This is a genomic window from Paenibacillus sp. FSL R7-0179, assembly GCF_038002265.1.
Taxonomy (GTDB): domain Bacteria; phylum Bacillota; class Bacilli; order Paenibacillales; family Paenibacillaceae; genus Paenibacillus_AQ.
Window position 1 is genome coordinate 651,887 of record NZ_JBBOCC010000002.1, and the last position, 115,343, is coordinate 767,229.

91 protein-coding genes and 3 pseudogenes (1 of these 94 cut by a window edge) are annotated in these 115,343 nt (G+C 52.8%); 59 read left to right on the plus strand and 35 right to left on the minus strand.

Going from position 1 to position 115,343, the window contains the following annotated elements; all coding sequences use genetic code 11:
- Nucleotides 1-377: the 5' portion of an ASCH domain-containing protein gene (locus MKX63_RS19565; RefSeq protein WP_341019404.1), read on the minus strand. Its footprint begins 97 nt before the window's first position; only the first 377 of its 474 coding nucleotides appear in the window; the start codon lies at nt 375-377; the stop codon falls past the left edge of the window.
- 50 nt (nt 378-427) lie between these two features.
- Nucleotides 428-2,437 (minus strand): ribosomal protection-like ABC-F family protein, encoded by a 2,010-nt coding sequence (gene abc-f, locus MKX63_RS19570; RefSeq protein ID WP_341019405.1) that lies wholly within the window; start codon nt 2,435-2,437, stop codon nt 428-430.
- A 456-nt stretch (nt 2,438-2,893) separates the two neighbouring features.
- Here abc-f and MKX63_RS19575 point away from each other — a divergent pair, with 456 nt between their 5' ends.
- The 3 genes from MKX63_RS19575 (at nt 2,894) to MKX63_RS19585 (ending at nt 6,924) form a co-directional block, all read left to right on the plus strand.
- The gene (locus MKX63_RS19575) at nt 2,894-3,271 is read left to right on the plus strand and encodes a PH domain-containing protein (protein ID WP_036696174.1); all 378 of its coding nucleotides are present in this window, start codon (nt 2,894-2,896) and stop codon (nt 3,269-3,271) included.
- A 218-nt stretch (nt 3,272-3,489) separates the two neighbouring features.
- The gene (gene ggt, locus MKX63_RS19580; protein ID WP_341019406.1) at nt 3,490-5,067 is read left to right on the plus strand and encodes a gamma-glutamyltransferase; all 1,578 of its coding nucleotides are present in this window, start codon (nt 3,490-3,492) and stop codon (nt 5,065-5,067) included.
- Between the two features lie 477 nt (nt 5,068-5,544).
- Nucleotides 5,545-6,924 carry an amidase family protein gene (locus MKX63_RS19585; RefSeq protein WP_341019407.1) on the plus strand — a complete coding sequence of 460 codons (1,380 nt, stop codon included), beginning with the start codon at nt 5,545-5,547 and terminating at the stop codon, nt 6,922-6,924.
- 44 nt (nt 6,925-6,968) lie between these two features.
- Here MKX63_RS19585 and MKX63_RS19590 read toward each other — a convergent pair whose 3' ends face one another.
- A complete protein-coding gene (locus MKX63_RS19590) occupies nt 6,969-7,676 on the minus strand; it encodes a hypothetical protein (RefSeq protein WP_341019409.1) in 708 nt (235 codons plus the stop codon).
- 281 nt (nt 7,677-7,957) lie between these two features.
- Between MKX63_RS19590 and MKX63_RS19595 the strand changes: the two genes are divergently transcribed.
- The 13 genes from MKX63_RS19595 (at nt 7,958) to MKX63_RS19655 (ending at nt 23,407) form a co-directional block, all read left to right on the plus strand.
- A complete protein-coding gene (locus MKX63_RS19595; protein WP_341019411.1) occupies nt 7,958-9,532 on the plus strand; it encodes a PucR family transcriptional regulator in 1,575 nt (524 codons plus the stop codon).
- Between the two features lie 43 nt (nt 9,533-9,575).
- Complete coding sequence (locus MKX63_RS19600; protein WP_341019412.1) at nt 9,576-10,205, plus strand: NTP transferase domain-containing protein; 630 nt, start codon at nt 9,576-9,578, stop codon at nt 10,203-10,205.
- Nucleotides 10,206-10,417: 212 nt separating this feature from the next.
- Complete coding sequence (locus MKX63_RS19605) at nt 10,418-11,593, plus strand: BMP family ABC transporter substrate-binding protein (RefSeq protein ID WP_341019413.1); 1,176 nt, start codon at nt 10,418-10,420, stop codon at nt 11,591-11,593.
- 110 nt (nt 11,594-11,703) lie between these two features.
- Nucleotides 11,704-13,236, plus strand: coding sequence for an ABC transporter ATP-binding protein (locus MKX63_RS19610; RefSeq protein ID WP_341019415.1), 1,533 nt, complete (start codon nt 11,704-11,706; stop codon nt 13,234-13,236).
- Nucleotides 13,233-14,348 carry an ABC transporter permease gene (locus MKX63_RS19615; RefSeq protein WP_341019417.1) on the plus strand — a complete coding sequence of 372 codons (1,116 nt, stop codon included), beginning with the start codon at nt 13,233-13,235 and terminating at the stop codon, nt 14,346-14,348. The genes MKX63_RS19610 and MKX63_RS19615 overlap by 4 nt, the downstream gene beginning before the upstream one ends.
- Nucleotides 14,349-14,378: 30 nt before the next feature.
- Entirely contained in the window at nt 14,379-15,308 is a 930-nt protein-coding gene (locus tag MKX63_RS19620) for an ABC transporter permease (RefSeq protein WP_076076879.1), read from the plus strand.
- A gap of 52 nt (nt 15,309-15,360) precedes the next feature.
- The gene (uraD, locus tag MKX63_RS19625; protein ID WP_341019418.1) at nt 15,361-15,879 is read left to right on the plus strand and encodes a 2-oxo-4-hydroxy-4-carboxy-5-ureidoimidazoline decarboxylase; all 519 of its coding nucleotides are present in this window, start codon (nt 15,361-15,363) and stop codon (nt 15,877-15,879) included.
- A 48-nt stretch (nt 15,880-15,927) separates the two neighbouring features.
- Entirely contained in the window at nt 15,928-16,314 is a 387-nt protein-coding gene (gene uraH, locus MKX63_RS19630; RefSeq protein WP_341023132.1) for a hydroxyisourate hydrolase, read from the plus strand.
- 62 nt (nt 16,315-16,376) lie between these two features.
- Nucleotides 16,377-17,774, plus strand: a complete 1,398-nt coding sequence (gene allB, locus MKX63_RS19635) for an allantoinase AllB (RefSeq protein ID WP_341019419.1) — start codon at nt 16,377-16,379, stop codon at nt 17,772-17,774.
- Complete coding sequence (locus tag MKX63_RS19640) at nt 17,771-19,132, plus strand: Zn-dependent hydrolase (RefSeq protein WP_341019420.1); 1,362 nt, start codon at nt 17,771-17,773, stop codon at nt 19,130-19,132. The genes allB and MKX63_RS19640 overlap by 4 nt, the downstream gene beginning before the upstream one ends.
- 85 nt (nt 19,133-19,217) lie before the next feature.
- Nucleotides 19,218-20,444: a pyridoxal-phosphate-dependent aminotransferase family protein gene (locus tag MKX63_RS19645; RefSeq protein WP_341019421.1), complete on the plus strand. Its 1,227-nt coding sequence runs from the start codon at nt 19,218-19,220 to the stop codon at nt 20,442-20,444.
- A gap of 101 nt (nt 20,445-20,545) precedes the next feature.
- A complete protein-coding gene (locus MKX63_RS19650; RefSeq protein ID WP_341019422.1) occupies nt 20,546-22,354 on the plus strand; it encodes an adenine deaminase in 1,809 nt (602 codons plus the stop codon).
- A 663-nt stretch (nt 22,355-23,017) separates the two neighbouring features.
- Nucleotides 23,018-23,407 (plus strand): IDEAL domain-containing protein, encoded by a 390-nt coding sequence (locus MKX63_RS19655; RefSeq protein WP_341019423.1) that lies wholly within the window; start codon nt 23,018-23,020, stop codon nt 23,405-23,407.
- 73 nt (nt 23,408-23,480) lie between these two features.
- Here MKX63_RS19655 and hemH read toward each other — a convergent pair whose 3' ends face one another.
- Nucleotides 23,481-24,533, minus strand: coding sequence for a ferrochelatase (gene hemH / locus MKX63_RS19660; protein ID WP_341019424.1), 1,053 nt, complete (start codon nt 24,531-24,533; stop codon nt 23,481-23,483).
- Between the two features lie 481 nt (nt 24,534-25,014).
- On the opposite strand from hemH, the gene MKX63_RS19665 reads away from it, so the two are divergent.
- Both MKX63_RS19665 and MKX63_RS19670 read left to right on the plus strand, forming a co-directional pair.
- Nucleotides 25,015-27,318: an FMN-binding protein gene (locus MKX63_RS19665; protein WP_341019426.1), complete on the plus strand. Its 2,304-nt coding sequence runs from the start codon at nt 25,015-25,017 to the stop codon at nt 27,316-27,318.
- 226 nt (nt 27,319-27,544) lie between these two features.
- Complete coding sequence (locus MKX63_RS19670; protein WP_341019428.1) at nt 27,545-28,501, plus strand: 3'-5' exoribonuclease YhaM family protein; 957 nt, start codon at nt 27,545-27,547, stop codon at nt 28,499-28,501.
- Between the two features lie 73 nt (nt 28,502-28,574).
- On the opposite strand, the gene MKX63_RS19675 is transcribed toward MKX63_RS19670, so the two are convergent.
- Nucleotides 28,575-29,942, minus strand: coding sequence for a TerD family protein (locus MKX63_RS19675; RefSeq protein ID WP_341019430.1), 1,368 nt, complete (start codon nt 29,940-29,942; stop codon nt 28,575-28,577).
- Nucleotides 29,943-30,086: 144 nt separating this feature from the next.
- On the opposite strand from MKX63_RS19675, the pseudogene MKX63_RS19680 reads away from it, so the two are divergent.
- Nucleotides 30,087-30,608, plus strand: a pseudogene (locus tag MKX63_RS19680) (TerD family protein); the annotation flags it as partial.
- A 396-nt stretch (nt 30,609-31,004) separates the two neighbouring features.
- The gene (locus MKX63_RS19685) at nt 31,005-31,670 is read left to right on the plus strand and encodes a vWA domain-containing protein (protein WP_341023135.1); all 666 of its coding nucleotides are present in this window, start codon (nt 31,005-31,007) and stop codon (nt 31,668-31,670) included.
- A 520-nt stretch (nt 31,671-32,190) separates the two neighbouring features.
- Here MKX63_RS19685 and MKX63_RS19690 read toward each other — a convergent pair.
- Nucleotides 32,191-32,757 (minus strand): GNAT family N-acetyltransferase, encoded by a 567-nt coding sequence (locus MKX63_RS19690; protein ID WP_341019431.1) that lies wholly within the window; start codon nt 32,755-32,757, stop codon nt 32,191-32,193.
- Between the two features lie 290 nt (nt 32,758-33,047).
- Between MKX63_RS19690 and MKX63_RS19695 the strand changes: the two genes are divergently transcribed.
- The 11 genes from MKX63_RS19695 to MKX63_RS19745 all read left to right on the plus strand — a co-directional run bounded on the left by MKX63_RS19695 (nt 33,048) and on the right by MKX63_RS19745 (nt 43,645).
- A complete protein-coding gene (locus MKX63_RS19695) occupies nt 33,048-33,947 on the plus strand; it encodes a LysR family transcriptional regulator (RefSeq protein ID WP_341019432.1) in 900 nt (299 codons plus the stop codon).
- Nucleotides 33,948-34,057: 110 nt separating this feature from the next.
- Complete coding sequence (locus MKX63_RS19700) at nt 34,058-34,942, plus strand: transporter substrate-binding domain-containing protein (RefSeq protein ID WP_341019433.1); 885 nt, start codon at nt 34,058-34,060, stop codon at nt 34,940-34,942.
- Between the two features lie 36 nt (nt 34,943-34,978).
- Nucleotides 34,979-35,761, plus strand: a complete 783-nt coding sequence (locus MKX63_RS19705) for an amino acid ABC transporter permease (RefSeq protein ID WP_341019435.1) — start codon at nt 34,979-34,981, stop codon at nt 35,759-35,761.
- Nucleotides 35,761-36,471 (plus strand): amino acid ABC transporter permease, encoded by a 711-nt coding sequence (locus tag MKX63_RS19710; protein WP_341019436.1) that lies wholly within the window; start codon nt 35,761-35,763, stop codon nt 36,469-36,471. Before MKX63_RS19705 ends, MKX63_RS19710 begins: the two co-directional genes overlap by 1 nt.
- On the plus strand, nt 36,468-37,220 hold the full coding sequence (locus tag MKX63_RS19715; protein ID WP_341019437.1) for an amino acid ABC transporter ATP-binding protein: 753 nt from the start codon (nt 36,468-36,470) through the stop codon (nt 37,218-37,220). Before MKX63_RS19710 ends, MKX63_RS19715 begins: the two co-directional genes overlap by 4 nt.
- Before the next feature lie 11 nt (nt 37,221-37,231).
- Nucleotides 37,232-38,248, plus strand: coding sequence for an LLM class flavin-dependent oxidoreductase (locus tag MKX63_RS19720; protein ID WP_341019439.1), 1,017 nt, complete (start codon nt 37,232-37,234; stop codon nt 38,246-38,248).
- Nucleotides 38,249-38,289: 41 nt separating this feature from the next.
- The gene (locus MKX63_RS19725) at nt 38,290-39,498 is read left to right on the plus strand and encodes an amidohydrolase (RefSeq protein ID WP_341019440.1); all 1,209 of its coding nucleotides are present in this window, start codon (nt 38,290-38,292) and stop codon (nt 39,496-39,498) included.
- Nucleotides 39,455-40,633, plus strand: coding sequence for an N-methyl-L-tryptophan oxidase (gene solA, locus MKX63_RS19730; protein WP_445323557.1), 1,179 nt, complete (start codon nt 39,455-39,457; stop codon nt 40,631-40,633). Before MKX63_RS19725 ends, solA begins: the two co-directional genes overlap by 44 nt.
- 57 nt (nt 40,634-40,690) lie before the next feature.
- Nucleotides 40,691-41,215 carry a DinB family protein gene (locus tag MKX63_RS19735; protein ID WP_341019441.1) on the plus strand — a complete coding sequence of 175 codons (525 nt, stop codon included), beginning with the start codon at nt 40,691-40,693 and terminating at the stop codon, nt 41,213-41,215.
- 25 nt (nt 41,216-41,240) lie between these two features.
- Entirely contained in the window at nt 41,241-42,578 is a 1,338-nt protein-coding gene (locus tag MKX63_RS19740) for an LLM class flavin-dependent oxidoreductase (protein WP_341019442.1), read from the plus strand.
- Between the two features lie 83 nt (nt 42,579-42,661).
- Nucleotides 42,662-43,645: a patatin-like phospholipase family protein gene (locus MKX63_RS19745; protein ID WP_341023137.1), complete on the plus strand. Its 984-nt coding sequence runs from the start codon at nt 42,662-42,664 to the stop codon at nt 43,643-43,645.
- A gap of 69 nt (nt 43,646-43,714) precedes the next feature.
- Here the strand turns inward: MKX63_RS19745 and MKX63_RS19750 are convergent, their stop codons facing one another.
- The 3 genes from MKX63_RS19750 to MKX63_RS19760 form a co-directional block, all read right to left on the minus strand.
- The gene (locus MKX63_RS19750; protein WP_341019444.1) at nt 43,715-44,257 is read right to left on the minus strand and encodes a hypothetical protein; all 543 of its coding nucleotides are present in this window, start codon (nt 44,255-44,257) and stop codon (nt 43,715-43,717) included.
- A 226-nt stretch (nt 44,258-44,483) separates the two neighbouring features.
- A complete protein-coding gene (locus MKX63_RS19755; RefSeq protein ID WP_341019446.1) occupies nt 44,484-45,149 on the minus strand; it encodes a PspA/IM30 family protein in 666 nt (221 codons plus the stop codon).
- A gap of 26 nt (nt 45,150-45,175) precedes the next feature.
- Nucleotides 45,176-45,397, minus strand: a complete 222-nt coding sequence (locus MKX63_RS19760; RefSeq protein WP_341019447.1) for a PspC domain-containing protein — start codon at nt 45,395-45,397, stop codon at nt 45,176-45,178.
- 298 nt (nt 45,398-45,695) lie between these two features.
- Here MKX63_RS19760 and MKX63_RS19765 point away from each other — a divergent pair, with 298 nt between their 5' ends.
- On the plus strand, nt 45,696-46,325 hold the full coding sequence (locus tag MKX63_RS19765) for a YfbR-like 5'-deoxynucleotidase (protein WP_036691104.1): 630 nt from the start codon (nt 45,696-45,698) through the stop codon (nt 46,323-46,325).
- On the opposite strand, the gene MKX63_RS19770 is transcribed toward MKX63_RS19765, so the two are convergent.
- On the minus strand, nt 46,300-46,944 hold the full coding sequence (locus tag MKX63_RS19770; RefSeq protein ID WP_341019448.1) for a CPBP family intramembrane glutamic endopeptidase: 645 nt from the start codon (nt 46,942-46,944) through the stop codon (nt 46,300-46,302). The genes MKX63_RS19765 and MKX63_RS19770 overlap by 26 nt on opposite strands.
- Nucleotides 46,945-47,011: 67 nt before the next feature.
- Here MKX63_RS19770 and MKX63_RS19775 point away from each other — a divergent pair, with 67 nt between their 5' ends.
- Nucleotides 47,012-47,578, plus strand: a complete 567-nt coding sequence (locus tag MKX63_RS19775; RefSeq protein WP_341019453.1) for a hypothetical protein — start codon at nt 47,012-47,014, stop codon at nt 47,576-47,578.
- Nucleotides 47,579-47,613: 35 nt separating this feature from the next.
- Here MKX63_RS19775 and MKX63_RS19780 read toward each other — a convergent pair whose 3' ends face one another.
- The 6 genes from MKX63_RS19780 to MKX63_RS19805 form a co-directional block, all read right to left on the minus strand.
- Nucleotides 47,614-48,306: a response regulator transcription factor gene (locus MKX63_RS19780; RefSeq protein ID WP_341019454.1), complete on the minus strand. Its 693-nt coding sequence runs from the start codon at nt 48,304-48,306 to the stop codon at nt 47,614-47,616.
- On the minus strand, nt 48,303-49,745 hold the full coding sequence (locus tag MKX63_RS19785) for a sensor histidine kinase (RefSeq protein WP_341019456.1): 1,443 nt from the start codon (nt 49,743-49,745) through the stop codon (nt 48,303-48,305). The genes MKX63_RS19780 and MKX63_RS19785 overlap by 4 nt, the downstream gene beginning before the upstream one ends.
- A 69-nt stretch (nt 49,746-49,814) precedes the next feature.
- Entirely contained in the window at nt 49,815-50,987 is a 1,173-nt protein-coding gene (locus tag MKX63_RS19790) for an ABC transporter permease (protein WP_341019458.1), read from the minus strand.
- A complete protein-coding gene (locus MKX63_RS19795; RefSeq protein WP_341019460.1) occupies nt 50,984-51,679 on the minus strand; it encodes an ABC transporter ATP-binding protein in 696 nt (231 codons plus the stop codon). The genes MKX63_RS19790 and MKX63_RS19795 overlap by 4 nt, the downstream gene beginning before the upstream one ends.
- Nucleotides 51,676-52,878, minus strand: a complete 1,203-nt coding sequence (locus tag MKX63_RS19800) for an efflux RND transporter periplasmic adaptor subunit (RefSeq protein ID WP_341019461.1) — start codon at nt 52,876-52,878, stop codon at nt 51,676-51,678. Before MKX63_RS19800 ends, MKX63_RS19795 begins: the two co-directional genes overlap by 4 nt.
- On the minus strand, nt 52,875-55,451 hold the full coding sequence (locus MKX63_RS19805; RefSeq protein WP_341019463.1) for a hypothetical protein: 2,577 nt from the start codon (nt 55,449-55,451) through the stop codon (nt 52,875-52,877). Before MKX63_RS19805 ends, MKX63_RS19800 begins: the two co-directional genes overlap by 4 nt.
- A gap of 271 nt (nt 55,452-55,722) precedes the next feature.
- Between MKX63_RS19805 and MKX63_RS19810 the strand changes: the two genes are divergently transcribed.
- The 8 genes and pseudogenes from MKX63_RS19810 (at nt 55,723) to MKX63_RS19845 (ending at nt 64,857) form a co-directional block, all read left to right on the plus strand.
- Nucleotides 55,723-56,274, plus strand: coding sequence for a TetR/AcrR family transcriptional regulator C-terminal domain-containing protein (locus tag MKX63_RS19810; protein ID WP_341019465.1), 552 nt, complete (start codon nt 55,723-55,725; stop codon nt 56,272-56,274).
- A gap of 133 nt (nt 56,275-56,407) precedes the next feature.
- Nucleotides 56,408-57,061 carry a GNAT family N-acetyltransferase gene (locus tag MKX63_RS19815; RefSeq protein ID WP_341019467.1) on the plus strand — a complete coding sequence of 218 codons (654 nt, stop codon included), beginning with the start codon at nt 56,408-56,410 and terminating at the stop codon, nt 57,059-57,061.
- A gap of 107 nt (nt 57,062-57,168) precedes the next feature.
- On the plus strand, nt 57,169-57,978 hold the full coding sequence (locus MKX63_RS19820; RefSeq protein ID WP_341019469.1) for a protein phosphatase 2C domain-containing protein: 810 nt from the start codon (nt 57,169-57,171) through the stop codon (nt 57,976-57,978).
- A gap of 63 nt (nt 57,979-58,041) precedes the next feature.
- Entirely contained in the window at nt 58,042-59,163 is a 1,122-nt protein-coding gene (locus MKX63_RS19825; protein WP_341019471.1) for a Fic family protein, read from the plus strand.
- A gap of 54 nt (nt 59,164-59,217) precedes the next feature.
- Complete coding sequence (locus MKX63_RS19830; protein WP_341019473.1) at nt 59,218-62,520, plus strand: DEAD/DEAH box helicase; 3,303 nt, start codon at nt 59,218-59,220, stop codon at nt 62,518-62,520.
- A 128-nt stretch (nt 62,521-62,648) separates the two neighbouring features.
- Nucleotides 62,649-63,350 carry an RNA polymerase sporulation sigma factor SigK gene (gene sigK, locus MKX63_RS19835; protein ID WP_341019474.1) on the plus strand — a complete coding sequence of 234 codons (702 nt, stop codon included), beginning with the start codon at nt 62,649-62,651 and terminating at the stop codon, nt 63,348-63,350.
- Nucleotides 63,351-63,454: 104 nt separating this feature from the next.
- Nucleotides 63,455-63,610, plus strand: a pseudogene (locus MKX63_RS32590) (zinc ribbon domain-containing protein); the annotation flags it as partial.
- A 317-nt stretch (nt 63,611-63,927) separates the two neighbouring features.
- Nucleotides 63,928-64,857, plus strand: a complete 930-nt coding sequence (locus MKX63_RS19845) for an FAD:protein FMN transferase (RefSeq protein WP_341019475.1) — start codon at nt 63,928-63,930, stop codon at nt 64,855-64,857.
- On the opposite strand, the gene MKX63_RS19850 is transcribed toward MKX63_RS19845, so the two are convergent.
- A complete protein-coding gene (locus MKX63_RS19850; protein WP_036691078.1) occupies nt 64,820-65,758 on the minus strand; it encodes a LysR family transcriptional regulator in 939 nt (312 codons plus the stop codon). The two genes, MKX63_RS19845 and MKX63_RS19850, sit on opposite strands and share 38 nt — an antisense overlap.
- A gap of 190 nt (nt 65,759-65,948) precedes the next feature.
- Here MKX63_RS19850 and MKX63_RS19855 point away from each other — a divergent pair, with 190 nt between their 5' ends.
- Nucleotides 65,949-66,575: an NADPH-dependent FMN reductase gene (locus tag MKX63_RS19855; RefSeq protein ID WP_341019476.1), complete on the plus strand. Its 627-nt coding sequence runs from the start codon at nt 65,949-65,951 to the stop codon at nt 66,573-66,575.
- Nucleotides 66,572-69,010: a flavocytochrome c gene (locus tag MKX63_RS19860; protein WP_341019477.1), complete on the plus strand. Its 2,439-nt coding sequence runs from the start codon at nt 66,572-66,574 to the stop codon at nt 69,008-69,010. Before MKX63_RS19855 ends, MKX63_RS19860 begins: the two co-directional genes overlap by 4 nt.
- Nucleotides 69,011-69,086: 76 nt before the next feature.
- Here MKX63_RS19860 and MKX63_RS19865 read toward each other — a convergent pair.
- Nucleotides 69,087-69,362: pseudogene (locus MKX63_RS19865) on the minus strand (transposase); the annotation flags it as partial.
- A gap of 1,261 nt (nt 69,363-70,623) precedes the next feature.
- Here MKX63_RS19865 and MKX63_RS19870 point away from each other — a divergent pair.
- The 5 genes from MKX63_RS19870 to MKX63_RS19890 all read left to right on the plus strand — a co-directional run bounded on the left by MKX63_RS19870 (nt 70,624) and on the right by MKX63_RS19890 (nt 75,586).
- The gene (locus MKX63_RS19870; RefSeq protein ID WP_341019478.1) at nt 70,624-71,769 is read left to right on the plus strand and encodes an ABC transporter ATP-binding protein; all 1,146 of its coding nucleotides are present in this window, start codon (nt 70,624-70,626) and stop codon (nt 71,767-71,769) included.
- Between the two features lies 1 nt (nt 71,770).
- Nucleotides 71,771-72,889, plus strand: a complete 1,119-nt coding sequence (locus MKX63_RS19875) for a serine hydrolase domain-containing protein (RefSeq protein ID WP_341019479.1) — start codon at nt 71,771-71,773, stop codon at nt 72,887-72,889.
- Between the two features lie 142 nt (nt 72,890-73,031).
- On the plus strand, nt 73,032-73,298 hold the full coding sequence (locus MKX63_RS19880) for a hypothetical protein (RefSeq protein WP_341019481.1): 267 nt from the start codon (nt 73,032-73,034) through the stop codon (nt 73,296-73,298).
- Nucleotides 73,299-73,475: 177 nt separating this feature from the next.
- Nucleotides 73,476-74,513, plus strand: a complete 1,038-nt coding sequence (locus MKX63_RS19885) for a hypothetical protein (protein WP_341019482.1) — start codon at nt 73,476-73,478, stop codon at nt 74,511-74,513.
- Nucleotides 74,514-74,521: 8 nt separating this feature from the next.
- Nucleotides 74,522-75,586 (plus strand): hypothetical protein, encoded by a 1,065-nt coding sequence (locus tag MKX63_RS19890; protein WP_341019483.1) that lies wholly within the window; start codon nt 74,522-74,524, stop codon nt 75,584-75,586.
- Nucleotides 75,587-75,678: 92 nt separating this feature from the next.
- Here the strand turns inward: MKX63_RS19890 and MKX63_RS19895 are convergent, their stop codons facing one another.
- Entirely contained in the window at nt 75,679-78,804 is a 3,126-nt protein-coding gene (locus tag MKX63_RS19895) for an amidase family protein (protein WP_341019486.1), read from the minus strand.
- A gap of 270 nt (nt 78,805-79,074) precedes the next feature.
- Between MKX63_RS19895 and MKX63_RS19900 the strand changes: the two genes are divergently transcribed.
- A complete protein-coding gene (locus tag MKX63_RS19900) occupies nt 79,075-79,719 on the plus strand; it encodes a hypothetical protein (protein ID WP_341019489.1) in 645 nt (214 codons plus the stop codon).
- 441 nt (nt 79,720-80,160) lie between these two features.
- Here the strand turns inward: MKX63_RS19900 and MKX63_RS19905 are convergent, their stop codons facing one another.
- The 5 genes from MKX63_RS19905 to MKX63_RS19925 are packed head-to-tail and all read right to left on the minus strand — an operon-like array spanning nt 80,161 to nt 85,674.
- Entirely contained in the window at nt 80,161-81,171 is a 1,011-nt protein-coding gene (locus MKX63_RS19905; RefSeq protein ID WP_341019490.1) for a glycoside hydrolase family 130 protein, read from the minus strand.
- Between the two features lie 56 nt (nt 81,172-81,227).
- Nucleotides 81,228-82,187 carry an MTP-1 family protein gene (locus tag MKX63_RS19910; RefSeq protein ID WP_341019492.1) on the minus strand — a complete coding sequence of 320 codons (960 nt, stop codon included), beginning with the start codon at nt 82,185-82,187 and terminating at the stop codon, nt 81,228-81,230.
- Between the two features lie 33 nt (nt 82,188-82,220).
- Nucleotides 82,221-83,783: an extracellular solute-binding protein gene (locus tag MKX63_RS19915; RefSeq protein ID WP_341019494.1), complete on the minus strand. Its 1,563-nt coding sequence runs from the start codon at nt 83,781-83,783 to the stop codon at nt 82,221-82,223.
- Between the two features lie 58 nt (nt 83,784-83,841).
- The gene (locus tag MKX63_RS19920; protein ID WP_341019496.1) at nt 83,842-84,714 is read right to left on the minus strand and encodes a carbohydrate ABC transporter permease; all 873 of its coding nucleotides are present in this window, start codon (nt 84,712-84,714) and stop codon (nt 83,842-83,844) included.
- A gap of 24 nt (nt 84,715-84,738) precedes the next feature.
- Nucleotides 84,739-85,674, minus strand: coding sequence for an ABC transporter permease (locus tag MKX63_RS19925; protein ID WP_341019498.1), 936 nt, complete (start codon nt 85,672-85,674; stop codon nt 84,739-84,741).
- Nucleotides 85,675-85,901: 227 nt separating this feature from the next.
- Between MKX63_RS19925 and MKX63_RS19930 the strand changes: the two genes are divergently transcribed.
- Nucleotides 85,902-88,226: a helix-turn-helix domain-containing protein gene (locus MKX63_RS19930; RefSeq protein ID WP_341019499.1), complete on the plus strand. Its 2,325-nt coding sequence runs from the start codon at nt 85,902-85,904 to the stop codon at nt 88,224-88,226.
- Between the two features lie 11 nt (nt 88,227-88,237).
- Here the strand turns inward: MKX63_RS19930 and MKX63_RS19935 are convergent, their stop codons facing one another.
- The 4 genes from MKX63_RS19935 to MKX63_RS19950 form a co-directional block, all read right to left on the minus strand.
- On the minus strand, nt 88,238-88,954 hold the full coding sequence (locus tag MKX63_RS19935) for an ABC transporter permease (RefSeq protein WP_341019501.1): 717 nt from the start codon (nt 88,952-88,954) through the stop codon (nt 88,238-88,240).
- Nucleotides 88,954-89,904 carry an ABC transporter ATP-binding protein gene (locus MKX63_RS19940; RefSeq protein WP_341019503.1) on the minus strand — a complete coding sequence of 317 codons (951 nt, stop codon included), beginning with the start codon at nt 89,902-89,904 and terminating at the stop codon, nt 88,954-88,956. The genes MKX63_RS19935 and MKX63_RS19940 overlap by 1 nt, the downstream gene beginning before the upstream one ends.
- A 118-nt stretch (nt 89,905-90,022) precedes the next feature.
- A complete protein-coding gene (locus MKX63_RS19945; protein WP_341019505.1) occupies nt 90,023-91,066 on the minus strand; it encodes a HAMP domain-containing sensor histidine kinase in 1,044 nt (347 codons plus the stop codon).
- 1 nt (nt 91,067) lies between these two features.
- Complete coding sequence (locus tag MKX63_RS19950; protein WP_341019507.1) at nt 91,068-91,763, minus strand: response regulator transcription factor; 696 nt, start codon at nt 91,761-91,763, stop codon at nt 91,068-91,070.
- Nucleotides 91,764-92,017: 254 nt separating this feature from the next.
- Between MKX63_RS19950 and MKX63_RS19955 the strand changes: the two genes are divergently transcribed.
- Nucleotides 92,018-92,992 (plus strand): 2,3-diaminopropionate biosynthesis protein SbnB, encoded by a 975-nt coding sequence (locus MKX63_RS19955; RefSeq protein ID WP_341019509.1) that lies wholly within the window; start codon nt 92,018-92,020, stop codon nt 92,990-92,992.
- Between the two features lie 98 nt (nt 92,993-93,090).
- On the opposite strand, the gene MKX63_RS19960 is transcribed toward MKX63_RS19955, so the two are convergent.
- Together MKX63_RS19960 and MKX63_RS19965 are read right to left on the minus strand one after the other, a co-directional pair.
- Nucleotides 93,091-93,297 (minus strand): hypothetical protein, encoded by a 207-nt coding sequence (locus MKX63_RS19960; protein ID WP_341019510.1) that lies wholly within the window; start codon nt 93,295-93,297, stop codon nt 93,091-93,093.
- Nucleotides 93,298-93,401: 104 nt separating this feature from the next.
- Nucleotides 93,402-93,791 (minus strand): MerR family transcriptional regulator, encoded by a 390-nt coding sequence (locus MKX63_RS19965; protein WP_341019511.1) that lies wholly within the window; start codon nt 93,789-93,791, stop codon nt 93,402-93,404.
- Between the two features lie 118 nt (nt 93,792-93,909).
- On the opposite strand from MKX63_RS19965, the gene MKX63_RS19970 reads away from it, so the two are divergent.
- The gene (locus tag MKX63_RS19970; RefSeq protein ID WP_341019512.1) at nt 93,910-94,959 is read left to right on the plus strand and encodes an NAD(P)-dependent alcohol dehydrogenase; all 1,050 of its coding nucleotides are present in this window, start codon (nt 93,910-93,912) and stop codon (nt 94,957-94,959) included.
- Nucleotides 94,960-95,065: 106 nt separating this feature from the next.
- Here MKX63_RS19970 and MKX63_RS19975 read toward each other — a convergent pair whose 3' ends face one another.
- Nucleotides 95,066-96,346: a glycoside hydrolase family 27 protein gene (locus MKX63_RS19975; RefSeq protein ID WP_341019513.1), complete on the minus strand. Its 1,281-nt coding sequence runs from the start codon at nt 96,344-96,346 to the stop codon at nt 95,066-95,068.
- A gap of 109 nt (nt 96,347-96,455) precedes the next feature.
- Nucleotides 96,456-97,337 (minus strand): AraC family transcriptional regulator, encoded by an 882-nt coding sequence (locus MKX63_RS19980; RefSeq protein ID WP_341019514.1) that lies wholly within the window; start codon nt 97,335-97,337, stop codon nt 96,456-96,458.
- 177 nt (nt 97,338-97,514) lie between these two features.
- Here MKX63_RS19980 and MKX63_RS19985 point away from each other — a divergent pair, with 177 nt between their 5' ends.
- Nucleotides 97,515-98,582 (plus strand): SGNH/GDSL hydrolase family protein, encoded by a 1,068-nt coding sequence (locus MKX63_RS19985; RefSeq protein WP_341019515.1) that lies wholly within the window; start codon nt 97,515-97,517, stop codon nt 98,580-98,582.
- Between the two features lie 237 nt (nt 98,583-98,819).
- Here MKX63_RS19985 and MKX63_RS19990 read toward each other — a convergent pair whose 3' ends face one another.
- Complete coding sequence (locus MKX63_RS19990; RefSeq protein ID WP_341019516.1) at nt 98,820-100,742, minus strand: ATP-dependent DNA helicase; 1,923 nt, start codon at nt 100,740-100,742, stop codon at nt 98,820-98,822.
- A 320-nt stretch (nt 100,743-101,062) separates the two neighbouring features.
- On the opposite strand from MKX63_RS19990, the gene MKX63_RS19995 reads away from it, so the two are divergent.
- From MKX63_RS19995 to MKX63_RS20005, 3 genes are all read left to right on the plus strand, one after another.
- The gene (locus tag MKX63_RS19995) at nt 101,063-102,352 is read left to right on the plus strand and encodes a DUF1963 domain-containing protein (protein WP_341019517.1); all 1,290 of its coding nucleotides are present in this window, start codon (nt 101,063-101,065) and stop codon (nt 102,350-102,352) included.
- 88 nt (nt 102,353-102,440) lie between these two features.
- Nucleotides 102,441-103,655: an ATP-binding protein gene (locus MKX63_RS20000; protein WP_341019518.1), complete on the plus strand. Its 1,215-nt coding sequence runs from the start codon at nt 102,441-102,443 to the stop codon at nt 103,653-103,655.
- Nucleotides 103,656-103,676: 21 nt separating this feature from the next.
- Nucleotides 103,677-109,385 carry a HAMP domain-containing protein gene (locus tag MKX63_RS20005; RefSeq protein ID WP_341019520.1) on the plus strand — a complete coding sequence of 1,903 codons (5,709 nt, stop codon included), beginning with the start codon at nt 103,677-103,679 and terminating at the stop codon, nt 109,383-109,385.
- A 116-nt stretch (nt 109,386-109,501) separates the two neighbouring features.
- Here MKX63_RS20005 and MKX63_RS20010 read toward each other — a convergent pair whose 3' ends face one another.
- Nucleotides 109,502-110,539 (minus strand): LacI family DNA-binding transcriptional regulator, encoded by a 1,038-nt coding sequence (locus MKX63_RS20010; RefSeq protein WP_445323558.1) that lies wholly within the window; start codon nt 110,537-110,539, stop codon nt 109,502-109,504.
- Nucleotides 110,540-110,805: 266 nt separating this feature from the next.
- Between MKX63_RS20010 and MKX63_RS20015 the strand changes: the two genes are divergently transcribed.
- The 3 genes from MKX63_RS20015 (at nt 110,806) to MKX63_RS20025 (ending at nt 114,186) form a co-directional block, all read left to right on the plus strand.
- Complete coding sequence (locus MKX63_RS20015) at nt 110,806-112,338, plus strand: DUF5605 domain-containing protein (RefSeq protein ID WP_341019523.1); 1,533 nt, start codon at nt 110,806-110,808, stop codon at nt 112,336-112,338.
- Nucleotide 112,339: 1 nt separating this feature from the next.
- Nucleotides 112,340-113,377, plus strand: a complete 1,038-nt coding sequence (locus MKX63_RS20020; protein WP_341019525.1) for a Gfo/Idh/MocA family protein — start codon at nt 112,340-112,342, stop codon at nt 113,375-113,377.
- 143 nt (nt 113,378-113,520) lie between these two features.
- Entirely contained in the window at nt 113,521-114,186 is a 666-nt protein-coding gene (locus MKX63_RS20025; RefSeq protein ID WP_341019527.1) for a serine/threonine protein kinase, read from the plus strand.
- Between the two features lie 60 nt (nt 114,187-114,246).
- On the opposite strand, the gene MKX63_RS20030 is transcribed toward MKX63_RS20025, so the two are convergent.
- Nucleotides 114,247-115,143 carry an AraC family transcriptional regulator gene (locus MKX63_RS20030; protein ID WP_341019529.1) on the minus strand — a complete coding sequence of 299 codons (897 nt, stop codon included), beginning with the start codon at nt 115,141-115,143 and terminating at the stop codon, nt 114,247-114,249.
- Nucleotides 115,144-115,343: the final 200 nt, after the last annotated feature.

Consider the following 115,343-nt stretch of genomic DNA (forward strand, 5'->3'; position numbering starts at 1 on the left):
AAGAACACTTCATGCTCGTAGCGCCAGGATTCTAGGCTGCGGTCATCTTCTCCTTCGGAGTAGGCAAATTCAGCGGTTACCTCAGCGAACGGAACGACCTCCACCTTCGTTGTTTCTATGATCGCCCGCGGCTGACCTGTGCTGTCCAGCAGGACGGATAATCCGCCTGTAAAAGGCATGCTCAGCCCCTGAGCCTTAATCAGCTCATAATTCTGCGCGGTTCCTGTCTTGATTCCTCTCAGCACCAGATCCAGCAGCTCGTCTGCCAGCCGGGGATTGTCGCCGAACGCCCAGGCGCTGTCGAATTTGTCCGCCGCTTCCGGATGCTCCGCCAGATAACTCTCCCAATATTTCGCAATTTCCGGGGTTAATGTCATTACGGTCACCTCTATCTTAGATTTAGTATTTAGTCTGTCACAAAACAAATTCACATCTCCGCTTCGCTTAACCAGCCGCTATACAGGTCATCGAGCTTCTGCTGCGCAGCATCTCTCATTTCTTGCAGCTCTGCCAGCTTCTCTGCATTGCTCGACATTCGCGGATCAAGCATCTCCGTATCGATAAGAGCAAGCTGTGCTTCTGCTGCGGCAATGTCCTGCTCCCACGAAGCCGCCGGACGCGGCTTGCGGTTCGGACTGGCAGGGCCGGAGGGAGAACCCCCGGTATTCCTGCGGCGAGAGGAAGCGGATTCCGTATCCGAACCGGCTGAGGCAGGGGATTGGTCTGCCCGCCCGTTTACAGAACGGGGCTTACCGGTGCTGCCCCCGGAAGGTTCCGGCTGCGTGACCTCCTGCCGCTGGACGGCTTCGGCCTGCTTTTCTTTATAGTACTCGTAGTTGCCCGGGAAGGAGGAGAAGCGTCCGCCGTCAATATGCCAGAGCTTGCCGAAGCAGCGGTTGATGAAATAACGGTCATGGGATACCGCCAGCACGGTGCCGGGGAACTCCTCCAGCGCTTCCTCGAGCGCCTCGCGGGAATCGATATCCAGATGGTTGGTCGGCTCATCCAGAATCAGCAGGTTCGGCCTCTTGTGCATCAGGACAGCGAAGCGCAGCCGGGTCCATTCTCCTCCTGAGAGGTTGTTGATGCTTTTGAAGACATCGCTGCCGTAGAAAAGGAAGCGGGCCAGCTGGCCGCGGGCTTCGCCTTCTTCAAGTCCGGCTTCCTCGCGGAAATACCGCAGCACGGAGTGGCCGCCCTCCTCCGGCACAGCTTCCTGGGCCAGATAACCGACGACAGCTCTGGAAGCAAGCGTACAGCTCCCGTTGTCTGGTGTCTCCTGGCCGAGGATGATCTTCAGCAGGGTGCTTTTGCCTGCTCCGTTGCCGCCGATCAGTGCGGTGGTCTCGCCGTATCTCAGAATATCGCTGGCGGCCGAGAAGAGCCTGCGCTCCCCGTAAGACTTGCTGATCCGGTCCAGGATGACGACCTGGTTGCCGGTCCGGTCCTCCTGCTGGAGCTGCAGATCCATGGACCTCCGCTCCAGAATCGGGCGTTTGACCTTGACCATCCGGTCCAGCGCCTTCTGCATGGACGCCGCACGGCGGTGGAAGGAAGGGTTCGGCGGATTGGAGCGGTTGCCCCATTCAATCAGCCTTTTGATACTCTCCTGCATCTGCTTGATCTTCTTCTGCTGCTCCTGGTAGTCAGCGAATTGCTGAAGGAGCCGGGCTTCCTTCTCCACCTGATAGCCGCTGTAGTTCGTATGGAAGGTGAAAGCCTCCCCGTCTTCAAGCTCGATGACCTTCTTCACCACGGCATCCAGGAAATAACGGTCATGGGAGATCGCCAGCACCGTGCCGTCATAGCTCTGGAGGAATTGCTCCAGCCACTCGATAGCCTCCATGTCCAGATGGTTGGTCGGCTCATCGAGCAGCAGGATGTCGGGACGGCGCAGCAGCAGCTCGGCCAGCCCTACCTTGGTCTTCTCTCCGCCCGAGAGGGAAGAGAAGCGGCGGTCATACTGCTCCGTTCCAATCCCCAGCCCTGAGGCTACACGCTGGATCGAGGCTTCGAGCTCATAGCCGCCTGCGGCCTCGAACTTCTCCTGTAGGGTGCCGTATTCCTTAAGCAGCCGGTTCCAGGCCTGCTCGTTGTCACCCGCACCGGAGGAAGACATCTCCTGCTCCAGCTCCCGCAGGCGGCGCTGCCAGCCGAGCTGCTCCGCGAAGCTGCGCTGGAGGATGGCATAGACCGTGTCGCTCTCGTTCACCTCCTGAATCTGGGCAAGCAGGCCGATGACGCTGCCCCGGCGGATGGAGAGCTGTCCTTGGTCCGGGCGTTCTTCCCCGCTGAGCAAGTGGAAGAGGGTGGTTTTGCCGCAGCCGTTGCGGCCGATCAGGCCGATTTTTTCGCCTTGGCGGATATCGAAGGTGACATCGCTCAGAACGAGCTGGGCACCGTGGTATTTTTGGATATTTTGACATGAGATAATCATCGTTAGGCTCCTTTGATTAGAATGCTCTTTGCTCTGCCGCTTCAATTTATCCGAAATATCCGTTTAAAAGCACATAAAAAGGCCGCAGGGAAATTTCCCCACGGCCTGAGAATTCTTCGGGTTAAGACATCCGTTGAAGTGTAGGCGAGAAAGGCATTTCACAATGTTGTAGTGTTATTAAATTCTTGTAAATGGACAGACTTCTCCCGTTGTCCGATTTTACATGAACGATGCCCGCCATAATATTAATCAGCCGGCTGCTAACACTGTTGGTCCGATTGTGATCCATTCTCCTACACCTCCTTTTTGATAAATTTAAAGCTAGTGTAACCAAAAATCCCGAAATAAGCAAGGGAGAAATGTTCTCTCCAGACATAAAAGCATGGTTCTGCAAGTAGTATGAAGTGTGGCGAAGGGGCGTTGCCCTTATACCGGCTGCGGGAAAAGAGGAGAGCTATGGCGATTTTTAACGGATTGCTGGGCAATGCGACCCAGGTTGAGCTGGGAGAGGTGCAGCGGGAATACGGACGGATTCTGGCTCCGAATGAAAAGATTGAGCGCGCCTATAAGCTGGTCCGGGACATGTTTATTTTTACAGACAAGCGGCTGATTCTTGTAGACAAGCAGGGGATGACCGGCAAAAAAACCGAATACCACTCTGTTCCTTACAAAAGCATCACCCATTACTCCGTGGAGACGGCGGGGCATTTCGACCTGGATGCGGAGCTGTGCCTATATATCTCGGGCGCGGGGCTGCCGCTGAAGAAAACCTTCAACAAATCGGTGGATATCTATGAAGTGCAGGCTGTGCTGTCGCAATATATCCTGAAGTGAGGGGGGGCGCACAGACAGGGCGTATTAAGGCTGTAGCCTGCTGCAGCTCCATATAACAGACGGACAGAATGGATGCCGGGCCTGCTTCTATTCTTAAATTTGTGCATGGCTCACAAAATAAGCGGCAGCAAATGTACGGTCCTAAGGAAGCCGTTGACAGGGGCTCCGGGCCTGCTGTTAAATGACACTAACTTAAGCGGCAGGGAAGGAGGCAGAACATGGGGAGAGGACCGGTGACCGGAACGAAAACAATGGTGGTCAGCCCGCACTATCTGGCCTCGGCAGCGGGCGCGGAAGTTTTGGCCAAAGGCGGCAACGCCTATGATGCGGCCGTTGCAGTCAGCGCGGCGCTGGCTGTGGTCTATCCGCATATGACCGGGCTCGGCGGAGACGCCTTCTGGCTGGGGTATAGCGCCGGCGAAGGGCGCGTACGGGCTTACAACGGCAGCGGACGCTCTGGCTACGCCGCCCGCCGGGACTGCTATGCCGGGGAGGAGGCTATTCCCCGGCGGGGTGTGCGCAGCGCCATTACGGTGCCCGGAATGGCGGATAGCTGGGAGGCCGTCCAACGGGAGTATGGACGGCTGACCCTGGCCGAGGTGCTGGAGCCGGCTATCGGCTACAGCGCCGGGGGCTTTCCGCTGTCGCCGGACCAGCATGGCGGCAGCGTACTGGCCGGAGCCGCGCTGTCGCCTGAAGCGGCGGCGGTGTATCTTCCCGGCGGCCGGATTCCGGCGGCGGGAGAGTGGTTTGTGCAGCGGCAGCTGGCCGGGACGCTGCGGGTACTTGCGGCGGGAGGCCGGGATGCTTTTTATAAAGGGAGCATTGCGAAAGAGATCTGTGATCACATGCAGGCTTCCGGCGGGTACCTGACCCGCGAGGATTTCGCGGACCATAAGGGAAGCTGGGAAGAGCCGCTCCAGACGCACTATCATGGGCATACCGTCTATCAGGTTCCGCCGAACTCGCAGGGCTTCACCGCGCTCATGGCGCTTAATATCCTGGAGCATTCTAACTTCGCAGAGATCAGGCATGGCTCCTATGAGTATTATCATCTGCTGGTGGAGGCACTGAAGCTGAGCTTCCGCGACCGCGACCAGGTGCTCACCGACCCGTCCTTCAGCAGCATTCCGCTGGACCGTCTGCTGAGTAAGCCCTATGCGGCACAACTCGCAGCAGCGATCTCTCCCCGTAAGGCGCTTGCTCTCAGCAGCGAACCGGTTGGAAGGGATACGGCTTACGCTGCGGTGGTGGATGAAGAGGGGAATGCAGTCTCGTTCATCCAGAGTCTGTATTTCGAATTCGGGTCGGGGGTTGTGGCTGGGAATACGGGGATTCTTCTTCAGAACCGCGGGTCCTTCTTCTCGCTCGATCCCGCCCATGTCAATACGCTGGAGCCGCACAAGCGCACCTTCCACACGCTGATGCCGGCGATGGCCTGCCGGGACGGGAAACCGGCTTATCTCTATGGCACGCAGGGCGGTGAAGGACAGCCGCAGACGCAGACCCTGCTGCTCACACGCATGCTTCATTACGGGATGGACCCGCAGACTGCGGTGAGTGAACCGCGCTTTGTCTGGGGCAGAACCTGGGGGGAGCCGACTCAGGAGCTGCGGATCGAGAACCGGGTAGCGGAAGCCGTACGGGCAGAGCTGGCGGAGGCGGGGCATCTGGTCCGTGAGGCAGAGAGCTATGACGGGGTGATGGGGCACGCCCATGCTATCTCGATTGATGGCAACGGCTACCGCAGCGGGGGGACGGACCCTCGCTCTGATGGAGCTGCTATCGGGTGGTAGAGGGAATGAATTCGTGGCAGGGAGATTGGGAGATTGGGGGGACAGGAAGACAGGAAGACTAATAGAGCATCAGATTTCAGCTTGTGAGAATTACTTTAACTAATCGCTTACTGAAGGTTTGCCGCGCCCTGATCAGGGTGTAAAGGGGATGCTTAAGGAAGGCTTGATTGCAATCTGTACAACTAAATCCTCGAATGTGCCGCCGAATCTCCGTTTAGATGTATTTCGTGCAATTAAAATACCTTTCTACTTGGATTTTCACCCATTCGGGCAGATTTAGTTGTACAGAGTGCAGTTAGAAGAGGAAACTCCTTCTTTTCACTGTGTTTAGGTGTACGGAATACAACTATCGCCGAATGCTCGGCTTAAACGCAGCTTCATCCCTTACTTACTCTACTAGAAGAGGAGAAGGCAGAGTAATTAAGGAGATAAGGATAGAATAATCCGGCTGGTCCGGGAGGGAGAGGGTGGGGCAGTATGGTTCTTGATAATCGGCACGGTGCATTCCGGGTCCCGGAGCTGGAGATTCCAGGCAGCGGGCACGGGACATTGCACGGCCTGGCCTTCACAGTAAAAGATGTCTTCGCAGTGGCCGGGCACCGCTCTTCCGCCGGTAACCCGGACTGGCTGCGCAGCCATGAACCGGCGGACTCCCATGCGACTGTTGTTCGCATGCTTCTGGAAGCCGGAGCTATGCTGCGGGGAGCTGCCCATACAGATGAGCTGATGTATAGCCTTGGCGGAGAGAACTATCATTACGGTACGCCGGTGAATCCGCATGGGGAGAACCGGATTCCCGGCGGCTCGTCCAGCGGGTCGGCGGTAGCGGTGGCCTCGGGAAGTGTGGATTTTGCCCTTGGGACGGATACAGGCGGCTCAATCCGGGTTCCATCCGCTTATTGCGGTGTGTTCGGTTATCGTCCATCGCATGGAGCGGTATCCTTGGAGGGGGTGATTCCGCTGGCCCCGGCTTTTGACACGGTGGGCTGGATCGCGGGAAGCGCGGAGCTGCTGCTGAAGACGGGGCGCGTTCTACTCGGGTCTGCGAACAGCGGCGTGGTTGCCCAGGGCGGAGAGAGTAGGAAGAAGGAGGGTGTACTACTCGGGTCTGTGGACAGAGGCGAAGATGCCTGTAGTGGGGAGAACAGGAAGAAGGCGGGCGATCTGCTCGGGTCTGCGAACAGCGGCGTAGTTGCCCAGGGCATGGAGAATAGTATGGAGCAGAGCGGTGGTGAGAAGGTAGACGAGTCTGCCGGTGATCTTCGAATGTCCCGGATGTTCATCCCGCCGGAAGGCTGGGCGCTTGTGGAGCAGGACTGTGCAGACTACCTGAGGCGTGGGCTGGACAAGCTGCAAGCAGGCGCTTCGCTACAGGCTGCTGAAGCCGTGGTTGCCCCTGAAGGCTTGAAGACTTGGATGGACGCCTTCCGCGAGCTGCAGGGTGCCGAGATCTGGGCAACCCATGGAGAGTGGATCGGGCGGGAGCAGCCGGTCTTCGGGCCGGATATTGCCGCCCGATTCGCTTGGGCGGCGGGGCTGGCCGGGGCGGATCACAGCCCCGCCGCTATGCTGCGCAGCCGGATCACTCAGCGGCTGCGGGCGCTTCTCGGGAAGGACGGCTGTCTCGTCCTTCCGACCGTGCCGGGTCCGGCCCCGCTGCGCGGCGCAGGACCCGGGCAACTGGAGCGTAGCCGCAGCAGCGCGATGATGCTCAGCTGCCTGGCCGGACTGGCCGGGCTGCCGCAGGTTACGCTGCCGGTGCCCGGCCCCGGCGGACTCCCGCTGGGACTGTCCGTCATCGGCGGGCACGGACAAGATCTCCGGCTCCTGTCCTGGATACAGGAGGTATGGAAGTAGGAAATCATAGTCCGGGTTCTCTGAACGAAGAGAACCCGGACTATTTATTGACCGAATGTATGCGGAAAACAGCATACAATGTGCCGGTACTGGGGGAGCGGGCCAAATGTAATCGAAAAACCGATCACATTCGGAGTTGCGTGGGTGCGTGAACTAAATGTAATCGAAAAACCGATCACATTCGGAGTTGCGTAGGTGCGTGAACTAAATGTAATCGAAAAACCGATCACATCGGGCGGCGCGAGGGCTGACGGAGCGATTGTAATCGGAAAACCGATCACATTCGGAGTTGCGTAGGCGCGTGAATCAAATGTAATCGGAAAACCGATCACATTCGGAGTTGCGTAGGCGCGTGAACTAAATGTAATCGAAAAACCGATCACATCGGGCGGCGCGAGGGCTGACGGAGCGATTGTAATCGGAAAACCGATCACATTCGGAGTTGCGTAGGCGCGTGAATCAAATGTAATCGGAAAACCGATTACATCGGGCGGCGCGAGGGCTGACGGAGCGATTGTAATCGAAAAACCGATCACATTCGGAGTTGCGTAGGAGCGTGAACCAAATGTAATCGGAAAACCGATCACATTCGGAGTTGCGTAGGCGCGTGAACCAAATGTAATCGGAAAACCGATCACATTCGGAGTTGCGTAGGCGCGTGAATCAAATGTAATCGGAAAACCGATTACATTCGGAGTTGCGTAGGCGCGTGAACCAAATGTAATCGGAAAACCGATTACATTCGGTGGCACGAGGGCTACCGGGTTGGTTACATTGGGCCGGTGCGGGGGTGAGTGGTCGGATGTATGCGGAAAACAGCATACATCCGGCAGCTGCGAAGATACGTGCACCGTAGGCAGCTCCATAGGAGCAAATGAGTGTTACTAACACTCAAAATGTGATGTTACCTAACACATATAAGCCTAATTCTAACTTTTCTCTTTCCAACAGCGGTCATTTTATCTATAATGTTACATAAAGTAACATATGAATCGAATGAACCTATTATGAAGGTAGAGAAGGAGGAGGGGCTATGCATCTTACAGTGGAAGAAGCGTTGTCCATTTATCCTTTATCCGAAGCGAAGCTGATTGCCGGGTCCAAGGGGAAGCACAGGATTGTGAAATCGATCAATGTCATGGATGCTCCCGATATCTCGGACTGGATCAAGGAAGGGGAAATGCTGCTGACCACAGCCTATCTGATCAAGGACAGCCCGGAGGAGGCCTCGGCATTGCTGCAGATGCTGAACCGGCGCGGGTCAGCGGGACTGGGCATTAAGCTGGGCCGGTTCTGGGAGGCTGTGCCGCCGCCCTTGATTGCGGAAGCGGAGCAGCTGAATTTCCCGCTGATTGAACTGCCGTTCCAGTTCACCTTCTCCGACCAGATGAACGGCTTGTTCCGCGCGGAGCTGTCGCGCAGCATGGGCACCCTGCAGAGCATGATGGAGAAGCAGCGGCTCCTGATGCGTCTTGCCTTGCGTTCCGGCCGAAGCCGTCCGCTGCTGGACACCGTCTCGGAGATTATCGGGTATCGCTTAGCTGTAATCAGCAACCGGGGCACGGTAGTGTTCAACAACTCGGGGTATACGGAGAGTGAGCAACTGGAAGGTTGGCCCTGGCCGCCACGCAATCAGCGCTTCCGTCTCGGCGAAGGCACCGGCTACCGGCTTCCGCTGCTGCAGGCCGGGAAATGCCTGGGTTACCTTCATTATTGCGATATTGATCCCTTGCTGCTGCCCGTGGAGGAAAGTCTGTTCGTCCAGGGGGCAGAGCTGATTTCTTATCATATGCATACTGGGCTGGAAGATTATTTCGAGCAGGCTGGGCACCGGGAATTCAGCGGGCTGCTGCGGCGGTTCCTGAATGACGGGCTGAAATATGCTGAGCTGGCGCAGGCGGCGCTCCGGCTGGAGATTACGCTGCTTGAGGCCCCGTTCCAACTGCTGCTTACCGATGTGGCTGCTGCGGGAGAAGCCCGGCAGACAGAGCTGCTGCGGCTGAAGGAGGAGTATTCGGAGCATCCGGTGCTGCATGGCCAGCAGGCGGTCCACTTTCTGGTGGAGGAGGGACTGGTGTCGCTGTATCCGGCCGGGCCGCATCAGCCCGAGGAGTTCCGGGCACTGATTCAGGAATGCTTCGACAGCCTGAAGTTCGATAGAGGGTATTATCCGCAGGCTGCTGTAAGCAGCGTGAAGCTGAAGCCGGAGGGGCTGAAGGAAGCTTTTGCCGAGATTAAGGAATGTATGGGGATGGCCCGGCAATGGGGCGCACACGGAAATGTGGTGCATTACCGCCAGCTGGAGCTTGATCTGCTGCTGAGCAAGATTCCGGCGGAGACCATGGAGCGTTACTACAACGGCAGTCTGCGGGGACTGCTTAGCCGGGAACCGGAATATGTTAAGGAGATGCTCCACACGCTGGAGGTCTACCTGGAGAATGATGGCCATGTGAACGAGACGGCCAAGAAGCTGTTCATTCACCGCAATACGGCCACTTACCGGATTGAGAAGCTCAGTGAGCTGCTGGATGTCGATTTCAAAAAAATCAATGATCTCATGAAGCTGAAGCTGGTCTTCCTGTTCCGCAGAATGCTGGAGCGCGAATAACAGCCGTCCATGAGCAGATTGCCAAAAAAAGGAGTGGAGAGCAATGAAGGTGGCCGGAATCTTTTTGGCGGCAGGCCGCAGTAATGGAGCAGGGGCCTCGGAAGGTTCTCTGAACAGGGCGGGCGCGGGTTCAACAGGTGCGGCGATGCTCAGTGAGCTGGAGACCTGCGGGCTTGCGCCGGTGGTTGTGGTGGTTCGCGCGGATGATCCTTTGGGCTGGCTGCCGCCTGCCGGGAAGGCGGAGAATATGCGGCGGATTGAGACTTGCCTGACGGCCCATTTGGGCCTGTCCTTCTCACTGCGCTGCGGCTTGAATGCTGTTGCTTCGCTTCAGCCGGATGCCGTGGTCATTGCGGCGGCGGACCAGCCGTTTGTGGCAGCGGATCAGATCTGCCGGTTCATCCAAGCTTATGGGCAGCACCCGGAGCTTGATTATGTCACGAGTGCACAAGAAGGATTGCTGATGCCGCCTACCTTGTTCTCAAGCACGCTGTTCCGCGAACTCCAGGAGCTGGACGATGAAGAGGGCATAGCTGGCATTATGCGGACCCAGGAATATAAGGGGCTAATCCTGCCGCAAGAGCCTGTTCAGACGTTTGCAGAGCCCGGGCTGCCGGAGAGCTTTGGAGAGTACCGCAGAGAATGGAGTGTGCGGAGCGGCAATAGACAGTGAATTCGCTATTTTTCAAAGTAATGTAAGGTAATATCACATAATTTAAGTTAAATTTGAGATGACTTCGTGCATGAAGCACAAAACTGCCCCCTCTTCTTATCCAACCATACAAAGCTATGTTATATAAATTTACGTAAGTGCTGCGCCTCAGTATAGTAGAGATACATTAATGGCTGTAGCCATTAGGAGAGATATCCTGGAGGAGGAGAATTATGAAACAAAGGGGTCAGGCATTCAAATTTAGTGTTATTACGATGTTCCTGCTGGCGGTGGTTCTGACGGGGTGCGCGAAGAATAATACAGCGTCTAATACAGATGCAGCAGCAACAGCGGCGCCTTCGGCGGCAAGTACACCGGCAGGCAGCGAGGCAGCGGCAACCACGGAGCCGGCAGCGAAGAAGCCGACGGTTGCTTTTGTCTATATCGGACCTCCGGGTGACGGCGGGTATACGTATCAGCATGATCAGGGCCGTCTGTATATGGAGAAGGAGCTTGGGATCAAGGCCGATTTCGTTGAAAATGTACCGGAAAGCGCCGATGCCGAGCGGATCATCACAGAGCTTGCGCAGAACCATGACATCGTGTTCACCACAAGCTTCGGCTATATGGATTTCACCTTGAACGTGGCGGGCAAATTCCCTAACGTGAAATTCCTGCATGCCTCCGGTTACAAGACAGCCGAGAACATGGGAACCTACTTCGGCAAAAACTATCAGGCCAGTTATCTGTCCGGGATCGCAGCAGGCAAAATGACAAAGAAAAATCATCTCGGCTATGTGGGAGCCTTCCCGATCAGCGAGGTGATCTATAATCTGAACGCCTTCACGCTGGGCGCGCAGAGTGTCAACCCGGCGGTGAAGGTGGATGTGGTGTGGACGAATACCTGGTATGACCCTGCGACGGAACGTCAGGCGGCAATCAGCCTGCTCGACAAAGGGGCGGATGTCCTGCTGGCGTATCAGGATTCACCGGCTACCCTTCAGGCTGCGGCGGAACGGGGAGCTTTTGCCGGGGGAAATGACTCGGATATGAGCAAGTATGCACCGGACAACTACTTAACCAACCCTGTATGGAACTGGGGTCCTTATTATGTAAAGGCTGTACAGTCTGTGATGGACGGAACCTGGAAAAGTGAGCAGTATTCCGGCGATATGGCCGACGGCATGGTGGAGCTGGCGCCATTCGGCAACAAGGTTCCTGAGGATGTGAAGAAGCTTGTGGAGGACGCCAAGGCCAAGATCATCAGCGGCGAGCTGGAGGTATTCACTGGACCGATCTCGGACAACAAGGGCAATGTAACTGTTAAGGACGGCCAGAAGCTGACCCTTGAAGAGGTGCTTGGCATGAACTGGCTGGTCAAGGGTGTCGAGGGCACGATTCCGCAATAACAGCAGCTGAAACACATCTTCATACAGCACAGCCTTACGGGTGGGGCGGGTTCCGGATACCGGAGTCTTCCCCACCTGTACTATAACTACCCGGAAAGGAGCGTAGTATTATGCAGGACCCTTCGGTTGAAATGCGCGGGATAGTGAAGACATTCGGTGCTGTAACGGCTAGTGATCAAGTTGATTTTTCGGCAAATGCGGGAGAGATTCACGCGCTGCTCGGGGAGAACGGGGCAGGGAAAAGCACAGTCATGAGCATGCTGTCAGGAGTGTACCGGGCGGACGCAGGAGAGATTCTTATTCATGGCAAACCGGCCAGAATCCGTTCCCCGAAGGATGCGGCATTGCTCGGTGTAGGCATGGTCTTTCAAAACTTCAGACTGGTGCAGAGCCTTACAGCGGCGGAGAATATCGTGCTTGGCGAAAAGTCGTCTTTCTGGCGCGGCAGCAGCTGGATCAAACGTAAGCATGAAGAGATAGAGGCGCTTGGAGAACGATTTGGCTTGAAATTTCCCGTCGACCGGCCGATCTGGCAGCTGTCTGTCGGCGAGCAGCAACGTGTTGAGATTGTAAAAACGCTATACCGCGGGGCAGACATCATCATCCTGGATGAGCCGACTTCGGTGCTGACACCGGGAGAGGCGGAGCAGCTGTTCGAGACGCTTCAGGTGATGAAGCAGGCGGGCAAGACGGTGATCATGACCACGCATAAAATGAAGGAGGTTATGGCCTCCTCGGACCGGATCTCCGTGATGCGTAAGGGAAAAATGATTGCGTCCCTGATGACAGGCGAGACGGATGAGCTGGAGCTGGCCCGGCTTATGGTGGGCCGGGAGGTTACGATCAGCCGGCAGGAGCGCGAGGCGACGGCCGGAGAACCGCTGCTGATCGTCCGCGATCTGGAGGTCGCAGCAGATCATGGCCGCAAGGCGCTGGATGCCCTGTCGCTTACGGTTCATGAAGGCGAAATTGTGGGCGTAGCCGGCGTTGCGGGCAACGGGCAGAAGGAGCTGGCGGAGGTATTGACGGGGCTTAGAGCATGGAGGTCGGGCGAGATCCGGTTTGACGGCAGTCCTGTGAGAACAGCTTCGGTAAGAGGAGCGATCGATTCGGGCATCTCGCATGTGCCGGAGAACCGGATGAAGAGCGGTCTGGCCGGACGGCTGGGGTCGGTTGACAACCTGCTGTTCAAGTCTTACCGCAGCGGGGAGCATTCCCGGTTCGGCTTCCTGAAGGCAGCCCGGAACCGCTCCTGGTCGCAGGAGCTGGTGCGCCGTTTCAATGTGAAGACGCCTGAGCTGGATACTCCTGTGCAGCAATTATCCGGCGGGAACCAGCAGAAGCTGCTGTTCGCCCGCGAGGTCAGCCACCGTCCGAAGCTGATGGTGGCTGTGCATCCGACGCAAGGGCTGGATGTCGGCGCGGCGGCAGGGGTGCATGAGCTGCTGATGGAGCTGCGCAGCTCCGGCAGCGGGGTGCTGCTGATCTCTGAGGATCTGGATGAGCTGCTGCAGTTATCCGACCGTATTCTGGTGATCTACGGCGGTTCCATTATAGGCGAGAGCGATCATGAGCAGGCGGACCGGGAACAAATCGGCCTGATGATGGCGGGTATCCGGAGCAGGGAGGGAAGTGCCGTATGAGTCCGAAGCCTGGAAATGAATCTGCAACGCTTCCGCCGCTGGCGGGACGCAGCGGGAGATGGTACTCCCTCAGGCTGGAATATGACTCAAGCCGTACCCGTTCACCGTGGTGGACGCCTATTCTGTCGGTTGTTCTGGCGCTCCTGCTCTGTGCGGTGTTCATCGCCGCTAATGGAATGAGCCCGCTGGTCGTCTACGAGAAAATGTTCCGGGGAGCCTTCGGCACCTCCTACGGCTTCACAGAAACCATGGTCAAGGCGATTCCGCTGCTGCTCTGCGGGCTAGGCATTGCTGTGGCTTACCGGATCTCCGTGTGGAATATCGGAGCGGAGGGCCAACTGACGGTAGGCGCAATGGCGGCTACTGCGGTAACGATCTATTTCCCGGACTTGTCTTCCTTTTGGTCCATTGCGCTGATGCTGGTTTTCGGTACAGCGGCCGGAGCCTTGTGGGGTCTGATGACGGCGGTGCCGCGTACCCATTTCGGTGTCAATGAGCTGATTACCTCGCTGATGCTGAACTACGTGGCCTTGCTGGCTCTGGATTATGTAGTGTTCGGCCCCTGGAAGGACCCGAAGGGGTTCAACTTCCCGGGCTCACCGATGTTCACGGCCGCCCAGTCCTTGCCGGTGCTTGGAAGCACCCGGCTGCACATCGGGCTGATCTTCGGACTCGTGGCCGTGCTGATCTATTATCTGATGATCCGGTTCACCCGCTGGGGCTATGAGCTGCGTCTGATCGGTGCCAATCCCACAGCGGCCCGTTATGCGGGCATTCATATCAAAAAGCATATTATCATCGTCATGCTGATCAGCGGCGGTCTTGCCGGAATTGCCGGCATGGCCGAGGTGTCCGGGGTTACGCATAAGCTGATGCAGGGGATCTCACCGGGCTATGGCTACACAGCGATCATTGTAGCCTGGCTGGCCAAGCTGAACCCGCTGGGCCTGATTGTGACGTCAATTCTGTTCGGCGGCCTGATTGTGGGCGGCTATAGTGTTCAGACCATCGGACTGCCTTCGTCCATATCGGAAATGCTGCAGGGCGCGATCCTGTTCTTCCTGATTGCCGGCGACATGATTCACCGGTTCCGCATCCGCCGGAGCGCATAACAGCATTCTCGTACAGGAGGGAGTTCACTCATGGATTTCACTACACAGTTATTAATCGCAGCCATCTCCGCAGGAACACCGCTGCTGCTGGCTACGCTGGGAGGCATTCTGACCGAACGGGCCGGCATTATCCAGCTCGGCGCGGAGGGGCTGATGCTGATGGGGGCAGTGACGACTTGTATCGTCTACATCCGCAGCGGGAATCTGATCCTTGCGCTGCTCTCGGCGGTGGCCATTACCGCCCTTCTGGGCATGGTCCATTCATTCTTATGTGTCACGCTGAGGGCGAATCAGACGATGTCGGGTCTGGCGATGACGCTGTTCGGCAGCGGTCTTAGCGCTTATGTGGGCAAGTCGATCAGCGGCATTCCGCTCCCCGGCAGTCTGCCCAAGCTGGATCTGGAGATCCTGAAGCCGGTGCCGGTGCTCGGGGAGCTTTTTGGAAGGCTGGATATGCTGACCTGGTTCAGTCTCCTGCTTGTCCTCGTGCTGCATCTGCTGATTCACCATACCTCATGGGGGCTGCATCTGCGGGCAGTCGGCGACAATCCGGCTACTGCGGACGTCATGGGGATTCGTGTGCAGCTGATCCGTTACTGTTATGTTACTGCCGGAGCGGCGCTGATCGGTCTGGCGGGTGCGGATATGGTGCTGGCGTATGCGCCGACCTGGAATGAAGGACTGACCGCCGGACGGGGCTGGATCGCCGTGGGTCTGGTGATTTTCGCCAGATGGAATCCGCTGCGCGCGCTCTTTTGCGCCTATTTCTTCGGAGCGCTCGATTCGCTGGGCTTCCGTATTCAGCTGCTGGGAAGTGCGGTGCCGTCCTATTTTCTGAAAATGATTCCTTACGTCGTAACCATTCTCGTATTGATGTACTTAGGATACCGCAATCGCAACAAGCCCTCCGGTACGCCGGAATCGCTGGGAACCCCTTATATCCGGGAACAGCGGTTCTAGTCCGGGAGGGCGCAGGCGGCAATATACAAATTAGAGGGATGGAGGCTGGCCTATGACTATACCGGCGGACCAGTTGACTCTGGAGCAGATTAACTCGATGGCAAAATCAGACTTCGTGGAACAGCTCGGCGGCATCTTCGAGCATTCCCCTTGGGTAGCTGAGGGGGTGTACAGCAGGCGTCCGTTCGATTCGGTGCAGGAGCTGCATGCTGCCATGATGGAGGTAGCACGGCAGGCGGAGCCGGACCAGGTGCTGGCACTGCTGAGAGCTCACCCGGATCTGGCGACAAAACTTGCAGTCAGTCCGCTCTCGGCGGCTGAGCAGCAGGGGGCCGGACTGGACCGGCTGACACCGGAGGAATTCGCGCAGCTTACCGGACTGAACGCTGACTATACAGCGAAATTCCGCTTTCCGTTCATCTTCGCTGTACGGGGCAAAACGAAAGAAGACATCCTTAGCGCCATCGGTGAGCGTGTGGACCGTCCGCTTAAGGAGGAGCAGGAGCAGGCGCTGCTGGAGATTGGTGCAATCACTCGTTTTCGGCTGGAGGATCTGCTGAGGGCGGAATAGAGTCAGGTCACTGCATATTATAGGAGGAAGGTGACGCAATTGTCTGGAATGCACGGACGGCTGAGCACCCATGTGCTGGATCTGTCACAGGGCAAGCCCGCTGCGGGCCTGTCGCTTCAGCTCTGGCGGCTGGAGACCGGAGGGCCTGTGCTGCTGCGTGAGGCGGTGACGAATGAGGACGGCAGGCTGGACGCTCCGCTGCTGGCGGGAGAAGAAATGCAGGCCGGAAGCTATGAGCTGTTATTTATGGCCGGTGATTATTTCCGGGGCGCTCAGACTGGTGCCGGAGAACCGGAGCCGGAGGAGGGCGCGGGCGCTGTAATCCCGTTCCTGGACCAGATTCCGATCCGCTTCAATATGCCGGACCCCTCTGCCCATTACCATGTACCGCTGCTGGTTGCACCTGGAGGATACAGCACTTATCGCGGGAGTTAACACGTCAGTCAAGTGTACCGCTGCACCTAATCTTAAGCCAATAGACCGGAGGTGGGCTTATCATGAAGGAAGAAGGTTACGAGCTTATCATCAGGAACGGACAGGTGGTCCTGCCCGGAGAAGTCCGCAGGCTTGAGATCGGGGTGAAGGATGGCAAAATTGCTGCACTGGGCGAAGCCTTACAGGCCTTGTCCGGGACCAGAATTCTGGATGCGGAAGGACAATACGTACTGCCCGGCATGATCGACATGCATGTTCATTTTAATGAGCCTGCGCTCGGTCACTGGGAGGGCTTCCGCAGCGGGTCGGCTGCTCTTGCGGCCGGCGGCTGCACCTGTTATGCGGATATGCCGCTGAACGGGAATCCGCCGACAGTGAATGTGGAGGCGCTCCGGCTGAAGGCGGAGGCCGCAGCCGGGAACTCGGCGGTGGATTATGTGCTGTGGGGCGGATTGGTGCCAGGGAATCTGGAGGAGCTGGAGGGACTGGCGGCTGCGGGCGTTAGCGGGTTCAAGGCCTTCATCTCGAATCCCGGCGGTGAAGGCGAAGGCCGGTTCCGTGAGGTGGACGATGACACCCTGTATCAGGGGATGCTTCGTATCGCCGCAACCGGCGGGATTCTCGCCCTGCATGCGGAGAGCGAAGCGATAACCTCGGCGCTGGGGGCGGCGGCAATACGCGCCGGGCGCAGCAGCGCGCGGGATTTTGCGGCTTCGCGCCCTCCGCAAGCGGAGCTGGAGGCTGTAGCAAGGGCGCTGCTGTACAGTGAGCGGACCGGCTGTAAGCTGCACTTCGTCCATATCAGCACAGCGGCAGCCCTGGAGCTGATTCATGAGGCCAAGCTGCGCGGCCTGGATGTGACCGCAGAGACCTGTCCTCATTATCTGATTCTGGATGAAGACAGCATGGAGACCCTTGGGCCGCTGGCCAAGTGCGCTCCGCCCCTGCGCAGCAGCGGGGAGCGGGACCGGCTGTGGACGGCACTGGCTGCGGGGCAGGTAGATCTGGTTGCTTCCGATCATTCCCCCTGTCCGCCCGACTTGAAGCTGGCGCCCGGGCTGTCATTCATCGAGGCCTGGGGCGGGATCTCGGGAGCCCAGAGCAGTCTGGAATTGATGTTCCATGAAGGTGTTCATGTGCGCGGCTTGCCGGTTACGCAGATCTCGGCGCTGCTCTCCGGGCTTCCTGCCCGGCGGTTCGGGCTGGAGGGGCGCAAGGGCTCCATCGCACCGGGGCTGGATGCCGATCTGGTGCTGCTTGATCCAGATGCAGCCTATACCCTGCGTGCAGAGGATCTGTTGTACCGTCATCGGCATAGTCCCTATGTCGGAATGACCTTATCCTGCAAGGTAACGGCGACGATCTGCCGGGGCAATATAGTCTATACTGCCGCGGAAGGCATTATTGCTGGCAGCGGAGGAGAATGGCTGCGTGTCAGGCACAGCCAGCCAGAGCTATGAAGCCGCCGGTCCCGCATGTCCCCGCGGGGGAGATGCTGAAGCTGCTGGATGAACTCGCAGTATACAGCGCTCCGGGTCCCGGAGTTACCCGGCTGCTGTATACGCCGGAGTGGCAAGGGGTTCAGCATTTTTTGCAGGAGAGAATGGCTGCACTGGGGCTTGAAGTCCGGATGGATCAGGTGGGGAATGTTTATGGCACACTGGCCGGTTCTCAGGTCAGCGATAAGGTTATTCTGACCGGCTCGCATATCGACACGGTGGTGAACGGCGGACGGTATGACGGTGCCTATGGAGTAGCTGCTGCTGTAACTGCGCTGCACTATCTTCTGGAGACCTTTGGTCCGCCGCTGCGGACGCTTACGGTGGTATCCTTCTGTGAGGAGGAGGGCAGCCGCTTTCCGCTGACGTTCTGGGGCTCGGGGAATGTAACCGGGCTATATCACGGGAAGGAATGTACAGACTGCGCAGATGCGGAAGGAATCACGCTGGCGGATGCGATGGCGGCCTGCGGTCTTGGAGAGAGTGAAGGTTTGGCTGCCGAAGCTGCGGCAGGTATGGAGCAGAGTGGCGGAAGCGGGAGTGAGGGAGGTGGGAGTGAGGAACCGGTAGCTGGAGCTACGGTAAGTCTGGGGGAAAGCTTCTGGCGCAATAATAGTCCTGTGCGCAGTGATATTGCCGCATATGTCGAGCTGCATATTGAACAGGGGATTATTCTGGAGCGGATGTCCCGGAGAATCGGGGTCGTGCAGGCCATCGCCGGACAGCGGCGGTATCTTGTCAAGGTCGGCGGGACGGCCAATCATGCAGGGACTACACCGATGGGGCTCAGGCAGGATGCCCTCGCCGGGAGTGCGGAGATGCTGCTGGCGCTGGAACGGTCCGCCCTGGCGGAGGGCGATCCGCTGGTAGCCACAACGGGGCGGCTCGAGGTCTATCCGGGGACATCCAATGTGATTCCCGGCGAAGTGCAGTTCACGCTGGATATCCGGCATAGCGAAGCCGGGGTGCTGGAGCGCTTCTGCGCAGCCGTCCTGGAGGAGTTCGCAGAGCTTGGACGCAGGCGCGGCCTGACGCTTGAAGTACAGACGTTGCTGGAGACAGCCCCTGCTCCTATGGATCAGGAGCTTCGAGCGGCTCTTGAAGAGATCTGTCTCCGGCAGGAGAAGCCCTACCTGAGCATGGTCAGCGGTGCAGGACATGATGCCCAGCTGTTCGCCCCGCGCTGCCCGGCCGCGATGATCTTCGTGCCGAGCCAAGGCGGAATCAGCCATTCTCCCGAAGAATATACCTCCCCGGAGGATCTCATTGCTGGACTGGAAGTGCTGACAGCCATATTATATAGATTAGCTTATGAATAAGAGACGACCAAGCTTCGGGTTGTAATCTCAATTGCGTATAAAATAGCGAGAACTGATCACTTAGAAGTCTGGAGGGGAGAGAACCATGAAGCGGTACGAAGATTTGTCGCCATCCTTGCGGTGCATTATGACCCCCGGTCCCGTGGAGGTTGATCCGCGTGTACTGCGGGCGATGTCTTATCCGGTGCTGGGACAATTCGATCCTGAATTCACAGAGATCATGAATGAGACGATGGAGATGCTGCGTGAGCTGTTCGCCACCAAGAATCAGTGGGCATATCCTGTAGACGGGACTTCGCGCTCCGGTATTGAGGCGGTGATGGTCAGCCTGATTGCGCCGGGGGACCGGGTGCTGGTTCCGGTCTTTGGCCGTTTCGGCCATTTGCTCCATGAGATTGCTGAACGCTGCGGCGCTGAGGTGCTCACGATAGAACAGACCTGGGGCCAAGTTTTTCCCCCGGAAGAGGTGATTGATGCTATACGGAGCTTCAAGCCGGATGTGGTGGCAATGGTTCACGGGGAGACCTCTACAGGCCGTGTGCAGCCGCTGGCCGAGATCGGGCGGGCCTGCCGGGAGCAGGATACGCTGCTGATTGTAGATGCGGTGGCGACGATTGGCGGGGTGCCGGTAGAGACGGATGCCTGGATGCTGGATGCCGTGGTCGGAGGAACGCAGAAATGCCTGTCCATCCCTTCAGGTATGGCCCCGGTGACGTATAATGACCGGGCGGAGGCCAAGCTGCTGAAGCGCAAGCAGGTGGAGCGTGGACTTAGAACTGACGCTGCTGCTGTCAGTGAGCTGCCCGTGGTGCGGAGCAATTACTTGGACCTTAGTATGCTGCAGGATTACTGGAGTCCCCGGCGGCTCAATCACCATACGGAGATGACCTCCATGCTATACGCTCTGCGTGAAGGCCTGCGTCTGGTCCTGGAGGAAGGGCTGGAAGCGCGGCATGCAAGGCACAGATTCAATGAGCAAGCCCTTACTGCCGGATTGTCAGCTATGGGGCTGGAACTGTACGGGGAGGCGGAGAGCAAGCTGACCGTAGTCACCTGTGTGCTCATTCCGGCGGGCATAGACGGGGAATCCGTCCGTGACATGCTGCTGCAGCGTTTCGGCATCGAGATTGCCAGCTCCTTCGGGCCGTTACAGGGCCAGATCTGGCGGATCGGGACCATGGGCTTCAGCTGCCGGGAGAATAATGTGCTGCGTCTGCTTGGCGCGCTGGAGGCTGTGCTTATCCGCCACGGATACGCGGTACCTGCCGGACAGGGCGTTCAGGCGGCACTTGACGTATATGAGTCAAAGTAAGATAATCATACAATGTGATTTGTTTAAGTGACGGCTTGCACCCCCTTTAGGGGTGTCAGGGCCGTTTTTTCTAAATAGATAACCGGAAGGGAGTGCACATGATGACTTATACACGACAACCATTGGCTGACTGCGTGCCTGAGCTGGTTGCTACTGCCCGGGGAGATCAGAAGGCTACACTGGTCATTACAGGCGGCAAGCTGGTCAATGTCTGCTCTGGGGAGATTCTGGACGGCATGTCTGTCGCTGTACAAGGCGGGCGCATTGCTTACGTCGGCAAGGACGTCTCCCATACGATTGGGGAGAGAACGCAGGTTATTGATGCGGCGGGCAGATACATTGCTCCCGGCCTGATTGACGGACACTGCCACATCGAGAGCACTCAATTGACGGTGACTGAATTCGCCCGTGCTGTACTGCCGCTGGGGACGACCGGAGGCTTCTTCGATGCCCATGAGATTGCCAACGTATTCGGGCTTAAGGGAATTAAGCTGATGCTGGACGAGATGCGGGGAACGCCGCTGGCTGCCTATATGCAGGTGGCTTCCTGTGTCCCTTCTGCGGGCGCAGAATTTGAGACAACCGGCGCGTCGATCGGACCGGAGGAAGTAGCGGAAGCCTACACCTGGGGCGAGGATGTGATCGCACTCGGCGAAGTCATGAACTTCCCGGGTGTCGTCTACGGCGATGAGAAGATGATTGGAGAGATTCAGGCCACGCTGCGTGCTGGACGTTATGTTGACGGGCATTTCACCTGGCCGTCGAGTGACTGGAGACTTCCGGTCTATGCCGCAGCAGGGGTGACCGGGGATCATGAGTGTGTGACAGCGGAGGATGTGATCGAACGCGTACGTCTGGGGATGTATGCCAAAATGCGCCGCGGCTCAGCCTGGCATGATGTCGCCAAAACCATCACGGCGCATACCGAGCACGGGCTGGACCCGCGCCGGATGATGCTGGTGACGGATGACCGCAGCTCCGAATCGCTGCGCGATGAGGGGCATATGGATTTTGTCGTACGCCATGCGATCTCCCAGGGGGTGAAGCCGGTCACGGCTTTTCAGATGGCAACGATCAACACAGCCGAGCGCTTCGGCGTAGCCCGCGATATCGGCTCCATCACGCCGGGCTCCTGCGCGGATATCATTCTGCTGGACGGAAATCTGGCCGATGTCCATGTGGTCATGACGATTGCAGCCGGTGTTGTTGTGGCTGAGAACGGCCGCATGACGGCTGAGCTGACCCCGTACACCTACCCGGATGAAGTGCTGGCCTCTGTGCATCTGCAGCAGCCCCCGGTTCCCGCAGACTTCGTGATTCATGCGCCCATTGAGGAAGGTGTTCTGGCTACGCGGGTCATCCAGGTTATTGAGAACCATGTGGAGACCGGCGAGCTGATCATGAGCCTGCCAGTAGCTGGATCGGAGCTGGTGGTGCAGGACGGCCTGTGCAAAATCGCTGTTCTGGAGCGGCACAAGGGAACGGGCAACAAATCTGTTGGGGTTGTGCAGGGCATCGGCTTCCGTGAGCCTGCGGCAATAGCGATGACTGTAGCTCATGACAGCCATAATGTGCTGGTCATCGGTAATGATGATGGACTGATGGCGCAGGCGGCTGCCGCTGTGGCGGAGGCGCAGGGCGGTGTTGCAGTGATTACCGCTGCCGGGACCACCTTATTCCCGCTGGCGATTGCCGGACTGATGTCCGCAGAGCGCTTTGAGATTGCCGCCGCGCAATCCGCTGCCATCAGCAAAGCGCTATATGATGCGGGCTGTACGCTGAACTATGCTTTTATGACCCTGTCTCTGCTGGCCCTCGCGGTTATACCCGCACTGCGGATATCCGATAAAGGCCTGGTGCGGATCTCGCCCGAAGAGGGAATTCAGCTGGTACCGTTGTTCGTCAGCTAAGGCGGCGCGACACCATACCGGTGAAGGTACACTTTTATTCTAATATTGGGCTACTGGCCATTCAGTCTATTGCAGACTGGGTGGCTTTTTTGTTGTAGAGGAAACTATAGTTTCCTCCTGTTAGTGGACAAGGTGAGTGTAAGGTACAGGGCCATATGGACCGAATGTGTATGAAAAACAGCATACATTGTGCTCGCATGGAGGCGCATGCTCGAATGTATGCGAAAAACAGTATACATTATGCTGGTGCGAAGGTGCATGGCCCAAATGTATGCCAAAAACAGCATACATTGTCTACCACGCAGGCGCATGGACCAAATGTATGTAAAAAACAGTATACATTGTGCTGGCGCGAAGGTAATCCTTTCATCCATAGGATGGCTTTTTGTTCATGATTGGGTACCATGTTGAAAAAAAGAAATAAATTAACCGATTTTTCACAGGATGAAACAGAAAATTTTAAATTTTTAATGAAAAAGCATTAACAATAGGTGCGGAAAAGACGATAATACTTTTAAATTAGTTTAAAATTATTGTCGAATCATGAAAATTCAGCATATACAGATCGTCCAAACCTGAGGAACGGGGTGCATGAGAATGATGAGATTGGAAACGCGCGACATCTTGAATATCACCAGGAAGCAAATTACCGGTATTTTTAAAATGGAGCCGGTTGAACTGAAATTTGTTAATGATTATCAGGGTGAGCAGTATCTCCTGACCAATGATAAGCTGCATCTCAGCAACCAGCATTATTGGGCTAAGGTCATGGATTGTGTGTTCGAGAACCATGTCAGACCTGTTCTGATGTGCGAGGTGCTCTACTTCCTGCGCAATGAGTTTCTGGAAAGTGACATCAAGCTGATGTTCTCCTATGATTTTGCGGAGGGCTCGGAGGGAACAGCTTCGGCTTCGGCTGAGATCAGCTTCAAGGATTCACCTGATCTGCAGCCTGATGAAATTGCCGAATTGATTGATTTTGCGCTGACTTTGCAGGATAAGCAGTGGTTCGAGGAACTGACTGCCAAATATAAACAGCTCACGCTTCAATAATTAGGAATAATGTCTACGCCAAAAGACGCCCGGTTCACAGGTTGAAGATACCTGTAGACCGGGCGTTTCTGTGTTAGAGCGGCTGCTCTGACGCCGCCGCAGCTGCTACGGAAGGGTGCCAGCCCTGGGCCGAGCAGTCAACCAGTCCCGCGAGGAAGCTGATCCACTCTCCGGTGTCGTTCAGGCAAGGAGCCACCTCCAGCATCTTAGCGTTTCCGCCGCCCATGACGAAGAGATCCCGTCCTTCTACGGCCAGCTCATGCAGCGTTTCAAGGCAGTCCGTGACTAGTCCGGGTGAGAAAATCAGCGGCCGCCGGATTCCGCGTCCGTGAAGCTCCTTCAGCGTATCCGCAGTCGACGGTCCCACCCAGGTCTCCGGCCCGAAACGGGACTGGAAGGAGAGCTGCCAGCGTTCCGGAGTCCAGCCCATCGCTTCTGCAAGCAGACGGGCCGTTTCCTGGCACTGCTGCGGATAGGGATCTCCGGTCTCGGCATAACGGCGGGGAATGCCGTGGAAGGACAGGATATAATAGTCAGGTTCTTCACTCATGGCGCGGATCTGCCGCTGTAATAAGGACTGCATCGCTGCGATATAGCCGGGCGCGTCATGGTAGGCTTCTACGAACCGCAGCGCCGGTACGAAGCGTTTGGATACCTGTCCGTAGCGGCTATGCCGTCCCAGAGCGGCGAAGCTGGCAGCTTCATAGACGGAAGCGGTCGTCGTCGAGGAATACTGCGGGAATAATGGCAGGACTATGATGCGGGTCACTCCCGAAGCTTCCAGCTTGCGGAAGGCTTCAGCCATGCCGGGTGTGCTGTAAGCAAGCCCCAGCTCGACCTGATAGCTGCTGCCCAGCAGTGCCTGGAGCGCTGCCTGCTGTGCTCTGGAATGGACGAGCAGCGGTGAGCCCTCTTCCATCCAGATCTCCTGATAGAGCTTCGCGGACCGGCGCGGACGGGTGCGCAGAATAATACCGCGCAGCAGCGGCTGCCAGAAGAGCGGATGATAATCAATGATTCTGCGGTCAGACAGAAACCGCTTCAGATAGGGACGGACCGCCTTGGCGCTCGGGGCGTCAGGGGTTCCGATCTGAGCAAGAATAACGCCTATACACGACGGATTCATGAGCAGCTGTTACTCCTTTCCATGAACATGACATCGTATAAAAATATCATATTTAAGCGCAGCCGCACAATATAATATATCGCATGGTTATCATATGAAGGAGGATATGGCAGATTATGAGAGGTAGATGGAATCAGATTTTATGTTATTGCAAAAAAGTGATGTTTCTTATAGGGTATGTGATTTTCTACACAGAGAAAAGAGTTTCAATTTTGTTACCATCAAGCCAGAAATATTCACCAGCAGCTTGAAGTCCACTTATGTGAATTAATTCACTCTATTATGTGAATTGTTTCACCTTTTGAAAGATTGTATATATAGATGAATCTTTTCTTACACGGGCTGGGCCGAGCAGGAATGAAGGAAGGAGTGGGTGACGTTCAGGAAGAGTTGGCTGCTCTTCGTAATCAGAAGGAATGAATGGACCAACACAGTTTGAAAACGCTACATACTACTGGGGATAATAAAGGAGAATACGCATTTGAAAAAATTAATTTCTTTGACTGTAAGCGCAGCCTTGCTGCTTGCGCCATTAGCCTACACGATTAATCTACCTGCCTTGAACCTGAAGGTGGATGCGGTTTCAGCAGCCTCGGAAGAAGCGCCGGCAGCGACTGCTAAACCAGCTCCGAAGGCAACAGCCAAACCGGCGGCAACTCCGAAGGCAACAGCCAAACCGGCACCAACTCCGAAGGCGACGGCCAAACCGGCGGCAACCCCGAAGGCGACAGCCAAACCGGCAGCCACTCCGAAGGCGACAGCCAAACCGGCAGCCACTCCAAAAGCGACAGCTGCACCCGCAGCAACAGCTAAAGCAACTGCTGCACCCGCAGCATCCGCCAAAGCCTCTGAGAAGCCAGCGGCAACTGTAAAGCCTGTAGCAACAGCAGCGCTAGTTACTGTGCACAAGGCTGTATATCAGGACGGAGTATATGTTGCCTATGGAGATGCGTATTCCAAAGGTACAGAGGGTGCGAAGGTAACGATTAAAGACGGCAAAATCGCCGATATCGAGCTGCTCAGAACCAGCCCGAAGATCATTGACCGCAATGCCCGTGAGAATTACAGCGGCGTGTGGGCAGCCTACGGTCTGATGAAAGACAGACTGATGGGCAAAACCAGAGACGGCGCAGCTAAGGTTGACGCTGTATCCGGCGCAACCCGCACGAGCAACGGCTGGAAGCTGTCCGTAGACAGAGCTTTTGAGCGATCGCTTGCGCATCAAGCGGCTGACGCTGCTTATTTCAATGGAGTCCACATGGGTGTAGACCCTGAGGCCAAATATGCAGTGTTCGCTACCTATGAAGCAAATAAGCTGACTGCGGTTAAATTGTATCCGCTTAGCGCTACCGGAGACTTCGTGGATGAGAAGACGTATACGGCTGAACAGACAGCAGCGATTGCAGCGATTACTCCTGCACTGCTTGCCAAAGGTGCTAGCGCACAGCCGGTAGCCGGTTTTGAGGCAGAGACCAAAGCCGCAGTGAATGCCTTCTGGGATGCCGAACAGAATGCTACCATCAACAACAAGGCTGCTTATGTTGACGGATTCTACTCTTCCTACGGTACAGCAAGAAGTGTAGGCGTGGAGAGAGCAGATGTTGTGATCCGTAACGGTAAGCTGGTAGATGTGAAGCTGTTCAGACTTGGCAGCAACCTGATCGACAGAGGCGCAACCGCTTATGCGGAGGTTGTGAAGGCGAATGCTCCGATGACCGCCAAACTGCTGGCTAATGGATCTTATATCGCTAACTATAATGAGAAGGTAGATGGAATCTCCGGTGCTACGGAGAGCAGCCATGGCTGGAATCAGGCCGTAGAGCGCGCTTTTGAGAAAGCCTTGAAGACTCCGGGTGAAGGTCAAACCTTCGACGGTAAATTTGCCGGTGTGGATAATCAGTCCAAGGTTATGCTGCTGGTTGATATCGACGCGGATCAGGTAACGGGCATCAAGCTAAGCCTGTTCGGCGCAGACGGCAAGCTGATTGCAGATGACAAACGTACGGAAGAACAGAAATCACTGGTTGACAAGCTGACCGCCGGACTGCTCGCAAGCGGTGTGCAGGCTCCAGATATCGCCGGACAGGAAGCCCTGTCGGCTGCAGCGAAGGCAGCGCTGACGGATGCTTTGACCAATGCGTCCAAAGTACAAGGTACTTATAAAGACGGCACCTTCACCGCTTATGGTGATGCTTATGACAAAGGCACGAACAAAGCAGATGTTACACTGCGTAACGGCAAGATCGTAAATGTGGCCCTTTCCCGTGTAGGCATGAACATGGTGGATCTGGGTAAAGCCGCTTATGCTGAAGTGCAAAAAGCCATTCCGGTGCTGACCGCCAGCTTCCTGGCCGCAGGCACAAGAGAAGGTGCTCAAGATGTAGATGCGGTATCAGGCGCTACCAGTAGCAGCAATGCGCTGAAGGCTGCCGTTGACAGAGCTTATGGTAAAGCAGAAGTTACGGAAACGGATAAGGCTGCGTATTTCGATGGGATTTTCATCGGTGCGAGTGTGGATAAAACTGTAAATGTCATGGTTACTACTAAGTATAATGTGCCTGTAACTATGGCTGTGTACTACCTGGATGATAAGGGAAAAGTAAGATATAACCTGACGGATGACGAGCTGCTTGTGAAATACGAGATCGAGAATACCTCGAACGGCAAAGGCCTGCATAAGTACGGATACCGTGCAGCAGCCTTCGGTGCGAATGATGCCCAGAAAGCCATCTCCGCCAAGGCTGTAGAAGCGATCAAAGAAGCGCTCGAATCTGCCGGGAAATAACAGAATCCATTCACTAAGGGTTGTCCTGGGTCATGCAAATGGCCGCCGGGGCAGCCCTTTTTTGAATTTTAAAAGCCGGAAAAGCCGTTTCCACTTGGTGTGGACATAAATAGAAATGCCAATCGTATAGTAATTTAAAGGGATTTGGGAAGGGAGTGTCAAACCTCTAATATACACACTATTATACCCAGCAGGCCCAGGCCTGTAAGTCATAGGAGGCTTCACAATGACATTAATCAAACAGCTAGCCCCGCAGGATGAATTCACCGGCTTCTATCTGCTTAGAGAACTGGTGCTGAAACAGACAAACGGGACTCCTCCCAAGGATTACTTCGATATTGTACTAGGTGATGCCAGCGGTCAGATTTCGGCGAAATACTGGGACGTCAGCGTGACGGATAAGGAGACATTTTTTCCGATGGCGCTGGTGAAGGTGCGGGGATTGGCCCATACCTACCGCGAGAAGCTTCAGGTCAAAATCACTAAACTCAGACTGGTTAATGAATCCGACGGGGTATCGCTGACCGACTTCATCCGCTCGGCCCCGGTGCGTCCTGTGGACCTGGTCCATACGATCAAGAATGAGATGGCTAGTATTGCTGATCCGGAGATTGCAGCGATTGTGAACTTCTGTGTCGGTAAGGTGGAGGAGAAGCTGATGCATTATCCGGCTGCCAAGACCCACCATCATGCGTATTTTGCAGGGCTTGCTTATCACATGGTCCGAATGCTGGAGATTGGGGACTTCCTGTGCAAGCAGCGTCCGTTCCTGAATCCTGATCTGATGAGAGCAGGGATCATTCTTCATGATATCGCCAAGCCGGAAGAGATGATCTCGCAGTACGGCATTGTGTCGGATTACAGTGTGAAGGGCAAGCTGATCGGGCATATTTCCATGGCCTCCAGCTGGATTACAGAAGCGGCAATCCGCACCGGCATTGATCTGGAATCCGAGAAAATCCTGGCGCTTCAGCATCTGGTCTTATCTCATCATAATCTGGGCGAGTGGGGAAGCCCGGTCCAGCCGCAGACGGCTGAAGCCGTTGCCCTGCATCATATCGATGCGATGGATGCCAAGCTGCAAATGGTGGAGGACGCCCTTGATACGACGCCGGAGACGGAGGAATGGACGCCGTTCATAAGAGGTCTGGAGAATAAGGCTGTGTACCGGCTGAAGTTATAACGATTTAGAATTTTATATCGTTTGAAAATAGAGCAATCCCCCCATCCCGTATTTGCGGTTTGGGGGGATTGCTTTATTTAGGACCTTCAGCCTCCGCTGCGGCGGCGGACTCCGGCTGTGCCTTCCCGGCGCTGTCGGTCTCCAGGCCGTAATGGCTGCATAGGGCTGGAAGGCCGCCCGGCAGCGACTCTCCGATAGCAGCAAATCTCCATTTGTCTTTATAACGGTAGAACTCGCCGATAACAACGGACATGCCTGGCATAACATTCCGGCTGAAGGGCAACACCGCCAGCCTGACTCCCGTCCGGGAATCAATCAGTGATACGGAAGCGTTCCAGATCGGGCCCGGATGCCTGTTACCGCTGAACTCCGGAACGGTGAAGGCCAGCGCAATCCGTGTAATGGCTGCAGGCAGACTGCTTAACTGAAGGTACAGATGCCCCATGTGCGCAGCAGGCTTCGAGGAGAAGACGGAGCCGCTGGGGTCTTCCATATTCCCATAAAAAATAAGCCCCCGCTCCTGCTCGCAGCGTCCGCTCTCCCGGAGCAGAAAGGCAGCAGTCTCCGGCTGGCTCACTTCCGTGTGCAAAGCCGATGCATCCCACTCCACAGCCGCAAGGAGTCTGGAAGCGCTGAGCTTGCCGCCGATATCGACGCGCTGCCCCCGAACCAGTGTAGGGACAGCCGCAGCACCGGCGGCTGGCGGTGCTGCGGCCGGAAGCTGGTCAAGTGAAGCTGCTGGCGCTTCACCTTGTGCCTGCCCGGCTACCGTTCCGCTAACCTGCAAGCCCGGGCTTGCAGCAACCGCGGTCTTAGCGGCTGCCTTCTTCCCGGCCGCCGGCTTTTTCGCGGCCTTCTTGGGCGCTGCTTTGAACGGCGTATACCCGCCGTCATACATCGTCCCGGCCTTATAGCCCTGGCTGCCGGCTAACAGCAGCGGATCGAACTGCTGCCACTGCTCCATCAATTTCAGGAGAATCAGTGCAGAAGCTCTGGCATCCTCCAGAGCATCATGGTGCTTCAGCCGGATGCCGAAATGTGCCGAGATGACATTCAGCTTATGGGAGGGGAGGTCCTGGAGCATTTTTTTGCCGAGCAGGTAGGTACATAAATATTGAAAGCCGGGATAGCAGAGAGAGTAGTCGTCCAGGCAGTAGCGCAGCACACTCATATCGAAGGCGGCATTATGCGCGATCACAATCTCCCCTTGCAGCAGCGGCTCTACCGTAGGCCACAGCTCCTCGAAGGTAGGCTGGCCTCTGACCATCGAAGGTGTAATGCCATGAATGGCAATATTCATCCCGTCGAACCGCTGCCGCGGATCAATCAGCCAGTTATGTTCCGCAGTGACGACACCGTCCCGAACCTGAACAAGCCCCAGGGCACAGGCACTGGAACGGCCGGCATTGGCAGTCTCAAAATCTATCGCAGTGAAATTCATCAGGTAAAGCCCCTATCTATCATCTAATACCTCCATATTATAGGAGCAAAGGCGGAAATACAATCTGTTCAGGTTTGTGAAAGGCTGCCACAATGGGGTATACCTTATCTATGAACTTCTGGAATAGACTGCTATGAAGAGGAGATGAAGGATTTGCAGCTGTCAAAAGGTCAAAAGGCCGAACTCACCAAAGGAAGAGATGTAAGCGACATAACGGTCCAGCTAGGCTGGAATACACGCCATAGCGGAATAGGCGTCGATGCGGCAGCCTTTCTGTTGTCGGATCAGAACCGGTGTGAACGGGATGAGGACTTTATTTTCTATGGTAATCCTGTGTCCAGAGAAGGGGCTGTAGCTCATGCTGCGGATGGGGAGAACTTGGCGAGCCTGTCCATCTCGTTAGCGAAAATACCCCAGCATTATGCACGCATTGCGCTGACACTGACGATCTATGAGGGGGAGCAGCGCAACCAGCGGATGAAGGAGCTGTCCGGCTTGCAGCTGACACTGACTGACCGCAGAAACGGGGAAGAACTGCACCGCTTCGAGTACGGAGCAGACCTGTCGGAGGAGACTGCCGTCGTAGCCGGGGAGCTGTACCGCCATCAGGGAGAGTGGAAGTTCAGCGCCATCGGCAGCGGGTATAACGGGGGCCTTGCAGCCCTGTGCCGAAGCTACGGGCTTGAGGTGGAACAGGAATCCGGGAACGAAGCCGCAGCGGCGGCTGAGGTGGTAGAGCGGGAAACTGAGGTAGTGGAGCAAACATCTGAGGGAATGGGGCAGGCAGCTGAGGTAGTGGAGCGGACAGCTCGGTTAGTGGAGCGGACGCCTGAGGGGATAGAGCAAACATCTGAGCTCGTGGAGCGGACGCCTGAGGGGATAGAGCGGACAGCCGAGATGGTGGAGTGGACACCTGAGGGGATAGAGCGGACAGCCGAGATGGTGGAGCGGACGCCTGAGGGGATAGAGCGGACAGCCGAGATGGTGGAGTGGACACCTGAGGGGGTGAAGCAGACCCCGGAGGTAATCCTGCAGCCGGAGGCGGAGCCTCCGGTGAATGTGTTGTCTTCGATTAATCTGCGCAAAAAGATCGTGGAGCTCACCCTGGTCAAAAAACAGCTTACCGGTGTCATCGCAAGAGTGGGCATCGTGCTGGACATCACCGGCTCCATGCGCAGTCTTTATGCCAGAGGCGTGGTGCAGGAGGTGGTGGAACGCATTCTCGCCGTTGCCAGCAAGTTCGACGATAACGGCTCACTGGATGTGTGGGTCTATGATACGGAATTCAGTAGACTTCCGCCGGTTACTGAGCAGGAGCTTGGCAGTTATGTCTTCACCCATATTACGAATAATGACGCGATTCATAAGTTCGGGCGCAATAATGAACCGCCGGTGATGCAGGATGTTATCCAGAAATACACGAAGGAGGAGCCGGACACGACGCCTGTGTTCATTATCTTCATCAATGACGGCGGCGTAGTGAGACTGACCCGCAAAGTTATCATGGCGGCCTCTTCTCTTCCAATATTCTGGCAATTTGTCGGCATCGGCGACTCTGACTTCGAGGTGCTGAAGCAGCTTGACACGATGAGCGGCAGACTGGTGGATAACGCCAGCTTCATGCATCTGGACCGCATTGAAGACGTATCCGACGAGGAGCTATATGATCAGCTGTTGAATGAATTGCCGCAATGGCTGAAGGCCGCGAAAGCGAAAGGGATTCTATAACGGCAAACATAGGGTAACACAGAGCCGCCGCTCAGTAATGGTATTCGCATTGAACCGTGTCTGCCTCCCTACTGTGGGCGGATTGCACAGCAAGGTCAGGAATGTTGTAAGTATTGCAGCTTTGATTCCTGAATATTTGGGCGTTCAAGGGGAATGTTGCAATAAATACAAGAACTGTCCCTTTAAGCCGCCCAGAGGAGGAAGAATGCTGACTTTTATACAGCAATTTAGAATTTTAGTCCAAATGCTGAGCAGATTGTTGTCTTTTGTGCAGGATTTTAGAAATTTACCGGGCCAAAGCGGTATCCCAAGCGAAGCCCCAAACCAAGCCCCAAACCAAGCCCCAAACCAAGCCCCAAACCAAGCCCCAAACCAAGCCCCAAACCAAGCCTATTCAGCGGAGCCCTAGAGCGCTCCGCTGAATAGGTTCTCCTTAAGAAGAGGACGGCTTAGCCGGTTGTGCTAGCCTTAGCAGTTGGTTCCGCCACAATACCTGCGGGCAGCCGTATAAAAGGCCAGCTTAACCGGTTATGCTGGCCGTTGAGGTCGGTTCTGCCTGTGGACCGGCGGAGACTGGCAGCTCCAGACGGTAGCCCTTGACCAGAGTATCCCCGTTCTTCAGATCCGTCTCATAAGCCCGCTTGAAGCCGAGTCCCTCATATAGCCTGATCGCAGAGGCTATCATATCCGAAGTATGAAGATTCAGACTGGCTGCCCCCAGTGCAAGGGCTCTTCCTGCCGCTTCGCGGATCAGAAGTCTGGCCACCCCGTGCCCCCGGACCTCCGGAGCTACGGCCAGCAGACGAATGATCGGCGTATGGATGCCCAGCTCGGCCCTTCCGTAAGCAGCCTCAGAGGAGGTGAACAGCAGTACGCTTCCCACGATCTGTCCATCCAGCTCCGCTACAATCCGGGAGACCGGTCCATCGCCATGAACCGAGCCGAGAATGGAGTCCCGGTACTCCTCCCAGAACGGTTCGGGCAGCACGGCTGCATATTCGCTGTAAGCTTCCAGCAAGACCCCGGCAATGGCTTCACGGTCGGCAGCTGCGGCTTCACGGATTACAAGTCCTGTTGAGTGATTCATCTGGTGCCTCCTGTCCGGTAATGGAATGTGCCGTTATTATAATACATAAATCCGATAAGTATAAGAGGGTATTAATGATTCAAATAAAAACATAGAAAAGTTCTATCTGACTTGTGATAAATATAAATTGAACTTGAAAACATAAATTTGGGGAAAAGTGGCGGAAGGGGAATTTCCAAAATAAACGATGCCCGTCAGTTGACAAAAAAATAGCCTCTGCATAAGATTAATTAAAATTCATTGTTAATCGATAGGAATAATAAAATTATTGATGCAGAGGGGGACTATGCTTGAATATCGAGAACATTGAGGCGTTTGTCTACATTAACCACTACGGAAGCTTCAACAAAGCGGCAGATGTGCTCTATATCTCGCAGCCGACAGTAACAGCCCGCATCCAGTCGCTGGAACGGGAGCTGGACTGCAAGGTATTCGACCGGCTGGGCAAGCAGATTAACCTGACGGATAAAGGACGCCAGTTCCTCCCCTATGCGCAGCAAATTCTGCAGGTCTATCAGAACGGCAGGCATCAGCTTCAGTCGAAAGGTCAAATCCCCGGCGAGCTGAGAATCGGCAGCACGGTATCCGTCTCCAATTATCTGATGCCTCATCTCCTGCTCCATTTGAGGCAGCGGTATCCGCACATCCGTATGAAGCTGACTACCGCTCCCACCGAAATATTGATTGAGAAGCTGAAGGCGAAGGAGATCGATCTCGCTTTTATCCGCAAGGTAGTGAATCCGGCCATCCAGTCCTTTCCTTTCTGTGAAGACCCGATCTCGCTGTATGTGTATGCCGCTCATCCGCTGGCCCGCAAGGGCCGTGCTTCGATCCGGGAGATCTCTGAGCAGACCCTAGTATTCTTCGAATGCGGCTCGCTGGACTGGATGCGCCTGCACCGGGTATTTGAGAGCATGGAGCGTCCGCCGGGCATTGTCTATCAGGTGGATAACCTGGAGACCGCCAAGAAGCTGGTGCTGCGGCAAGCAGGCATCTGCTTCCTTCCGGCCTTGAGCGTGCAGGAGGAGGTAGAGGCGGGAACACTGGTCCGGGTGGATATCACTGAGACCGCAGGTATCTCCCTGCGGACCCACCTGATCTCGCTGAACGGAGAGAACGCAGAATTCCTGGATACCCTGCTGGAGCTGGGGACGGAGACACTGAGTAAGCTGAATGGATTTCTTGAATAACCATATTAAGAAACTCTATTAGCGCATGGCAGCATGCAGTGATAAAGTTAATTGCATATAATCACCACTAAACAGATAGGGATTATTTAAATTGAAAAGGGGTTTGAGAGATGAACAAGACGATATCGTTCGCATCCACACTGGTACTGACGCTGCTGATCGCCGGCTGCGGCAATAATAACAGCGTAAGTAGCAGCGCAAACAGTGGCAAGGTGGCAGAGGCAGCCCCTCAGAATAGTGCGGAGTCCACAGGCGCAGCCGCTGAGCCGGCTAAGGTGACCAAGATCGTGATCGGGACCGGTACTGCTTTTCCCAATGTCTGCTTCATCGATGAGAACGGCAAGCTGACCGGGTTCGATGTAGAGCTGCTGAAGGAGATTGACAAGCGCCTGCCGGAGTATGAGTTCGAATTCCAGACGATGGATTTCAGCAATCTGCTGCTGAGTCTGGAGACGAAGAAGATTGACCTGGTGGCCCATGTCATGGAGAAGAACCCGGAGCGGGAGCAGAAGTACGCTTTTAACAAGGAAGCTTATGCTCACTGGAGAAACCGCATTGTTGTAGCGAAAGGTAATGATTCGATCCAGACACTGGACGATCTGAAAGGCAAGAAGGTGCTGACCGGCGCCACCAGTGCTCAAGCGCAAATTCTGGAGAACTACAACAAGGAGCACGGTGCGGATTCGATCTCAATTGTCTATCAGAACGGTGCCGCCAATGATACGGTCAGCCAGATTGATTCAGGCCGGGTGGATGCTACCCTTGCTGCCGATTTCGTATTGCCGATCATCGACCCGCAGGGCAAGCTGCAGGCGGTAGGTCCCGAGCTGTCCTCTGCTGATATTCTGTATGTGCTGCGCAAGGATGATGCCCCTTCGCAGAAGCTGTCGGAGGCCATTGACGGAGTGGTCAAGGAGCTGAAGACAGACGGCACGCTGGGCAAAATAAGCACAGAATGGCTGGGCGCAGACGTTACCACCTCATCGGTTCAATAGTGCGCAGGCCTTTACAGCTCTGAAAGGAGGTGCAGGATGGGTGCACCGTTTGATCTAGGTTTTGTCTTCTCGTTCCTGCCCAAACTGCTGACCACGCTGAGCACCACGCTGCTGATCGTAGCCTGCTCGCTGCTGGCAGGGATGATTGTCGGATTTATCATTGCGCTTCCCCGCCTGTATAAGATGCCGGTCCTGAAGACCTGCGCTGAGGTGTACATTTCTTTTTTCAGAGGGACGCCGATTCTGATTCAGTTATTCCTGTTCTATTACGGTCTGCCTGAGGTGCTGAAGCTGGTGAATCTGGATATGACGCGGACTCCGGTGCTGGTGTTCGTGATTCTGACCTACGGTCTGCATACCGGGGCCTTCATGTCGGAGATGATCCGCGCTTCAGTGACAGCAGTCGATAAGGGGCAGGTGGAAGCGGCTTATGCTACGGGGATGACCACTTATCAGGCTTTTACCCGTATTGTGCTGCCGCAGGCGCTGGGAATTGCCATTCCCGTCTTCTCGAATCTTGTCATAGCGCTGCTGAAGGATACTTCGCTGGCGTTCACGCTAGGCGTGATGGAGATGACGGGCAAGGCTCAGACCCTGGGCAGCGCGACCCAGCATTTCATCGAGACGTATATTGCGCTTGCGCTTATCTATCTTGTGATCAGTTTGTGTATTGAGAGGCTGCTGCTGGTTGCGGAGAAACGTCTGCTCAGGCATGAAGCCCAGGATAGCCCGGCCAAGAAGCGGTTCACTCTGCAGCGAAAAGCGTCCTACCGCACGATTGTCGCGGATATGGGAGCGGGTAAAGGAGGCGGTGCGTAATGAAGCTGGACCCGGCTTTTATCTGGACGGCGTTTCTGCAAATTCTGGGAGCCATTCCTACGACGTTGTATATCACGGTTGTGTCGGTGTTGGCAGGCTTCGTGATCGGTACAGTCGTGGCCCTGATCCGGATTTATAGAGTTCCCGGGCTGTATCCGCTGGCCGTAGGGTATGTCACGTTCATCCGCGGCACCCCGATGCTGACGCATCTGCTGCTGATCTATTTCGGGCTGCCTATGATTATTGACGGGCTTGCTGCACAGTTCGGCTGGAGCTTCCGCTCGGTATCAATCCCGATGATCGGCTTCGCCTACATTTCTTTCTCCATTACGGCGGGGGCCTATATGTCCGAAGTGGTGCGCTCCGGTCTGCTGGCGGTGGACCGCGGTCAGCTGGAAGCGGCCCATTCCATAGGGATGAGCACTCCCCAGGCGCTGCGGCGGATTGTGTTCCCCCAGGCGCTGGCGGCGAGTCTGCCCAACCTGTCGAATTCCGTGATCGGGATGCTGCACGGGTCTACGCTGGCTTTTACCGTATCGGTAGTGGACATCAATGCCCAGGCGCAGATTGTCGCTTCGACCAACTGGAAGTTCTTCGAGGCGTACCTGGCGGCGGCGCTGATCTTCTGGGGACTGACGTTCCTCATTGAGCGGGCAACCGCCGTCATTGAAAGACGGATCAATCTGTATAACCGGGGGGGAGTCGCATGATTAAGCTATCGCAGCTATCGAAGTCGTTCGGGCGCCATCAGGTGCTGAACCATATTGATCTGGAGGTGTCCAAGGGCGAGGTGGTGGTCATTCTCGGTCCCAGCGGCTCCGGCAAAACCACCCTGCTGCGCTGCGTGAATGTTCTGGAGAAGCCCAGCAGCGGCGAAATCTCCATCGGGGACTTCAAGCTGGACTTCCGGCATGCCCGCAAGAAGGATATCCACCAGCTCCGGCAAAAGACCGCCATGGTCTTCCAGCAGTACAATCTGTTCCGGCATAAAACCGCGCTGGAAAATGTGATGGAAGGCCTGCTGATCGTCAAGAAGCTTCCGAAGGAGGCAGCGAGAGAGAAGAGCATCGCCCTCTTGGAGAAGGTGGGGCTCGGCGCCAAGCTGGATGCCTATCCGAGCCAGCTCTCCGGCGGCCAGCAGCAGCGGGTCGGGATTGCCCGGGCGCTCGCCCTGGAGCCGGAGGTCATCCTCTTCGATGAACCGACCTCGGCACTGGACCCGGAGCTGGTTGGCGAGGTGCTTGCGGTGATCCGCAAGATCGCCAAGGAAGGCATCACGATGATTGTGGTGACGCATGAAATGGGATTCGCCCGCGATGTGGCGAATCATGTGGTGTTCATGGACGGCGGAGTGATCGTCGAGGAGGGCACGCCCACGGAGGTATTCAACCATCCGCGAGAAGAACGAACGAAGCAGTTCCTGAAGCGGATTACGCCGGAGCTGAACTATTCCATCTAGGAGGCATATCTATGGCAATTACAATCAGCGTACTCGACCAAAGCCCGATCTATCCCGGGGAGACACCGGAAGAGGCTTTCCGGCACACAATCAGCCTGGCGCAGCTATCTGAACGCCTCGGCTTCCGCCGCTTCTGGGTATCCGAGCATCATGATTCGGAGCAGGTAGCCGGGTCTTCTCCCGAGGTACTTATCTCGCACCTGCTGGCCAAAACGGATCGTATCCGCATCGGCTCCGGCGGAATTATGCTTCAGCACTACAGCCCCTACAAGGTGGCTGAGAATTTCAACGTGCTGGCTTCGCTGGCACCGGGACGGGTGGACTTAGGCGTCGGCCGCGCTCCCGGCGGCTTGCCGCGCAGCACACAGGCGCTCCAGCAGGGGAGCGGGGAAGCTGCTTCGTTAACGGACAAGATTGTGGAGCTGGAAAAGTATGTGCATAACCGGCTAGAGGCGGAGCATCCGCTGCACGGGCTGAAGGCAGGCCCGCTCCCCGGAACTCCGCCGGAGCTGTATGTGCTCGGCGCCAGTGTCGCCAGCGCCGAGATCGCGGCCGGACTCGGCCTGCCGTATGTGTTCTCCCTGTTCATCGGCGGTGATCAGGCCGTTGCCTTAGAGGCGGTGCGGGCTTACCGCAACAGCTTCAATCGAAGCGGCGGGCAGGAGCCGCAGGTAATTATTGCGCTGGCTGTCATCGTGGCCGATACCGAAGAGGAGGCCAAGGAGTTGGCTGGAGCGAATAAGCTGATCCGCCTCCGTTTTGCCAGCGGTAAGGTTTTGACGCTGGCCAGCCGGGAGCAGGCGGAAGAGTTCACCCGCCAGAGTGAGGAAGCGTACACGCTGGAGGAGCGGGAGCCTGAGATTACCAAAGGGACGAAGGAGAACGTACGTGAGCAGCTTCTGGCGCTAGCTGAAGCTTCCGGCGTGGAGGAATTCATCGTCACGACCAATGTGCAGCCCTTCGGTAAGCGGCAGCGTTCCTTCGAGCTGCTGAGTGAGGCGCTGGCCGAAGTGCCGGCGGAGGCATAGCGCAGTGAGGACATCTGATTAACAAGCAAGGAGGCCTGCTAATGACAAATTCAGCCACGAAATCTGCGGCACAGGAAGTACATTCGTTATCGTTCAAGGAGCGGCTGGTTGAAATCAGGCGTCATCTGCACCGGCACCCGGAGCTGTCAGGTGAAGAGGTGGAAACTAGCGTGTATATCACCTCACTGCTGAAGCAGGCGGGTGTGAAGATAGTAGATTACGGTCTGAAGACCGGGGTTATTGCCGAAGTCGGCGGCTGGAAGGGCGGGCCAGTGATTGCATTGCGGGCAGACATTGATGCCCTGCCGATCCAGGAAGAGACCGGGCTGCCGTATGCCTCCCTGTATCCAGGCAGAATGCATGCCTGCGGGCATGACTTCCATACGGCGGCGCTGCTTGGAGCCGCATATCAGCTCAAGGCGCAGGAGAGCAGCCTGAAGGGAACGGTGCGCTTCTTGTTCCAGCCCGCCGAGGAGAAGGCGAAGGGTGCGCAGCAGATCATCGCCGCTGGAGGGCTGGATCAGGTCCGCGCAGTAATCGGCATGCATAATAAGCCGGATCTGCCAGTTGGGACCCTTGGGATCAAGGCTGGTCCGCTGATGGCGGCCGCAGACGGCTTCGCGGTCCGTATCCGGGGCTTCGGCACTCATGCAGCTGTGCCGGAGGCCGGGATCGATCCTATTGTCGCCGCCTCTCATATTGTAACGGCGCTGCAGTCCATCGTCAGCCGGAATGTGGGCAGTCTGGATAGCGCAGTCATCAGTGTCACACAGATCCACAGCGGGAATTCGTGGAACATCATCCCGGACACGGCGGTGCTGGAAGGAACGATCCGTTCCTTCGATGAAGCAGTGCGCGGCAGGGTGCTGAAGCGGTTCGAGGAGATAGTGACAGGTGTGGCCGCCGCGCTCGGTGCCGAAGCCAGCGTGTGCTGGATCGGCGGGCCGCCGCCGGTCATCAACGATGCGCTGCTGGCCCGGCTGGGCGAAGAAACGGCAGCGAATCTGGGCTATACCGCCGTGCAGCCGGTGCCGTCACCGGCCGGGGAGGACTTCGCCTTCTATCAGCAGGCGGTTCCCGGATTGTTCGTCTTCACCGGCACGGCTGGCAGCCAGGAGTGGCATCATCCCGCTTTTGGGCTGGATGAAGCGGCGCTGCCGGTTGGCGCAGGATTCTTCAGCGATCTGGCGGTCCGTGTGCTTGAGCATCTGGCGGCGGAGAGGGGTGCAGATCATAGCGGAGCATTCTGATTATGACGTCATTATTGTCGGTGCAGGCTCCATGGGCATGAGCGCAGGCTATCATCTCGCCCGGCGCGGGGTGAAGATACTGTTGATCGATGCGTTCGATCCGCCGCATATGGAAGGAAGCCATCACGGCGATACCCGCCTGATAAGGCACGCCTATAGCGGCGATCCGGCTTATATTGACCTGGCGCTCCGTGCCCAGGTGCTATGGGAAGAGGCGGAGGCGGAGAGCGGCCTTGTGCTGCTGGCTCCGTCCGGCGTGCTCAATCTGGCAGACAGCAGGCTGTATTCCTTCGCCGGACGCCATACGGAGGCGCGGAAGCGCAAGGTCCGGGTGGAGCAATTGGATGCGGCGGAGATCCGCCGCCGCTGGCCGGCCCTGACCGTTCCGGAAGGCTTCGCGGCCATGTATGAGCCGGATGCCGGTTATCTCTACAGTGAGCGGTGCATTACTGCTTACCGGCAGCTTGCGCTGGCTCACGGTGCGGAGCTGCTGACGAATACACCTGTGCTGAAGGTAACAGCCCGCGAAGGAAGTGTCACAGTACAGACGAAGCAGGGAAATTACCACGGAGCCGCTGCTATACTCAGCGCCGGGGCCTGGTTCAGCTCGTTGACGCCTTTCATCAGCTTGCCCATTAAGGCTGTACGCAAGGTAGTAGGCTGGTTCGGGAGTACGCCGGCCTTCGATGCCGGGAAGTTCCCCGGCTTCACACTCGGCGCAGAGGAAGGCGGGTTCTACGGCTTTCCCAGTATCAGTGGGGCCGGGCTGAAGATCGGCCGCCATGACACCGGCGAAGTGTGGAGGCCCGGTGAACCGCTGGCCCCCTTCGGCAGCCTGGAGAGTGATGAAGGCGACCTGCGCCGGGTGCTTGAAGCTTATATGCCGGGCGCTGCCGGGAAGCTGCTGAAGGGTTCTGTCTGCAAGTATGAGCATACGCCGGATGAGGATTTCATCATCGACCGCCATCCTGCTCACAGCCATGTGCTGCTGGCCGGAGGCTTCTCGGGACATGGCTTCAAATTCTCCAGCGCGGTCGGCGAGATTCTTGCGGATCTGGCTGTGCAGGGACATACCCGGCAGAATATAGCTCCGTTTGCGTTGTCGCGCTTCAATAATAGTACAAAGTGCAACTGAGCATATTCCATCAGCGGGTAACAACGATAATTCAAACCGATACTGGAGGGAATCGCAATGAGCAGTGTGAGTGTGGAGCTAGCCGGCTACTTGAATACGCATGGGCAATTGGTCCAGGCGGTGGAAGGCTTATCCGAAGAACAATTAAGGTGGAAGGCGGAGCCGTCAAGCTGGAGCGTGACCGAGGTGCTGGCCCATCTGGCGGATCACAGCATCGTGGTCTCCTTCCGTATCCGTGACATTCTGGCAGATACACAGGTTCAGCTCCCGGCATTCCAGCAGGACGCATGGGTCAGCGGACAGCATAGTAATCAGGGGTATGCCGCAGACAGCCTGGAGCTGTTCCGCAGTCTGCTGCATTATAACAGTCTGCTGCTCGGAAGACTTAGCCCCGGAGAATGGGAGAAGAGCGGGATTAACTTCAAGGGCGAGACGGTGCAGATTACCGATATTGTCCGCGGCTTCACCGCCCATGTAGAGCGGCATCTGGCCCAGATTGAACGGGTGAAGCGGGGAGCTCAGGCTGGTCAAGCTGCACCAGCTGCATCAGCCGCTCAAGCTTCAGAGCAAACGGCGCTCTAACCATATTCTATGAGGAGGAATGAGCATGACGAAATCAAGACAGTTGAAGCTGGGTGCCCTATTGCACGGAGTGGGAGGAAGCACCTCCATGTGGCGCCATCCCGATGCAAAGCCCGATGCCAGTGTGAACTTTGAGCTATATAAGGAGTGGGTACGCAAGGCAGAGGAGGGCAAGCTGGACCTGATCTTCATTGCCGATGGTCTGTTCATCAACGAGAAGTCCATTCCTCATTTCCTGAACCGCTTCGAGCCGTTGACTATTCTTAGTGCATTGGCGGCGGTCAGCAGCCGGATTGGTCTGGTCGGGACCTTGTCTACCTCTTACAGTGAACCGTTCACGGTAGCCCGGCAATTCGGCTCACTTGATATGATCAGCGGTGGCCGGGCCGGGTGGAATGTGGTGACCTCACCGCTCGAAGGCTCTGCACTGAATTACAGCAAGAAGGAGCATCCCGATCATGGCAAGCGGTACCGGATTGCTGCCGAATATCTGGAGGTGGCACGCGGGCTGTGGGATTCCTGGGAGGATGATGCTTTTGTGCGGAACAAGGAGACAGGCGTCTTCTTCGATAAGGATAAGCTGCACACGCTGGATCATCAGGGTGAGTTCTTCTCGGTGAAGGGACCGCTCAATATCGCCCGCTCGAAGCAGGGACAGCCGGTAATTTTCCAGGCAGGTTCCTCGGAGGTCGGCAAGGATTATGCGTCAAGCGTGGCAGACGCGATCTTCACGGGCCATGATACCCTGGAGTCTGCACAGGCATTCTATAAGGATGTGAAAAGCCGGGTGGCATCCTTCGGACGCAACCCCGAGGAAGTGCTGATCTTCCCGGGCATAGCACCAATTCTCGGTGCTACCCCGGAGGAGGCGGAGCGCAAATACCAAGAGGTTGCCGGACTGGTAACGATTGAGAATGCGCTGAACTATCTGGGAAGGTTCTTCGAGCACCATGACTTCTCGCAGTATCCGCTCGATGAGCCGTTCCCGGATCTGGGTGACCTGGGCCGGAACAGCTTCCAGAGCGGAACGGACAAGATCAAGAAGGACGCCAGAGAGCAGGGGTTAACTCTGCGGCAGGTTGCCTTGCAGTCGGCTACACCGCGCAGCAGCTTCATCGGTACGCCGGAGCAGGTGGCCGATCAGCTTCAGGCCTGGTTCGAGGGTGGGGCAGCCGACGGCTTCATGCTGGCTGCTGCTGTACCGCACGGTCTGGAGGAATTCGTGGATCAGGTGGTTCCGATTCTGCGGGAGCGCGGACTGTTCCGTACCGAATACGAGAGCGATACGCTGCGGGGCAATCTCGGCTTGCCGGTTCCGCAGAACCGTTATGCCAAGGCGTCTGAACCGGCGGGGCAGCTCTGAATCAGAATCCCCCCTTCCGTAAAGAATAGGGGCAGCAACAATTGTGCCTAGTTATAATTCGGATGAAGAGGGAGTTTGTTGAAATGAAGGCAGACGCTGTTTTTGAGGGCGGTGGTGTCAAAGGGATTGCATTTGTCGGCGCGGTTGAGATGATGGAGTGCAAAGGGTACAGCTGGAACAAGTTAGCAGGAACATCGGCAGGAGCGATTGTAGCGGCACTACTGGCAGCAGGCTATAACAGTGCGGAGATTAAGGAACTGATGCATTCGCTTGATTATGTGCAGCTGTTGGGCAAGACACGTATGAACAGTGTACCGCTGTTGAACAAAGCCCTTCCGTTAATCCTGAATTCAGGTATTTATAGCAACCATGTTCTGGAGACGGTGATGAGTGATTGGTTGAAGCGCCGGGGCATAGAGACCTTCGGCGATCTGCCGGAAGGGAAGTTGTCTATTATAGCATCAAACATCAGCAACGGTAAAATGGTCATATTTCCCAGGGATCTTCCGCATTACGGGCTGTCATCAATCACCTTCCCGATTGCTGCGGCAGTACGGATGAGCACTACCCTACCGTTCTTCTTCAAACCTTATTTATGGCATACACCGCTTATCTCGAAGCCTTATTACATGCTGGATGGAGGAATGCTAAGCAACTATCCCATCTGGCTGTTTGATGTAGAGGGGGTTCCACGGTGGCCAACCTTTGGTTTCCGCCTGTCGGAGAAACGTACGTATGCCCAGACCCTGGATATCAACGGCCCCGTCTCTTTATTAAGAGGCATGTTCAAAACTATGCTCCAAGCTCACGATCAACGGCATGTAGATGAGCATGCGGAAGAACGGACTGTCTTTATTCCAACCCGAGAGGTGACGACGACCAAATTTGATTTGACGGATGCAGATAAGCAGTTTTTGCTGACCTCGGGCCACACAGCAGCAGAGAAGTTTCTGGGTACATGGGATTTTGAAGCCTATAAACATAAATTTCGGGAAAAGAACGCCGCCTCACCGCTTCCGGCCTACTACACCGATCAACCGCACGAAGATTCAGTACCTTACCATTAATGTAATAGAAAAGGGAACAAGTTCTTGGCATTCTATCCTGCCAAGAACTTGTTCCCGTATATGGTGAAGTTACTTGAACTCTCCCGTAACCGGCATCGCAGGATCGTAAGGGATGATAATGGAGCCCTTAAGAACTCGTTCATCCCAAGGCCGTGATGGACATGTTGTATTGAGCGGAGTAAGTTCATAGACAAAATTGCCTACCGGAAACTGTTGGTAAAGACATAGCTTGACTTGAGAATTACCGGATGGCAATGCTCCTGAAGGCATGCTCTCGTGGGCAAGCCCCATAGATTCAGAGCTTGGCGAATGACATACATACATCGTAATATAAGCCAAGTCCACGGTGATCTGTTGATAATAGTACCTGCCGCTCCAATCCTGTAACAGAGTGCAGCCGGTTAAGGTGTTTCGTTTCCCTTGAATGACTCTTTGAACATACACCCATAGATTTCCCATGTTAGTATTTGTCCATAGATATACCCAGGTGTTAGTACATAAGGTTTCGGGAGTCGGGGGAATCGGAATGAACGGTGGGGTGGGATTAGACTGCGGCGGCAAGCCAATAGTGTCTGAATTGCAGGCCTGTGAGGGTAATAATTGATTTTCCAACAGAATCGCTCCTTGGCATTGAAATGGTTGTAAAATATATCTATGCGGATGCCCAGAATGAGTTACAAATAATGTAAATAAAACATCTGACTCCTAGTTTGGAGTGGCTAAGAGCAGGCTTTGCATTGAAAGATGTGCCGGTAAAATTCAAATGCACAACAAAAAAGGATGCCATCCCTATGACCAGGGAGGCATCCTTTTTGCAATTACGGACGATACCGTCAGCTTACTTCCGGTTCCGCAGACGTTCCAGCTCGGCTTCCACGGCACTGTTGATTGAAGATTCATGAGCCGCTGCGGCCAGCCCCGCTTGCTCGGCGATTGCTTCCTGCATGGCGATTTTGTCTTCCATCCGTTCGAATCCGCGTGAGGCTGTGCCGTTGTTCAGCACCTGGCCGGGATAGCCTGCCGGAGAAGCGGCGCTGTAAGCCTGGGCTGCTTGCTTGGCCTCTGCTGCCTTGCGGGCACGTTCGGCCAGCTCGGCTCTTTTGGCTTTGAGGCGCGTATGTTCTTCCTTAACACTGGCAAGCTGTACTTCAAGAGAGGCCAGCGCGGCCTGAGTCTCTTTCAGCCCGGCGGTGCATTCCTGCTCGCTCTCTGTGTAGCGGAGCTTGGCCATTACCGCCAAGCGGGCAGCCGGTTCATTACCCTCGCTCATGAACTGGACGGCTTCCGTTTCACTGCGCTCTGCAAGCACCTTGTATTCGTAGATCCGGCGCTCCAGCACACTGGCTGCTGCCTTAAGTTCACGCTGTTTGCCTTCGGCACCAGTGATTTTGTCCTCCAGGTCACGCAGGTATTGGCCGGTCAGCAGGATCGGATCTTCCAGCTTGTTCAGTCCTTCGTGAATAGCGGCCTTAGTTAATGTAGTGATTCTTTGGAATATGCTCATTGTAATGATCTCCTTTATATGTGGGATTAGTAGTTGTTAAAGCTGTCATCGAATCCGCCGTAGGATTCCTGGGGAACAATAAGGCTGCCGATGATATAGAGAAAGACTACAGTGCCGAAGCTGAATATCGTAGCGACAGCAACAATCAATCTTACAAGGGTGGCATCAACATTGAAATAGCGTGCCAATCCTCCGCATAAGCCGGTGAGTTTCTTGTCTGTTAAGGAACGGGTTAATTTTTTTGTCATAGTGAATCTTCCTCTCATATTAGATGACCGCCGGTAGCCGGCGTGTTCATTTCCGTTGTCTATGTATGTATTGTACGTAATTATTCTTCCTGGCAAAACGGCCTGCAGACTGTTCTTGATTCCCGACTTTAGTCGGGGATGGGGACCGCAATAGGACGGGGAGAGGCCGGGCAAAACCGTTAGATGCGTGCAGCCGTGCGGATTTTACACAATGGGGTGCTGAGGTTCATCCGGGGTTAACACTGGAGGATTAGACTGAACTCTAGCGTAGCCTAACTAACATACGGGAGGACTAGCCATGGGAATTCACAAGTATTTTCGCTCACTGAATGAGCTGGAGCGCATTATCCGCTGTCCGGGCAAATTCAAATTCGAGGAGCATAGCGTTGCGGCCCATTCCTGGAAGGTCGTGCAATACGCAAAGACGCTGGCGGATATTGAAGAGAAGCACGGCGCGGTGATCGACTGGAAGAAGCTGTACGAGATCACGAGCAGCCACGATTACGGAGAGATTTTTATCGGGGATATCAAAACGCCGGTGAAGCACTCCTCGCTCCAGCTCAGATCACTGATCCAGCAGGTGGAGGAGGGCATGATCGACAACTTCATTAAGGAGCATATTCCGGACGAATTCAAAAGCATCTTCTACCAGCAGCTGCGTGAAGGCAAGGATGAGTCGCTGGAGGGACTGATTCTGGAGGTTGCGGATAAGATGGATCAGGTGTATGAGGCCTTCGCCGAGCTGCAAAGAGGGAACACGGAGAAGGAATTTGTGGTGATGTACCGCAATGCGCTAATCAAGATTAAGCATATTGACCTCAAGTGCGTAGATTACTTCCTGGCAGAGATTCTGCCGGACATGGTGAACGAGGAGACGCTGTCTCCGATTGATATCAGGCAGATTACGGAAGAGGCGCTGGCTCTGTAGAGGAGCTGTGGCTCTTTTTTTGATACCAGACGGCCGACCCGTTAAAAGCAATATGCAGCGGAATCGTCAGCAAGAGCGACTCCGTAACCTGCGCGAACAGCCCGAAGAAGATCCCTCCGCTCAGCGCGAACAGCATAAAACGGATACTCTCGCGGTTCAACCGGTAATACTGCAAATGCGATACGGCGAACAGGAACGCAGTAAGGAGAATAGCACCGCTGACATCAATGATTCCCGTGGCATGGAGCTGTCCAAGACCCGGATGCTGCGCGAGAATGGGAAGAACCAATCCCCGGAAGGCAATCTCTTCAAAAATCGGGAAGCACAGCACGAAGTTGACCTTATTATATGTGCCCACTGGATTATAGCCGGAGGATCGGGAGATGATCAGATTCACTGCCAGAATGACAAGGAACAGCGGAAGCACTCTCATCACCTGATGCGGCATGCCAAACGTATAACTGTCACTCCAGAGAACGCTTCCAGCAATCATCGCAGCTCCCCAATAATAGATTGTGTACCTCACCTGTGACTTGGAGATCAACCCAAGAACCTTCTCAATAATCTGGTAGGAAAAAGACAGCAGAACAGCAATAGCGCATAACTTCAGTAATAGCATGAATGTTAATCCTCCTAAGATGGTGAAAGTGTTATAATAAAGGAAAAATAAGGATGGTGTATTCCTGTTGCAGTATTTCAATCTTATACCCGTTTCCGTTACGCTAGTCTGGTTCAGCATTCTGCTACTGATCGTATGGACCGTAGATTTCGTACAAGGCGGGTCCGTGGAACCGCTTCAAGCGGTTAGCCTCCGGGAGCGGACCAAGTCTATTCTTGCGGATATTCTGATCTTTGCTGCCTTGAACGGCTTGATTATGTATGTGCTTCATCCGATGAATCAGCTGCTGCTGATTTCGCTGGCTGCTGCGGGACTGTTTGTTACATATTACTTGTCTTCAAAAGCGCACCGGAAGCGCTTACCCTTCCGGCCCTGGATCTTGCTGATCCACGTTTTGCTCGGCGCCAGCTTCTACCTGCTGTTCGGTATGCTGTTAATGAGCAAACTGGTCGTCACCTATAACCTTAACATGACCAATCAGTTTGATATACTCTTTTTTGTCTATGGCCAGGACCGGCCGGTGGTGTACGGAGTGCTGCTGATTATGGCTGTGCTGTATTTCGTAATCGGGAAGCTGCTGCTGCGGCCTCTGTATATCTGGTACAGAGCGGTTTATTACGGAGGATCAAAATAGCCCCCGGACCATACGAATGGCCGGAGGCTGCTTAGCTACACCTGAAAACGATATCCCGCTCCCCACACCGTCTGAATATACTTCGGGTTGCCGGGGTCCTGCTCGATCTTATCGCGGAGCCTGTTGATATGGACGGCTACGGTAGCGTTATCGCCCATGGCATCGAAGCCCCAGATCCGTTCATACAGGGAATCCCGGCTGAAGACGATATCCGCATTGACAATCAGGAAGTGCAGCAGGTCGAACTCCTTCTTCTTTAGCTCCAGCTCCCGGCCGTGCAGATAGGCTCTATGCGACAAGGTATGAATGACGAACGGACCACTCTCGATCCGGCTCTCTGTGCTGCTACCGCTCATGCCCTTAAGTCTAGCATACTGAGCCAGATTGGATTTGACCCGGGCCACCAGTTCACCTGGTGAAAAAGGCTTGACGATATAATCATCGGCCCCAAGTCCCAGTCCCCGGATCTTGTCGATGTCCTCCTGCTTGGCCGTGACCATGAGGATAGGAATGTCGAGCTGGCTCCGCAGCTTGCGGCACACCGAGAATCCGTCTTCCCCCGGCAGCATCAGATCAAGCAGAATTAGCTGGAATTGTCCCGCAAGCGCCAGCTCAAGCCCGGTGATGCCGTCCTCGGCAACCTCGACCGTGAAATCATTAATTTCCAGATAATCCCGCTCTATCGCTGCAATTGCACTATCATCTTCAATGATTAATACTTTGGTCATAGCAAGGCCCCTTTATCCAGCACTGGCAGTGTGATAATGATGCACAAGCCCCCTGCGGGAGAAGGCTGTGCCTGAATACTTCCGCCCATCCGGCTGACGGCTTTGGCTGTGATTGCCAGCCCCAAGCCGCTGCCCTTAGTGGGGTTATTGCGCGAAGGATCGCTGCGGTAGAACACATCAAACAGCTTATCCAGCGCCTTTTCCGGCACCCCGGGTCCGTTATCCTCCAGATAGATGAACACATCGCTTCCTTGTACTTCGGTACGGATAGATACCTGGACACGCTCCTTGAGCTTGTATTTCCAGCTATTCTCCAGAATGTTGAAGACGATGCTGCTGAGCTGCGCCGGATCGGCGTAAATATACACATCCGCAGCCAGTGCAGCAATGACTACGTCCAGCCCCTTCTCCCTGTATTCTTCGGCAGTGGCCTTGATTAAGGAGAGGAGCTCCTGATTGACCTCCAGCACCTCTGGTTCATAGGGATAGTCTCCCAGATCCATTTTGGAGAAAAGAAAGATTTTACCGACCATCCGGTCAATATCCTCTGCTTTGGTCTTAATCATGGTGATATATTTCTTCTGGGATTCAGGGGTTGTGGCTACCCCATCCAGCAGTCCTTCCGAATACGCACGGACAGAGGTCAGTGGGGAACGGAGGTCATGCGATATCCCGGCCAGCAGCTCCTTGCGGCTCTCCTCCTGCCTCTGGATCAGGCGCTGGGATTCCTTGAGGCGGATAGCCATGTCATTGAAATCCTCACAGACAGGAGCGAATTCGTCCTTGTTCCCGTAGTGGATTCTAACATCCAGATTGCCGTCCCGGATCTGATGAACCCCGTCTGCCAGCGTATCCAGAGGGTGCTTGATCCGCTTGAATACAAACCGGGTAAGAAATTGATTCGTTATAAACACCGCAGCGATAATCCCCAGCGTGATCAGAATCAGGAAGGTAACCATCGCCGGAGTGACTTGTCCGTCTGTATAGTCCGAGGCCGTGCCGATGATGCTGACAGTATAGGCTTTGCCCTTAACCCGGATCTGTTCAGCAAAGACCTCCTTGTTCGAGGTAGAGGCGAACCCTTGTCCATTCATGGCGCTGACGATCTGCAGCAGCTGCTCTGTCTCCGGGGTCTCCTTGAAATTGAAGCTGATCAGCCTTGCCGCAGAATCGTAAACGGCCAGACTCATGTCCTCCGGCTTCAATATCTCTTCGATCTGGCGGCGGAGTTCCTCCTGCTTCTGCTTCTCACCGTTCTTCAGCAGCTCGGCAGACAACTGAACCAGATCATCGTATCCGGTATAGAACGGGCCCTGCTTATCATGCTTCGATACCTTGAACAGGAGGGACACGCTAACAAAAGCAATGAACAAGGAAATACATACGGGGATTACAATCATCAGGATATTAGAGATGAATAAGCGCCGCTTAATGGTCATACCCGGTTCCTTCCCGCAGACATTTTATCGTAATGTTTCTTTCATCATAACATCCTTGCTGCAGCACGGCTAATCGGTACGCAGAGCTTGAATCGGCCGGAGTCTCGCCGCTTTGCTGGCGGGCAGGATGCCGAAGAACACACCGATAAAGAGCGAGAAGAGGAATGAGATGTTCACCATGTTCCAGGCATAGCCAACCTGAAGGGCGGTCAACTGGCCGACCAGCCAGGTTAGGCCTAATCCTGCACCGATTCCGAGGATTCCGCCCATCGTGCTGAGCACCATCGACTCAATGATGAATTGCAGCAGAATATCCATTTTTTTGGCGCCGATGGCTTTGCGTATGCCGATCTCCCGGGTACGTTCGTTCACCGAAATAATCATAATGTTCATAATGCCGATTCCGCCAACGAAGAGCGAGATTCCGGCGATTCCAGCGAGGGCAAGGGACAGGGTGCCGGAGGTTTTCTTCAGCGTATCCAGCATCTGTTTGGAATCGAATACACTGTAGGCATCCTTGGCACGGAGGAACTTGCGGTCCAGAATCTGTCCGATAGCTGTCTTCACAGACGCTACATCCTTGTCACTCAAGGCAGTGACGGTAAAAGTCTGAATTCCCTTACTCTGAAGCAGCCGCTCGGAGGTGGATAAGGGGATGAGAATCTTCTTATCATTTGATCCGCTGAGTGAGCTTCCCTTCGCCTGGAGCAAGCCTACAATCTGGAAGGAGGTCCCGTTCAGCTGGATCTCACGGCCCACCGGGTTGTCGGCGCCGAACAGCTTCTTCGCCGTCTCGGTTCCGATCAGGGCAGCCTTCTGCCGGTATTCATTGTCGATATCAAGCAGGAAGCGGCCGGACTGCACATGAAAGTTCTGTACCTTCTCATAGCTTGCGGTGATGCCTTCAAGCGAGACATTGGTATGGACGTTACGATATTTGGCGGTTACATTGCTGCTGATCGTTGGCGATACCTGATTCACTCCGGGAACCTTGCTGAATGCGGCAACCTCCTCAGCCGTGAGGGAAGTAACTGCCCCCCGTCCGGTAATCATGACCGTCAGCTGATTCGTGCCAAGGTCACTGAACTGGCTGGTGATCTGACCCGTAACTCCCTGCCCCACCGAGACCAGCAGGATAACCGAGGATACACCGATGACAATGCCCAGCATGGTGAGGAAGGAACGGATCTTATTGCCGACGATACTCATTACCGCCATTCGGATACTCTGGGCAAGAATCATTGGTCATTTCTCCGATCTTCAACCAGGTGGCCGTCCTGAATCCGGATGACCCGCTTCGCTTGTTCCGCAATGCCCAGGTCATGTGTGATGACAATAATGGTATGTCCCTGTTCATTCAGTCTTTTGATCATGTGCATGACCTCTTCTCCAGTCTTGGAATCGAGTGCGCCGGTAGGCTCATCTGCCAGTAGAATGGGAGGATTGCCGGCAAGTGCTCTGGCGATGGCAACCCGCTGCTGCTGGCCCCCGGACAGCTCGCTCGGACGGTGGTGCATCCGCTCATGGAGGCCGACCTTCTCCAGGGCGGCAGCGGCCAGCGTTCTTCGCTCCCGTTGTGACAAGCCCCGGTAGACCAGGGGCAGTTCGACATTCTGAACAGCGGATAACTTAGGGAGCAGGTTGAAGTTCTGGAAGATGAAGCCTATTTTCTCATTGCGGATCTGGGCCAGCCGGTTATCGGATAATCTGCGGACATCCTGTCCATCCAGAGAATAGCTCCCTTCATTCGGGATATCCAGGCAGCCGATCATGTTCATCAAGGTGGATTTTCCAGAGCCGGACGGGCCGATAATGGCAACGAATTCGCCATGGTGGATCTCAAAAGAGATATCCTTCAGCACGGTCATCTGTTCCTTAGCCATCATGTATCCGTGGACCATATGCTCAATCCGGATCAGGGGCTCTGTATTCATTGTGGCCCTCCTCCGTCACCGCCGCCACCGCTGTTATCGAAGCCGCCTTCGTCACCGCCGCCCATATCGAACATCCCCGGAGCTGCGGGGGCAGGCGTACTTACAGCAATAATGGTCGGGACAATGACCTGTTCCCCTTCACGCAGACCACTGACGATTTCGATCCGGCTCTCATCATGCACCCCTACGGTGACAGGCTTGAGCTGAACGGGCGGAGGTGTGGCAGGGCTTCCTGTGGCGGAGCTGCCCTTGGGCGAGGGGGTCTGCTCCGGCACGGAGTCCTGCACTTGAACATAATACTTTTTATCCTTTTGGGTCACAGACTCGACGGGAAGCAGCAGAACCTGGTTCTTCTCTTCAATAGTAACGACTCCTTGTGCTGACATACCGGCTCTGGCTCCGGCGGAGTCCGTGAGCAGAAGGGTCACTTCAAAGACGGAGACGCCATTCGTCACCGTTCCTTCATCCGCAATCCGTGTGACCTTGGCAGGATAGGCCTTGGCGGGCATGGCATCCATTTTAATGGCTGCGGACATACCCGGCTTAATCTTGGGGATGTCCAGCTCGTCAATTTTAATCGTAGCGCTTAAGTGCTTGTAGTCCGTTATGGAGAAGACCTCGGCACCTTTCGTTACCATCCCGCCTGAGGAGGCGCTGATCTTGGTCACCGTTCCATCCATCGGCGCTGTCAGGGAAGCGGGCGGGATATGATCCTTCTGGAGGGCTGCAAGCTCGGTCAATGTGGCTGTAATGGTATCCTTGGTTCTCTCAATGGCCAGCTTCGCCGCATCAATATCGGTTAAAGCAGCACCGTCCATGATTAGCTTCTTGTACTGTTCTTGTTTCTCCAGCAGGTCATTCTGCGATTGCTTGAGCGTATTCTGCTGGATTCTTACGTTACTGGCAACATTGGCTCCCTCATAAGTCAGCAGGACCTGACCCTTCTTGACTTGTTCATTCTCCTTAACGAGAACCTTGGCTACATTTCCTGTGTCCCTGGCATATACGATCGTAGTATTCGTGGCCTTTACGGTGCCGGAGCCTTTGACGGTTACAGATATGTCGCCCTTGGTTACTACAGTAGTCTGAGCAGCAGGAGGGCTGTCCTGCGTGCTCTTATCCGGCCATAAGCTATAGACAACAATTCCAGCGGTGACAATGACTGCGGCTGACAGTCCTAAGGTTTTTTTGACATTCATAGCGATCCTCCGGGATCTGGATTTGCCGCGTTTTTCGGGGCAGTGGTGGTCTCAGGGGCTTTGGCTGCAGGGGTGTAAGTCAGGCTGTAGCTCTGGCTGCCCAAGAGAATCCGCTCTCCCTGGAACTCGTCATAGAGAGTGACGAGGAATTTGCCGCTGCGGAGCGTTTTATAGGCATTGCTTGTAAGAGTCATGGAATAGGTCAGGAATTTCCCTGTCACCAGATCCGTCCCGGGCACCAGCGTTCTCTCCTGCGTCTGGCCGAGAGGATCGGTAAGCTGCACGACCAGCTTATGTGTATTAGCGCCCATATCATACTGGTTGTCCTTGGCAAGCGTATACGTCAGATTGACACTCAGCGTATCCTGGCCCTCGGACACAGCACCTGTGGCCTGAGTAACCGTAAACGTATAAGGGAACAATGGCACTCCATTACCCAGAGTGACTAGTGCAGCCGGAGTCTGAACATGAAGTGTGAGTGCTTTAGGATTAATATAGGCGGTTGGCGTTCCTTCCGGCGCTGTCAGCTTGTTCTCGCTAACCCCTTCTCCCACGAAAAGCGTTAGCTCCGAGGCATCGATGCTTGCAGGCAGCTTGCTCCATATACTCACCAGACTCTTGCCCTTGGGCCCGGCCGCCTGTGCAGATTGACTGACTTCTGCTTCATAATAGGTATTGTCCTGTGTCTTATAATAAGCCACAAGTCTGGACAGCTCTGCCCTCCGGGCTTCAAGACTGCTCACCTCAAGCTCAGTATACAGAATGTTCTGGCTTGCTCCGGGATAGAGGAGGGTCCGGCGCTCCTTAACCTCCGCCCGCTTGCCGGCAGTATCGATCTTGAAGGTGGCGTTATCACCTGCGGCAGACATACCCGGAACCACTTGCTGTGTTCTCAGAGAGAGGAACGGCTCTGTGGTATCGCCTGTCGCGCTATTTAGTCCGATACGGAGCTGGTCCAGAGACTGCTCATAGGGAAGCTTGCCGATCACATAATATACAGCGCTTGCTCCGGCGGCCAGCTGTTGGCTGGAGGCTGCTGCAACGACTTGAACCGGACCGTCCAAGGCGGTCTGCCCTGCATAGATGGTCCCTGTAAAAGCAGGGAGGGTTACTGCCGCATCCCTGACATTACGGATACGAATGGTGCCGACAAGCAAATCTTCAGTTGACCACGGCATGCGCTGCACTGACTCCAATACGACACCGAAGGTTCCGAAGCTGTTATCCAGAATGTACTCCGAAGCAACGGAGTTGGTCATCTCTAAGGAATAGGGGATCTTGTACATAGCTGTAGGGAAGATTGTCTTGCCTTCTGCGGCCGGCTCCACCATCTGGAGCTTTAGTGTACTCTGGCTTACATTCAGCGGCACTTCGGCTGAGAATTGCAGGGTCTTCTCCTCAAGCGGCTTCAAGGTGAGGCTGGCCAGCGCTTTGCTGTTGACCGGGAAGGAGTAGCCTTCCTTGGCGGTTACAGATAATTCATAGGCTGGCAGAGTAACCGCTTTGTTGCCGGCATTCCTAATGCGCAGCTTAAGTGTCCACAGTGCCTTCTCGCCTGTTGAGGATACGGATGCCTGCTTCAACTGGGTCTCAATAGTATTGCTGCTCACCCCGAACTTCTTCAGTGCGTAAGCATTCACCTCAAGACTTGGATAGCTTGCTTCCGGGAGACGGAAGGAGACTACCGGCAGATCCGCTTTCAGCCCAGCATTCTCCCCGGTGATGAGCAGCGACATGCGCGTGGTCGGTATGTAAGCAGGGAGCTCCGCCAGATACAAGATCTTCTTATTCTCACCGGACTGCACCTTGTAATCGCGGCTGGCATTGTCAAGCGTCAGCTCAAATGCAGAGCCGCTGGAGGATTCAAGGAATACCCGGTGGCCGGGTGCAGCGAGTACTTTGGTTCCCTGATTCGTCAGGCTCAGAGCAACCTTGGCATAGATTTTATTATTGAAGCTGAAGATTTGCAGGCTCTCGGGCTTCAGGCTAACCGGAAGGTTGCTAACCGTGATCTGCTTGCTAAGACCCTGCTGCACATATGGGGTATAAGCGGCCGGGACTGTGAAGCTGCCCAGCTTCTTCTGGTAATCAGAGCCGCTGAAGTCGAAGCCGAACAGTGAGATGGAGAGGCCTTGAAGTGAAGCTGTCTTGCTGACGTTTACATAGTAGGTGACGGTCAGCTGTTCATTGGGGGCAACCTCAGCTTTGCTTTTATCCTCAGGAATGGGGCTGCTCTTCAGTGAGGCTCCCGCCGGGGTTGTAATCTTGGAAAAGACGTTGAACAGCTTATAGGTGCTGTTGCTTGTATTACTGTACACCAGGGTATAGGTCAGACTGTTGCCGCCATCAGCCTTGGCCAATTGCACATCGGTCAGTCTCACGCTGACGCCGGTTCCCACAGTAACCGGCGGTAATTGCGCTAAGGTGCTGGTCTGTTGCTGATTTTGCTGCGGCTTGCTTGCGGTCTTACTGCCGGATGCAGCAGAAGTAGCAGAAGCGAAAGTTACTCCCAGGTGCGTACTTGCAATAATCATCCCTAATACCAGAGCGGCACAGGCACGGTAATTCTTCATTTCATTCCCTCCCGGCATTCATCATCCGACTGGCGGCTTAAGGCAGCCGCTAGAAGATGTTTCCTATCTTAAGGGAAAGGGTTAACACAGATATAAATAAAAGGAGGAAGAAGCCGGGGAAAAGATAAATAGGAGTTAAACTTTTTATAAACTGAAAGACTTCCAGGCCACAGAGCCATTCTTCCGCCGGGAGACAGGCATACAGTCTTGCCTTACCCTGGTTCCGGCTGTAGAATAGAAGCATTTACTCAAACCGCAGGGGGACTAACACGTGTCTGAAGAGGATATCCGCATCACCAAGAGCAGGGAAGCGATTGTCAAGGCGATGGAGACCTTGCTTGAACACAAGCCTTTTCGTAGAATCACCGTAAATGATCTATGCCGGACAGCCGTCGTAGGCCGCACCACGTTCTATGCCCATTTCGAGGATAAATATAAGCTCATTTCTTATATTTTGCAGCAGGAGCAGCAGGGACTGGAAGCGATCCTCCTGAATGACTCGCCCCCGGAGGAGCTGATTCTGGAGGTCCTGCTGGATATTCGCGGCAACAAGAAGCTGTATCATAATCTCTTCGTCGCTGAAGCCTCAGATGAATTAGAGAAGCTGCTTCAGGATACGTTCACCAGCTTTTTTACCAATATACTCACTGTCTGCCAGGCAGAAGGCGTGCAACTCGCCAGTAGCTCACTGCCGCCTCTGGTCGCATATTATTCTTCCGGCGTAGTTGGCATGATCATGTGGTGGATGGAGACCAATTTCTCGATGCCGCCCGAGGAAGTCGCCTCGTGCCTCTTCAATTTGTTTGGTTTCCTATGGAAATAGTCCGCTACACTATCCGTTACCGGATACTTTGTCCTGCATTGTTCGTTAACGAATATTTTGCTTACGATTGTGTATTATCAGGGACCCGCGGGATAGATAGAATATAAATCAAAAGAACCCAGGAGGGAACCCGATGATCACTTACAGAAGACCAAAACCTGAGGAGTTGCCCGTTGTAGCCCGACTTAACGCACTGTCCTTTGCAGATTATCCGTTATGCTGTGAGATCCGCAGCGAATTCAGAACCGGGGAGAAATTTGTTGAGTTCCTGACCGAGGTTTTCAAGGTATACATTGGCGCCTATTATAAGAGGAGTATCGTATTCGTAGGAGAAGAGAATCAGCAGATTAAAAGCTGCGCGATCATCGAACGCCCCTACAGTAAGGGAATAGGAATATGGGACTATTTCCGTGCCGGTGCTCTACGGTTATTCAGAACTGTTAGCATCCCCAAGATGCTTCGATTCCTGAAGACGCTCAATGAAGGCCACGAACCCAGCAAGGCGCTCAAAAAACAGTCCTGGTTCCTGGAATCCCTGGCTGTAGACCACTCCTCCAGAGGCCAGCAGCTCGGCAGCAGAATGCTCCGGGACTGCGTGATCCCCTATATTCAAGAGCAGACCAAAGGGAAACCGCCTGAATCCTTTGTTACCTTCACGAACAGTGAGATCAACAGAAGATTCTATACCAAAAACGGATTCACCGAATTTGACTATACCTCTATTGAACGAAACGGAATCACCATCGGCAACTGGAGCTTTAAGATGTCGGTGTCTCCAGCAATATGAATGGCTAGTAAGGCAGCAGGGGCATGGACATTGCCTCTGCTGTTTTTTTGATAGGAAATGAGTATAGTAGATACATAGAATCCGGTATGCCGGACAGGGGGGACAGGATGGAACGGAAATTTGAAAAATTCAGCTGGGTGGGCAGCGAGGAGATGTATCTGGATCATCCGGCAACATCTACATTGAACGGGATGGTTATCGGCCGGTATGGCGGGAACACTGCGGCAGGTGCCGATAAGAATGAAGATGGCGTCTATGTATTGAGCGAGCCGGGAGGAGGCTGGGAGTTTGCGGTGCTCCTGGATGCGCACAATACGGCGGAAAGTGCCGAATTGCTAGTCCGCACAATCAATGGTGAGGCAGGAGAAATTATCAGGCTGCTGGCGCTGCCGGTTCAGCAGGCTTTCCGGGAGCTGGAGGCTTTTTTGCTGTCTATTTTTCAGTCGGAGGCCTTCCTCCGCGATTGCAAGCAGGTAACAGGGGAGACGGCGTGTCTGATTTGTGTGCGGATGGAGAATTATTTCTGGTGGTTCTCGGTGGGAGATAATTCGCTATATCTGCTGCATCCAGAGCTGGCGGCCCGCGGGCAGTATGCGCTGAGCCAGCGCAATTACTACGAGTGGATTGGCTTCGTCAACACCTTCGCCCAGCCCGTCCCATGTTACTCCTCCGGCATTCGCGAGCTGCGGCAGGGCCGCAACGTGATCGTGATGACCACAGACGGCCTGCTGGAAGTTGGGGCAAGACTGCTGGAGGACCCGCGCAGGCTGTATGAAGCTTTTATGGGTAGAGAGGATTTGGAGGAATGTGTGGCGGATGTATTGACGGGGGTGCATGAACAGCTTGGGCGGGACAGCGCAACGGTGGTGGCTTGGAGCTATGAGAATGACAAGGCGGGTGCGATGCCGAGTGATTGAGGGTTGTCATTAAGTTTGCGGCAAAATAGCGGCAATGATATAATATTATGGAGGGGTGATGTAATGTTTATACCAAAGTACTCTATAACGGATCTCGTTGCCAGAAGACTGATGGATATTCAGCAAGCGACTGTGGTTGTGGATTTGCTTCCATTACCTGTGTCTATACTGGATCTGCTTAAAAAAGAATCGATGGAAAAAACAGTGATACTATCAACGAAGATAGAGGGAAATACGCTTGATGAGGCGACGAAAAGAAAGGTTCTATACCAGACAAGTAATGATAATGAAGAGCAAGAGGTATATAACTTAATGAAAGCTTTGCAATACCTGGATGAGGCCGAGAAGAGGAAGCTCCCGGTAACAGAAGAATTCGTAAAGAAGCTTCATGCTATAATCAAAATTTCACATGGCAGAAGAGCCCGTATCAGTGAATACCGTGAAGAACAGAATCAAGTTGGCAGCCGTAATGCGTCCGGTTTCTTCTTGCCGCCTGAATGGCAGGATGTTCCTGTCTTAATGGAAGATTTAATTGCCTGGATCAATTCACCGGAGACGTATTCGGTTCCTGTTCCAATCAAAGCAGGTATTTTCATGTGGCAGTTTCTCACTATTCACCCTTACTTGGATGGAAACGGACGAACAGCCAGAATGCTCACAACCTATCTTCTCCGCCGGGGCGGATACGGGCTGAAGGGACTATTTGTGCTTGAAAATTTCTATGACCGTAACCTCTCTGAATACTACCGCCAGCTTCAGCTTGGCCTTCATCACAATTATTATTTTGGACGTCATGATGCCGAACTGACACCTTGGCTGGAGTTTTTCGTGGATGGGCTGGCAGAGGTATTTCAAGACGCGGCTAATATTGTTACAGAGAAGTCTGCGCAATTGACAAGGATCGAACCGGAGTTGATTCGGAGACTTGACCCACAGCAAAGGATAGTCTTCGCTCAATTAACCTTTAAGCAGGATACTCTGACAACCAGCGAGCTCAGAGAGCTTCTGCGCTTATCGGACCGCTCTATCCGGGAAAAAGTAAGTCATTGGAGAGAAGCAGGATTTCTTGAACCGCGGGATCAGGATGCGCAACGAGTTCGCTCGGTTAAATTAACTCTGGAATATGAGAGGCTGGCACAGGATATTCGGCATGAGCCGGATAAGTTTGCCCATTTTCTTAAGTGATGTCTACTATATAATGTAGTAAAGACCAACTTAGAAACAAAGCAGGTGATGAAGATGAATTTTAAAATAGAAGAAATCAAGGATTTCTGTGGGGAGACTTTTTATAAGCGTGGACTATCTTATTATAATTCCGGGCGGGTAAGCAAGCTGAGCTTCGATGCAGTAAATGACCGCTATAGAGCAAAGGTAAAAGGAAGCAACACTTACCGCGTAGAAATACAAAATTATTATAAATTTGGCGGAGGACTTGAAGCCTATTGTACTTGTCCCGCCTATGAGAACTATGACTGCTGTAAGCATGTGGCGGCAACTCTCGTTGCAGTCTACAAGTTGAGGCTTGAGGCTGGCGAAGAAGGTAAGCTTGTACAGCAGGCCGCGCATTCTCCGGTTTTACCACTGGTTCTATCTCCAGCCCCCTCTACCAAACGTGCAAGCAAGCCGAACTATGAACAGACGGATCTCCTAATCTCCTCAGTGGCCCAATTAGCTCGGACAAGAGATCATGAGCAAGAGCCTGTGTTATTTGGTGATGCGGAGCAGCTGCAGTTTGAGTTTTTCTTGAATTTGCCTGATTACCAGCACAAGGGTCTTACGCTTGAAATGCGGGTAGGCTATAAACACCGGTATGTCGTGACGAAGCTGGGCCAATTCCTGGAGTATCTGGAGCAGCGTAAGCCGCTGTATTTCACCAGTAAGTTCACATTTGATGCGGAGCAGCAGCAGATGAGCGTGGCCGACCGGGAATTCCTTGAAGTAATGCTCCTGCTCAGAAATTCCGAGAAATTGGTGAAGTCCAGCCTGAACCCCTACTATAGTCATACGGAGACTGACGGTAGAACGCTGACGGTCGCTCCGCTAGCCTGGGACAAGCTTAAGCCGCTGTTGTCAAAAGTGAATGTGACTCTTAGAGGTGTACGGTTACCGGAGGTTCGTGCTGTCCTCGCGGACCAGCCTCCGCCGCTTGCATTCTCCATCGGTCAAAAGAAGAAAAAGGAATACATTCTGTCCGCTTCTGAGTTGGATACCTTCACCTTGCTCCCGGACTATTCCATGCTGATTAAAAATGGGCTGATCTATGAGATGGACCGGGACACATTTCGTATGATTTCACTGCTCCAGCAGCAGTTCAAGGAATCAGGGGAGATTGCGGTTGCTCCCGGACAGATCGGTCCAGTGGTGCAGCAGGTGCTGCCAGCCTTAAGGAAGCTTGGGAAGGTCCGTGTCGAGCAGTCCGTAGACGAGCGAATTGTGGAGCCTGAGCTACAGGCTAAGCTCTATCTGGATTATGCGGACGGAACGATCATGATCCGGCTGGAATTCCATTATGACGACATCGTGATTCTTCCGCTGGATGAGAAGCAGGGGGAAGCGGCGCACAAGTCCAAGATACTGATCCGTAATTTTCAGCGGGAGAATACAATTATTGCTGCTTTGGATTATTCTCCGCTTAGGCGGGAGGGGCAATATTGGGCTTCTGGAAGTGAGCCGGCTATCTATGAGACACTGTTTCAGGTCGTGCCTGCTCTGGAGGATGATGCAGAACTGTTCATCTCCACGGCTGTCCAGGGGCTGCTTCTGGAGCGTACAGCCTATCCGAAGGTCACAGCGGATCTGAATGAAGGCTTGGATTGGCTGGAGATTTCGTTTGAGCTGGAGGGCTTGGATGAACAGGAGACAGTTCGTGTAATGCAGGCGATTGTGGAGAAAAAGAAATATATCCGCCTGCGCAGCGGGGCTTTTCTGCAGCTTGAAGGGGATCGCTTCAGCGAATTCGGCACGATTGCCGAGCAGCTTAATCTTAGCAAGAAGGAAGTGAACGGCTCCCGCCTTCACCTGCCCTCCGTTCAGGCTCTTCAACTCCCCGAGCGGGGGCACGGGTTCAAGCATACGAAGTGGGGCAAGTCCCTCCGGGAATTCCTGGAGCAGCTTCGGGAGCCGGACCGTATGGAGTTTGAACTGCCGAATCAGCTGCGGCCTATTCTCCGGGATTACCAGACCAAAGGTTTTCAGTGGATGAAGACCTTATCGAAGTTCAGGTTCGGCGGGATTCTTGCAGATGATATGGGGCTGGGTAAAACCATTCAGAGTATCGCTTATATCTGCTCCGAGCTGGCTGAAAGGATGCCTCAGATGGAGGCTAAAGCTCCCGTGCTGATTCTGTGCCCGGCATCCTTGACCTATAACTGGGAGAATGAATTTGCCCGGTTCGCGCCAGAGGTGAATGTACTTGTGGTGGCTGGACAGAAGGAGGAACGCAGCGGGCTGCTGGAGAGTAAGGTCATGGAAGAAGCAGATGTGATTATTACTTCGTACCCGCTGCTCCGCAGAGATATTGAGCTGTATTCCGGCACGCTCTTCCATGCGCTCATACTGGATGAAGCCCAGGCGATCAAGAATTCAGCCTCCCAGACGGCCCAAGCGGTAAAGTCGCTTAAGACTGCACGGAAATTCGCTCTGACGGGCACACCGATTGAGAATTCGGTGGAGGAGCTGGAAGCGATTTTCAGCACAGTCTTCCCGGCGCTGTTCACGGGGAGATTATCCTTCAAGGAGCTGCCTGCGGCACGAATTGCCAGTATCGTGTCCCCTTTTATTCTGCGCCGGCTGAAAAAAGAGGTGCTGGAGGAGCTGCCTGACCGCATAGATACCGTACTGCGCACGGAGCTGCGGGATGAGCAGAAGCAAGTTTATCTTGCTTATCTATCCAAGCTGCGGGATGATACCGAGCGGGACTTGATAGCCGAAGGCTTCCACAAAAGCCGGATGAAGATTCTGGCGGGCATTACCCGCTTACGGCAGATCTGCTGTCATCCTTCGTTGTTCATCGAGAACTATACGGGCGGCTCCGGCAAGCTGGAGCAATTCCTGGAGACGGTGCAGGAATGCCGTGATTCCGGCCGCAGAATGCTGGTATTCTCGCAATTCTCCAGCATGTTAGCGCTGATCCGGCAGCGCCTGGAAGAAGCGGGAGTTCAGCCTTTGTATCTGGACGGCTCGACTCCGGGTAAGGAGCGGGTGGAGCTGTGCAGGCTTTTCAATGAAGGGGAAGGTGAAGTGTTCCTGATCTCGCTTAAGGCGGGCGGAACGGGGCTAAATCTGACTGGAGCGGACACCGTGATTCTGTACGATCTGTGGTGGAATCCGGCCGTGGAGGAGCAAGCCATCGGCCGGGCCCACCGGATGGGGCAACGGAATGTGGTACAGGTGATCCGGCTGATCACCGAAGGCTCCATCGAGGAGAAGATGCTGGAGCTGCAGCAACGCAAAAAAGATCTCATCGAAGAGATCATCGAAGCTGGCGAGAACAAGACCACCCGGCTGTCAGAAGAGGATATCCGCGAGCTGCTCCGCGTGTAGGAAGCCCGTACCTATTTTCCCCGTACATGCACTTCTAGGCACCTACCCACATACAATAAAAGGACCATGAACCCGTTGTTCTGCTAACTGATCGGTTTCATTGTACATGTGCGGGAGGTGTCGCCAAGTTGCCAGGAATCATAAGCACGATTGCGCTGCTGATCAAAGAACTGACGCTGCTGGTATCCTACGTAAGGAACAACGCTTTTCCCCAGCCTCTATCGGAGCAGGACGAGAGCAAATACTTAGGGATGCTGGCCGAGGGAGACGCCAAGGCACGGAACCTGCTGATCGAGCATAACCTGCGGCTGGTTGCCCATATAGTGAAGAAATTCGACAACACCGGCGAAGACATGGAGGATCTGATCTCCATCGGCACCATCGGGCTGATCAAGGCCATCGAGAGCTACCGCCCGAACAAGGGCACGAAGCTGGCTACTTTTGCGGCCCGTTGTATCGAGAATGAGATCCTGATGCACCTCCGGTCGCTCAAAAAAACACGTAAAGACGTATCCCTCCACGATCCGATCGGAACGGATAAGGAAGGCAACGAGATCACCCTGATCGATATCCTAGGCTCGGAAGCGGACGATGTGATTAAAGAAGTGGATCTGAAGATTGAGAAGAGCAAGATCTATCGTAATCTGGATATCTTGGATGACCGGGAAAAGGAAGTTGTGGTCGGCCGCTTCGGCCTGGACACTGGCGGGGAAGAGCGAACGCAGCGGGAGATTGCGAAGGAGCTGGGGATCTCGCGGAGTTATGTGTCGCGGATTGAGAAGAGGGCGCTGATGAAGCTGTATCATGAGTTTTATAAGGTGAAGCGATAGGTTACAAGAAGAAGTTGTTTGCGTCTAAGCATCTAGTGAAAAGTATGACTCCAAATGGGGGATACTTTTCACTAGATGCTTTTCTTTTCAGAATAATTGCCCCTAAGCACTATGCAAGCAGTCAGCTTTGCTCCTGTTGCGGTTATAAGAACGCAGAGGTGAAGAATCTCGCCTTGCGAGAGTGGACTTGTCCAGAATGTAACGTGCATCATGATCGGGATGTAAACGCTGCTCAAAACCTACTAAAACTAGCCATGTGATATTGCAATGATTGGGCTAGGGACTAGCCTTTGAGCTTGGGTAAACTTGGAGCAGTAGCTTTATTGACCAAGAAGCCGCCACCTCTTAGGTGGATGGTAGTTCACAAGCACCTATTCATTCGGAGATTAGTAGTTTATGATTACTGAACTGAAATTTTGCTATAAAAGCTACTCTGTCGTAGGCAAGCTAAATCGTACAATGTGCCATTCCTTAAACATGCCAAAAGCCCTTCTTGCCCATTTCGATCGCTTATGCTAACTGTAAGCATTCACGACTCAACTCATCTCCACTATCTCATTAACAAAGGATGCTCACTATGGAAAAGAAAATGATACAGCTCATGGGAACGGTTATTACGATGGCCGTTCATCATCAGAATGCAGCGGCGCTCTTGGCGGATGCGGAGCAGCAGCTGATTGACTACGAGCAGCGCTTCAGTGCGAATAATCCGAGCTCGGCGCTCATGCAGATTAATAACCAAGCCGGGAAGAGTCCCGTAATTGTCGATACGGATCTGTTCGAGCTGATTGCAATCGGGAAGAGGGAGAGTCTCGTAGCAGATAGTCTGCTGAACATCGCGATTGGTCCCTTAGTCAAGGCGTGGAAGATCGGGTTTGCAGGGGCGCAGCATCCTCCGGAAGCAGTCATTGCGGAGTGTCGGCAGCTTATCGATCCCCATCATATTCAATTGGATGAGGAACGGAAGACTGTTTTCCTGGAAAAGGAAAGGATGGAGGTTGATCTGGGTGCGCTGGCCAAAGGGTACTTTGCAGATCGAATTGTGGAGGTGTTCAAGCGTCAGGGGGCGAGCGCAGGGTTCATCGATCTAGGTGGGAATGTGCTGACTTTTGGTGAGAACCCGGCGTCTGAAGACGGGTTATGGCGGGTCGGGATTCAGAATCCACAGCTACCGCGAGGAAATTATGCGTTGGTCTTGAAATTGAAGAACCAATCCATTGTGACTTCTGGCGTGTATGAGCGGAAGTTGGAGGTTGCGGGCCGGAAGTACCATCATATTTTTGACGGACAAACGGGGTACCCGGTACAGAGCGATGTAGCAAGCTTGACAATTGTATCGGAGCAGTCATTGGAGGGAGAGATTGGGTCTACCCGTCTATTTGGCAAGCGTGCGGCCGAGATCATTCGTACGCTGAATTCGACCGCTGAGATTGAGGGTATCGTGATCACGGAACATAACGAGCTGGCTGTTACGGATGCTCTGCGTGCATACATGGAACATCTGTAGTAAAGAGTGCGATCAAATCTTGTTCCACCGAAGATAGAGGTTTGTTTTTGGAATAGGCAATAAAATAATCGAGCGACAACAAATCCAGTGATAAGGGCAACAAGCGGTAGCCCTGAGGGACTTCCGACATGCAGATACTATAGGGGACGAATGCGATACCAACGCCTTTCTTGGCTAACTCCAGCGTGGTGAAAATATTCGTGCTTTCTAATATAACAGTTGGCTTGATCTTAAACTTCTGAAATAGGTGATCAAGCTGCCGGCGAATTGAAGAACCTTTTTTGGTCAGCACAAGGGGACTCTGCAGTAGCAGCTTCAGATTGGCATGGCTCTCCTCTAACGTCTTCGGATTAATGTCATACAACGGGGAGTCCTCTGTCACCACCGCATAGTAACCGTGAGGCCCCCATGAGACAACATTCAGATTGGGCGAGAGGGTCTCTGGATTTTGTCCGATAAAAAAATCCAGTTCATGGTTCAACACGCGGATTTCATTGACCTCGGAGTAATCCTCTTGAATCTCGATCTTAATAGACGGGTAATTTTTCATGAAATCGGGCAAAAACAAAGGCAATAAATACGAACCTAAGCTGGACAAGATACCGAGCTTGATCGTCTGGGTGTCTCTTATGGAATAGTGAGCGATTCGTTTGTGGAATTGTTCCTGTGCCATTTCGAGGGACATCAGATACTGATAGTACAGCTTGCCTGCCTCAGTTAGTTGCAAGGGAGAGGTCTGTCGATTCAAAATTTCTGTGCCGATTTCATGCTCGATTCGCTTGATAAGCTGCGTGAGGTAAGGTTGCGAAACATACAGGTCCTTGGCGGCCTTAGTATAGCTTCCGTGCTTGAGAATCGCGTCAAGATAATGAAGGATATTGGAAGAATCAATCGTAGTCATAAGGATCACCTGCTCTCATCAAAGATGGTATAAGAGAACTGTTATAGAACGATAAGAAAATGGATATTTCACAAATGTATTTTTTCATACTAAAATTTATTTGTAAAGGTAAGTGACCAAGTCAAAAGGAATTCGTAGAAATCCGTTTTATATTGTGCAATTATTCACAAAGTAAGAGAGGAAGAAAATTATGAAACTAATCGGTATTGTCGGAACGAACTCGAATACTTCGACGAATCGCAAGCTGTTGCAATTTATGCGTAAGCATTTTTCCAGCCAGGCGGAGATTGAGATCTGCGAGATTAAGCACCTCCCTGCTTTTGATGAACCGGAAGATCGTCAGGCGCCCACTGAAGTACAAGCCTTATGCGAGCAGATTGCGGCAGCGGATGGCGTCATTATCTCGACCCCGGAATACGATCATACCATCCCGGCGGCGCTAAAGAGCGCCATAGAATGGATCTCGTATACCACCCGTCCTTTGATTAACAAACCAGTTCTGATCGTGGGTGCTTCCCACGGTTTGCTTGGTACATCTCGCGCCCAGATGCATCTACGTCAGATTCTGGATGCTCCAGAGCTTAAGGCTCGCGTTCTGCCGAGCTCGGAATTTTTGTTGGGACATTCACTTGCCGCTTTTGACGAGTCAGGTGATCTGGTCTACGCCAATAAGGTTCAGGAGCTGGAGGAGATTTTTCAAGAGTTCCAGTTGTTCGTGAAGATTAACCAGCAGTTGGTTAAAGAGAACCTCTTCAAGACAGAGCAAAGCAAAGCATTTAGCTGGGAATCGGCAATCTGGGGAGGCGAACGGGCATGAAATTTGTCGGAATTGTAGGAACCAACGCGTCGAAGTCTTATAATCGGAAGCTACTGGAATTTATGAAGTCTCATTTTAGCGAAAAAGTGGACATTGATATTTTGGAACTGAAGGGTGTCCCGATGTTTAATGAGTCGGACGATCAATCGCAGAGTCCGATTATTCAGAACTTTAATACGAAGATTACGGAAGCGGATGGCGTCATTATCGCTACACCGGAGCATAATCACTCGGTCCCCTCCGCGCTGAAAAGTATTCTGGAATGGTTGTCTTGGAACCTTCACCCGTTCGATGGCAAACCGGTCATGGTTGTAGGTGCGGCGTATGATGTGCAGGGGTCCTCCCGGGCACAACTACATCTGCGTCAGATTCTAGATGCACCCGGTGTCAATGCTAGCGTGATGCCTGGCTCGGAGTTCCTGTTGGGCCGTGCGAATGAAGCCTTTGATGAAGCGGGGAAGATCAAGTCGGAGCGGACGGTTGATTTCTTGGAGAGCTGCTTCCATCGCTTTATGCGTTTTGCCAAGATCGCTAATCTGCTGAATGTCCCTGAAGACGTTAGCTTTGAACCGGGAACCTATGAGGTAAAGGCGGTCGGACACAACGGTGATCTGCCGATGATCGTTGAGATGAGTTCGACTCGTATAGAGAAGATCGACATCGATACAGCGGGCGAATCACAGGGGATTGCGGATGTGGTATTTACCCGGATTCCGAGTCAGATCATCGAAGGACAGACGCTGAACGTGGATATTTTGTCCGGCGCATCTGTCACTAGCAATGGGGTCATCGACGGAGTAGCGAAGGCGGTCAAGATGGCAGGCGCCAACCCGGATGTATTAAAAAAACGGCCAAAAGCCCAGAGTGCGATCAATCACGGCGACGAAGAGTATACAGCGGACGTTGTGGTCGTTGGTGCGGGTGGTGCGGGACTCGCAGCAGCAGCCAGCGTGCTTCAGCAGGGAAAGAAGGTTATCATCGTGGAGAAGTTCCCAGCCATAGGTGGTAATACGGTACGAACAGGTGGTCCAATGAACGCTGCCGATCCAGAGTGGCAACGTAAATTTGCGGCGATTCCGGGTGAAGGTCATACGATTGAAGAGCTGGCAGCAACCCCGGAAGAACAGGTAGATGCCGAGTATCTGGCGGACTTCCGTATCTTCAAACATCAGGTGGCTGATTATCTCCGCGATACGAAAGAGGGCAAAGAATTCTTGTTCGACTCCGCGATCTTCCACCGGATGCAGACCTATTTCGGCGGCAAACGCAGCGACCTTCAGGGGTATTCCATTTACGGGCAATATGATTTGGTTAAGGTATTAACCGATCAGGCGCTAGCCTCCGTTAAATGGTTGGAGGAACTGGGTGTCGAATTTGACTATAACGAAGTGACCATGCCGGTAGGAGCGTTGTGGCGCCGTGGACATAAACCAGTGAAGCATGAAGGCTATGCCTTCGTAGCGGCTTTAGAGCAATTTGTCCGTGCACAGGGTGGTCAGATCCTCACCGATACTCCGGTGAAGCGACTGATTATCGAAGCAGACGGCCGAGTTAGCGGCGTAATTGGTACCGGAGTAGCCGGGCAAACGGTAACGGTTCATGCGCCGGCCGTGGTGCTGGCTTCCGGTGGCTTTGGGGCCAATACGCAGATGCTGAAGCAGTACAATACGTACTGGAGCGAGATCGATGACGACATCAAGACCTCGAATTCTCCGGCGATTACCGGCGATGGTATTCTGCTGGGACAAAGTGCGGGCGCTGATCTGGTCGGCATGGGCTTCTCGCAGATGATGCCAGTGTCCGATCCGCAGACGGGCGCCTTGTTTAGCGGGTTGCAAGTGCCGCCTCAGAACTTTGTCATGGTCAATCAGCAGGGCAAACGTTTCGTCAACGAATATGGTAGCCGCGATCAGTTGTCGATAGCAGCAATCAATAACGGAGGCCTGTTCTATCTGATTGCGGATGACAAGATCAAGGAGACGGCCTATAACACAAATCAAGCGAAGATCGATAAGCAGGTGGAGCGAGGCACGCTATTCAGAGCGGACACACTGGAGGAACTGGCCCAGCAAATTCATATCGATCCGACTACGCTAGTGGATACGATCGCGATGTACAACTCTTACGTTGATCAGGGACATGATCCGGAATTTGGTAAAAATGCGTTCGATCTTAAGGTTGCAGTTGCTCCGTTCTATGCGACACCTCGTAAGCCAGCTGTTCACCATACGATGGGCGGACTCAAGATTGATACACAGACGCATGTTCTTCGCGAATCTGGCCAGATCATCCCGGGGTTGTACGCAGCCGGTGAGGTGGCAGGCGGTATCCATGCCGGTAACCGTCTGGGTGGTAACTCGCTCACCGACATTTTCACATTCGGTCGAATTGCCGGACGGACAGCTGTTAAGGAGCAGGCTGTTTTGTGGAGCTGACTCATAAGTAGACTTACTACGAAGATAACAGCTCATCTTGATTCTAAATGTTGTTAAAAAGGCAGCGATTCTCTTGTTATTGGAGGATCGCTGCCTTGCGTTTTTGGTCCGCTGTGGCTTGCTTCAACACATGGGCGAGCGAAAGCCACCCGACCTCAAGGGTCACTTTGGACAGCCCTCGAAGCAGAAAATACCGGAATCCCCGGTTATTTTTCAGTTGCCCAAACACACTTTCTGGCTCAATCATTCGGCGGACGGCTAAGGTATACCCTTCCTCGCTTCGAAGCAGTTCCCGTGCCTGGTGTTGGTATCTTAGTCGTTCCAGACTAACGACCACCTCTCGGTTTCCTTTTTATATTCGATAAACAGAATGTCTCTTTTTTTCGATAAAATTAAAGAATAAAATCAAAGGCTGGTGGTCTTCCTCAGCCCGATACGACTTTATTGGCAGATGAAATTCAGGCTAAATGCAGTTGATTTACTTGTTAAATAGATGTAAAATCAAAAAGTAGCAATATATGGGAATAAAATGCTTTTTATTCTAGCGGTTTCCAAGCATTGAAGAGCGGGAGGGCTGTATTTCGCAAAACCGTTGGTCAACACTACGGGACGATTTTTTATGAAAATGGGGGATATTATGAGTAATGTAAAAAAAGAAAAAGTTATATTACAAGTTAAGTATCCAATCATTACATCTTATACGTCCGATGCACACATGCTGGCAATACTCAGTAATTATTCATATACGGAAGGGTGGATATTTAATAATTTCGTTAATTTATGGGGAGAAGAGCCTTCATATGATAATCATTTTTCAATGTTAAGATTTCACTCTTGGTCAATTAGAAGAGTGTGTCCTTATTTTAAAATAAATTATTTTGACAAGGCTTTTTTTGATTCAGATATAGTTGAATTTATTATTTCAAAAATTGATTCAGGTCATTATGTTACTATAAAATATGATCAATATTATATTCCAAATTCAATAAACTATAATGAGTACCATTCTGAACATGAAATGTTGATTTATGGTTATGATCGGTTAAAGGAGATGTTTTTGGTTGCAGATTTCTTCAAAGATGGCAAATATTCATTTGAAACTACACCATTTAACTGTGTTGAAAGTGCAATAGTAAGTGTATTAGATTTAGAAATATTCTCATGTAATGAATTAGAATTCTACGACGCAAATTATAAATTTAATAATTATTTTTTGTATAATTCACTAAATAACTTTCTATATTCTCTAAATACAGCGGCAGAAGGCGAAAATGTCATTATTGCGGATTATGAATTAGAACCAATACAACAAGGTCGGTATATATTTGGTATCAAAACTTACGGCCTATTGAAGCAAACATTATCGAAAGTATTGCATAATGAAATGGAATTCAATGACATTAGGCCATTGCATGTAATCTCTGATCATAAGCTAATGATGTGTGAACGTTTAAAGTATTTAGCAAATGCAGGTGTAATAGAAGCTAATGATTATATTATAGATGAATATTTGACCATAAAGAATATAAGCTTAACTAATCGAAATCTTTATTTGAAATTTTTGCCTGGTCTTTTCCTTTTTTGGAGTCATATTATCGTGGTTGTACAGCCGGATGTCGCAAGGGGTTCATGCAACGGCAAGCCGATTGCAGCAGCATATGGGGAATATGACGGAGAAAATGACCGATACAATCAATGGAGCCAGCACCATAAAAATGTACCAGATGAAAAAATGGATGGTCCGGGAATACTCGGAGAATAACCGGATGGCTACTAGTGCAGCTCTGGATAATAATTTCAGATATGCGTTGTTGGACAGCACAAATTATATATTTAGCTGGATTGTCCAAGTCTCTCTTATAGTTATCGGCTGCTTACTTCTATTGGATGGGAAATCACAGCTTGGAGAACTGCTGGCTATTGGACAACTGCTTTACGGAGTCAACTTTATGCTGAATAATATCGGCAGATTTATGATGGATTTTAAGGCATCTGAACCGGCAGTAGACCGGGTGCTGGAATTAATGGAAGAGCGCACGGAGAAGAGTGGCACTGAAGTAGCGGATGGAACCGGCAGTCTTCACCAGACGGTGAATGAAAAAAGAGGCATAAAACTGGATGATGTAGTCTTCACACACAGAAACGGTAACAAAGTGCTGGATCAAGCGAGTCTGTCTGTTGAGCAAGGAGAGCTTGCCGCATTGATTGGACCCAGTGGAGAGGGCAAGAGTACTGTAATAAAATTGCTGATGGGTTTCTATGAACCATTGAAGGGTGATATTTCTGTCGCAGGACAACGGCTAGCGCAGTCCGATTTAGAGCTCTGGAGAAGCAATATCGCATATGTACCGCAGAACAGCTTTTTGTTTGAAGGGAGTATTGCAGAGAATATCCGATTCGGCAAACCAGAGGCCAGTGATGAAGAAATCGCCGCTGCCGCTGAAAGCGCGTGTGCTCATGAGTTCATTATGGAGCTGCCGGAAGGATACAGCACGATAATCAGTGAAAACAGCACTAACTTATCCGGAGGGCAAAGGCAGCGGATTGCTCTCGCCAGAGCCTTCATTAAAAAGGCGCCTGTACTGCTATTGGATGAAGCTACCTCGGCGCTGGATTTCGAGACGGAGAAACGAATTATCCAATCGCTGAACAAGTTGATGGGCAAGCAAACTGTACTGATGATTTCACATCGTCCTACAGCATATACCGGATTCTCACATGTTTTCACATTAAGGCAAGGCAAACTGGAGAGATTATAGGATGAAGGCGGCTAATAAAGAAGCTCTGAAGGAAAGTATTGCAGTACTAATGAAAAAGAATAAAATTCCTGGTGTGGCACTCGCTCTTTGGCACAATGGCAAAAGGGTGCATTTAGAGGGATATGGCTTCACAGATCATCAAAGGCGTATGGCAACCGGAGTGAATTCTGTGTTTCAGTTGGGTTCCATCTCGAAAACCTTGACGGCCTGGGGAGTTATGAAATTGGTTGAAGAAAAAATTCTGGATTTGGAGGCTCCGGTCGATACTTATTTGCATAAATGGAAGCTGCCCTCATCCAGCTTTGATCACAGTAAAATCACCCTTCAGTCACTCTTGAGCCATACGGGCGGGATGAATATCTCCGGTTATCCGGAGGTTCAGGTGAATACTGATTTGCTGCGTACACGGACTTTTGAACGGGAGAATGGACTTAAAGTTATTTATGAGCCTCAACAGGGCTTTAAATATTCTGGTGGCGGATATAGCTTAGTGCAGCATGTTATTGAGGAAGTAACAGGAATGAAGTTTGATAATTATATGAAGAAGAACGTTTTTGAACCCTTAGGAATGCAGGAGAGCACATTTCTCATTACCGAACGGGTAGAGCCCAGAATATCGCAAGCATTCGGCGCATATGGATTCGTTATGCCGAAAAGGTATTATGCAGAGCATGCTGCTGCCGGTATGTACAGCTCGATTAACGATCTCTCCAGGTTTTTAGGCGCTCATATGAAGGACACGGATACCTCGGGCTTTTTATCTCCGGAGTCTCAAACCAAACTGCGGACAAGAATTTTCCGCAAAGTTAATTATGGCTTGGGGTATCATATAGTAACCTTTCCGCAAAATAGGAAAATGCTTTTTCATCACGGAACCAATATCGGATTCAACAGCTCTTTTGCGGTCTTTCCAGAGCAGGGAGCTGGAATAGCCCTGTTGACAAACAGTGTAAATGGAAGCCATATAATCAACCGGTTACTGCATGAATGGGTTCTGGACATTGTGGGAGAGAATATTAACAGTTATCCCCAAGGTATAAAAATGAAGGAACAGAGCAAGATAAGAAATGCCATACAAATATTGTGCTACGATCGAAAAGGACTTCATTTGACTCGATAGCAGCCCAATATGCTATAAAAATTGTAAATATAAAATTTTAAATTAAAGAAACTAAATGTAACAAATCCTAAAACTTGACATCGACTGGGGGAATTTGGTATAGTTAGATGTAAATATTTTCATCTTGAGAGGAGTAATTTGTTTGGCAAAAACAACAAGGGGTAAGGGACTTTTGAAGGTGCCTTCCAGAGGTCGCGGTGTATGCCCGGTATGTCTTTCAACAAGAATTAAAGTTCTATATACTGTGAGTAATTCAGAAGGTAAGCAACTTAAAGTATGTAAAAATTGTAAAGGTGCGACCGCTGAAAGAATTGCTAAAGCAGTTGACACTAAAACATTGGCATTCCGAAGACACCATGAAAAAGAGTTTTTTAAGATCAAGGAAAGCCTTGTATCTAGTGGAAAATAAGACTTTTATTTGAACTGCAAGTGCATCACATTGTCTGATCCTCTGTGGATCAATAAATTCTGAAGAGGATCAGATACAACAATCTAACTAATTTACATCTACATATGATTTTATGATGAGTCATCCGGCATTCGGTTGGCTTTTTTTTGATGCTAAATAACTATGGAGGTCCACAATATGAAGCTGCTCCCTCTTGTTCATTCGAGAATAGATTCCTTGCCCCACCATTCATATATAATGTCAATTTTAGAAGTTGGTAACCCCATAGAATGGATTATATTGGATAGGTACTTTCAATTGAAAATTGACGAATACAAAAATGAGGTTGTCGTACTTGACTATTGCGAAGATGATTTTTTATCTTTTTCACAATTGAAAGAGAGCAGTTATTTACTTAAAAGAAATGAGATGAGTGAAAACATTATAGATTTTGTAATAAAAAATATTGAAAAGGGATTTTATATTTTTCTACATGTTGATGAGTTCTATCTTCCATTTACTTCATCTTATATGAAGCGGAAGTTCGGACATGGAGTTATGATACATGGTTATAATGAGGAGGATTGTACTTTTAATATAGCAGGCTATGACCATAATAATAAACTATCGTTTAACTTGATAAGTTATTCTCAATTGAGTGAATCTTATGATAAATTATCAGATTATTTCGAGCATAATGATGATGAATATCTCAAAAAAATATTCATGTTAAAACCTAATTCAGTTGAACATTCTTTAAATAAGGATTTATTGATTTGTCTGATTAATGAATATACAACTTCGATAAACACACAAAAGAATTTTGTTAAGGATTATTATTCGAATTGTGATACTTATTTTGGCATATCAATATACCGTGTACTAATAAAGTATTATCAATTAGCGATTCAAAACGACAATATACAGTTATTGACGAAAAACTTATATGTCTTGCTTGAACACAAAAGAATTATGAAAACTCGTGTGGAATCTATCCTGGGAAATATAGGAGAAGAACAGACAAGAATAATTAATTGTTTGAAAATTATAATAAATGATTTGCAAATTGCAGTTAACTTAAATATGAGATTGCAATTAACTAATGATAAAAAAAATATAACTAAAATTATTGAAATTCTTGAGCGGGTATATTTAATGGAATTAGATTATTTAGACAGGTTCTTGCAGCTTATCGAAGTTGAATCGAGTCCTGGGAATCAAAAGGATCTACCATAATTAAAGAGGTGAAAAATGTGTCTCAGGCTAGTAAATTACTTCCGTATAACTCTCTATGGTTAGACTGTGTCAAAAATAATCTGATGTCAATTCTTATCAGCTACAATGATTCTTTAAGCACATTACCCTTCACATTTAAGTCTCAATATTGGAAAAAACTTACTTTACAAAAATTCGATTCTCAGGAAACTTACAAGAGCTTATTAGAACAAGGATTATTTTTACCTAAGGTTGTATATACCAATGAGATTTTATACTCCTTTTTTGATATTACAGAGATTGATATTACGTCATCTGATATAGACAGTCTTAATGAACTAATTCGGGATACATTATCTCAGCAGAAGTTTATTTTCTTAAGTATTGATCGTTTCTTTTATCCCGATGGGAGGGAGTCCAATAAAATCCACTTTATCCATCCGATTTTTATTCATAATATTTCTGATATGTATGAATTAGATAATAATTACGAAGCAATTGAAGATTGTTTATCACCTGGTCAAATGCATTACTATAATATTAACTTTGAAGTTATTTATAGATCGACTAAGTACTTAATTGATTCAGGACAAAATGTACGCTTTATGACTGTATCTTTGAATGAACAAAAGGTTAATGATTATAAAACAGATTATTCTAAATCTATCTTATTGGATATTAGGAATAATATAGCGAGGGATGAGATTGTATATAATGGCGAGGTTGATCTGTACTACCAATTAGGTATAAGTGCATTGGAAGATTATTTTAATGAATTTGAAGAGATAACCTCCACATGGAATGATGAAAGCATATTTGCGCTTAGAACAACATCTTTCATACAAAATCATAAAAAAAATGAGTCGATTTTCAATCATTTATATGCTTCTGAAGGTTATAGTAATAAGAGTATATTAGAGCTTGCAGAACTTTGCAGGAATTTGAGTAACGAATGGGAAGTATTCAAAAACTCTACTCTCAAATGCAGGCTGAAGAAAAACAGCAATAATATATCTATACTTAAAGAAAATCTTCAAAGGATCATCCTCTTAGAACGTGAAAGCATTAAAAATATGCGTTTTGTAATTGTATAAGAATTAAGCGAATAGGGTTCACCACAGTTTTTTAGATCAAATTAAAGGCCACCCCGAAAGGGATGGCCTTTAATTTACACTTTTAACTCCCCTTACTTCCCACTCTCCAGCAATCTCGCCACCATGGTAGCGAACTCTGCCCGGGTAATGTCTTTTGCAGGCTTAAAGGTACTGTCTTCGTAGCCTGTAATAATTTTATTGGATGCCAGTGCATCAATAGAGTTATAATACCAGGCCTCTTTGCTAACATCTTTGAACGATGTGCTTCCGGTACCTGTCAACTTAAATGCTCTGGTAATTAGTGTTGCTAATTCACTGCGGCTAATCTTCGCGTTCGGGCGGAAGGTGCCATCGCTGTATCCGTTCATCAGGCCGGCACTGGCTGCTGCACCGATATACTTATTGGCCCAATGTGCCCCAGATACATCTGTGAAGCTGCTTGCTTGTCCGTCAAGTCCCATGTGCGTTGTAATGACCTTAATGGCTTCGGCACGGGTTAGACCTGTATTCGGACGGAAGGTGCCATCGGCATAACCCGTTAATAATCCTTTGGAGATCAGCAGGTCAATGCTTGCCTTTGCCCAATGATTCAGTGTATCGGTGAAGCTGACCACTTCCGGCGCAGGTGTTGGTGCTGTTGTTTCTGCTGGTGCCGGTGTTGCTGTAGGAGCCGGTGTAGCAGTAGGTGTTGGTGTAGGCGTTGCCGTTACCGGTGGAGTAACGGTACCTCCTCCAGGACTTGGGTTGCTTGGTCCATTATCTGTTGGATCAGGAGTAGTAGGGGTTGGGACGTATGGCAGTGCTGGAGCAAAAGCGGTAAGCAGTCTGGCTTGACTTTGCTGCTCAAGCGCATAGCCCATACCCAGAACTTTGGCATCGTCCCACGCTCTGCCCACAAGCTGCATGGAGATCGAATATCCGCTGTCGTTCGTTCCTACAGGAACCACTACCGTAGGGAGACCGACATTCGATGTTAATACGCCTGTGCCCCGGTCCGAACTTAACTGAGAGGCTGATGCGTCATTGTTGTATACGTCACTGATGAAGCCTGCATACACAATGGCATCCACGCCATTCTGGTCCATCCAGCCTTTGATCACTTCTTTATAGTCTGTTCTATACTTGATGTAATCCTGTACAGCCTGTTCTGTCATCCGCGTAGGTACAGTATATCCTCTCTGATTATAGATAAGCACCTTATCTGAAGCTAGTACACTTGCTCCGTCTGCGTAAGGGAAGGCTTTATGAAGCTCAATGTAACGTGCCCAGCCTTCGGTAGAGCCGTTAATGCCCTGAGGACGGGTAGGGGCTGCTGGCATTGTTGACATCTCCACCATTGTTGCGCCTGCGGCCTGAAGCTCTGAGAACTTATTCATTACCGCTTGTCCGGTATCGTCATCTGCGTAGCTGGAGACGAAGGATGATGGGATGTATCCGATTTTCTTTCCTTTCAATGCCCCGGCATCCAGCGATTCCTTCCAGTTCTCCGGACGTTTATGATCTGCATCAGCAGTTACGGTGAAAATATCCTGCGGGTCCGTACCCGTTGTAGCGTTCAGCATAATGGCCAGGTCTGTTACGGTTTTGGCGATAGGCCCCGCATAATCCTGTCCCCAAGTGAGTGGCAGCACACCTGTCGTACTCGCCATGCCGTCTGTTCCGCGGAAGCTCTTTAAGCTGGCGCCTGTCGTAGGTGCATAGAGAGATACCCCTGTCTGCGATCCCATAGCTGCCGCTGCGAAATCAGCTGCAACCGATACTGCTGATCCGCCGCTGGAGCCAAAAGAGGTTTTGGATGGATAGAGCGCATTCCATGTCTGCATCCAGCCGCTTTCACTGAAGCTTCCGCTGTTCGCGAACTCCGAAGTATTCACTTTGCCAATAATGACAGCGCCGGCTTCCCGCAGCTTATTCACCTGGAAGGCATCCGATTCCGGCCGCCAGCCTTCAAGTGCTTTACTGCCGCCTGTAGTCGGCATGTCTTTGGTGTCATAGATATCTTTTATCGCAATAGGAATTCCCAGCAGATCGCCCTTAGCGCCTTGTGCACGGGCATCGTCAGCCGCTTTGGCTTGGGCCAGCGCAGTTTCGGACACATGAAGGAAGGCATGGAAGCCGAGTTGGCCCATATCGTACGCCTTGATTCGATCCAGATACGCTTGCGTTATTTGAACAGAAGTCGTTGTACCGCTAATCATATCCTGCTGCATCTGTGCAATGGATTTATTCACAACATCGTAGGGGGAGGAAGTGATGAAGCTTTGTGCTGCAGGAGCCTCTGGAATGAACAGGTGATCTCCAGTATTAAGTCCCTCTATACCTGAGATATCCCAGTTGCTGATGGAGCGGATCTGTGCAGGGGTTAAGCCGTACACATCCAGCTGCTGATTAAATCCATTAAGCGTGGCAATCAGGTTGTTCAGTCCAGCTTCTCCAGCTTCTCCAACTTGCACAAAATTCACCAGGGATTTCGACTGGCCTGGTTCAAGACTCAAGGTATTAATGAAGCCATAGAAATTCGCCTCATTACCGGACTTGGCGAGAGGTGTAGTGAATGGATTCTGCTGCTGATTCCCGAGAGCCGTTAATCCATTATTAAATGGATGTGGAGACCCGACTGCAATTCCCAGAGGTTTATTGTTTCTGGCACTGCTATCGACCACAATCCATGAATCGTCTGTCGTCACATCTAGATCATTGGAGTAGGTTGCCTTGACGACTGAAGCATTAGCCGCTGTACCATAGCCTAAGGAGCCGCCGAAGGAGACATCTACTTTTACAGCTATATCATTTTTATTGGTGAAAGTATCAAAGAATCTGGTTCTATTATTGATAGTGTCCACATACACATCACGGGTAACGGTGACATTTCCGAGGTTTACAGATTGAGAGGAAGTGAATCGGTTAACACCATCGTACTTGAGGTCAAAGCCGCGCATCATTTGTCCATTCATCAGGGAAGCTGTAGGCGAGGATACTTTAACAAAAATATTACCGAAGCCTTGTAGCTGTGTAGCGCCAACAGTACGCAAGCTTCCAGTGTCCAAGCTGGGAGCGAAAGCATCGTGAATCTCCCATACGGTGCCACTAGATGAAGTAACCCTCGTTAAAGCATCAGCGGTTTGAAACGGAATGACTCCCGAAGCAATAACAGATAATGCAATGGAAGTAGCTATAACTTGCCTCTTGGTTCTGCGCAGACGTTTTAACTTACTCATGTAGGCAATCTCCCTTTCCTCTATGTATATTATTAATTGTGTTAAGAAATATAACATCGTATATTAATTCAGTCAATAAATAATATGAAATTAAAGTATTTTTAGAGATTTTAACAAGAGGAAGTTGCTATATATATTATAATTGATAATAAATTAGTGATTTTATGTCAAGTTAATTAACATTTTGAGTTATATATATATTCTGCTGAAAGATTATGGAATGTGATACAATATTTCAAATGGGATTTTTGCACGCAAAGGAGATTTATAATGAAACGCCATCGCTGGAGCATTGCTGTTTATTTCATGCTGTTCTTGTTTGTCTTATTCGTATTATTCAATGACTATTCACCCATCCTGATTGTAGTAGGCGCTGTGGTGGCTACGCTCATTGTTTTTACAATCCGATTCTATTATCCGGCAGTTTTGGACAAGCGTGTGGACCATGTGGAGTCCTTTTTACGCAGCCAGAAAAACAATCCTGCATTGTATATTCAGTATGTTCTTGCGAACCGGCTTGAGGATGAAGCGGCAACGGTCATGGAGAAGCTGATGAGCAAGCATAAACAGGTGGCGGTACAGGCAACGTACAAGGCGGCTTACGGATGGTACCGCAAAGACATGGCTGCTGTTCAGGAAGCCGTCCCGCATATCCGTCATGCCGATTACCGGGCGTACTATGAAGCGGCTCTGTTGCTGGAGGGCGGGGAAAGCGCTAAGGCGCGGGAACATTTGAGTTCAATCCGGAAGCCGTGGATGAGATCAGTAGTGCTTGCAGAAATTGAACGGAAAGCCGGCAACAATGAGCTTGCGGTCAAGTATGCCAGGGAAGCAGTTGAGGCTTCGAGAGGCGTCCAGCGTTATGCGTTATATAAGGAGTACGAAAGAACGTTACCGCAAGCGGTTGAAGCCTAGTAGCTTATCAGATTTAAAATAGTGGAGCAGACGCAATTCACCTTTAAATTGCATCTTTTTCCAAGCGGGCGTTGTTCTTCAGGGGTGTTTGGCTTAGCGTAACGGACTGAGGGGCTCTTATCCGGGAAGAAAGTCGTCACTTGGGCGATTAACGGACCGCAAGGACCTTATCCGTGGAATTCAGCTCCAAAACGTCTCGCAGAAAGACGATAAGGTCGCCTGAGTCCGTTACGCTGCAAAAGATGGCGTTCTCCTGGGAATAAGGTCTCTTCGGTCCGTTAGATTTTTTGGGATGATAGGGTTTTATTACACAAGCCCCTGAGTTTCACAAGCTTATTCAACCTTTTAAATCTGATGCTTCACTAGTCTAAAAAAACGGGTATCATCCTCATTTAAGGATGATACCCGCTTCTGTCAGGAGGCCAGAGCGGCCACCTATCTTTACTGCCCCAAACAAAGCCTGATCAAATCGTCCACATGTGCCGTAGCCAGGCATTCCACGGTGTCGGCGGCGCCGTAATAGATTTTCACTTCGCCGTCGTCCTCCAGGATCATGCCGCCGGGGAAGATGACGTCATTGCGGAAGCCACCGTCTGTTTCGTAGGTGGCTTCAGGAGCGAGCAGCGGCGATGCGCTCATCCCGAGAATTTTCTTGGGATTATTCAGGTCAAGCAGCATAATACCTGCGGTATACCGCTTCTTCCAGGACGGCTCCCAGCCGTTCTTCCCTCTGGCGGGATCGAGATCCACGGCATGGAAGGTGGTGAGCCAGCCCTTATCCGTCTTCACCGGTGGCGCTGCCGGACCGATCTTGTCATTGGCGAACGGTACCTGCTCCACCGCCAGCAACAGCTCCGACCGTCCCCAGTAGATCAGATCCGGTGATTCCGCGATCCAGGTGTCGAACCGGTCCAAGCCACCGCGGCTGTATACGGTGAACGGCCGCTCCAGCCGCACATAGTTGCCGTTGATCTTCTCCGGGAACAGCACCATATTCCGCAGGTCCGGCGTGGACAAGCTTAAGATTTCAAAGGATTCGAAGTCATCCGTGACTGCGATTCCTCCCCGGATGCCATGCCGCGTATCTACAGCGAAGCACATGTAGCAACGGCCATCGATCACCGTCAGCCGCGGATCATATCCGCGCACGAACTCTTCGTCCTTCAGCTTGAACACCGGCTTCGGCCCGGCCGTCCAGTGGATGCCGTCTTCACTGAATGCGATACCGAGATCCGTTGTATGAGACGGCTCAAGAGTCTGCTTGTCGAGTGAGCCGTAGTCATTACGGAATACCATCACATAACGGCCGCCGAACTTCACCACTCCCGCGTTAAATACAAGGGCGGTGGGGTAAGGGACCCGCGCCGCATCCAGCACAGGGTTAGCCGGATGACGGCGGATGAGGGGACTGGATGCCAAAGCTCCTATGATGGGTGTATTGTTATCATTCATTGTTGAATATCCTCCTTGAGTGTGGAACTGCTTTTTCTTTAACTTGAATTTTAAGTTCAATCTATTTTGACAATGCTTCCGTAAGATGCGAACGGATAGTCGATCGTAATCCGTCCGGCCTGGCAATCGCCAACACCGCTGTACAGATCGGCCTTGCCATCCTCACGCATCACAATCCCTGCAGAGAAGACGCAGTCCGTCAAATACGGGGCCTTGGCAGGTCCGGGCGGGTAGCAGGAGCGGCTTCCGATCAGATGCAGGTCATGGGATTCCCGGGTCAACGGATCAAAGATGAAGGACATGTTCATATAGACCTTGATATCCTGCCCGTTCTCCTCCTGATGCGAATAACAAATATGGCCGATGATCCCGATGTTGCCGCTGCTCAGCAGGTACGCCTGATTGACGCCGCCCCATTCGCCTGCTCCGAAGATACCATGAATATACGGGGCATTCTCAATGACTTCAGCGGTCAAATCCTCCAGCTTGTCAATCACCGTGAAGCCGATCATCGATTCGCTGCCATATTGGCCCTTCACCTCATGGCCACGCGGACGCGAGAAGACGCCGATTCTGCCGTTCGCCAGAGCAACAAGGCGGATATCCTTCATTTTGTTGGGACCTGTAGTGAAGTAGTACAAGTCGTGAAGGTCCGTCCCCCGGTAAAAATAACCGAAATACGTGCTGTATTTGCCGCTTTGATATTGCACATGCGTTCCGCCCAGTACAAGCTCATCACCTATTTCAGTGATATACGGGTCCTCCAGCGTATAGATCATGCTGTTCTCCACCAGTGTCCACTCATCCTGGCCTGTTTCCTCGAACAGACGGACCCAGGATCGGGCCCACTCCTCCCGGCGTTCTACCCGGCCGAACAAGTAACGCTTACCCTCCCTTTCAAAAGGTATTGAAATATTATAAACATCAAATCCGTCCACGTTTTTAAAGGAAAGGGTTGCGCTTTCATAAAAAGTTTTTGTTGCTTCAAATTCTTTTTTTTGCTGATGTAGGTTCAAAATTTTTCCACTCCTTTATTCTAGCAGCACTTTTTAGTGAAGAGAAGATTTATATTCCTGAAACTGCTTTTGGTATTCCGCAACAACCTGGTCCAGACCCGCCTTCTTCATTTTATCCAGCGCTTCGGGGAAGGCCTTGTCATAGTCCAGCACCCCCATATAAATTGGCGTGATGCTGGCTGAAGCTTCGGAGAGAATATTGGTGTATTCGGTTCTTACATTCGTCGGGTCAAAAATAAAATTGGCTGCAATACTATTGACTGCACTCTGATTAGGCTCGAATAAGACCTTGTTATTCTCAGGAATACTGCTCTCCGGGTCAAAGCGCATAAAGTTCACATTGCCGTTCTGCGAATCAGAGCCTCTGTACCGCGGATTATTATTGTTGTTCGGGTCTTTGATCGGCTTTAAGCCTTTGTCGCCATCTTTGGTGTAGTGCTCACCCTCGATGCCATATTGAACCAGGTCATAGTTATCCTGGCTGGCCAGCATCCAATCCATAAATTTAACGGCGGCCTCGGGATGCTTAATGTTCGCCGGCACGGCATTTCCGTTCTTGAAGGAGAGGGGACGCAGATACTCTTTTTCCGGGTTAAACCACACCACTCCGATATCGTCTACCGTAGCATCCGGGTTGTACTTCTGGAGTCCGTTCAGGCTTCCGCCGGTTCCCAGGCGCACGAACCACTCCCCGCTGTCGAGCTGGGCATCTACCTGCTCCTGCTTCATGACCAGGATGTCAGGATTCGTAATTCCCTTGGTGTACAGCTCGTGCATGAAGGCGGCATCCTTTTTGAATTCGTCGGTTTCAATCCAGGATTTGACTTCTCCGTTCTGGTTGACATAGAAGAACTTATCCTTAACGGTGAACGGGAAGGTGTCATAGGTCCGGTGCAGGATGGAGGTATGCAGATTGATCGGGTCAAAATCGGCCCGGGTGCCTAAGTAAGGCTTGTTCTTTCCCTTCCAGTTCTTCATCACCGCTTCCCAGGCGCTGATCAGCTCAGCCGGAGTTGTGGGCTCCTGCAAATTGTTCTCGCGGAGAATGTCGCGGCGGATATTGAACTGGCCCTCGCTGGCCATTTCAACCCAGTAGGAGGGGACGATATAATATTTCCCGCCGATGGTTGCGCCGCTAAAGATATCCTCCGGAATATTCTTTTTCAGGTTAGCTCCGTACTTCTCAATCTCTTCCGAGATATCTGCCAGTGCACCCCGGGTATAGTAATTGGAAAAAGGAGTGCGGTCCTGCATGACATGAAACAGATCGAACTCTTCACCGGTGGACAGCATCAGGTTCAGCTTCTGGTCCCAAGCATCCCAGGGGATGAAGATTTTCTCTACGGCAACGCCGACACCGTCTGCAGCCAGCTTCTCATTGACCTTCTGGAACACCTTTTGGTAATCCTTAGGCTCGGTCCCGGGAACCACGTATTTGATCTTGACGACCTCAGAGCTATTAGCCTTCTCTGCATTCGGGGATGAAGCATTGCTTTCTCCATTTGCGCCAGGGCTGGCATTATCGGCCTTGCCGCACCCAACCAGGGTGGACAGGGCAAGCACCACAGCTAACAGGGTTGCATAGGATTTTCTCATGAATAATACGGACCTCCTCTTATGTTGTCTTATATATGTTAACCCCTAAGGGATGACATCAGCCTTTCACCGAACCGATCACGAGCCCTTTCACGAAGTACTTCTGTAAGTAAGGATACAGGAAAATGATCGGCCCGATGGTTACGATAGCTGTTGCCATCTTGACCGACTCCGAAGGAAGTGTAACGTCGCTTGTTCCCGCCAGCATGGCCATATCGTTCAGCATACTGATCTCCGATTGCATCTGCAGCAGCATGAATTGCAGCGGGTACAGGTCTTTCGTATCAATCAGCATGATCGCATTCCACCAGTTATTCCAATAATCCAATCCATAGAAGAGGGCGATTGTCGCCAGTACCGGTTTACATAACGGAAGATAAATTTTGAAGGCAATGACAATATCGCTGGCCCCGTCTATGGTGGCTGATTCCCGCAGCGAGTCAGGAATGCCGTTCATGAAATTGCGCACCAGGAAGAGGTTGAACGGGCTGAACAGGAGCGACGGAATAATCAGAGCAAGAATATTATCGGTTAATCCGAGTGCGCGGTTCATTAGATACCAGGGCACAATGCCGGCTGAGAAAATCATGGTGATAAAAAAGTACAGGGCCAGCAGATTGCGGTACCTCACATTTTTGTTCGCCAGGGTATAGCCTGCCATAGAAGTAATCAGCAGGGCCAGCGTGGTACCGGCGAGAGTGACAAAGATCGAAATGCCGTAGCTCTGAATGACCTGGGAGCCGCTAGTGAAGATCAGCTTATAGGCATACAGGGAGAATTTCTCCGGAAACAGGCTGTAGCCGTTCTTAAGAATGGCATCCTCATCCGTGATGGAGATCATCAGCACGAGCAGCATCGGAAGCAGGCACAGTGCCGAATAGACCGCAGTAAGCGTGTACATGACCGTTCTGCTGATTGAGAATTTTTTCATGAATACTCCTCCTCCTTCCCGGATTTAATATAATGCGCCATCCTTGAAGTACTTGCGGGTAATGGCGTTGGTACCAAAGACAAGGATAAATCCGATGACGGACTGGAACAGTCCCACGGCCATCGCTTCGGAAGGGTCGCCGATCTGGCGCAATGAACGGAATACATACGTATCAATAATATCTGTAGTCGAATACAGGGTGCCGTTGTCCCCGATGAGCGCATAGATCATCCCGAAATCGCCGTACATAATTTTGCCGACCGAGAGCATGGTCAGGATAATAACCGTTGGCATCATTAGCGGAAGCGTGATCCGGAAGCACATTTGCAGGCGGCCCGCCCCGTCAATCTCGGCGGCTTCATACAACGTCTCGTCGATGCCGGTAATGGTTGCCAGGTAGATGATCGCGCTCATGCCGGCGCCCTTCCACACATGCATGATGGTCAGAATCGCCGGCCAGGACTGGGCTTCGGTATACCAGTTGACGGAGGACATGCCGAACTGGTTCAGGATTCTGTTAATCACGCCCATATCCATGGAGAACAGCGCGTACAGCACATAGCTGATGACGATCCATGAGATGAAGTTCGGAAATAACATCAGCGACTGGCTGATCTGCACAAACAGCTTCTTGCGCAGCTCATTCAGCACCAGTGAAATGGCCAGCGCCATCAGCGTACCGAAAACAATAAACAGTAAATTGAGGTAAATGGTATTAAAGGTAACTGTAAGCGCCTTATTGGAACGAAAGAAAAACTCAAAGTTTTTGAAGCCGACCCATTCGCTATGGAAGATTCCCTTTGTATAATTGAAGCGTTGGAAAGCAATGACCATATAAGGATAGGTCAGATAGCCGAAAATAAACGTGTATGCCATGGCCGGCAAAACTAACAAATAGGATGTGCCATTTCTGCGGATGTCTGACAGTATGCTGAGCCCTGAACGCCGTTTCTTCTTCAATTCCTGTTCCCCCCTATTTGTTTGTAATAGATGACTGTTGCCTTGATTTCAGCTTAGTCATAGCCGCAACGAGTGTCTATTTTAAAACCCGGCAAACGCTTTCAAATAAGGGTTCAAGGCTTTCAAAAAAACGGAATGGCTTTCATTTTCGCCTGATCCGGTACCTTTTCAGTCAAGAATGTACTATATTTAGAAATGATAACGTGCAGCTTGGGGAGGAATACAACATGCGGGCAACCATCAACCGGCTTGTTCGATACAAGGCATTTCAAAAACTCACGATCTCCTATTTCCTTCTCGTGCTTCTAACCGTAAGTCTGCTGTCCAGTGTACTCTTCTCCCTGTTCTCCAGAAGCGCCATTAAGGAGATCGAACGCAATTCCCGGGCAATGTTATCTCAGATCACGTACGCTTCGGATGTAGTCTATAATCAGGTCATGACGATTGGAAATACACTGCTGACTCAACCGGAGATCCTTTCGTTTCTGGATGAGACGGCAGAGAACAAGGTAAGCAATTATCATATTTTTCAGCAGATTGAGCAAATTGCCAATTTGAATCCTTATATCCACAGTATCGGAATCCACCGGCCTTCTACAGGCACGACAGTCGATACCGCCGGGCTTCCGTTCGACGTATCGCTCACTGCCCTTAGCGCGAAGCAGTACATGGAATTCAATCCGCGCAGCCTGAAGGTTGCCAGCCGCAACAACGGCAGACCCTTACAGTTCCTGACCTTCTTGCTGTATCCGAACTTCGCATACCAGACCGCAGGCAATCCGCTAATCTATATCAATGTGGAGGAGCAGTCGATACTGACGACCATCCGTAAGATAGGCAAAGCAGACGCGGCCAATAATGTCTTCGTGATCAATAATGAAGGTAAAGTGCTGTCCAATACCGATTCCAATCTGTTCCTGGATGATCTATCCGGGGAGGAGTATGTACGGACGGTATTAATTGAGAACCAACCGGAGAACAGCTTCACCACGACGATCGCAAACCAAAAGAATCTGGTCACTTATGTGAAATCAGAGGAACTGAACTGGTATTTTGTAAGCGTTTCACCGTATTCGGAGCTTATTTCTAATATTGATCAGCTCCGGAGAATTACGCTGCTGGTGACCGCCGGAATTGTACTTGCAGGTCTGTTGAGCTCTATCCTGTTGACCTCGAATATGAATAAGCCTTTATCGGCGCTGCTGGAAAAAGTGATGCCAAGCCCGGTCAAGCCCGCATCCGGCTTGGCACTGATAGATGAGTACAAGATGGTGAATGAAGTGTTCCAATCCTATCATGAACGTGAGAAATCGATGCAGTTCGTTATCAGCCATTCTTCCCGGACGGTCCGTGAGCATTATCTACATGCCTTGCTGCGGGGTCATTCCCTGGAGGACTCTGCCTCCAGCGAAATCATTAAGGAGATTGGAGAGGAGGTTGCCGGACCGTTCTTCGGCGTGCTGGTGTTCAAGATCAATGAGCTTGAGCCGGCAGGGGAGAGGGTAGAGGGGAAACAGCAGTCCTTGCTGCGCTTCGCGCTGGGGAATATCGCCAAAGAGCTGCTGGAGCATATCGGCCCCTGTGATGTGCTCATTATGGGCGGAAATGAAGCTGTTGCCATCCTTCAATACACGAAAAATCAGCTCCCGGAGGAGCTAAAGCCTGCCTTGCGTAATATTCAAAGCTTCCTGAATCGTTATTTCAAGGTGACGGTATCTATAGGGATAGGCGATATCTCCTTTGGCAAGGGGAATATTCCGTCCTCGTACACCTCAGCCCAGCAGTATGTGAAATACCGTTTAATCTATGGGAAGGAAGCGATTCTGGATGCAGCAGCGACACGGCACCATGTGTTGAAGGTCTTAAGCTATCCCGCCGCCTGCGAGAAGAAGCTGATAGATGCCGTCCAGCAGGGCAAGCCGGAGCCTATTGTTAGCGCGATAGAAGAATTTATCGATACCCTATCCGGCGGTTCGGTTCATCAGATCATTACCTTCAGCACGCAGCTCATGTTATCTTTGCTCAAAGCTTTTGACTATTTACAGCATGTGCCGGATTCGAATTTCAATGATTACCTGCAGGCGGTAACCGAGATTGAAGGTGCTGAGGATCTGACGGAAATCCGTGACATATTCAACCGCTATTGCTCCACCATCTGCAAGTTAATTGAAGACAAACATCATTGGATGAATGCCAAGAAGCATAATAGTCTCATTGAAAAAGTGCAGAATTATGTCCATGAGCATTATGCCGAGCCTAATATCTCCCTTGATCTGGTGTCCAAAATCGCCGGACTGTCCCCCAGCTATCTGGGCAAGCTGTTCAAAGGAGCGGCCGGGCAATCCTTCAGTGAATATCTGAACAACACCCGGCTGGACAAAGCGAAGGAGCTGCTTGCTTCAACTCCTGACACGGCGGCCAAGATCAGCGAAGCGGTCGGGATCTACAATATCACTTACTTCTCCACCCTGTTCAAGAAAAAGTACGGGCTGACCCCTTCGGCCTTCCGTGAGCAGGAGGCGATGAAGGGCACGATGGATGATGAAGGATGATCATTTCCCGCTTAAGGCTGCTCCGCATATCTCCACCAGGCAAAGGTTCCGGCGATTCCGATAATCCCGGTATACGCAATGATGATGATACTGCTCAGCTGCAGCGAACCGGTGCTTTGGAATACCGACGGGATGGTCCATGGGAAATAAGGCGCGAATCCAAAGGAACTGAGCACATTGGACAGAATGACGATAATCAGGATGAGCCCCAGAGGTGCCAGGTAGCCCTTGGTCACATTAGCCAACAGAATGCTTGGCGCGGTCACAAGGATGTACAACAGCGAAGTGACCAGGAACTTAAGGAATAAGCTCCAAATGAACGCGGCGGACCCGCCTGCAACACCGAGGATGGCTCCTACGGCAAGACCAATAGCGAACATATAGATGGACAGTAGCAGGCACCATGCTAAAATGACCAGGAACTTGGCCAATACAATTTTTGCTCTGGAAATGGGCTTGGCCAGTAAATCCTTAATGGTCCGGTCCGAAAACTCCCGTCCGAAGACCCAGGCCGCCACAAAGGTGTACCCGATCAGTCCCAGCGGGGCAAGCGTCTCCAGCAATCCGGTTAAATACACTTCCCAGGTGACACCGCCGGCGTCACTGGATAATATATTTCCAACGCCCATCATGATGGGTCCGAAGCCTAGAACCAGGAACATAATCCAGAATACATTCGAGCGGATAATCTTGCGAAGCTCACAATGTAGCACCGATAGAATATTCATTATACAATCCCCCTGTTAACCCCGATGGTGCGGAGAAAATAGCCTTCCAGGTCCTCTGTAACTACCCGGAGCGACGTTGGCGGCTGATTGCTTTGCACGAGCAGTTCAGCCAGCCGTTCAGGATGATCTGCGGCATGTTCATTGGTTAGTTTAATAGAACCGTCCGCTGTATCCACGAAGTTATAGCCATGCTCCTCCAGCACCTTCTTTAAGGCAGGCTTGTTCCGGCCGTTCACGACCAGACTTTTCTCCAAGGACTGCTCCAGTTGATCCATTGCGACTTCTTGCACCAGCTTGCCGCCGTGAATAATGCCAATCCGTGTGGATACCTTCGAGAGCTCCTCTAACAGATGGCTGGATATAAATACCGTGATGCCGAAATTGTGCGCCAGATTGTATAGCATATTCCGTATCTCCGCAACACCTGCGGGATCAAGGCCGTTGATCGGCTCATCCAGGATCAGAACTTCCGGGTTGTGAATCATCGCTTTGGCGAGTCCCAGACGCTGCTTGTTCCCGAGTGAGAGATGCTTTGCTTTTTTCTTTTTGTGCGGTTCCAGCCCCAGCTTATAGATGACCTGATGTACGGCATCCGGGTCCGGCAAGCCTTGCATACGCCGTGCGATATCAAGATTCTCCGTCACAGTCAGATCCGGATAAAAGGTAGCCTCCTCCAAATATCCGACGTTGCTCCATAATTTGGAGTTTCCGGCGTCGACCTTCTCCCCTAACATATAGAGCTTGCCGGAAGTAGGCTTAATCATCGCCAGGAGCATCTTGATCGTCGTTGTCTTCCCGGCGCCGTTAAGTCCCAGGAATCCGTAGATCTCTCCCCGGCTGACCTCCAGCGAAAGATTGTTTAATATGGTATAGTCGCCAAAGCTTTTGTGCACTCCGTCAATTTGTATGGCGGGCGTGCTGCCGATTCTTTTCTTGGATAAAATACTCATTTGTCAAACCTCCTGCTTGGTTCCAGTGATTGTTGTATGCTGCTACAACTTATTGTCACATCCAAACATGAAGCTTTATTAAAAGAAAAATAAACAGATCTGAAGAAAGTATAAAAAACTATAAAGGCAGACTGAATCTGATCCCAAGTCCGCCATATTTGGAGGAGAAGGCCGCAATCTCGCCCCCGTGATGTTCGACAATTGATTTACAGCTTGCCAGTCCCAGCCCAAGTCCGCCCTTACGGATCTGCCGCGACGGGTCCACCGTGAAGAATTTGAGGAACAGCGAAGACATATCCTTTTCCGGCACACCAATGCCATTATCCTCAATCTGAAAATAGGCATGATGCTCCCGCAGATATCCGGTCATATACACCTTAAGCTCTGGCTTGCCGCCATATCTTACAGCATTACTGAAGAGGTTGCCGAACACCCGGCGAATCATCGGTTCATTAACCGTCAGCCATATGCTGTCCGTGAAGGAATGGCGGCAAGCCAGTTCAATATCAAGACCCGCCAGCTCATACTCATATTCAAAAGCAATGTCGGCAAAGAGCTCTGTCGCCTTTACAGGCTTAGCGGTCATGGATTCAAGCTCCGATTTTTCTTTGGTGAAGCTGGAGAAATCATTGAGGAGTTCCACCATATAGGCTGACTTCCGCTGAATCAATTCATAATATTCCTGCTTCTCAGCTTCAGGTAAGTCCTCATGTGTAGCCAGCAGCTCAGTGAAGCCGTTAATCGAGGTCAGGGGTGTCTTCAAATCGTGGGCGATGGCGGCAATCATATCGGTCTGCTCTCTATGGGCGAGCTGAAGCCTGTGCTCCATATTGTTGAAGTGCTTATATAACTCTCCGATCTCGTCCTTGCGCTTCAAAGCCAGTGGAGGCAGGGGATGGACCACATTGACCTCCTCCAGCCGGGCATTCAGCCGCCGGATAGGCTTCTCAATATAATAATGAATATAGACGATCAGAATGGAAAATATGCAGCCGGCGATGACGAAGATGGGCAGCAGTAATACTACATAGGGTGAGTCCAGCAAAGTGGTACGTATGGGGGAATATACTGCAAAGACAAACTTTAAATACAAACCAATCGAGAACATTAGAATCAGCAGCATCAGCAGGAATAACAGGGGAAGCTTTATTTTCAGTTTCATGCTATTGCTCTCTTTCTGTGTATTTATAGCCTATGCCCCAGATGGTTTTGATAAAGTCATACTCAGGACCCAGCTTCTTGCGGATATTCTTGATATGAACCGTTACAGTGTTGATCTCGCCGTATTCGTCTCCCCAGACGTTCTCATAGATCTGCTCCCGGCTCAGTACCTGGTTGGGGTGACGCATCAGGATAGACAGAATTTGAAATTCCTTCGCGGATAAATCGAGCTTCCCGCCGTACAGGAAGGCTTCATACGTTTTGTCATTCAAAATGAGCGGAGCATCGGCCTTGTCTTTGGAGGAACTAAGCTCGCCCCACTCTTTGTGCAGCCTGTCCACCTTGCGGAAATGAGCCTTGATCCTGGAGGCCAGCTCCTGAATACTGAACGGCTTGGTCATGTAATCATCTGCGCCGATTTCCAGACCGACAATTTTATCAATGTCCTGATCGCGCGCACTTAATAACATAATCGGAACATTATAAGACGACCGGATCGTCCGGCAGACATCCAGTCCGTTCATATCAGGCATGACGATATCAAGAACAACGAAATCAATAGGGTGATCCTCCACCGCAGATAAAGCTTCTCTCCCCGAACTGGCCGTAATGACAGCGAATTGCTCATACCTTAGCGTCTTGCTGATGAGCTTCATGATTTCTTCATCATCGTCTACCACTAATATTGTTTTGGACACTAGACTACCTCCCGGGGCAATAACCATTCTGTGGTTAATCATAATGGCTTGATGTTGTTGTTGCAAACTTGCAGATCCCGGTCGGGCGCTGGATAAATACCGCGTTGTCAGGCCAGCGTGAGGTATACCTGTATACTTCGCCGGCATATGTTGAGACAACGGCTGAATAGCGTAATTGCTTACAGGGATAAGGCGGTGATGAAAAGCTTGGTCAGCCCGCGCAGCCAGACCTATAAGCAGAGGAGGCCTTAAGCATGTTGTACTTAAATACAGCAAATTTACAGAGCATACAGCTTCCCTGGAACAGAAGTGTCGATACCATACGGAGTGCTGTCCAAGTGATGGCAGCGCATGAATTTTCCCAGCCTATTAAACCCTATCTGCTCTTTGATAAAGATCCAAGCAGCCGGATTATTGCCATGCCCGCTTATGTGGGCGGAGAGATCGGGATGGCCGGCATCAAGTGGATCGCCAGCTTTCCCGGTAACCATGCCAGGCAGCTTCCCCGTGCCCACTCGGTGACGATCCTGAATGATTCAGGCAGCGGGAAGCCTGTAGCTATAATCAACAGTCCGCTCATATCCGGGATTCGCACGGCTTCAGTCAGCGGGCTGATGATTCAGGAATTCGAGAAGGTACACCCTTTTGCCGATCAAATCATTGCCGGTATCGCCGGGTTCGGGCCGATCGGCCAGCTCCATCTGTCGATGCTGAATCAGCTGCTCGGGGACCAGCTGGAGGAGGTTCGGATCTTTGATCCGAATCAAGATGCGCTGCAAGCTATCCCGGAAGAGCTTGGAACAAGGGTACGGCCTGTGGATTCATGGGAGGAAGCCTACGAAGGGGCTGATCTGTTCGTTACCTGTACCATATCCAGCTCCGGTTACATTGACCGCAAGCCCAAAGATCAGAGTCTGCTGCTGAATGTGTCACTGCGCGATTTCACCCCGGCGATCTTAAGCCACACCTCTGCCATTATTGTCGATGACTGGGATGAAGTGTGCCGTGCGAATACGGATATTGAACATATGCATCATCAAAGAGGGCTGCGGAAGGAAGACACGGCATCTATCGTTGAGGTGGTCTGCGGCAACGCGCTGGCCAAATACCCGAAGGAGGAAGCGGTCATGTTCAATCCGATGGGAATGGCTGCCTTTGATATTGCCATTGGATCACTGTATTATCGTGAAGCGCTGAATCGCGGGTATGGTAAGGAGCTGGAGGAGTAGCGGCAAGATCAGCAAGGTCAGCACAACAAATAACCAGACCGGACAAGAGATAAGAGATACTCTTGTCCGGTCTGGTTATTTACTGCCAAGTAGTTAGTTTACCGATGCTTGCGGTGCTTCTTCTCTTCCGGTTCTGGTGCAAGGCCGGGAGCGGCTACTTCCGGGTCATTCCCCAGCACGGCGCCTACGATCTCATCCAGCTTGTCTGTTTCCGATTGGCCGTCCGCCGGACTGGATTCGCCCTCCGGGATCGGGTGGACACCTGCGGTGCGTCCGTCGAGCGGTGCTTTTGTATCATCCTTCATCTGTAAGTCTCCCTTCTATGTGCAGGTTCTGTCTTAGGATGTGTCTGCGATAACCGTTCTATGTAACGATAACCGCAGGCGGGGCTGGTGAACCATACGGCTGGTTAGGATTGGCGGACCACTTCCATACTCTTTTCCAGGGCAGTCTTATAATAGTGGCATTTATGGTCTATGACTTCCATCGTTTTTCTTAATTCCTCCATCTGCGCTTCTACGGAAGCCTTCCGCTCCAGGAACATGTCGTATCGGCGCTGCAGGGTGGAATCTCCTTCGGAGCACCATTCAATGAAATGCTTAATCTCTTTGATGGGCATCCCGGAGGCCTTCAGGCATTCAATGATCTTCAGGGCCTCCATGTCGGAGGGCTTGAATACACGTTTGCCGCTGGGCGTTCTCTCTATAGAAGGGAGCAGGCCCTCTTTGTCATAGTAACGCAGGGTATGCGGGGTCATGTTGAAATGCGCTGCGGCTTCGCTTATGGAATAGGTCTTCATCATCGTTCTCCTGTCCTGGATATTTCGGGCTTGACTTAGAGTTAACTTTAAGGAATATTATAAGCTTTGTAAAGCTTAAGGAATGATGTCTACTATTCTATTGAAAAGAGGTCTCACTATGATACAAGTTAATGCACATGCTGCATTCAGCCAGGAAGGCCCGTTCAAGCTGACTACGATCGAACGCCGGGAGCTGTTGCCGCAGGATGTTCTGATCGAGATTAAATACGCCGGTATTTGCCATTCCGATATTCATACCGTCCGCGGGGAGTGGGGACCGGTGAAATATCCGCTGGTTCCGGGGCATGAGATTGCAGGTATTGTCAGCCAGATCGGTTCTGGAGTGACGAAATATGCTGTTGGCGACCGTGTCGGGGTAGGCTGTATGGTCGATTCCTGCGGAGTGTGCAGCAGCTGCCGGCAAGGCGAGGAGCAATATTGTCTGGAGGGGAACACAGGAACCTATGGAGCGACTGACCGCCACGGGCACTATACACAAGGCGGATATTCCACACATATCGTTGTCACTGAAGACTTCGTGGTGCGGATTCCCGACAGCCTTCCGCTTGACGCTGCTGCACCGCTGTTGTGTGCCGGAATCACTACTTACTCACCACTGCGCCACTGGGGAGCTGCTCCCGGCAAAAAGGTAGCTGTAGTCGGTCTCGGCGGGCTGGGGCATATGGCAGTGAAAATTGCTCATGCCATGGGGGCTGAGGTTACGGTGTTATCCCAATCCCTGAAGAAGAAGGAAGACGGCCTGCAATTGGGCGCAGATCATTATTATGCCACCACTGATCCGGAGACATTCAAGCAACTGGCCGGTTCCTTCGATCTGATCATTAATACGGTCAGTGCGCAGGTAAATATCAATGCCTTCCTGTCACTCCTGGCGCTGGACGGGACGTTGGTGAATGTCGGTGCACCCGCTGATCCTTTGGCTGTTAACGCCTTCTCGCTGATCGGTCACCGCCGTTCCTTTGCCGGTTCGATGATCGGGGGAATCCGCGAGACACAGGAGATGCTTGATTTCTGCGCTGAACATCAGATCGCTTCCGAGATCGAAGTGATTTCGGCTGACCAGATCGATGAAGCCTGGGAGCGTGTACTGGCCTCGGATGTGCGTTACCGGTTTGTGATTGATATCAGCACGATGGGGAAGGCATAAGGATTTAGAAGCGCAAGCTCCTTCACCTATATTGTCAAAAGAAACAGCCTGCGGGAATGGAACTACTCCATTCCCGCAGGCTGTTGGTATTTCTGCTGAGCTTCTCCTACGAGAAGCTATACAGCCGTACCCCGTGCGCAGGCACGATGGTTTGCAGTACGCCGCCGCTAAGCTCGGCAGGCATCTGGCTCCACAGCTCCGTACCTGCGGCCATGCCGCTTAGGCCGATCTCTTCGAGATTCAGGTCAACCGGCAGCGGGCCGCTGCCAATGTTGAAGACGGCTGCATAGCGGGTACCGTCGTCATGAGCTGCTGTCCAGACGATTAGCTCATCGCGGTAGAGAGCTTCCCTGGCGCCATGGCTCTCGCGCTGCATGCGCAGCACCTCACGGTTGGTGAGCAGCGACAGGGTCCAATCGTCGTTATCCCGCAGCTCGCCGCCGAAGATCAGCGGCGAACGGAAAATACTCCACAGCGACATCATCGTCAGCTGCTCGTCACGGGTGAAGCGGGTCCAGCGGTCATCCCCGCCGCCGTCGACGGAGCGGACGCCGATGTGTCCGAGCGGCAGCATGTCGCAATCCGGCCATGAGCCGGCCTGCGGGACGCCCTGCCAGCTGCGGCAGCGGCTGAACATGTCCAGCAGCAGCTCCCAGCGGTCCCAGAAGTCATCCGTGATGCGCCACATGTTGGCATGTCCGGTGAAATGCTCTTTATATTCTACCGGAGCGGGGCCGGGGGAGAGGCTCAGGACCATCGGACGTCCGCAATTTTCGATTGCCGCAGAAATCAGGGCAATCTCCGGCTGATGGGTATCGTAGAGTCTCGAGGCGGCGATGTCATCCACCTTGACCAGGTCGACTCCCCACTGGGCGTACAGTTCAAAGAGTGAATTGTAGTAGGCCTGAGCGCCTTCCTTAGATGCATCGACACCGTACATATCTGTATTCCACGGGCAGATGGAGTTCGTGTGCGCGATCTCGCGGGCAGTTGCCTCCGTACCTAGAATAGCGGTGCCTGCATGGGCGGCCTGGCGCGGAATGCCGCGCATAATATGAATACCGAATTTCAGTCCCAGGCTGTGGACATAGTCGGCCAGCGGCTTGAAGCCCTGGCCGCCTGCTGCCGAAGGGAAGCGGTTCTCGGCAGGCATCAGCCGGGAGTATTCATCCATGATCAGAGGGACGAAGGGGCGGTACAGAGAGGACACGGCACCAGGCTCATACCACTGAATGTCAACGGTGATATAGCTCCAGCCGAAGTCTTTGAGGTGCTCGGCCATATATTCCGTATTGCCGCGGATTTCCGCTTCTGTTACGGCTGCGCCGTAGCAATCCCAGCTGTTCCAGCCCAGCGGGGGGACAGGTGCTGCAAGCTTATGATTCATTGTATAATCTCCTTATCAGATGGATTATTGCTCTTCTTAAGTCCATCATAATCAAGGATAAATTCAATATCTATAGTAATCTTATAAGCCGGATAGCACTATATTGCGCTCAGTCAAAAAAGAGCTGGCGGTAGGTCAGGCTCTCGCCCCCGCTGCGGAAATCGCCTGGTGTCAGTCCGGTCAGGCTGCGGAACGCTTTGATAAAGTAGCTTCCGCTGGAGTAGCCGATCTGCTGGGCAATGCCTTCAATGCTTAAGCTGCTCCCCCGGAGCAGCTCCATTGCCTTCTCCGTGCGGACCCGGGTCAGATAAGCACCGGGCGTATGGCCGGTGCTGGCCGAGAAGCGGCGGATGAGATGATACTTTGACAGGGAGACATGCTCCGACAGCTGGTCGATGCTGATCATCTGCGAATAATGCTGCTCGATGAATTCGGCGGCGCGCTTGATATTCTCTGACCAGTTGTCCCTGTCGCGCAGCGTAGCTGCCTGCATTCGGGTCAATTCGGTCATGAATTGGTAGACGCTGGACGAGGCGATCAGCGGATCGGAGATTCTGCCCGCTCCGGCATCCACAACAATCATCCGCGCCAGCCGGACAGGGGCACAATCTGCGGGCAGCCGAGGTACCTCACCCGCTTCGCGCAGGAATCTGCGCCAGTGGGGCAAGATCAGGCTGGGGCGCATCAGGAGGAACAGAAACTCCCAGGGCTCGTCCGCATCCGGCGGATAGTAATAGCGGTGCGGTCCCGGGATTTCCGCCAGCAGAGCCTGTCCGGCCCGGACCCGGTAAGTCCGGTTCTCTGACTCGAACACGCCCTCACCGGAGAGGGTGTACTGGAACAGCAGCAGCGGGCCGTCGCTGCGCTCCATGCCGTCCCAGCGGTAAGCGGGATCGGAGACGGAATCATAACCGGCGGCGAACAATACGCACAGCTGCAGCTCCTTATCTTCGGCAAAGCGAAAGCCATAGGTTCCTTTGGGGATGTCCATGGATATCCTCCTTTTTTCAAAATATAGAATGTATATGTTACCACTTGACAAGTACTTAGTATCTTACCACACCAACCTATGCAGCTATATGAAAAGCACTGCTAAACAATCTTCATTGCCAAGATAAAGCACCTTTGCTACTGTTACGAATAGAAACGAGAGAAGGAAGGTTATGGAATGTCCCAGATGCAAACGTACCAACCGGCAGCTAATCATGTCAGAATTATCGGGCGGACCCACTGGATGGGGGAGGTGCTGTGGCTGGCGCTCTCCGGCGGCGGGGTGGAATTCTCTTTCTGCGGCCGGGCGGCCCGGATCACTCTGCAAGGCGATGATACCGCAACAACCGGCAACAATCTGGCCCGGATCGGAATCAGCGTTAACGGCCGTCGGGTGATAGACGATCAGGTGGATCAGCCGCGCAAAACGTATACAGTGTTCGAAAGCGACACCGAGCAAGAGGTTACCGTAAGAATTACGAAGCTGTCTGAAGCGGCCATGTCAACGGTTGGCATTGTAGAGATCGCGGTGCAGGCTGAGGAAGGGATTAAGCCGACCCCATCCCCGCAGCATACGATCGAATTCATCGGCGATTCCATTACCTGCGGGTATGGTGTGGATGATGAAGAGGCGCTACATACTTTTTCTACGGCTACAGAAGATGTAACGAAGGCCTACGCTTACCTGAGCGCAGAGCAGCTTGGTGCGGATTACAGTATGGTATGTTACAGCGGATACGGCATTATTACCGGCTACACGGAGAACGACCAGAAGCTGACCACGCATCTTCTGCCCGATTACTACGAGAAGGTGGGGAAGTCGGAAGGGAGGTTCGGCGGCAGTCTGCTGCCCCAGGAGATCCCTTGGAAGTTCAGCAGATTCACACCGGAGCTGATCGTCATTAATCTGGGGACCAACGACGATTCGTACACCAAGGAGGACCCCGCCAAGCAGGCGGATTATGCAGAGAACTATGCCGCTTTTCTCCAAAAGGTCAGAGAGAAAAATCCCGATTCCACCATTCTATGTACATTGGGTATCATGGGGGACAGGCTGTATCCTACACTGGAGCAGGCGGTGAGCCGCTATACCCGGGAAACTGGCGACAGCAGGATTTCAGTGATGAAGTTCGAGGTACAGCGCGAAGAGGACGGCTACGCCGTTGACTTTCACCCTTCCCGGCTGACCCACCGCAAAGCAGCTGACAGACTGACATCCGAAATCCGAAAGCTGATGAATTGGTGAGCTGGGCTGGTGAAGAATGGCGCTGGTAGTCCAGTGGTGATTGCACTATGTGCAATAGAAATTCATAAAACCTCTCAATAAATGGTCCTGATTGTATTTAGTACAGTAGAATGTTGGAGAGAAGCCCAATATGGGCAAAATCTCTGAATTCTGCTGTACATAATACAGTAGAATAGCTAAAAAGTTAGTTTTACAGCTCGATCTAATGTACAAAATGCAATCGGTACCTACTACCTGTCACCGGTGAATCCCCTTCTCCCGCACAAACTTCTCCAGCACCCCGAGCTCCTCCGTCACCTTGGTGAACGGCAGGGCGGCAAGGACCTGCTCCCGGTACGGGTTGCGGGCTCCGGCCGACAGGCGGGAATCCAGAATGCTGAGCACGCCGAGGTCTGTCTCGCTGCGGATCAGACGCCCGGTGCCTTGCCGCAGGCGGAGCAGCATGTCCGGCACGTAGACCTCCATAAGCGGATTCCCCGCCTGCGCAGCCTTGTATTCGTAGACAGGATCGGCCGGAACCGGGAACGGCAGCCGGAAGACGATCAGATGCGACAGGTCCGCCCCCTCAATATTCACGCCTTCCCAGAACACACCGGTACTCAGCAGCACACCCTTACTCGCCCGGAACTCAGCGATTACCCCGTCCTGGGATGAGCCTTCCCGCTGCATATGCAGCGACCAGTTCAGCTTCTCCGCACTCAGCTTTTTGTGAATGTACTTCATATCTTCTTTGGCCGAAAAAAGTACCAGCGTCCGCCCGTCCGTTACATTGCATAGCCGCAGCAGCTCCTTATACGCCGCTTCCAGATAAGCTTCGCGGTTATGGTGGTTATAGTAAGGGACGTCCTTGGCAATATACATCATTGTGTGGTTGTCATAATCGAACGGTGAAGGCTGACGCTCCATATACTCCCCACTGTATCCCAGAGAACGGGACACATAAGCGTATTGCTCCTCCAGCGTATCGCCGGACTGGCTGAGGGTTGCGGAGGTCAGGATGACAGAGGTTTTGCCGCTAAACAGACTGTATTTCAGGAATTGGCTGATCCCCTTGGGGCAGATGCTGACAGCAGCTTCTCCCCGGGGCTGGCTGGCCCAGAGCAGGTAGTTGTCCTCCGTCCGGGCAAGCACCTGGAAGAGGTCAATCATTCCGTTAACCGCTTCGAAGGTGTTGTCAATCTCCTGCTCATGCCGGGAAGTCAGCACCGAGAGACTGAGGCGGAACTCCTGCAGAAGCTGCACAGCCTGCTCTAGCGGGACTCCCGTAATCGCCGATACTTTAATCCGGTCAGTATCCTGCTTGGCCGTGTGCAGCAGGTCTGCTTCTATCTGTCTGAACAGCTCTTTGGCGCAGCGCCGGACGAACTGGAAGGACTTCATCAGGCTGCGGTCTGCGGATTGCTTATACAGCAGCTGCATGGCATCCTCCAGCACCCGTGAGATCCCCCGGAAGGTGAACTCATGCGTCTGGGCATCCCGGACCTTGGCCTCCAGATTATGCGCCTCATCTATAATAATCAGTGCAGGCCGCTCGGTGATCAGGCCTTTGGTGCCTTCTTTTTTCTTGATCAGGTCACGGATCAGCAGATCCTGGTTCACGATGATGATATCCATCTCACCCGGGCCGGCGTTGATCTTAGCCCGCATGTCATAGAAGGCGCAGGTATGCTTGTAGTGGCAGTGCTCGAACTTGCAATCCGTCACACACACGTTAGACCATAAGGCATCATTGACCCCGCCCTTCAGATCTGCCCGTTCGTTAATTTCTGCATTAAGGATACCCTCTGCCAGTACAGTGAGCGGGGAGCCGGGCTCCCCGGACGGGAACAGGTCCGCTGCCCGGTACCGGCAGGCATATTGCCCCATGCCCTTGCCGACCACAGAGCGGACCATGGAGAAGCCGAGCCGGCTGCCGATGAACCGCAGATCCTTATGGATCTGTTCGGAGAGCTGGATGGACGAGGTGGCGATAATGACCGGCTGCCGGGAGAGCTGATTAATGAGCAGGCCGGGAATCAGGTAGGCGAAGGATTTGCCGATGCCGACCCCGGCTTCAATCATTGCATTCCGGCCATGGACATAAGCGTCAGCAATATCCAGCGACATATCCTGCTGGCCGAGCCGTTCAGTGAGACCGAGCCGTTTGAACCGGTCATACATGCGGAAGATGGCATTGACCAGGGCAGGCTCGGCGTCATTGGCCGGCTCCTTCTTCTGTAATTTGTAGAGATCATTTAACCAGTTGATGACGACCGCCCCTTTTCTGTGTCAATGTTAGTCTTGTCCTGCATGGATTACGGCAGAGGTTGTTATTATCTTAGATGGCGGGCGAACAGTCAAGGGTTATGGCTGAATCTGTATTACAGATTCTGGAATCTCGTCCCTTGCAGGCAGGAGCGGGGCTGCATTCGATCAGAAGGTCCATATCTATTATAATTAAGACATAATCTGCGTACTGATCATGAAGGGAGAGATAGGATATGAGCGAACGTCTGCCTTGTCAGACCCCGGGCTGCACGGGAACAATTCTTCCTGCAACCGCACTGAAGACCGGGGGCATCTGTATGCCCTGCTATCAGCAGAAGAGAGCGATAGGAAGACAGGCTTATATTGAACAGAACCGTAAAGAGGTGAACAGATATGCCGGTATCCATGATCCGGTTGAGATTCTCACCATTATGCACAGCCCGCGGAAGCCTGATCCGCTGATCAAGGAAGTTCCTTACCCCCGGACTGCACAGGAGCTGTATCATGATTTGACAGAGGAACAGAGAGAACGGATGGAGAGCTACGCCGTTCATTTATTGGAAGAAGAGGATATAGACCAGGCGGAGATGGTCCTGGTGTCACTCCTCTGCTTCACAGATACACGGCTTGGGCCAGGTCTGGAAATGCTCCTCCGCACAGGGAATTATGCACCCGCGATCCTTTTCAAGAATGCTGACGCGAAGGTAAGGGACCGGCTCATTGCCCAGGTGGAGTCCGATCCGGTTAACCGTAATCTGCTGCTGCTGGCGCTGGCCTGGATTGGCGATGAAGTGGTGGTCAGGCAGTTCGCGTCATGGCGGCAGTCCCCGCCGGAGTGGGCAGCAGCGTTATATCAGGCGCCAGAGACGTATGCCCTTGAAGCTGGCTGGGAGCTGGATGCTGTAGGCGGAAAAAGGCAACTATACCATCCTGAATGTTACCCCTTCCTGGTAAGCAGGGAAGACACTCCGGAAGCGCCTGGTGCTCCGGCGGCGGTTCAAATGCTTCAGACAGGAACGCAAGCCTGTCCTTGGTGCGGAGGTGCGCTAACCGTTTTATTCGATTACGATTTGCAGCATCCGCAGGTTAGGTTCATGGAGCTTCCCGGCAAGCGGTTAAGAATTGCGGCCTGTATGCACTGCAACTGTTACGGCACTGTATATATGAAGATTGATCTGGAGGGCGGATATTCATGGAGTGAATATAATGTTGTTCCCGGATATCTGCCTGACAATACTGGAGGAGCATTGGCATGTAGCGGATGGCATGTAATGCAGCTGTCGGAACAGCCGGCCGGTACTTATGAGAGTGCACACTGGGTGCTGGAGGCACCGGCCTCACAGATCGGAGGGCATCCGGCCTGGATTCAGGATGCGGACTATCCGGCCTGTCCCTGCTGCGCACAGACGATGACTTTTGCAGCGCAGGCGGATATGGGCCAGGTGGCGGAGGACGAGGGGATTTATTATGCTTTTCTGTGCCGGGAGTGCCTGATTACAGCGGTGAATTACCAGCAGACCTGAGTTTCGTGATTAGAAATTTTGGGTATATAAGCTATATTTTCGAAATATAAACGCAAGGCGAGCCACAAGCTGGAAAGTGAGGGTTCTCATGGATTTTCTGGTCAACATCCTGCTCGTAGACGATCATCCCGAGAATCTGCTTGCCCTTGAGGCCGTTCTCCGCGGAGAGCCTTACCGGTTGTTTCGGGCTTATTCCGGGATTGAAGCGCTGCGCTGTCTGCTGGAGGAGGAATTCGCCGTCATTGTGATGGATGTGCAAATGCCGGGGATGGACGGGCTGGAGACGGCGCGCCTTATCCGTACCCGGGAGAAGAATCATGTGGTGCCGATTATTTTCATGTCCGCTAACAGTACGACGATGGAGGATATCTTCGCCGGTTACTCTGTCGGCGCGATGGATTACATGACGAAGCCCTTCGTCCCGCAGCTGTTCAAGTCCAAGATTGAAGGCTACGTCAGCATGTATGAAGCGAATAAGACGCTGCAGCTCCAGAGCGAAATGCTGAAGCAGCAGGCCCGGCAGCTGGAGAGGACAAATCAGGAGCTGAGGGAAGCGAAGGAAGCCGCAGAGATTGCCTCCAAGGTGAAATCAGAATTCCTGGCGATGATGAGCCATGAAATCCGCACGCCGCTGAACGGGATCATTGGGATGTCTGATCTGCTGCTGGCCTCGGATCTGCCGGAGGAATATTGTGAGATGGCGGGGATTATCCATACGAGCAGCAATGCCCTTCTGTCGGTGATCAATCCGATTCTCGATTATTCCAAGCTGGAAGCCGGGAAGCTGGTGGTGGAAGAGGCGCCGTTCTCTCTGCAGGACTGCCTGAGCGAGACTATTGCTCTGTTCACTGCTAAGATCCGTGAGCGGAAGCTTGACATGGTGGTGGAGATTAATCCTGCTGTGCCGCCTGATCTGGTGGGAGATGTGAACCGCCTCCGCCAGGTGCTGAATAATCTCGTAGGCAATGCCGTGAAGTTCACCCATGCAGGCAGTGTATACATAACGGTTAACAAGCTGGAGGGACCGGCAGAGAAGCTTACACTTGAATTCACAATCAAAGACACAGGAATCGGGATTCCCCCGGATAAAATCGGCGAGCTGTTCCAGCCCTTCTCCCAGCTCGACGCCTCTACCACACGCAGGTTCGAAGGCACGGGGCTTGGCTTATCGATCAGCAAAGCTCTGGTAGAGCTGCTGGGCGGAAGCATCCGGGTCGAGCCATCGGAGGAACCCGGGGCTACGTTTGTTTTTACAATTGCCGTTCGTGAGCAGCTTGGATTGGAGAGCAAAAATACGTGCTGAATAAGGGGCAGGGTTGATACTATGAGCGATGACAACCAAAACAAAGAAAACCAGGGCGATGGAATAGACGCCGGCGAACTGCTGAGCGCCTTGATGGCGATGAAGAAGGGCAATTTCTCCCACCGGATGCCTTATGACCGGACGGGGCTCGCCGGTAAGGTAGCGGATACGTTCAACGAGATTATGGATATTCAAGAGAGTCTGGTGAACGAGGTTCAGACGGTGGCCAGAGTGGTCGGCAAGGAAGGGAACCTGTCCAGACGGTTCGTGCAGAAGAATCTGGGCGGGTCCTGGGAGACGGTGACCGATTCCTTGAACGGCCTGGTGATTGACCTGATTCAGCCGACCAGCGAGATGGTCCGGGTAATTAACGCCGTGGCCAAGGGCGATCTGTCCCAGCAGGTGGAGCTGGCGATTGAAGGACGGCCGCTCACGGGCGAGTTCCAGCGGACGGCAAGCAATATCAACAGGATGGTGAACCAGCTGAGCACGTTCGCCTCCGAGGTTACACGCGTGGCGCGTGAGGTGGGTACCGAAGGGATTTTGGGCGGACAGGCTGATGTGAAGGGGGTCTCCGGTACTTGGAAGGATCTGACCGACAGCGTCAATTATATGGCGACGAATCTTACGGATCAGGTACGCAATATCGCGGCGGTGACCACAGCCGTGGCGAACGGCGATCTGTCGAAGCAGATTACGGTCAATGCGCGCGGCGAGATTATGGAGCTGAAGAATACAATCAACACGATGGTGGATCAGCTCTCTATGTTCGCCTCTGAGGTGACCCGGGTGGCGCGTGAGGTCGGGACCGAAGGCAAGCTTGGCGGACAGGCCGATGTGAAGGATGTCTCCGGCACCTGGCGGGATTTGACCGAGAGCGTCAACTATATGGCGTCCAACCTGACGAATCAGGTGCGGAATATCGCGGTGGTGACCACGGCGGTTGCCAACGGCGATCTGTCGAAGAAGATTACGGCCGATGTGCAGGGTGAAATTCTGGAGCTGAAGAACACGATCAATACGATGGTGGATCAGCTATCGACCTTTGCTTCCGAGGTGACCCGGATGGCGCGTGAGGTCGGTACGGAAGGGATTCTCGGCGGGCAGGCTGACGTCAAGGGCGTGTCCGGCACCTGGCGGGATTTGACCGAGAGCGTCAACTATATGGCGTCCAACTTAACGAATCAGGTGCGCAATATTGCAGAAGTGACCACGGCGGTAGCCAAGGGCGACTTGTCAAAGACGATTACTGTCGATGCGAAGGGCGAGATTCTGGAGCTGAAAAGCACCATTAACATCATGGTGGACCAGCTCAGTAACTTCGCCTCCGAGGTCACGCGCGTGGCGCGCGAGGTATCTACGGAAGGGATTCTCGGCGGGCAGGCCGATGTGAAGGGGGTCTCCGGGACCTGGAAGGATCTGACCGACAGCGTGAATTTCATGGCGGGTACGCTGACGGATCAGGTGCGAAATATCGCTGAAGTGACGACTGCCGTGGCGAAGGGGGATCTGTCCAAGCAGATTACGGTGAATGCGACCGGCGAGATCCTGGAGCTGAAGAACACCATTAACACCATGGTGGAGCAGCTGTCGATCTTCGCTTCCGAGGTGACGCGCGTGGCGCGCGAGGTCGGCACTGAAGGGATGCTGGGCGGACAGGCGCAGGTGAAGGGCGTAGCCGGAACCTGGCGCGATTTGACCGAAAGTGTGAATTACATGGCGTCCAACCTGACGAATCAGGTGCGCAACATTGCGGTGGTAACGACAGCGGTGGCGAACGGCGATCTGTCCAAAAAAATCACTGCGGATGTGCAAGGAGAAATTCTGGAGCTGAAGAACACGATCAATACGATGGTGGACCAGCTCTCCATGTTCTCATCCGAGGTGACGCGTGTAGCGCGCGAGGTGGGGACAGACGGCAAGCTCGGCGGTCAGGCGCAGGTGAAGGGTGTAGGCGGCACCTGGAAGGACTTGACCGAAGGCGTAAATAACATGGCCCGCAATCTGACGGACCAGGTGCGCAATATTGCAGATGTGACCACAGCGGTAGCCAAGGGCGATCTGTCCAAGAAGATCACCGTAGACGTCAAGGGCGAGATTCTGGAGCTGAAAAATACGATTAACACGATGGTGGATCAGCTCTCCATCTTCGCCTCCGAGGTGACGCGTGTAGCGCGTGAGGTGGGCACGGATGGTAAGCTGGGTGCGCAGGCCGAGGTGAAGGATGTCTCCGGCACCTGGAAGGATCTGACCGATACCGTCAACTTCATGGCGAGCAACCTGACGATTCAGATGCGCAACATTGCCGGTGTAACCACGGCGGTAGCGAACGGCGATCTGTCCAAGAAGATTACGGTAGATGTCAAAGGCGAATTGCTTGAGCTGAAGAACACGATCAATACGATGGTGGATCAGCTGAATTCGTTCGCCTCCGAGGTAACGCGTGTAGCGAGTGAGGTCGGCACGGACGGCAAGCTGGGCGGACAAGCCCAGGTACGCGGTGTCGGGGGGATCTGGAAGGATCTGACCGACAACGTGAATATCATGGCGACCAATCTGACCGATCAGGTGCGCGGCATTGCCAAGGTCGTGACGGCGGTGGCGAACGGTAACCTGAAGCAGAAGCTGACGGTTGAGGCCAAGGGCGAGATTGCCGAGCTGACGGATACGATCAATAACATGATCGAGACGCTGGCTACCTTCGCGGATCAGGTAACTACCGTGGCACGCGAGGTTGGAGCCGAAGGGAAGCTGGGCGGACAGGCCAGCGTGCCGGGAGCTGCGGGTACCTGGCGTGATCTGACCGACAACGTCAATTACATGGCGAGTACGCTGACCACACAGGTGCGGGCCATCACCAATGTGGCTACAGCAGTGACTAACGGCGATCTGTCACGGGCAATTGATGTATCCGCCTCCGGGGAGGTTGCTACGCTCAAGGATAACATCAACGAGATGATCCGTAATCTGAAGGAGACGACCCGGATCAACACCGAGCAGGACTGGCTGAAGACCAATCTGGCCAAGTTCTCGCGGATGCTTCAGGGGCAGCGCGATCTGTATGCAGTCAGCCGGATGATTCTATCCGAGCTGGCTCCGCTGGTATCGATGCAGCATGGCGTCTTCTACATTAATGAGCCCTCCGGCGGGGAAGCTGTTCTGAAGCTGTTCGCCAGCTATGCTTATCAGAACCGCAAGCATCTGGCGAATGAATTCCGTGCGGGGCAAGGGCTGGTCGGCCAGTGCCTGATTGAGAAGCAACGGATTCTGCTGACCAATGTTCCGGGCGATTATGTGATGATCTCGTCCGCACTGGGCGAAGCGACGCCGCTCAATATCATTCTGCTGCCGATCATCTTCGAGGATCAGGTACTGGCGATTCTGGAGCTGGCGAGCTTCCGGCCTTACAGCGATATCGACATCGCCTTCCTGGATCAGCTTACGGAATCTATCGGCAGTGTGATCAACACGATGCAGGCTAACCAGCGTACGGAGGAGCTGCTGATTCAGTCCCAGTCGCTCACCGAAGAGCTGCAGAAGCAGCAATTGGAGCTGCGGAGCACGAATGACGAGCTGGAGGATAAGGCGAAGCTGCTGGTGCTGCAGAAGGCAGAGGTAGAGAGCAAGAACCATGAGGTAGAGGTGGCCAAGCGTTACCTGGAGGAGAAGGCGGAGCAGCTTGCCCTTACCTCCAAGTACAAATCCGAATTCCTGGCCAACATGTCCCATGAGCTGCGCACGCCGCTGAATTCCTTGCTGCTCCTGGCAGAACAGCTGGCCGAGAATCCGGATGAGAATCTGCATGAGCTGCAGGTGAAGTTCGCGAAGACGATTCAGGACTCGGGGCTTGAGCTGCTGAACCTGATTAATGATATCCTCGATCTGTCCAAAATCGAATCCGGCACGATCACGCCGGATTTCAGCGAAGTCTCGCTTACGGAGCTGACGGACGGGTTGGACCGTACCTTCCGCCATATGGTGGATGCCAAGAAGCTCGACTACCGGATCAAGATTGATCCCGGTGTACCGGCCAGCATCGCTACGGATTCCAAGCGTCTGCTGCAAATCCTGAAGAACCTGCTGTCGAACGCTTTCAAGTTCACCGAGCAAGGACAGATTATGCTGCAAGTCCGCAAAGCGGCGGAGGGGTGGCATCCGGATAATGAATCGCTTGAACGGGCGACAACCGTAATCTGCTTCTCGGTAAGTGATACGGGGATCGGCATTCCGGCGGAGAAGCAGCAGATTATTTTCGAAGCGTTCCAGCAGGCGGACGGCAGTACGAACAGGGAATACGGCGGAACGGGTCTCGGGCTTGCCATCTCCCGCGAGATTGCCGAGATGCTCGGCGGAGAGATTAGCTTGTATAGCGAAGTAGGCAAGGGGAGTGTATTCAACCTGTACCTGCCGACGGAAGCGGAATTCACAGAACCGGAGCCGCCGAAGGCTCATGTTCCTGAGGTCATTGATATCACTCCGGCCAAACGCAGAAGCAGCCTTGTCAAGCCGGAAGAGGAGCCCTTCGCGGATGACCGCGATAGGATTGAACCGGGGGACCGGGTGTTCCTGATCGTTGAGGATGACCAGAAGTTCAACGAGATCATTGTGGGGATGCTCCATAAAAAAGGAATCAAAGCGGTTATCGCCACCAGCGGCTGGGATGTCCTGGAGCTGGTTCAGAAATACCAGCCGTCGGCCATCACGCTGGATCTGCATCTTGGCGGAGATACGGACGGCTGGCTGGTGCTTCAGCAGCTCAAGCATGATATCGGGGTACGGCATATTCCGGTCTGCGTAATGACCGTGGATGAAGACGAGGTGCAGCTGCTGCAGAAGGGGGCTTACGATTACTTCCGCAAGCCCGTGACGAATGAGGAGCTGGAGAGTGCGCTGGACCGGCTGAATCAGTTCGCGGATCATACCACGGCCAATCTGCTGGTCGCCGTCCAGGATGAACAGGAGCGCAAGCATATAGGCGAGCTGCTGGACAACCCGGATCTTACGCTCACGGCCGTAGAGACCGGGCGCAAAGCCTTGAACCAGTTGAACAGCAAGACGTTCGATGCGATCGTGCTGGACAGCAGCCTGGCGGACATGAATCTGATTCGTTTCCTCCGGGAGTTGTACAAGAACGCCAGGAACAAAAAAATCCCCGTGCTGGTGCAGATGAACCGGAAGCTGACGCCGGAGGAAGAGACCGAATGGGATGAGCTGGCGAAGATGGCGGTGCTCAAAGAGGTGAAGTCGGATGCCCAGCTGATTGATGAATCCACCCTCGCCCTGCACCGCAAGGCAGAGAATCTGCCCCCGCTCTCCAGAGACAAGCTCGTGAAGCTGTATCAATCGGATGAGATGATCGAGTATAAAAAGGTGCTTGTAGTGGATGATGATATCCGTAACATCTTTGCGCTCACCTCCATTCTGGAGCGCCATCAGATGAAGGTGATCCCTGCGGAGAATGGCTTGGATGCGATCACGCTGCTGGAGCAGACGCCGGATATCGGCATTGTCCTGATGGACATTATGATGCCGGGAATGGACGGCTACGAGACAACCCGGGCGATCCGGGAGAAGCCGGAATGGAGGGACCTCCCGATACTTGCGCTTACAGCCAAGGCGATGAAGGGGGACCGGGAGCTGTGCCTGGAAGCAGGCTGCTCCGATTATATTACCAAGCCGGTGAACAGCGGACAGCTGTTATCGATGATGCGTGCTTGGCTGGACAAATAGAGCAGGACGAATAGGACGGATGATGCAGACAGAAACAGGAGCCAACCCCTTAGCCGCGATCAGGCGGTTAGGGCGGGCTCCTGTTTTTTTGCAAATACGCTGTGAATGTAGCTTAATTAATCCGCAGAGGGTTCGAGCCGCCGGCAGGAAGCTCTCTCGATAAAAAGGGTGTCGACTTTGACCTTGGTGCTGACTGCGGGCTGCCGGTGAAGAGAAGCGGTGAACAGATCTACTGCCCACGCGGCCATCCGTTCTTTCTCCACATGAACCGTGGTCAGCTCAGGGGTTACAATCTGTGATTCATTGATGTTATCGAAGCCGATGACGGATACATCCTCCGGGACGGAGAAGCCCAGTTCGCCGAGTGCCTTGATCGCGCTGATGGCGATATAGTCACATTCACAGAAGAAAGCGGTGGGAAAAGGCTGGCCGCTGTCCTTCAGTTGCTGCAGCTTGTCCCGCAGCGGCCCCTGGGAGGAAAATAAGGTCGGCGGCACCGCCAGCATACTGCTCCGGGGAATCTCCACCTGCGTCTCCGCCATGGCATCCATGAACCCGCGCTGCCGTTCCCCGAAGTTATGAATCCGCTCCTCGGATGCAATATAGCCGATCCTCCGGTGTCCGTGGCCGGCCAGATAGGTGCCCGCCTGATAAGCCCCCATATAATTATTGATCTCGACAAAATGCACAGGCAGCGCATCGAAGCAGGTATCCAGCACAATCAGGCCGGGCAGCTTGTCCGCGATATCGGCTATTCTGGCCGCATCCAGGCTGGTCCCGAGCAGAATCACGCCGCTGGTGGGCTCCTCCATCACCGATTGAATGCCCTGCTCATAGTGCTTCTCTTCAATCGCGGAGAACATCAGACTGTAGCCCCCCATCCGGCAGCGTTCCTCGATATGATGAATCAGCTCCCGGAAGAAGGGCTGCTGATAATACTCTTCATGAACGAGTCCGGCATTGGTGAACACCAGGAACCGCAGGGTGGTGGGGTTCGCTTCAGCGGCGGCCGCTCTTCCCCTGCCGGTATATCCATAGGTCTCCGCCAGGCGCAGAATTCGCCCGCGTGTCTCCGGACCGACCCCCGGCTTCCCGTTCAGCGCCAGCGAGACAGCCCCTTTGGAGACCCCGGCCAGCCGGGCAAGCTCTTCCATATTCAATGACAAGACCTCCATTTCACATCTTAGCTTAAGTATGTTTAGTGTAAGGGAAGGTGCTAATTTTAGCAATGAAGCAGGTTTTGAGTCTTATTGTTTAGTAATGTTTAGTTTAAGACAATGTTATTGACGATAATTATAAGGTGATGTAGGATTGCCTTATAATAGATTTAGAGTTAAATGATCTGATTTTGTTTAGTTATTGTTTAGTTCGATGTTGCTAATTGTATAGCTGAGGATTCATACAGAAGGGAGCAGGACTTATGGCTAATCCGAAGGAAGCAGGGCAGGCTGAAGTATTCCAGGGGAGGATTTCCGTATCGGTGCCGGACCAGACCTCACAGTGGGGGGGGTGTGAAATTGTACTGCAAGGAGGCCCTGCAGGGGGCAATCCGTTTACGGAGGTAGCGCTGCAGGCGGAATTTTCGAAAGGAGACCGTTCGGTTCTGGTTCTGGGCTTCTATGACGGGGACGGGGTGTACCGCATCCGCTTCATGCCGGAGCATCAGGGGAAGTGGACGTTCCGGACCAGCAGTAATGCGCCTGCTCTGCATGGAGTTGAGGGAGAACTGGAATGCACGGCTGCGGCAGGGGGGAATCACGGCCCGGTCCGGGTGAAGAATACCTTTCATTTTGCCTATGAGGACGGAACGCGCTATCTGCCTATTGGTACTACCTGCTATGCGTGGACGCATCAGGGCGAGGAGATGGAGCGCCAGACACTGGATACGCTGAAAGCGTCCGCTTTTAACAAAATCAGAATGTGCGTATTCCCCAAATCCTACTCCTATAACGAGAATGAACCCGAATATTATCCCTTCGCAGGCTCGGTCCAGGCAGGGTGGGATTACAGCCGGTTCAACCCGGCGTTCTTCCGGCATCTGGAGGAGCGGATTGCAGACCTTGGGGAGCTGGGCGTTGAGGCCGACCTGATTCTGTTCCACCCGTATGACCGCTGGGGCTTCGCAGATATGGGCAAAGAGGCGGATGACCGCTATCTCCGGTACCTTGTAGCCAGACTCTCGGCTTACCGCCATATCTGGTGGTCGCTGGCCAATGAATATGATTTCATGAGCAATAAGCTGCTGGCCGACTGGGAGAGGTACGCGCATATTGTAACGTCGTATGATCCTTACGGGCACCTGATCTCTAACCACAACGGGATTGCCTTCTATGATTTTAACCAGCCCTGGGTTACGCATTGCAGTATTCAGCGTGTGGATGTGTACAAGACCTCCGAGAATACAGACGAATGGAGACAGCGCTGGAATAAGCCTGTCGTGATCGATGAATGTGTCTACGAGGGCAATATCGAGCATGGCTGGGGAAATATTACCGGGGAAGAGATGGTCCGGCGCTTCTGGGAAGGAGCGGTCCGTGGTGGATATGTCGGGCATGGGGAAACCTACCTGCACCCGGAGGATAAGCTCTGGTGGGCCAAGGGCGGCCGGCTGTATGGCACGAGTCCTGAGCGGATTGCTTTTCTGCGGCGTGTGCTGGAGGAAGGGCCTTCAGAGGGGCTGAACCCCTTGCCTTCAGATTGGGATCTGCCCAGAGCCGGGGTGGAGGACGAATATTATCTGTATTATTTCGGGTTCAACCGGCCGGGCTTCCGCCAGTTCACGATGAACCCGGAGATCCGCTACAAGGTGGAGCTGCTGGATACCTGGAACATGACGGTGGAGGTGCTTGCGGGCAGCTATCAGGGAACCTTCAGGGTCGATCTGCCGGGACGGACATATATGGCGGTGAGAATGACGCGCCTGCACGATGAGCATGACTTGGAGGCTAAATAGGATGTGGAAGATTGGTATAGTGGGGGCCGGGTATTGGTCAGACAAGCATTTGCAGGCATGGCAGCGTATCCCCGGCGTTCAGATTCAAGGCCTGTGCGACCTGGATTCGGACAAGCTGCACAGTAAGGCCGAGGCATACGGGATTCCCCGGGACATGCTGTACTCTACGCTGGAGGAGATGCTATCTTCTACTGACATCGATATCGTAGATATTATTACCGCACCGGATACCCATCCTGAGCTGGTCAGACTAGCTGCATGGGCCGGGAAGCATATCCTGTGCCAAAAGCCGTTTGCCCGTTCTATGGAGGAAGCACGCGGGATGGTGGAAACGGCCCGTGCTGCGGGCGTCCGGCTGATGGTCACAGAGAACTGGCGCTGGCTGCAGCCGATTCAGGCGATCCGCAAGCTGCTGGATGAGGGCGAGGCAGGACAGCTCCAGACGATCCGCTATATTCATACGGATTATTATTCACCGCGTTTTGCCCTGGAGAATGAGCTTCCGCAGCCGTTCTTCCGGGAGATGCCGAGGCTGCTGTTCTATGAGATGGGGGTTCACTGGTATGATACGTGGCGCTTCCTGTTCGGGGAGCCGAAGCGGCTGTATGCGGAGACCCGGAAGGTCAGCCCGTATATTGCCGGGGAGGACGCCGGGCTGATTACCCTCGGCTATGAGGATTATATGGGCCTGATGGATATGAGCTGGGCCACCCGGCAGAATCTGCCGGGCAGGCTCACGCTGCCTGTGCTGCCGGATCATAAGGAACAGCTGATTATTGAAGGCGATCAGGCAACGATTAAGCTGTACAGCAGCGGCACCCTCAGCCTGATCGATAACAGCGGAGCCGAGACGGTCGTGTCGGAGAAGAACGGCCTTGATTTTGAAGAGAGTCATTACAGCCTGCAGTCGCATTTCATTGAATGCCTGAACACGGGTGAGGAATTCCAGACGAGCGGCGAAGATAATCTGAAGACGCTGGAGCTTGTATTCGGGACCTACCGGAGTGCGGAGGAGCATGAGGTCGTTCATTTGGCATAGCTCTAAGGGGCGGTATACGAAGAACCGGAGGGCTGTTGTCCGGTTCTTCGCCATGCTTACCGGCAAGATTGGCTGATCGCCCGGGAATAGCGTACACTGGGTGGAAAGAGTCATTACTGAACTTAAGCTGCGGGGTGAGAAGGATGGACAAGCTGCTGGAGCAGATCACGGGCGAGCTGCTGGGTCAGGTTAAAATAGAGAGCGTGAATCCGCTGGAGCCGGTGAAGGTCAGTCGTGTACCGAAGCTCTGGAGGGTACTCGGAACCGGAAATTATGCGGCTGTCTTCTGCCGTCAGGAGGCGGAAGCATACGCAGTGAAGATCTACGCGCCGGGCAGGCCAGGCATGGAGGAAGAAGCAGAGGTGTACCGCTGCCTTGGGCAGCATCCGGCCTTCTCGGAATGCTATTATGCCGGAGCCGATTTCCTGGTCCTCAAAAGGCTGGGCGGAGTTACCTTCTACGATGCCATGAAACGCGGCATACTCATTACCGGACAGGCTATTGAAGACATTGACAACGCGCTTCAGTATGCGAGGTCCAGGGGGCTGCGCCCGCATGATATCCACGCCAAGAATGTGATGCTCCGGGACGGCCGGGGACTGATTGTAGATGTATCGGACTTCCTGAAGGATGACGATTGCAGCATGTGGGAGGATTACAAGCGGCTGTATTACCGGTTGTACCAGCCGGTGGCTTCCCGCCGGGTATTTCCGGTTCCCCGTCTGATTTTGGAGACGGTCCGCAGGGGCTACCGGTTCTGGAGGCGGCGGAAGCGGGGGCGGAGCGGATTCACTCTTTTCCGGAAGTGACAAAGGCTTCTATAGTAGTGCTTACAGGATGTGGACCTCAGTTGTGCATCCCGCACGGCCTCAGCCCTTCGGAATCCGGCGGTAGCTGGAGGGAGAGAAGCCGGAGATTCGCTTGAACAGCCGGGAGAAGTAATAAGGGTCGTTGATCCCTACGGCAGAGCCGACCTCCTTGATGCTGAGTTCGGTAAGATCGAGCAACTGGCCAGCGCGCTGGATTTTGAGCCGCAGGAAATACTCGATCGGGGAGACCCCGGTCCCGGCGTTGAAAATATAGATTAGGTGCTGCTTCGATAGGCCGGCATGCTTAGCCAGTTCAGGCAGGGTGAGGGTGCTGCCCAGCCGTCCGTCCATATACTGGATCGCCTGTTCCAGATACGTCTCCCGCTTCTTCTCCTGAGCTGATTTCCCGGTACTCAGGCCTATCCCGGAGAGCAGCTGCCTAACTGTCTGGGCGATATGCACATGGGTAGCCAGAGCGTAGGTCCGCTCAGCCAGCAGCTCGTAGGCAGGGACAAACCAGTCGATGAGCCGGGCTTTGCCGCTTGGGGCTAGGGCGAGGGGGGCACCGGACAATCCGAACAGCTTCACCAGCCGGTCGGCATGGCTTCCTTTGAAATGGAACCAGTAAATGCTCCATGGCTTCTCCTGCATAGCCCCGTACCGGTGCGGGGTGCCTGGAGGAATAATGACCATATCCCCAGGCTGCATGTGCATCTGCTCCCCGTGGTTCAGCTCCAGCCAGCCCTCCCCCGCTTCACACAAGATCAAGATATGCGACGGGCTGCCTTCCAGGCGTTCTCTGAAATGATAACGTGCATTTGGAAAGTAACCAATGTCTGTAATGAACAAGGACGCGGTCAGCTCCTCCTGCTCCAATTCCTTCATCCAATATTCCGGCAGCACATACAGCTTCTCCTCGATAAACCCTTCCGGCTTGCGGATATGGTCATCATTCATGCCGCTTCCCCTCCTGACAGATCGTATATAAACCAAACGTTAGACATTCTGGTCCAACAAGTAACTTTCCAATCTCTTCCGGCAGGTACCAGCGTATTCATCCGAAGGATTAGAACGGGATAGCCGCTTCCAAAAGAAATGTAAGTGAGTTTTTTGGGAGCTGTAGAGGCTGAATATAGGGAATGCGAAATGCTTGGGTG

Bases quoted from the DNA above. Each gene is read 5' to 3' on its own strand.
- abc-f (WP_341019405.1), bottom strand. From the start codon at position 2,437: ATGATTATCTCATGTCAAAATATCCAAAAATACCACGGTGCCCAGCTC.
- MKX63_RS19575 (WP_036696174.1), top strand. From the start codon at position 2,894: ATGGCGATTTTTAACGGATTGCTGGGCAATGCGACCCAGGTTGAGCTG.
- ggt (WP_341019406.1), top strand. From the start codon at position 3,490: ATGGGGAGAGGACCGGTGACCGGAACGAAAACAATGGTGGTCAGCCCG.
- MKX63_RS19585 (WP_341019407.1), top strand. From the start codon at position 5,545: ATGGTTCTTGATAATCGGCACGGTGCATTCCGGGTCCCGGAGCTGGAG.
- MKX63_RS19595 (WP_341019411.1), top strand. From the start codon at position 7,958: ATGCATCTTACAGTGGAAGAAGCGTTGTCCATTTATCCTTTATCCGAA.
- MKX63_RS19600 (WP_341019412.1), top strand. From the start codon at position 9,576: ATGAAGGTGGCCGGAATCTTTTTGGCGGCAGGCCGCAGTAATGGAGCA.
- MKX63_RS19605 (WP_341019413.1), top strand. From the start codon at position 10,418: ATGAAACAAAGGGGTCAGGCATTCAAATTTAGTGTTATTACGATGTTC.
- MKX63_RS19610 (WP_341019415.1), top strand. From the start codon at position 11,704: ATGCAGGACCCTTCGGTTGAAATGCGCGGGATAGTGAAGACATTCGGT.
- MKX63_RS19615 (WP_341019417.1), top strand. From the start codon at position 13,233: ATGAGTCCGAAGCCTGGAAATGAATCTGCAACGCTTCCGCCGCTGGCG.
- MKX63_RS19620 (WP_076076879.1), top strand. From the start codon at position 14,379: ATGGATTTCACTACACAGTTATTAATCGCAGCCATCTCCGCAGGAACA.
- uraD (WP_341019418.1), top strand. From the start codon at position 15,361: ATGACTATACCGGCGGACCAGTTGACTCTGGAGCAGATTAACTCGATG.
- uraH (WP_341023132.1), top strand. From the start codon at position 15,928: ATGCACGGACGGCTGAGCACCCATGTGCTGGATCTGTCACAGGGCAAG.
- allB (WP_341019419.1), top strand. From the start codon at position 16,377: ATGAAGGAAGAAGGTTACGAGCTTATCATCAGGAACGGACAGGTGGTC.
- MKX63_RS19640 (WP_341019420.1), top strand. From the start codon at position 17,771: ATGAAGCCGCCGGTCCCGCATGTCCCCGCGGGGGAGATGCTGAAGCTG.
- MKX63_RS19645 (WP_341019421.1), top strand. From the start codon at position 19,218: ATGAAGCGGTACGAAGATTTGTCGCCATCCTTGCGGTGCATTATGACC.
- MKX63_RS19650 (WP_341019422.1), top strand. From the start codon at position 20,546: ATGACTTATACACGACAACCATTGGCTGACTGCGTGCCTGAGCTGGTT.
- MKX63_RS19655 (WP_341019423.1), top strand. From the start codon at position 23,018: ATGGAGCCGGTTGAACTGAAATTTGTTAATGATTATCAGGGTGAGCAG.
- hemH (WP_341019424.1), bottom strand. From the start codon at position 24,533: ATGAATCCGTCGTGTATAGGCGTTATTCTTGCTCAGATCGGAACCCCT.
- MKX63_RS19670 (WP_341019428.1), top strand. From the start codon at position 27,545: ATGACATTAATCAAACAGCTAGCCCCGCAGGATGAATTCACCGGCTTC.
- MKX63_RS19675 (WP_341019430.1), bottom strand. From the start codon at position 29,942: ATGAATTTCACTGCGATAGATTTTGAGACTGCCAATGCCGGCCGTTCC.
- MKX63_RS19690 (WP_341019431.1), bottom strand. From the start codon at position 32,757: ATGAATCACTCAACAGGACTTGTAATCCGTGAAGCCGCAGCTGCCGAC.
- MKX63_RS19700 (WP_341019433.1), top strand. From the start codon at position 34,058: ATGAACAAGACGATATCGTTCGCATCCACACTGGTACTGACGCTGCTG.
- MKX63_RS19705 (WP_341019435.1), top strand. From the start codon at position 34,979: ATGGGTGCACCGTTTGATCTAGGTTTTGTCTTCTCGTTCCTGCCCAAA.
- MKX63_RS19710 (WP_341019436.1), top strand. From the start codon at position 35,761: ATGAAGCTGGACCCGGCTTTTATCTGGACGGCGTTTCTGCAAATTCTG.
- MKX63_RS19715 (WP_341019437.1), top strand. From the start codon at position 36,468: ATGATTAAGCTATCGCAGCTATCGAAGTCGTTCGGGCGCCATCAGGTG.
- MKX63_RS19720 (WP_341019439.1), top strand. From the start codon at position 37,232: ATGGCAATTACAATCAGCGTACTCGACCAAAGCCCGATCTATCCCGGG.
- MKX63_RS19725 (WP_341019440.1), top strand. From the start codon at position 38,290: ATGACAAATTCAGCCACGAAATCTGCGGCACAGGAAGTACATTCGTTA.
- MKX63_RS19735 (WP_341019441.1), top strand. From the start codon at position 40,691: ATGAGCAGTGTGAGTGTGGAGCTAGCCGGCTACTTGAATACGCATGGG.
- MKX63_RS19740 (WP_341019442.1), top strand. From the start codon at position 41,241: ATGACGAAATCAAGACAGTTGAAGCTGGGTGCCCTATTGCACGGAGTG.
- MKX63_RS19745 (WP_341023137.1), top strand. From the start codon at position 42,662: ATGAAGGCAGACGCTGTTTTTGAGGGCGGTGGTGTCAAAGGGATTGCA.
- MKX63_RS19755 (WP_341019446.1), bottom strand. From the start codon at position 45,149: ATGAGCATATTCCAAAGAATCACTACATTAACTAAGGCCGCTATTCAC.
- MKX63_RS19760 (WP_341019447.1), bottom strand. From the start codon at position 45,397: ATGACAAAAAAATTAACCCGTTCCTTAACAGACAAGAAACTCACCGGC.
- MKX63_RS19765 (WP_036691104.1), top strand. From the start codon at position 45,696: ATGGGAATTCACAAGTATTTTCGCTCACTGAATGAGCTGGAGCGCATT.
- MKX63_RS19770 (WP_341019448.1), bottom strand. From the start codon at position 46,944: ATGCTATTACTGAAGTTATGCGCTATTGCTGTTCTGCTGTCTTTTTCC.
- MKX63_RS19780 (WP_341019454.1), bottom strand. From the start codon at position 48,306: ATGACCAAAGTATTAATCATTGAAGATGATAGTGCAATTGCAGCGATA.
- MKX63_RS19785 (WP_341019456.1), bottom strand. From the start codon at position 49,745: ATGACCATTAAGCGGCGCTTATTCATCTCTAATATCCTGATGATTGTA.
- MKX63_RS19790 (WP_341019458.1), bottom strand. From the start codon at position 50,987: ATGATTCTTGCCCAGAGTATCCGAATGGCGGTAATGAGTATCGTCGGC.
- MKX63_RS19795 (WP_341019460.1), bottom strand. From the start codon at position 51,679: ATGAATACAGAGCCCCTGATCCGGATTGAGCATATGGTCCACGGATAC.
- MKX63_RS19800 (WP_341019461.1), bottom strand. From the start codon at position 52,878: ATGAATGTCAAAAAAACCTTAGGACTGTCAGCCGCAGTCATTGTCACC.
- MKX63_RS19805 (WP_341019463.1), bottom strand. From the start codon at position 55,451: ATGAAGAATTACCGTGCCTGTGCCGCTCTGGTATTAGGGATGATTATT.
- MKX63_RS19815 (WP_341019467.1), top strand. From the start codon at position 56,408: ATGATCACTTACAGAAGACCAAAACCTGAGGAGTTGCCCGTTGTAGCC.
- MKX63_RS19820 (WP_341019469.1), top strand. From the start codon at position 57,169: ATGGAACGGAAATTTGAAAAATTCAGCTGGGTGGGCAGCGAGGAGATG.
- MKX63_RS19825 (WP_341019471.1), top strand. From the start codon at position 58,042: ATGTTTATACCAAAGTACTCTATAACGGATCTCGTTGCCAGAAGACTG.
- MKX63_RS19830 (WP_341019473.1), top strand. From the start codon at position 59,218: ATGAATTTTAAAATAGAAGAAATCAAGGATTTCTGTGGGGAGACTTTT.
- MKX63_RS19845 (WP_341019475.1), top strand. From the start codon at position 63,928: ATGGAAAAGAAAATGATACAGCTCATGGGAACGGTTATTACGATGGCC.
- MKX63_RS19850 (WP_036691078.1), bottom strand. From the start codon at position 65,758: ATGACTACGATTGATTCTTCCAATATCCTTCATTATCTTGACGCGATT.
- MKX63_RS19855 (WP_341019476.1), top strand. From the start codon at position 65,949: ATGAAACTAATCGGTATTGTCGGAACGAACTCGAATACTTCGACGAAT.
- MKX63_RS19860 (WP_341019477.1), top strand. From the start codon at position 66,572: ATGAAATTTGTCGGAATTGTAGGAACCAACGCGTCGAAGTCTTATAAT.
- MKX63_RS19870 (WP_341019478.1), top strand. From the start codon at position 70,624: ATGTCGCAAGGGGTTCATGCAACGGCAAGCCGATTGCAGCAGCATATG.
- MKX63_RS19875 (WP_341019479.1), top strand. From the start codon at position 71,771: ATGAAGGCGGCTAATAAAGAAGCTCTGAAGGAAAGTATTGCAGTACTA.
- MKX63_RS19885 (WP_341019482.1), top strand. From the start codon at position 73,476: ATGAAGCTGCTCCCTCTTGTTCATTCGAGAATAGATTCCTTGCCCCAC.
- MKX63_RS19895 (WP_341019486.1), bottom strand. From the start codon at position 78,804: ATGAGTAAGTTAAAACGTCTGCGCAGAACCAAGAGGCAAGTTATAGCT.
- MKX63_RS19900 (WP_341019489.1), top strand. From the start codon at position 79,075: ATGAAACGCCATCGCTGGAGCATTGCTGTTTATTTCATGCTGTTCTTG.
- MKX63_RS19905 (WP_341019490.1), bottom strand. From the start codon at position 81,171: ATGAATGATAACAATACACCCATCATAGGAGCTTTGGCATCCAGTCCC.
- MKX63_RS19915 (WP_341019494.1), bottom strand. From the start codon at position 83,783: ATGAGAAAATCCTATGCAACCCTGTTAGCTGTGGTGCTTGCCCTGTCC.
- MKX63_RS19920 (WP_341019496.1), bottom strand. From the start codon at position 84,714: ATGAAAAAATTCTCAATCAGCAGAACGGTCATGTACACGCTTACTGCG.
- MKX63_RS19930 (WP_341019499.1), top strand. From the start codon at position 85,902: ATGCGGGCAACCATCAACCGGCTTGTTCGATACAAGGCATTTCAAAAA.
- MKX63_RS19935 (WP_341019501.1), bottom strand. From the start codon at position 88,954: ATGAATATTCTATCGGTGCTACATTGTGAGCTTCGCAAGATTATCCGC.
- MKX63_RS19940 (WP_341019503.1), bottom strand. From the start codon at position 89,904: ATGAGTATTTTATCCAAGAAAAGAATCGGCAGCACGCCCGCCATACAA.
- MKX63_RS19945 (WP_341019505.1), bottom strand. From the start codon at position 91,066: ATGAAACTGAAAATAAAGCTTCCCCTGTTATTCCTGCTGATGCTGCTG.
- MKX63_RS19955 (WP_341019509.1), top strand. From the start codon at position 92,018: ATGTTGTACTTAAATACAGCAAATTTACAGAGCATACAGCTTCCCTGG.
- MKX63_RS19960 (WP_341019510.1), bottom strand. From the start codon at position 93,297: ATGAAGGATGATACAAAAGCACCGCTCGACGGACGCACCGCAGGTGTC.
- MKX63_RS19965 (WP_341019511.1), bottom strand. From the start codon at position 93,791: ATGAAGACCTATTCCATAAGCGAAGCCGCAGCGCATTTCAACATGACC.
- MKX63_RS19970 (WP_341019512.1), top strand. From the start codon at position 93,910: ATGATACAAGTTAATGCACATGCTGCATTCAGCCAGGAAGGCCCGTTC.
- MKX63_RS19975 (WP_341019513.1), bottom strand. From the start codon at position 96,346: ATGAATCATAAGCTTGCAGCACCTGTCCCCCCGCTGGGCTGGAACAGC.
- MKX63_RS19980 (WP_341019514.1), bottom strand. From the start codon at position 97,337: ATGGACATCCCCAAAGGAACCTATGGCTTTCGCTTTGCCGAAGATAAG.
- MKX63_RS19985 (WP_341019515.1), top strand. From the start codon at position 97,515: ATGTCCCAGATGCAAACGTACCAACCGGCAGCTAATCATGTCAGAATT.
- MKX63_RS19990 (WP_341019516.1), bottom strand. From the start codon at position 100,742: ATGTATGACCGGTTCAAACGGCTCGGTCTCACTGAACGGCTCGGCCAG.
- MKX63_RS19995 (WP_341019517.1), top strand. From the start codon at position 101,063: ATGAGCGAACGTCTGCCTTGTCAGACCCCGGGCTGCACGGGAACAATT.
- MKX63_RS20000 (WP_341019518.1), top strand. From the start codon at position 102,441: ATGGATTTTCTGGTCAACATCCTGCTCGTAGACGATCATCCCGAGAAT.
- MKX63_RS20005 (WP_341019520.1), top strand. From the start codon at position 103,677: ATGAGCGATGACAACCAAAACAAAGAAAACCAGGGCGATGGAATAGAC.
- MKX63_RS20010 (WP_445323558.1), bottom strand. From the start codon at position 110,539: ATGGAAGAGCTTGCCCGGCTGGCCGGGGTCTCCAAAGGGGCTGTCTCG.
- MKX63_RS20015 (WP_341019523.1), top strand. From the start codon at position 110,806: ATGGCTAATCCGAAGGAAGCAGGGCAGGCTGAAGTATTCCAGGGGAGG.
- MKX63_RS20020 (WP_341019525.1), top strand. From the start codon at position 112,340: ATGTGGAAGATTGGTATAGTGGGGGCCGGGTATTGGTCAGACAAGCAT.
- MKX63_RS20025 (WP_341019527.1), top strand. From the start codon at position 113,521: ATGGACAAGCTGCTGGAGCAGATCACGGGCGAGCTGCTGGGTCAGGTT.
- MKX63_RS20030 (WP_341019529.1), bottom strand. From the start codon at position 115,143: ATGAATGATGACCATATCCGCAAGCCGGAAGGGTTTATCGAGGAGAAG.